Genomic DNA, 96,850 nt, shown 5'->3' on the forward strand with positions numbered 1-96,850 from the left:
CGCAACCGCAACCGCAACCGCAACCGCAACCGCAACCCAGGATACACCATTGCTCGAGTTCCGCAATGTTACGTTCCGCTACGATAATGCGGAATCACCTGCCCTAGAAAATATTTCCTTTAGCGCTTATCGCTGCAGCCATGTTTGAAGTCTCCGCTCCGGTTTTACTCGGTAAAATTGTAGATGCTATCGTCAGCGGTTTGAAAACGGATCAAGATATTAATACAATTATATCTTCGATAGATACCATCATTCTCCGGCTCATCGCCATCTACAGCGGTCATGCATTATTTACATACTGCGGCGAATATATGATGGCTTCCATCGGTTCCAAAACAGTATTAGCATTACGTACACGTATGAGTACTCATTTATATTCATTGCCAATTAAATACTTTCACGATCACCGACGAGGAGACCTATTAAGCCGCCTCACATCTGATTTAGATACCGTTGCGGAAACAATAGGTGAAGGTGTGCCGGGCCTCATATCCGCCATTATCGGTATCATCGGCGCCACGGCTATGATGCTCTGGATCAGCCCTATTTTAGGAGCATCCATCATCGTCATTATATGTATCGGTATCGTATGTTTAACGTGGCTATCTAAACGAGCCCGCCGCATCTATCTTAGAAATCAGAATGCATTGGGAGCTTTCAACAGCGGCATTGAAGAAATTGTTATAGGCAAACCGATTATTCAGACCTTTGGTCTAGAAGAGACTACAACGGGTCAGATAAATGAATTGAACAACAACCTATTCAAAAGTATGCGAAACGCTGCCTTTACCAGTCAGCTTGTAGAACCGCTCGTAAAATTTCTAAATCAATTCACCTATTGCCTCGTCGCCATTCAAGGTGGACTCATGGTGTTACGCGGTTCTATTTCAATCGGTGACATTCAGGCATTCTTCCTTTATGTAGGCCAGGTATCCGATCCTCTGTCCCGTAGTTCCTATATTATGACGAAATTTCAAGAAACCGCTGCGGCCTTAGGCCGTATTTACGAAGTCATTGATACACCGTCTGAGATTGACGATGGAGAACTGACATTATTCGATAACGCCTCCGGGACTGATACAGAAACGGTTACCAGCAACTCACCTATGATGTCTCCAAAACCGGGTAATCAGACTCATACAGGCACAATCGATTTTGAACATGTCGATTTCGGCTATTCACCGTCCAATGTGTTTATGAAGGATATTAACATCCACATCCCTGGCGGTTCCATGGTGGCTATCGTAGGGCCAACCGGGGCCGGTAAATCCACCTTGGTTAACCTCATCATGCGCTTCTATGATATTATGAATGGCCGCATCACCATCGATGGCGTGGATATTCGCGATGTATCTCGTGAAAGCTTGCACAATACGGTGGGCATGGTATTACAAGATGCCTGGATATTCACAGGTACTATCGCCGATAATATTGGTTACGGCAAGCCAAATGCTACGCGAGAAGAAATCGAATATGTAGCAAAACTTACTATGGCGGATCACTTTATCCGTACCTTGCCAAACGGATATGATACGGTGCTCAACCGAGGTGGCGATGATCTATCTCAAGGCCAACGCCAGTTGATTACAATCGCCCGTGCCTTCTTGGCGGACCCCGGTATACTCATCCTTGATGAGGCAACGGCTAATGTAGATACCCGCACCGAGGTAGAGGTTCAAAAAGCGATGAACACCCTCCTCAAAGGTCGAACCAGTATCGTTATCGCCCATCGCTTATCCACAATAAAAAATGCCGATTCTCTACTAGTCGTAGAGAACGGCACCATTGTAGAACAAGGCACACATGATGAACTCATGGCGCTTAACGGATACTATAAAAAACTTTATGAAAACTATGCTGCAGGAATGTCCATGTGATTAACGCAACTATTCACTTAACTTGACTATCGTAAGTTCACTATTGATTCCATTAATTTCAATTTGATTTTCTGATTCAGACACGGAAAAAGCGTCTACAAGATTTGCACGTTCTTCAAAGAGCAATTTAGTGCGAATACCTTTTTTCACCGCTTTGAAAGCATAATCATGAGGGACATACAGACGAGATTTCGCCGATATCTGATTCACATCAATTCGCCCCGTATAATCCGATACATATATTTCCATTGGAGAGTTATTATCCAGCTCTATATGACTGTTACCGCCGGCAATATAAATTTCTTTAGCCGCTCCGTCCAGCTCAAACTTTTCACTAATAATATCAAACAGCTCCAGTTTTTCACAATGGGTCGCCAGCTCCGTATCTCCCATATATTTTTCAGGCAAATTTATAAAAATCGACAGATGTTCTTTTACAATCTCCTCAGATAAGGATTTGGAACGATTTACATCCACATCGATACGCCTTTTGATATCATCGATTTTTACTTTCACCAGTTCCGTCAAATCTTCAATAGTATCACTGACCAGTTGAACCTTTATCTTCTCACCCTCTCCAGCTCTCATTTTTACGTGATTAACAGATCCCAGTTTAATATCGAAATGCTTTATCTCATCGATATCATATTCTACGATGCTTTCATAAGGATATCGAGGTTTAACCGCTTCTTCTGAAAGCAATTCATCCACAGAGACATTGAATACAGCTGAAAGGGCCTTTAAATTCGAAATATCCGGCATTCCATTGCCCGATTCCCACTTTGTTATGGCCTGTCTCGAAACATTGAGTGTTTCCGCTAATTTTCCCTGAGATAATCCGGATTGTTTTCTATACTCCCGTAATTTTTCATTAAAATCCATAATGTGACCTCCTATATTAGACAATATCAGTTACTCTTCAACAAGAGCTGCTCAGAGTATAGTATATGGTGTCAGTTAAGAAAAGAAACGCTTGTTTTCCCGGCCGGCAACGTTCCGTAGCATCGCAATATACATGTATTTATAGAGACTTACAGACCGATGCTGTACAAGATATAAAGTGCCGCCTGAATAGTACACAAATAAAAACTATCCGACCATACTATTAAAAAATCCTTATTCAGCCTCTATAATCAAATTATCAACCCTCTTAATAATATTGATATGCAATTTCATATTATCATATATACATTAAATGAGATCGCACAAAGCAAAATCTCATACGAACAGCTATATATAAGCAAAATTAAACACTTCAGATTATGAAACTTTATAAGATACTTCACAAAATTGCATAGTATGTATTGAAAATCTATATCATCTATTTATTGTGGAATTGTTACAAACATTGTACACTATAGGCATAGAAATCTATACTTATATCCATTTATGGAGGTGCAAGATGCAACATACTGCATGGAAAGATTTTAACACAGGTGTGTGGGATAAAGCCATTGACGTACGTGACTTTATTCAGAGAAATTATATCCCCTATGAAGGGGACGACTCCTTTCTTGCCGGTCCTACAGAACGAACCACAAAATTGTGGAACCAGGTACTGAATCTTTACGAAGAAGAACGCGAAAAAGGCGGCATGCTTGATGCCGACACTTCCGTGGCAACCCACATCACTGCGCACGCGCCAGGATATATCGACAAAGATCTTGAAACCATCGTCGGTTTACAAACGGACAAACCTTTAAAACGCGCTATGTTCCCATATGGTGGTTTGCGTACGGCAAAATCCGCCATCGAAGAATACGGTTTTAAAATGGATCCGCAAACGGAAGCCTTCTTCAAAACACATCGCAAGACTCACAATGACGGTGTATTCGACGTATATACACCGGAAATGCGTGCAGCTCGTACGGCACATATCGTAACAGGCCTACCTGATGCGTATAGCCGTGGGCGTATCATCGGCGACTATCGCCGTATCGCTCTTTACGGCGTAGATTACCTCATCGAAGAAAAAAATCAGGAATTTGCTATCACCATGGGTGATATGCTGGAGGATGTCATCCGCGATCGCGAAGAAATCAAGGATCAGATCCGTTCTCTGAAAGAATTAAAAGAGATGGCGGCCTCCTATGGCTACGACATTTCCGAACCGGCGAAGGATGTACGCGAAGCGATGCAATGGATTTACTTCGGCTACCTCGGTGCCGTTAAGGAACAAAACGGTGCAGCTATGTCCATCGGACGTAACTCCACATTCCTCGATATCTATGCGGAACGCGACCTTCGCAACGGCACATATACAGAGGAACAAATCCAGGAATTCGTAGACCATTTCATCATGAAATTGCGCATGGTACGTTTCGCACGTATCCATGAATACAATAACTTGTTTACCGGTGACCCTGTATGGACTACTGAATCCATCGGCGGTATGGGTACCGACGGTCGTACGTTGGTTTCCAAGATGTCCTTCCGTTACTTACATACATTGCAAAACCTGGGACCTGCACCGGAACCGAATCTCACCGTACTGTGGTCCCCTCGCATGCCGATCGGCTTCCGCCGTTTCTGCGCGAAGTTGTCCATCGCCACATCTTCTATTCAATATGAAAATGACGAATTGATGCGTCCTAACTCCGGCGATGACTACGCCATCGCATGTTGCGTATCTCCAATGCGCATCGGCAAGGAGATGCAGTTCTTCGGAGCTCGTTCCAACCTTGCAAAATGCTTACTGTACGCTATCAACGGCGGCGTAGACGAAAAGCTTAAAAAGCAGATTGGGCCTAAATATCGCCCTATCACATCGGAATACCTCGACTTTGACGAAGTGTGGGAAAAATTCGACGACATGATGGAATGGCTTGCCGGCGTATATGTAAACGCTCTAAACATCATCCATTATATGCATGATAAATACGCCTATGAAAAATTGGAAATGGCGTTACATGACCGCAAGGTAACACGTTGGTTCGCTACCGGTATTGCCGGCCTTTCAGTCGTGGCCGATTCCCTATCCGCTATTAAATATGCTAAGGTAAAACCTATTCGTGACGAAAACGGCATCGCTGTTGATTTCGAAATCGAAGGTGACTTCCCTAAATATGGTAACGATGATGACCGTGTAGATAGCTTGGCAGCAAAGGTTGTTTCCACGTTTATGAACAAGATTCGTAAACATCCTACATATCGTCAATCCGTTCCAACTATGAGCTTGTTAACAATTACTTCCAACGTAGTATATGGTACTGCTACAGGTTCTACTCCGGACGGCCGTAAAGCTGGCGAAGCTTTCGCTCCTGGCGCGAACCCTATGCACGGTCGTGACTCTCACGGTGCCGTATCCTCATTGGCATCCGTAGCTAAAATGCCATGGCGTGATTGCTCCGATGGTATTTCTAATACCTTCTCTATCATTCCGGACGCATTAGGTAAATCTGGTGAAACATTTGTTTCCGTCAGCGATTTTGATATTGAGTTAGACCCATCTCAATTGCCTAACGCCAATACAAACTTCGCATGCAGCGAACCAAATGTTACTATAGAGGAAGATAAGTAAAATCTTCCACAGTATCGAACTGCTTTCACCGGCATCGATACGCGTGTTAGTCTTGGTTGAAAGGAGGTTATACCCATGAGCAACCAACAAGTTGATAACTTGGTAGAGTTATTGGATGGTTATTCCCAAAAGGGCGGCCATCATTTGAACGTCAACGTGTTTACTCGTGAAACATTGTTAGACGCTCAAAAACATCCTGAGTTGTACCCTCAATTGACGATTCGTGTATCCGGTTATGCGGTGCACTTTAACAAGTTGACAAAACAACAACAGGACGAAGTTATTTCCCGTACCTTCCACCAACGTATCTAATCGAGGTTTTCTATGACAGGACGTATTCATTCGGTTGAAACGATGGGTACGGTTGACGGTCCGGGCATGCGCATGGTGGTTTTCCTGCAAGGATGTCCCATGCGCTGTGCTTATTGTCATAATCCTGACACATGGAATGAGGCCAGTGCAGACGCTAAATTCATGACCGTTCAGGAATTATGGGATCAGTTCGAACGTAACCGCCAATTTTATACTAATGGAGGTATCACCGTCACCGGTGGGGAAGCTCTCATGCAAATTGATTTTGTTATCGAGCTTTTCACATATTTCCGTGAAAGAAACGTCCATACCTGTTTAGATACAAGTGGAATCTGTTTTGATCCCCACCAGGAGGTGGCCTACCGTAAATTGCTCAGTGTCACCAGTCTCGTCATCCTAGATCTGAAAGAAATCGATCCAGCCAAGCATCTATGGTTAACGGGTAAACCGTTGGAGCCCATACTCGGGTTTGCCAGATTGACGGCTGACGTGGAAGTTCCGATTTGGGTTCGCCACGTAGTGGTTCCGACCATTACGGATAATGCCGATCGACACTATCGGCTAGGATTTTATCTAGGGTCCCTGAAGAATTTACAAGCTGTTGACTGTCTGCCCTACCACGTTATGGGGGTTGCCAAATACAAGGAACTAGGTATTGACTATCGTCTTGAAGGCATACCCGCCGCAACAAAGGATATGGCTGCACAGGCATCAAAAACAGTATTGGAAGGCATCAAGGCCTATCGTCGCCATTGGTGGAATCCCATCAAAACACAACAACAATCATAATCAAGTTTGAGGATAACTACCTCCCTTGATATATATACACATATATACTGGGACTTGATCTATGATATTGCCCTAATCAATAGAGCCGCCCCCATACAACCGGGGACGGCTCTTATTGCGTTTATTTAGATACTACATTAATCGGTTCGCCTTTAAAGAAAGCCTGTACATTATCTCGGATGATACCCACGAGACGCTGACGAGTTTCAAGGCCCTTCCAGCCCATATGTGGCGTGATAATCACATTATCTAACGTATATAACGGACTATCCTCTGCAGGCGGCTCCACCTCCTGCACATCAAGGCCGGCACCGCCAATGCGTTTAGCAGCTAATGCTTCACAAAGGTCCGCTTCATTTATAAGGGGACCACGACCAGTATTCACAATGACCGCATTAGGCTTCATCTTAGAGATTGTTTCTTTATTAATAAGATGTTTAGTTTGGTCATTCAATGGGCAGTGTAATGTAATATAATCACTATTAGCCAGTAATTCATCAAGGCTCACATAACGAATACCGTCGCCATCAGTCTTTGGTGTGCGTGTATGAATAAGAATATTCATACCCAGAGCTTTCGCCACTTTTACCACTTCCATACCGATGTGACCTGCACCGATAACACCTAACGTTTTACCGTTAACTTCTGTATGGCTCACCTGTAGATATTTTGTAAAATTGCTGCGGTCCCCTTTCGCAAGCATCGCAATCTGCTGCTGCATGGTGGATGCAAAATTAAGGATCATCATAATCACCGTATGTGCGACGCGTTCCGTGCTATAGGCCGGAATATTACATACGGTGATGCCCTTTTCTTTCGCCGCGTTAAGGTCGATATTATTATAGCCTGTTCCCGCTTCTACAATGAGTTTCACAGTGTCAGGAAATTTTGAAAGCAAGTCCGCATCTACTGGTATTTCTTTTGTAACAACGACACGAGCACCTTGAATCCGTTCAATAAGTTCGGCATTTGTGCTATTATCATAAACCTGTACATCATTGGATAATATGGAAAAATCTAATGCCTTATCGTAATTCATTTTACTGGCATTTACCACTACCACGCGTTCGTTCATGAGAGCCTCCTCAAATTCTTGTACAATTATAGAAAACTTGTAATATCATATATATTAATTATACTACATAAAAATTATAAATTTCTTTCATAAAAGTATTGTGTAATTCTTTAAAAGTTATACAATAAAAGTAATGTTACACAGAATTGAGGAAGACCATGAGACCTACCTATTTAACCATCAATACGAGTCTCGTTCGCGAGAACTTGCGTAAAATTAAAGACAGTTTACCGGAGTGGAGCACCTCTACGGCGGTCATCAAAGCAAACGGCTACGGCCACGGCAGCGTTATGATGGGCCGTATCGCCGTCGAAGAAGGCTACGAGTCCTTAGCGGTAGCCATTCCGGAAGAGGCCATTCCGTTGCGCCATGCGGGTATCATGGTTCCTATTTATCTGTTAGGGCTCACAAGACCGCAATCCTTTGAAGTCATTGCAGATACAAATTCCATCCCCGCCGTATGCGAATCCACCGATTTAGCGGCACTTAATCAGGTGGCGGACAATCACGATATGATTATCAGCGTCGCCGTCGCCGTCGATACAGGTATGCATCGCATCGGTATCCGTCCCGAAAACGCCGTAGATTTCATCAAAGAGGTGGAACAATATCCAAATCTGGCTGTTGATGGATTCTTTTCACATATGAGCAACGCCGATGCGGCGGATCAGACACATGCGCACAGCCAGACGGAAAAATTTCACAAGATGGTCGATGAAATTCGTGCATTCCGTCCTGATGCGGAATATCGTTTTTCCCTCGCCAACAGTGCGGGGCTCTTGTCTGTAAAGGACAGTCTATTTACGGATGCACGCCCCGGTATCATCCAGTACGGCATCATGCCGTCCCTTGATGTGCCGAATCGTTTAGGACTAAAACCGGTTCTCTCCTTTCACAGCGAGGTCGTACACGTACAGCACCTCGATGCGGGCGAGGGCATCGGCTACGGATCCACGTATGTAACGCCGGAACCGATGACGATTGCAACCATCCCCGTCGGTTACGCGGACGGCTATCCGCGCAGTCTTTCAAACCGAGGCACCGTTCTCATACACGGCACCCGTTGCCCTGTAGTAGGTCGTATCTGTATGGACCAGTTCATGGTATCCGTACCGAATACGATTACCGTTAAACCGGGGGATAAAGTGGTTTTACTCGGCTCACAGGGTCACGAAAGCATCTCCGCCCTTGAAATTGCGGCCCTCGCATCGACAATCCCGTACGAAATTTTCTGCGGATTCTCGGAACGAGTACCTCGGCAATATATATAACAGAAATTAATCACAGAAAAAGGCCCGTCCGTTATGGACGAGCCTTTTCTGCTGTTCCCTATACGTGTTTTACCGTGAAGTAAGTTACGTTCTTATTGTGAGAGAGTATTATATAGTGTATAACTTATGAATGGAAAGGAATCGAATTCATAAGGGGGCCCCCTGAACAATAGACGGCATAGGAGAGAGTCAATGTTTGTCTATCCTATCCAGGGGGCGCATGTGTGTTGTGTATTATGTGTGTGTGTCTTGTGTGTATAGTGTTTTTCTGTGTGTCTCAGAGTTCTTCACAACAGCATAGGGACAGCCCCAGGAAAGCTTATTTCACAGCTTTCCCTGTTTTTGCATCCAATGTGATGTTTACAGGTTTATTCTGTGCATCATGGAATTGGATATTATACAAAGGAGTTCCGTTCTTATTAGCTACGGACCAGGAATCGATACCGGTCGCTACATTGCCTGTTTGTTCATAAGCGGCATTGATAGCTACATGCGGAGGTAAAATGGTACCCGGATCGATAGCAGCTGTGTCCATGGATTTGTCATAAGCCTTTGCAGGGCCTTCTGTAACATTGCCTGTAGCTACATCTAATTTCATGGAATGCGCACCACTTGTATTGAAACCTTCTACTTCATAGACAGCCGTTTTATTTTCTGCTTTGAAAGATACATTGGTAATCTTGGAGTTACCGTATTTAGTTTCAAATTGATCTAATAGCTGGTTAGCACCTACTACGAATACGCTGTTTTCATCAACTACGCCGGATGGTTGAGCCGGAGATTTCACATTCTTCGTCGTCCCTTGTTTACCATCTTTTTTAGCGACATTTTTTTCGCCCTTAATAGGATCGGCTTTTTCAGATTTTACGGACTTTTTCGCATCTATCGGTTTGATTGCTTTATCGCCCTTATCACCTTTAATCGCTTTGTCACCTTTGTCGACTTTCATCGCTTTATCAGCCTTGTCAGCTTTTGTTACCTTTTCAGCTTTTAATCCTGTTGTATCAGCATCAACAGCATCAACTGTTCTGTTGGATGCGCGAACCACCTTCGTTTGACCAGGGGCTTTCGCCGCTGTTGCAGTGTCTATCGCCGGTACAGGAGCTGTAGGAGTCGCGGCACTAGCGGCAGCAACGGTTCCCTTCGTCGCAGTCGGTACCGGGGTTGGGTCCATAGGAGCAACAGATGTAGTTTCCTCTTGTTGTTGAGTTACTGGTACCGGTGTTACGTCTGCCGCAGTCACCGCTACGGTAGCACCGAATACACCTGCTACTGCTAAGGCTATACTATTTCTTAAAATAGACTTCTTCATGATATCCTCCTTCTGTTTCGTCGTTCTCTTTCGTTGAACTGGTACCCATGTTACAGAGGGTCTATGAACTCAAAATGTAGAAGGGTTCAAATTTCGCTCTATATCGGTGAAAGCAAAATGAATTTATCGATAATTTTCAGAAAACTTCTGTATTTTCCGTTTCCATTTAAGTCCCATATGAACACTGTGCAAAAGGCCTCTGTTCCCTTATTTACGGGACAGAGGCCTTAACGGCATCATTCTCATCACAGCATGTTATATCATTCATGAGTAAATGTTCACAAAAATGTCGCAAAAATTTCTGATAACAAAAAAACAGCAGCTTCCAAATACATCCGACATTGGAGCTGCTGTACAATTACATATTAATCATCAAATTTAACGGATAGCAATTTACCGGTCATTGCATCTATGCGCACCGCTACCTCATGAGAATCATCGGTGCCGAACACGACCTTGTAAACCGGTTTACGATGTTCGTTATGTACGGACCAGCCGTTAAGACTTACCGCACGGCCTTTAGTCTGGGCAAACGCGAAATTCACGACCGCTGCAGGCGGTAAAATCTGGCGAGGATTAAAGGCCTTCTTATTTAACGACTTGCGATAATCCCCGTCTCGTTTTTCAAAGATCTGATTGGTCGCATAAATATATATGAGCTCATATTTTCCGCTTTCATTGAAGCCATCCACTTCGTACTTGATCTGTCCCCCATCGGCATCAAAGGAGATTTCCGTAATGGCCGCATCAGGATGATTCTGAATAAATGCATTCAACAATCCGTTGGCCCCTACAATGGCCGCATGGCTTTCATCAACGACCTGTACGGTCGGCTGAACCGGCACCAATTTCGCCGATGCCACATTCGGCATGCCGAACGCAGCGGCTAACGCTAAAACTAAACTACCTTTTACAAATAAAGATTTCATAAGTTCCTCCATACATAAAGCACATGTATCTATACACTATATATTACAATTATACACTATATTCATCAGTTTCAAACATAATAATTTTCGATGCGTAAAATTATCGCCCATGATACAATGCATATAGTATTATTATCCCTTTACAAGTGAGCATTTATGATTTCTATTTATCCAACCATTTACCATACATTTCAATGCAAGGCCGACGAATGCGAAAATACATGCTGTCAGCTGTGGACGATCGACATCGATGAGGCCACCGCCCGGCGTTATCAGACGATGCGCGGGCCTCTTGGGGAAAGCTTGCGCCGCGCCATAACCGTCGATGATGAGGGCAGTCATTTTGTCTTTACCGATAAAGAACCGTATTGCCCGTTACTGAACGAACAAGGTTTATGCAGGGTCGTCTTGGAACTCGGCGAAGAAGGTCTCTGCGAAACATGTCACATGCATCCGAGATTCTATAAATATATCGAGGACTTGGAGCTTTGCGGTGTAGGTCTCGCCTGTGAGGCTTCCGTTGAACTGTTGGAGCGAGAGGTCTTACAATTTACCATCGAGGACGACGACAACGAATTCGATACGGATGAAACAATAACATTATTAAATGTGTTTCAGCTGCTCGGACTTGACTTAGATCCTGAACTTTTACGATATAAACCGACACCGAGCGCAGACTATTATGCGAATCTGTTAAGTCTCTACAAAACGACAGAACCGATCGATGCTAAATGGACAGTCCAGTTAAACGACCTCTATACCGATATACCGACCTTAGTTGATACGGTTACGAACTATGTAAAAGCTAACGGTAAAACACAATATGATACGACATTTTTCAATAAAGTCTATCAATATATTCTGTATCGACAAATCGATATGCTCGCCGACCATTCCCCAGAGGCTTTGCTCAATTATGCAAAAGACGGCACAGAGTATATCCTGATGAGCAGTGCCATCAACGGTAAGCCGCTGCAACAAGTCGCCAGATGGTCCCAACAAATCGAATACGACGAAGATAATGTGGAACTGCTGCTGCAACACTACGACGCGTAAAATGTACCAAGCCACAATTTATCCTCGATGTTACTTATTCCTAAGCTTATAAAACAGAACGTATTGTTTTTTATGCCGATGCACACCATGCCATCGATGTAAAAAAATAACCGCAAGGACAAACGGCCTTGCGGTTATTTTAGTGGAGCTGATAATAGGATTCGAACCTACGACCTACTCATTACGAATGAGCCGCTCTACCAACTGAGCTATACCAGCATATGTAGCATATGTATAGATTTATAGTACATCTATATACAGGTATTGTCAATTTATATTATTTCAATATGGTATGAAGCCATTGATTCCAATGCTGGAGCACCGAAATGGACAGTGCCGTTACGATAAACATAACCAAAAAGGTCTTAGCAATTCCTAAGTTTACATAACGACGCATGATTTGCGCAGCGATAAATACGGCATAATACTGACTGAAGGTCGTGATAAAATACGCTATATCAACTATGTATCGTCTCCACGACAGAGTATATAAGACAACCCCTATCAAATGGATTAAAACTATGATCAACGTACGTAACGCGTTCATATAGGACAGGCCATAGATGTAATTCTGTACAACCCCTTTATAAGAACCTTGACCACCGACAAGGTCCAATAAACGCCACAGAATACATCCGCCCAATACGACTTGAACTACGAGAAAAGATACACTTGCTAATGCAGTAATCCCGTCAAAATGAGGCAACCCATTCAGGAATTTAACGCCCGTAACTGAAATTACGTCTGCCACTACAAATGGTGAGAGATAGGTAACCAAATATAAAACGATGGTGGACACCACCAAGTTGATCAGAGCCTTTCTAAAGGTTCCGCCGTCAACAATATTCCAAAATGATCTGTCACTCAATTTTGTAAAAAGATGCAATATTTCTTTATACCAGCTCATAATGTATATATACCTTCAAGAATACTACAGATAATCGCAGACCCAATCATAACGGTCACACCTTCATAGACGGAACCGCTGACACAGGCACCGATAATACGTCCCACAACATTAAATAACAGCATCAGACTCAACACACATAGGCTTACCAAGCTTATACCCATAATAATTTGCACCCCTATCGGCAATGTGGCAAGGACCAACAAGACACCAAATGTTAGTGTAATCAAGGCTATCACCAGTTGACTGACCGCCATGATGTGAAGTACTCCGGTAATGACAGTCCGTACATAAAAGGTCCGTGTCCTGGCAAGTGCATACCCACCTACTGCAATAGACATGATAAGTGCTTTCACAATTACCCATAACAGATGTGAAAGGTTCCAGAAATCCTGTTGCGAACATAGCCGATTTACAAAACATCCTAAATCATGATGAGGCAGTAACGGTAAAGGAATGAATTGTAATTTCAAGAATATAGTGGAATTGCGTATGAACGATCGAATGGCCTCCATATAAACGCTATCACCTACAATGGTAAATTGATAACATATGAGTGCCAGTACCAGCATAGCGGCGAGTTGCCCATAAGCCGTATCATAACGATATATACTAGCATTTTTATCTTCAATAGGGCTCAATAAACGATACGCAAATTCTGTAAGACCGGCCAACATATGTTTCACCACCTTTCATAAACACTCAATAAAATGCCTATGTTTCACGTACATAGGCATAGATAACTTGCTATAATCAATAGTTTTAAATATATCTATAAATATATTTAAAAAATTCTATTTTATTTCATACTCATTATAGCACAAAAGCAAGGCATACAATATACCTTGCTTTTATAAGTCTATATATTTTTGCTACTAATACTGACTATGATACTATGATTTATCACTGATCCGATTACACTGTAAAGCTACGCATGTATTCCCTTTAAAAGCAGGAACCCTGCCCCCCATATAATCGCAACAAGTATCAGAAATGCCAGTATTGCAATACCGAGCGCAGTTAAACGGGAGATATTAATCTGACGGCTCAACAACGATACACTAACCCAGAAACACCAAAGTATTACCGCATATAATGAGTAAGCCAAAACCACCAGGCCAATATAACGTACATAATTTGAAAGGTTTAACACTATGCAAAGTAACAGAAATATCGTCTGCCATATAGCCAGAACACTCTTCAAAATCTGTCCATATGCCATCTCATACCAGCAAACCGTCAATACAGTTTCATAGGTTGTCTCTATATTAAATTTACCGGCAATCCAGGAAAATATAACCGAGTAAAGTGCTAGAATAAAATAAAGAAGCACTATACCGAGAGTAATCGAAAATAAACCTTGTCCTACTACCGTACCAAGCTCCGACCCCACCTCGCTCAATGGAACGCCTAAGAAAGCATCGCAGATCAAAGGGATTATCTGACTGCAGAAAATATACAGCAAAAAAGTCATCAATGTGGCAATAAAACCCTTATGACAAGACCCTTGTTCTACAATCTGAGGAATCCCCCGTTTAAACGGAGCAATTACAAGAGCCCAAATATCTGAATACCATTTTGTTTCCATTTTCCCTCCCAAAAACTAAAACTGAACTATATTGGGCTCATTATATCATATTTTTTTATAAATTAGATACTAAATATTCGCATGTAATCAAAGGACATTAACATATATAATAAAAATATATGCTAAACTTAAATTTTGTCCGCTCCCCCATTTGTTTAGCTCTCAAAGCAAATAAAACTGGCGACCCGCGGTCGCCAGTTTTATAATTATGTTATTGCAATGATGCAACAATTTTTGTAAGATTTTCATCCATCCGATCGAGATAGGATTTATTATCTTCATTACTTTCGATTGTATAAATCGTTTCGACTTTAGCCCCTACTTCTTGTGCTAATGTTTTAGACACATCAGGGCTTGCCATTTCCTCTGCAAAAATAGTTGTGATATGATTATCTTTGCAGTATTCGATGAGTTTTGCCAACTGTGCCGCATTCGGTTCACCTTCGGCAAATACATCTTCTACACTGTTCTGTTCCAACCCGAAATCACGACAGAGATAAGCAAATGCCGCATGACCTGTTACAAAATTTTTATGAGGTGCTTTGGCGAATTGATCTTCATACTTCTTAATCATAGCATCCAGTTTCGCTACATAATCGGTATAGTTCTTTTCATAATACTCTTTATTCGCCGGATCCGCCTTTACAAGGGCGTCTTTGATGTTCTTCACTTCAATCTTAGCATTCTTCAAAGACAACCATGCATGAGGATCTTCTGCACCATGTTCTTTGATTTCCTCCGGATCTGTATTTTTAATGGCTTCTACACCGTCGGATGCTTTTACAGACACGAGTTTATCATTTTTAGCCGCCGAAATGGCCTGTTCAGCCCAAGGTTCCATACCGAGGCCGTTATACACGAATAACTGTGCCGAAGATAGTTGTTTCATATTTTCCGGTTTCAATTCAAAATCATGAGGTTCCGTGCCGTCCGGAATAATCGTTGATACTTCCACCTTATCACCACCGATGGCCTTCGCAAATTCCGCCATTGCATTAAAACTTGTTACCACTTGGACTTTCTTATTTGCCTGTTCTTTCGGAGCATCATTACCGCATCCCGCAAATACAGCAGCCATCAATATACCAATGACTAACAATACCAATTTCTTGACCATAGTAGTCCTCCTTTTTTAATACTGATCGTCTACGCACACAAATAATATGACACCTCTTCTTTGTTGCAGTTGCGACTCAGTTGCATTTGTAATATAGTTATAGTATAAACGTACCAAAAATTTTGTCAATCAGAAAAGTGGTTTTCATATGTTATCAATTAAACACCTTTATTTTTCCTATCAGGGTCAACCGCCATACGTCTTGAACGACCTTAATCTACATATTCATAACGGTGATTATATATCCATCGTCGGCGACAACGGTTCCGGTAAAAGTACCTTGCTTCGTCTTATCTTAGGCTTTCTGACACCTGTAAAAGGCAGTATCAAACGGAGTACAAACAACATCCGTTATGTTTCTCAAAAGAATGATTTTTCCCACGCCGGATTTCCCATTACCGTAAGAGAAATCCTTGACTCCTATCGTAAGCTATTGAAAATTAAAGATAAAAACGAAGTAAATCGCGTTCTATCTTTAACCGGCATGACAGACTTTAAGAACCGTCTCATCAGCAAGCTGTCCGGCGGTCAGGCGCAGCGGATTTCCATAGCCCGCGCCCTCATCGGTCATCCGGACCTCATCATTCTCGACGAACCGTCTACAGGTATCGACCGTAAAAGCCAGGAGGGTATTTACGCACTCCTGCGCGAGCTCAACCAGAAGCATCATATTACAATTATTTCCGTAGAACACAATTTGGAAATGGCCCTTGCGAACTCCACGAATATTTATCATATTGCAAACGGACAGGGACATCTCTGCTCCCCGGAACAGTATGCCAACGAAATCATGCACAGTTCAGGGCGCAATCCTGTAGCGCACGCGGACTGCTCCTGTTTCACGGATGTCAGAAATAACAGCGATACAATAAGCTTAGATAATACGGCTCCAATGTGTAACGAAAAATCAAATCCACCATCAGAAGTGCAGACTGATACATTATCAAATGCTACAGCCGAGGAGGTGCACCATGTTTAATTATTCATTTATGCAGAACGCCTTCTTCGTTGCCCTCTGCATTTCTCTACTTTGCCCGTGTATCGGCATCTTTATGGTACTGCGCCGCTCCAGCATGATCGGCGACACCATGAGCCACGCATCCCTCGCGGGGATAACGCTCGGTCTGTTGACGAATACGAATCCCATTCTGGGGGCTTTCATCTTCACCGCCATCTGCGGCGCACTCATCGAGTTCCTGCGAAAATATTTCGCACACCATCTCGACCTTATCCTCACCATTATTCTATCCCTCAGCATCGGCACCGCCATCACCTTGATCAGTTCAGGTCTGTTGAAAGCAAACGCCAATGTATTCTTCTTCGGCAGTATCCTCACCGTCAACATGACGGACATGATCAGCATCGGAGCACTCACGATTCTATCGGTACTCACCCTGTATTTCCTGTATAACTCCCTACTCTACATCGCGTACGATGAGGAAGCGGCTCGCGTAGCGGGCGTAAAGGTTGACCTCATCAACTATATTTTCGCCATTCTCATGGCAGCCGCCGTATCCATTTCCATAAAAATCGTCGGTGTCCTCGTACTAAGTGCCATGATTGCCCTTCCGGTAGCATCCGCACTGCAACTGGAAAAAGGATTCAGAGTAACGCTCCTATGCTCCATCGGATTCAGTTTGCTCGCCATGATTATCGGTCTCTTCGGATCCTACTACCTCAATGTGGCGCCGGGCGGCTTTGTGTCCCTCACATCGGTAGGTATTCTACTGATCGTTCTGGTCATCAAAAATATCCGTACCATCATACGTCGACTCCAATTCAGTAAATAATAGTAAACAATAGTTTTATCTACATAAAATTAGATAAAATTAATCAGCACAGAAAGAAAATTATGAAACACTTACAGTGGCCGGAAGGCATAAAAAAGACCAAGCAGCGTGAAGCCATCTGGTCTGTATTGACAACTGCAGATAAACCCGTCACCGCCATAGATATCGCTGACCGAATCGGCGAAGGTACAACATGGATGTCCACGATTTACCGCACCTTGGAATTGCTGGAAACCAAAGGCATCATCACGCGTACCACCATTATGGGCAGCGATATGGCGTACTACGAGATTACACCGCATACGCATCGACATTATGCGGTATGCACCAATTGCGGCGCCATGGTTCCGCTCCATACCTGTCCCGTTGTAGAAATGCCAAAAGAATTGAAAGATGCGGGATTTACAGTGACGGAACACCATTTGGAAATAGCCGGTCTATGTAAAAAATGCAATAACAAGAAATAAAATGATGCCCGGCAAGTCAAACGCCGGGCATCATTTTATTTCTTTGAATATCTTATGAACACAGTATACCATAGCCTCCCGGAATGGTAAGGACTAATATAAATCTATATACAAAAAGGACGTAACTATATAATTATGTCCCTTTTACTTTCATAATATATTCTGTATTAACCGTATTTAGCTTTCACCAATTACAACATCAACGGAGCCACAACAAATCCGAGTGCTACGGAAATAGCGATGGCGAGTACGCCCGGAATGAAGAACGGATGGTTGAATACGAGATTACCGATTCGCGTAGAGCCCGTATCATCCATCTGAACAGCCCCTAACAGTGTCGGATAGGTCGGCAACACAAAGAGCGCCGATACAGCCGCAAAGGATGCGATGATGATGTACACCGATTCCGTATGTTCCGGTGTAATGCCCAACGCCAAAATTACAGCCGGCACCAAAGCCTGTGTCGTAGCCGCCTGGCTGTAGAGCAATGTGCTGGCAAAGAAGAATGCCACCGCCAACAGGAACGGATACGCCGTTACAAGGCTGGACGCTAAAGCTTTAATTTCGGGAATATGTCCTTTTACAAAGGTATCCCCGAGCCATGCAACGCCCAATACGCAGACACAAGCGGATAAGCCGGATTTGAACGTGCTTGTATTAACAAGATCGGCCGTATCAAGTTTACAGAAGAATGTAATCGCTGCCGCGATAATCATCATAAAGCCTACGATGGCATCATTCCGACCGAAGATAACCGGTTTGATGATACCGATGTTTTTAGAAATAGCCGTCGCATAAAATACGATACAGATAATGCCGATTAAGAAAATCAAAACGGAAGTCTTTGCCCCCGGCTTTAAGTGGAAATCAACACTCTTTTCGCGAGGTGGCGCCACATGACCCGCCGCCAATCTCTCCTGGTAAACCGGATCGGAAGATAAATCATTATTCGCAAATGTAGACATGATAAACGCCGTAATCATAACGCCCACAAAGGTTGTGGAGATACAGATGGCGAGCAATGTCGGATAATTCACGCCAAACGGTTCGAGAAATCCGCTCATGGCCACAACCGCCGCTGAAACAGGACTCGCGGTAATACCGATTTGACTCGCCACCACGGCAATCGACAACGGAACGGAAGGTTTAATATTCTCACTCTTCGCCACTTCCACGATAACGGGAATCATGGAAAATGCCGTATGACCGGTACCTGCCAAAATCGTAAGAAAGTACGTTACGGTCGGAGCGAGATAGTTGATATGCTTCGGATTTTTCCGCAAAATACCTTCCGCAATACGCACCAGATAATCAAGGCCGCCGGCGAGTTGTAAGGCACAAATCGCTGCAATAGCAGACATGATTATAAGGATTACGTCCCATGGAATCTGCCCCGGGAACATCCCCATCCCGAGACTCAAAAGGACTACCCCCAGTCCGCCGGCGTAACCGATGCCCATACCGCCGAGTCGTACACCGAGGAAGATGGCCCCAAACAAAATAATAATCTGCATAATTACATAAATGTCCATACGATGACCTCCTTTATACATATATAGTATCATAAGTATACTTAATTATCATAGCGAAACGGCATTGTATAGAATATAGTTTTTAAGTTTCAATATAAACCCAAAATAAGAGCCCCACGTATCGCCTGTTCATATGAGCAAGATATCGATAAGTGCGGCTCTCGTTTATTATATGCTGTTTAACCTTTATAAAATAATCGGCTTCATATCTTCCAGTACGCCGTCCTCCTCAGTGGCACGGCGAATACTGTCACCGACAATGCGTACCATATCCTCAAGCTGTTCAACGGTGGAGGCCAACGGCGGCATCAGAATAACCACATCCCCGATCGGGCGACAGATGAGGCCCTGTTCGCGGGCCAATACGGCAACCTTCGCGCCGACCGCATCATTCGGACGATATGCTTCGTGCGTTTTCACATTCTTTTCCAGCTCAATCCCCACGATGAGGCCTCGTTGGCGCACTTCTTTTACATGTTCGAGGGATTCGATCGGTTTCAATGCCTTTGTGAAAGCTTCAATCTTAGCCGGCAACTGTTCCATGACATGTTCATCTCTGAATACTTGCAACGAAGCCAACGCTACGGCGCAGGCCAACGCATTTCCCGTGTAGGAGTGACCGTGATAGAAGGTCTTTCGTTCCTCAAAGGTACCGAGGAATCCGTCAAAAATCCGCTTCGTAGTGAGCGTCGCCGCCAGCGGCATATACCCGCCTGTGATCCCCTTCGACAATGTCATGAAGTCCGGTGCCACATCCTCCTGCTCACAGGCGAAGAATGTACCGGTACGACCGAACCCCGTAGCCACTTCGTCAACAATGAGGAACACATCATGGGATTTAGTAAGCTCACGAACTCGTTTCAAATACCCTTTCGGCATGACGAGCATACCCGCAGCCGCCTGTACTAACGGTTCCATCACAAGGGCCGTAATTTCATCACCTTCACGGTCCAGGATGCGCTCTAATTCCGCCAAGGACTCTTCAAAAGCCTGTTCTCGTTCCGCTACATCCCGATAACCCCCCGGACTTGGCAAGGTAATCGGTTTAAATAATAAATTATGGAACACTTCATGGAATAGTTGAATACCGCCAACGGATACGGTTCCCAGTGTATCGCCGTGATACCCCGCATTGAGGGATATAAACTTCGTCTTTTTAGTTTGCCCAACCTGTTGACGATACTGATAGGCCATCTTGATGGCAATTTCTATGGCCGTACTGCCGTCATCGGATAAAAATACTTTATCGAGACCTGCCGGTGCCAACTCTACCAATTCCTTACATAACTGTGCCGACGGAGGACTCACAAGACCTAGCAATGTACTGTGAGCGATTTTATCCACCTGGTCTTTCAAAGCCTGATTCAATACGGGATGATTATGTCCGTGGATATTAACCCACAAGGACGATACGCCGTCATAATATTTCTTGCCATTCTCATCGATGAGATATATTCCTTCACCACGCTCGATTACTACCGGTTCCTGTGCGAGCCAGTCCTGCATCTGCGTAAACGGATGCCATACGAACTCATGATCCCATTGTGCCGCCTGTGAAAGCTGTTTTTCTGCCATTATATCACCTCATACTTACGAACATCTCTATAATTATATTAATTTTCAATTGTTCTATACGGCCCATAATATTTCTATGAACCCCTTAAAATACCTATCTTATCATCTTATCCAAAAGGAAATTCATCACGGGAAAGATAATTCATCGCTGTTTCAACGGAAATCCAACACTGTTTTCCACAACTGTTTCGAGTCTATAAAGGACCGCCCCCATCCAAGCCTTACGCTATGAATATTCGGGCCTTGATACGGCGGCAATGCGCCTACTACAGGAAGTCCCGTATACCGCTCCATATCCTCTATATTCGTCTTTAATAAAAACGGGTCCACTAATGTCGTATCATTTACGATGATTGCTTTCACGGAGATTCCGTGAGCCTTCGCATACTCGCAGGTCAATACAGCCCGGTTGATGGAGCCCAGACGACCGTCGGCAATCATAATCGTCGGTAGCTCGACGGCTGCCATGAAATCCGTAAACGTCTTGTCCCCGTAAAGAGGCGTCGTAATACCGCCCGCTCCCTCTACAAAGGTCAGATCATAGCGCGATACCACATCTAATGTATGACGCACCACCTCATCGTAATCGATGATTACATCCGCCAGCTCCGCGGCGAGACGCGGCGAATAATCACCTGCCAAAGCATACGGATTTACCTCGTGACGACGCGATTCCGGTATTCCTACAGACTGCATCAGATACGTAGCATCCTTGCTTTCCAGATCATTTCTTACATTATCCTCATCCATCGTAATGCACTCCGGAAACGGCACCGCACTGGATGATACGGGCTTCACCATTCCCACGGAAAAGCCGCCATCCTGAGCCATTGCACCTAATAAACCTGTTACGAACGTCTTCCCCACATCTGTATCCGTACCGATTATCGATATACCGAGCTGTTTCATCGGGAAACCTCCCATCATATAACAAACTATGAGTTAACTATTTCATTCTATCAAGTTAACAATCTCATTTGCAGTATACAGCCGAATCGCATATATAGTCAACTGTATTTAATTATTCAGTTTACAGACAAATTAAAAGCACAGAGTATCACTTGATTACTAAGTTGGATTAAATATTCTCTACCGTAATTAATACTAAAAACAATGAATATCTTGAATATCATGTATATTTTATTAATAGAAGTATAGATTTACGTCCCCTGACTGTGATACTATTAATTACGTAGAATATTTTACGCCGCATGATACCACATATGACGTAACTGTATGTACAGTAAGGAGGTTTTATCATGGGTATCAATCAAAAGACATTGCCCGGCATTTTGCTCTGCGCGATTCTCGCTATTCCTTGTTGGCTGTTAGGACAACAGTTCCATCTCATCGGCAGCCCTATTTTCGCCATTATTTTAGGTATTATCATCGGATCCGTATTCACCTCCTGGAAGCGTGAAAAAACAGGGGCCGGTATCGGATTCACATCAAAGAAAATTTTGCAGTGGGCCGTTATCTTACTTGGCTTCGGACTTAATATTACACAGATTCTGCATGTAGGCTGGATTTCGTTACCTGTCATTATTTCCACCATCGCTACATCGCTCATCGTGTCGTATGCGCTCTACCGCTTCACCCATATCGATTCCAATACGGCGGTCCTTGTCGGCGTCGGCTCCTCCATTTGCGGCGGATCCGCCATTGCCGCTGCGGCTCCGGTCATCAAGGCGGACGATCAGGATATCGCTCAGGCTATTTCCGTCGTATTCTTCTTCAATGTGGTGGCAGCCTTCGTATTCCCAGCCTTTGGTGACATGATCGGCCTCTCCAACATGGGATTCGGGCTATTTGCAGGCACCGCCGTTAACGATACATCATCCGTTACGGCAACGGCGGCCGTATGGGACAGCATGAAAGGCACCGGTACACAGGTTCTTGAATATGCAACCATCGTAAAATTAACCAGAACCCTCGCAATCATTCCTATCTGTCTCGGCCTTGCCAGCTATCAGGTATATAAAGCAAAAAAAGATGCCGCTCAGTCCGGTAGCGGTTCTGTCAGCATCGCTAAAATTTTTCCAAAATTCGTACTGTATTTTGTCATCTGTTCCTTGATTACTACAGTGTTATCCTATATGAAAATAGACACTGCATTCCTCAATATCTTTAAACCTATTTCCAAATACTTTATCACCATGGCCATGGTGGCCATAGGCCTTAACACGAACATTGTAAAGCTCATCAAATCGGGCGGTTCCGCCCTCGCGTTGGGCGCCTGCTGTTGGATTGCCATTACGGCAGTCAGCCTTTTGGCACAGCACATGATCGGTTTATGGTAAAATTATAGAAAAATAACAAACTCCATCTAGTCAACAACAACCGACATATGGTATAGTTAAAGTGTAGGAACTGAACGTTATACCTCCTATAATCTCTTAAAAGATGTACCCTCGCAGGTACTGATTAAAGTCGATTATAGGAGGTATTTTTTATTATATTTATATATGTTCATCACATCTATAGGAGAGAGGAGAGATCATATGTATTTCTTACAAGGGCTGCTCATCGGTCTCGCCACCTTTGCACCGGTAGGCATGCAAAACTTATTCATCATCAATACGGCTCTTGTTCAGCCGGTGAGACGTATTCTATTGACGATTCTCATCGTAGGTGTCTTTGATATGTCGCTCAGTATAGCCGCCTTCTTCGGCATCGGTGCAATCCTTGAAATCTGGCCTTTACTGAAGCTGGGCGTCCTTCTTATAGGCGGTGTATTAGTGTCTTATATGGGCTATACCACGTTCAATACGGAGCCGGATATACGCAATGTAGACACCAATGTACCTATAAAGAAAATCATGATGTCCGCACTCGTCGTATCCTGGGGCAATCCACAGGCCATCATCGATGCGAGCATGATGCTAGGGGCTTTCCAGGCAAACTTGCCACGAGAAGGCATTTATCAATTCTTTGCGGGATTCCTGACTATGACACCGATCTGGTTCGGCTCTCTCGCGACGGCGATGCATCTGTTATCCAAAAAAATAAAATTTTCACACATGACCATAATCAACCGTATTTGCGGTAGTATCCTCATCGTGTACGGCATAAAACTCGCCATCGACGGATTCCATATGCTCTTGGAAGTACTGTAATTATCGGAACTACTGTAAAAGCCGTTAGCATCTCACTGCTAACGGCTTTTTTCTACGGATAGTTCATCCAATATGTGCTTGAACATATCACTGAATATATTAATATATGTATTTGTCTGATTTAACTGAGATACGAAAAAATACTGTTTTTCTATGGCATGCCCATGATTGGTCACCTGTTTTCGCTCTATGCCCTGCATCGGCTCCGTCAAATATTCAAAACAATCCAATAACAGCAATCCTTGATTACCGGCGACTAAATATCTCGCCTCCTCCAACGTGCGGGCGTACGCAAAAGCGCCATTATAGCCGATGGCCTTTCGATAATGTTCCTCCTCGCCGAGTGTATATTTACCGCGACACACCAGGATGAGCGGCAAATCATCGATCTGTTTGATATCCATACTTTCAGCCGACGTATACCCTTGCGGAACCTCAATAACAGACCGTGCGGTCCCGACGAGGTGACTGTCATATATGTCCGCAAGGACCTGCCATTGATCATTAAACACAACGTCCACGCGACGATCTTGTAACATGCCGTATAATTCTTCGTGACTGCCGCTGTACATGCGGATATCTAGATTTTTATGACTCTTCGCCATGCGGATAACGGTCTGTTGTAAAACCGCACCGCTATAGCGATTTAAATAGCCGATACGCAAACTGACCCTTGCATCTGTACCGATACGTGTCGTTTCCACCGTAATATCATGAAATCGCTCCAGCAGTTTCTTGCCCGTTCGATATAGGTACTGTCCGGCCGGTGTCAGATGAAAGCTGCGTTTTTCACGCACAATCAATTCCACGCCCAGTCCAGTTTCCAAGGCCTTAATCTGCTGCGATATGGCGGATTGAGAAATATATTGTTCATTCGCGGCCTGAGTAAAGCTGTTATTCTCTACGACAGACACAAAATACTCCAGCTGTTTTAATAACATAAGGATACTCACTCTTTACAAACTGTCTATACTAAAACTGTCTATACTAAAACTGTCTATACTAAATAAATTTTACATATACATCTTTATAAATCGCCAACTTAACGGCTATTCATAAAACATAAGGTTGGCACAATTATTTTAAATAGATTTACGAATCAGATTTTGGTAGATAAATAATGCAGCCACAAAGAAAATGCCTGCCGTACTCCAAAAAACTGCACCATATCCGAAGCCACGTGCAATCATACCGCTGATTACGGGACCCAGAACATTCCCCATCATCGCCACACTGGATACGGCACCAAATACGATTCCCCTACGCTCTACGAGCACGGCCTGAGAAATGAGGGTATTCGCAATAGGCGTAATAAAGCCCATAAAGAAACCCGCAACAGCCCGAAAGGTTCCCAAGGCCCAAACGCTCGGCACAATATACTGCAATACGAAAAATCCTCCTACCGCACAAGTCGCCATCAACAAAATTCTCGGCATGGAAAGGCGTTTTGAAAAATGACCGATGGACAGGGACGCAAGAGCGCTGAAAATACCGGCACCGAAAATGATAACCCCTACAATAGTCGCTACATACTCATCGTTAACATTCATATAATGCTTGATGTAAAGCGGTAAAATCGGTCCTATGCCGGTAATGCCGAAATTACAGAGAAACTGCATGCCCACCAACAACCGAACGGCCGGTATCGATAAAAATGATTTGATCAACGACCACTGTGATTCCTTTTCGTCTACCTTATGTGTAAACTGCAAATTAGGCATCAGGAAATACACACCCAACAGGCAAAGTCCCGACAAGGCGGAGAAGAGGAAAAATGGAGCCCGATACCCCAACAAATCCGCCGCCAATCCGCCCATGAGGGGGCCGAAGACAAGGCCCATCACCATGGATGCCTGATAAAGCCCCATGGCCCACGGCACCTTCTCCTCGGGCGTAACCAATATAATAATGGCAAGACCTATCGGCACATAGCCGCCTACGAGCCCCTGCAACGTACGAAGAACCAATAACTGCAGCGGTGTTTGCGTGAATCCACACACACCTACAGAGACCATCAGGGTCAGGAGAATAAATAGCATCACCTTGCGCGGGCCTATTTCATTAGCCTTACGGGACCAGAACGGCGCACTCAAAGCGACCATACAAGGCGTTACACCGGATACAATTCCCGCCCACATAGCGGCTTCACCTTGATCATGGAGACCCAAATCAACCAGGAATAACGGTATAAAGGATAGAATGCCTATAATGGTAATTCCCGCTCCGACTTGAATGGCGCAAATCAAATATATCAATCGTTTCCAATCAGAACCCATATGCGTCCTTCTTTCCAATTCGATAAATCGTAATCTAAACTTATAGTATCGTTACCTAAATTAATTGTATCGTAAAGCACATAAAAAGACCATCAGTTCCGCTGAAACGACATTTAAAGTTTTACCTCTAAAGTGTCGTTAAACATCAGCGTCTGACGGCCTTTAAATTACATATTTTATTTTTGCTTGAACATCCAGTAAATATAATAAATAACCAAAGCATAGGTTACCACATCGAACACAGGCATGAACGGTACCATTTTAGACAGGCGCCCGAAGCCGTGTACATGAATATTCGCCGCTATGATGGCAACGAGGTTAAGACGGTGAATCCAGATCGCTTTTTTGCGGGATATGGACTTCGCCATATTTCCGATCCATGGGGTCAAGTATAAAATACCGAACACCAATGCGATAAGCATAGATACAGTAGAAACATAACCCCCCCAGAAGCCCAACGGAGATTTAACAGCTTTAAGAAAATACACATACCAGTGAATACATACGAGTACCACGGTCACAATCCCTAAAATTCGATGAATTTGGAACATCTCCGCCGGATTATAACGCTTAATGAACCATTTAGGTTTCGTCGCGATATATGTCATCACAAGCCATGTTACATAGGGCACAAGGCCTAAATGAACCTTCCAGTTACCAAACGCTCTCCCGCCGGAGACATAACCGTATTCCACCATTCCCATAAAAATCAAGGATAAAATAATAACCCACCACAAAATATGATACTTGCTCTTAAATTTTTTCTTAGCTACTTCTGCCATAATAAACCTCATTTCTTCATCTCACCACAGACTATTATACGACTGATGGTCGTATTACAAACACTTTACCTCTCGCTCCACCTCTGATTTCCGGTTTTATCTCTAATTAAAATTTAAAATTGAGATCTGCACGATAATAATCATTTACTTTATTCCCTTTATGCGTCTTTCCATGGAAGCCGTAGAAAGCATTAATGCCGACATTCTTTTCCGGTGCATAGGATGCGCCCAATTGCCATGCTTTATAGCCCTCAAACCGTTTATTTTTCTGCAGATCATTGGACTCGTATTTTTGCGTTTTAAAGACCGGCGCATTTTTAGCTTGATCAAAATAATCTAAACGAACGGTCCATGAGTTCTTCTTGTCAATCTTATAGTCGCCCCATTTAACACCTACATTCCATACATCGGAATCACTAAGACCGGATGCTTTCACCCATTCTCCATCGACACCGAATTTTCCGATGCCATATTTTGCATTAAAGCCGTATACATTATCAAAATCATTATTACGCTTACCGTTAGCCATACGCACATCAGCTTTCCCCACATGTGCAAGCATAGCGCCTACATCAACATGTTTACCGACCTGAACCTTGGCATTTACCAGGCCCACATCACCATTATTTTCCCTGCTCACCTTCGCAAAACGTCCGGCGGTCATATAACCATAGGCGCCGTTCAACGTAACATTGCCGAGTTTCGCAGTAGCCCCTACACCGTCAAAATTAGAGGAGTAAATCAGACCGTTACCGAATTTCTGCGTATAGCGGCCCGCATCGGCGATGATATTTTTACCAAATTTATGCTCCACATAGGCTAAATCCCAATCAGCTTGTGCCGTCTTGGATGAATCGCCAAATTCAATAGAGCCCGTCGTGATACGAGCTTTAACTGAAGTATTTTTATTGACCTTTGCATCAAGGCCCAACCGAACGCGGGTGGTAAACTTATCTTCATAATCGTACCCGTCGCCGCCTTCTTTGCCGATGTAATTGATACGCGCATCTCCTGTCACCTTCACATTACCGACGCGGTCTTCGAGTTTTGCCACACGAATGCCCAATGTATTCAATTCATTGGAAAATTCATCCGCCAGACGATTCAATAACGCCTGCTGCTCCGCATTAGCGCGATCCTGATTGGCCATTCCCTTCGCAATCATCTGCGCCATTTCGTAGCGGGTAATATTATTTTGCCCTTTGAAAGTACCATCCGGATATCCGTTAATGATACCCGCTGTCATTAACTGATCAACAGCTTGATAGGCCCAACTGTGAGAAGGCACATCGGAAAAAGGATTAACAGCAAAAGCCGTCGTCACGCCAATCATGGCTATCACTGCAAAGGCACCGGTAATTTTACGTTTCTTCATAATAAACCTCATAAATAAGAACTAGCATAACGCAACATGAAAATTCGATGAACATTGATTTATATAATCATTATCATCTTTAACATCAAAATAATAACAATTTTCATTATAAGAGTAAAGAAAATTTATATGCCAATCTTACAATCAATCATGCCTTATAGGGATAACTCATGAATAAAAAAAGATCTTTACAATGACAAAAGCGGAGCTTTCATCATCATAAAGATCTTTAATAAAAATTGATGTGCCCTATTCATAGATAGGAACATACAAATTAAACATCATCCTATTATTTATTTGTAATCCCGTTTCCGATAAACGATAAACGGACGGGTCAAGTAGTTGAGCGGAACACTCAAGCAGTGTACCAGACGGCTGAACGGAAAGATAATCGCCACAACCATCCATGCCAACATATGGAACTTGAACATAAACGGCACACCTTCCATCAGGGACGGATCCGGCATAAAGGATAGTAAGCTGCGGAACCAAGAGCCGATGGATACGCGATAATCAAAGAAGCCGGATGCATTGAGCAATGTACCCGCCATGCCACTGAAGATAGCTAAAGTCAAGAACAGATATAACCATTTATCAAGACGAGATGTGTTGACCTTCATTGCGGGAACCGTAAAACGGCGCTTCATCAGGAGTAAGAACCCGACGATAAAGATAAGACCGGCTACAGCACCCAAGTATAACGCCCCTTCATGGTACATATGGTCATTAATACCGATAGCGGCAGTCCATGCTTTAGGTACCAATACCCCCACTATATGCCCACCGATAACGCAGAGCAAACCAAAGTGAAACAACGGATTTGCGATGCGCAGCTGTTTTTTCTCTAAGAATTCACTAGATTTTGTAGTCCAGTTTCTTTCAAAATAAAAGAAACGGACAAGCGTGCCTACGATTAAGAAGGTAAACGCAATATATGGCAAAGCGCCCCATAAAAATTGATTCATCGTGCACTGTCCTCCAATCCGTTCGCAACCGACAATATGATATCAAATAAGAAAGCATAGGTCAGTTTTGCTTCGATCAATCGCTCCCGAATGTACTCTAATTTCGGCTTGCAGTAATCATATACTTCACGCGCTTTATCCGGTTCGATAACGGCGCAAAGTTCTAAAATAGCGGGGATGTAATCGGGCATTTCCTTTGGCAAGTCAAAACCGTTTTCGAGGAAAAAAGCTTTGTATTTAACAAGTTCTTCCGCCTGTTCCCCTGTACCTTGCACCTCGTAGGACGACAGATACATCGTCGTATTCCGGCTGAAGTCAAAGGTCCGCACATATTGATCTTCAAAAGCCTTGCGGTCCGATTCCTCAATATAATCGAAGAACTCCAACAACCCCTGGCGAAGTTGAGGATGCTCAACGGATCGGGCATCCTCCCTCCATTCGCCTAGTTCGTTATACCAGGTTTCATCGGGATAGCGAAGCAAAAAAGAAGCAATTAAAGCTATTTTTTGTGCATCATCCATTATGACAACCCCCTGTCGGGCATGCAAAACCACGGTGTTGCTGCATTTCTAAGCGACCTTCTCGGGATACCTTGACATCGGACGGAATGACAAAGCGGTCATTGTATTTGGACAATGCCAACAATTTATACATAGCATACATCTGCTCTTCCGTAAGATCCACCTCGTGAGCAATAGGTTCCGCTTCGATTTCACGACGGCGCATGTATTCACGCATATCGAGAATACGTTGTAATACACGGGCCAAAATTTCCGTATTGCCCGCGGTAAACATATTCGCCAGATATTGTACAGGCACGCGCATTTCATGTGCATCCGGCAAGTATACATCAGATGTAACACGTTGCAAAATCGGGCTGAGCGGTGGCACATACCAAACCATCGGCAATGTACGATACTCGGGATGCAATGGCAATGCTACGCCCCATTCTTTTACCAGCTTGTACACAGGGGACTTCTGAGCTGCCTTCAGGAATGCTTCGGAAATACCTTCTGCGCGAGCAGCTTTAATAATCTCAGGATCATGAGGGTCCAGGATCAAATCTACCGTATTTTGGTAGATATCCTGTTCATCCCTTGTAGATGCCATTTCTTCCACCTTATCCATATCATACAGCACAACGCCCACATAACGCATACGTCCAACGCATGTTTCCGCACAGATCTGAGGCAGACCGTTTTCCAGACGTGGATAACAGAATACACATTTTTCAGCTTTGTTTGTTTCCCAGTTATAAAAGATTTTTTTGTATGGACAGGATGGAACACAATGTCTCCAACCGCGACATACGTCTTGCGATACGAGAACGACACCGTCTTCATCGCGCTTGTAAATAGCGCCGGACGGACATGCAGCCACACAGGAAGGATTCAGGCAATGATTACAAAGACGCGGCAAGTAGCGCATGAACACTTCCTCGTAATCAAATACGATATCTTCGCCCATTTTCGTGAGATTTACGTCTTCACGAGCATGATGGCCACCGGCCAAATCATCATCCCAGTTCGGACCCCAGGTAACTTCCATTTTCTGTTTTGTAACAAGGGAACGGGGGCGCGCCACCGGTTGATTATTTTTACGACCGGAGTGAATCAAAGTTTCATAGTCATATGTCCACGGCTCAAAATAATCCTTCAATTCAGGTTGTTCAGGATGATAGAACAACTTCATCAGACGAGACCCTTTAGAACCTGTAGAAAGTGCCAGCTTACCGCTCTTGTCGATAATCCAGCCGCCTTTCCATTTCTCCTGATTTTCCCAATTACGCGGGTACCCTACGCCGGGGCGGGTTTCCACGTTATTAAAGTACATATATTCCGCGCCTTCGCGGTTCGTCCACGTATTTTTACAAGTGATGGAGCATGTGTGACAGCCTAGACACTTGTCCAAATTTAGGACCATGGATACTTGAGCTTTAATCTTCAAGCCAATCCACCTCCTTCAATTTACGAGCCACAATTGTCATATCACGTTGGTTACCGGTCGGACCATAGTAGTTAAAACCATAGCTCAATTGACCATAACCGCCGATCATGTGTGTCGGTTTCATGTGAATATGTGTTGGTGCATTGTGCGTACCACCACGACGATCTTTCTTAACCTGTGTGCCGGGAACGTTGATATGACGGTCTTGGGAATGATGCATATAAGAAATACCGCGAGGAATACGAGGTGATACGACTGCTCGAGCCGCTACTACACCGTTTTTGTTGAAAGCTTCCACCCAATCATTATCTTTTACACCGATTTCAGCCGCATCGACTTCGTTGAGCCAAATGGTTTGACCGCCACGGAACAATGTCAACATCTGTTGACTATCGAAATACATACTATGTGTAGACCACTTGTGATGCGGTGTTAAGTATTTCAACGTGATCTCCGGTATACCTTCAATGGAATAATCCTTTTGAACAGGTTTATAGGATAGTACAGGTTTATACAATGCCATGGCTTCACCGTAATCGCGCATCATTTCATGATCGCAATAGAAGGATTGTCGACCGGTTACGGTACGGAATGGCACCTTGTCCTCCGTAGACGTTGTAAATGGAGAATAACGACGATTTTTATCGTTCTTACCGGTACTTGTTACAGAACTGATGATAAAGCGTGGTTGGCGAACCATATCATCAAAGGTAATTTTTTCCTGTTCACGACCCTTTGCATTCTTTTCCAGGCCGGAAAGACCTGTTTTTTCTTCCATCGCCTTCCAGGAGCGAACAGCGAGTTTACCGTTTGTACAGGATGACAATGTCAATACTGCATTACAAGCTTCTTTACATTCATAGATACTTGGACGACCATGAGAAACGAATTCAGGATTGTCGATTGTACCATTTTGATCGTACAACGTCTTGTATTCATCGGAAACGTCCCACGCCATACCGTGAGCCCCCATCTTGTTTTCAATATTAGGCCCCAATGCGATGAATTTTTCAAAGATTTGACCGTAATCGCGTTTTACATGAACGAGGTTCGGCATTGTTTTGCCGGGAATCGGCTCACATTCACCTTTACTCCAGTCGAGCACCTTACCTTCCGGTTGTGCCACTTCACCGGGACTGTCATGACCAAGAGGCATCGCTACGATATCTTCGTATTCCGTAAAACCAGACTCTTTCGCCACGCGAGATACGGTTTCAGCAAGAGCACGGAATGTATCCCAGTCGGATTTAGTTTCCCATGCGCAATCAACAGCAGCCTGGAATACGTGTACATATGGATGCATGTCCGTAGAGGATAAGTCTTCCTTTTCATACCATGTGGCCGCCGGGAATACGATATCCGAATACAGACCTGTAGATGCCATGCGGAAGTCGATATCGATTAAAAGATCGAGTTTACCCGCCCCATCGGCTTCACGCCATTTAATTTCTTCCGGACGTGTAGGAGAATCATCGTCTTCCAATACCGCATTTTTAGTGCCCAGTAAATGTTTCAAGAAATACTCGTGGCCTTTAGAGGAGGAACCGATAAGGTTCGCACGCCAAACAAATAAATTGCGTGGATGGTTCTCTTTAGCCGCCGGATCTTCTACGCAGAATTGTAATTCTTTATTTTTCAATGATTGAGCCACATATTGGTTGATTTCAGATTCTGTACCGGCACCGGCCGCACGAGCATCGTTAATCAATTGTTGACTACCTTTGTTGAAAGTAGGATACGATGGCAACCAGCCTAAACGAGCGGCCAACACATTATAGTCACCGGGGTGACGGTAGCGAGGCTTAGCTAATTTAGATACACGATCCGCTAAATCAATGCAGTCGGAACGATATTGTTCCGTAGCAAAGTAGAACCAGGATGTGCCATTTTGCAAACGGGGTGCCTTGCTCCAGTCATTAGCGGTCATAATACCGCCCCACCCTTCAACAGGACGCAATTTTTCCTGTCCTACGTAGTGAGCCCAGCCGCCGCCGTTAACACCTTCTGTACCGCAGAACATGATAAGATTCAAGATTGTGCGGTAAATAATGTCAGCATGATACCAGTGATTGATACCGCCTCCCATGATAATCATGGAACGGCCTTTCGTTTTTTCCGCATTATCGGCAAATTCACGAGCCGTAGCAATAGCGATATCAGCTTTTACGCCTGTGATTTTTTCCTGCCACGCCGGTGTGTAAGGAGTGTCATCAGTATAACTTGTCGCTACTTCACCGCCGATACCGCGGTCGATACCGTAGTTAGCAAGGATGAGATCGTATACGGTAGTTACTTTTACCGGACCATCTACAGTTTGTACCGTGATGGTAGGAATAGCACGTTCAATAACACCTTCATGTGCTTCGTCACCAAAGTATGGCAATTTAACGATGGTAACGTCCTCGCGTTGGTCAAACACGGATAATTGAGGGTCGATTTTTGCCCCCGTATCACGGTTTTCAAGACGCAAGTTCCATTTTTCAGGATGGGTATGACGATCACCCATTGTACCGTTCGGAACAACAATTTCTTTAGTCGTTTCATCGATCAGTACCATCTGGAAGTCTGCGCCTTCCTCTTGACGACCTAAGTCCTTCGCATTCAAGAAGCGGCCCGGTTGTACGTTGCCGTTGATTTCTTCAACGCGCACGAGGAACGGCATGTCTGTGAACTCTTTTGCATACTCCTTAAAGTATGGCGTCTCTTTATCGATGTAATATTCTTTTAAGATCACATGCCCCATTGCCATAGCAAGAGCCGCATCAGTGCCGGCTTTCACATTGAGCCATGCATCGGAGGACGTCGTAGATTCCGCATAGTCAGGGGATACGGACACAACCTTCGTACCTTTATAGCGAACCTCTGTCAAGAAGTGAGCATCAGGCGTACGAGTCAATGGAACATTGGATCCCCAAGTCATAATATAACCCGCATTATACCAGTCACCGGATTCAGGCGTATCAGTCTGTTCACCCCAAACTTGTGGACTGGAAGGCGGCAAATCGGCATACCAGTCATAGAATGATAATGGAGTACCACCCATTAAGTTAAGAAAACGGGCACCTGCCGCATAGGACAACATGGACATCGCCGGAATTACGGAAAAGCCCGCATTGCGGTCAGGACCGTATGTTTTTGCTGTATATAATAGGGATGCGGCGGTAATCTCTGTCGCTTCCTCCCATGTGGAACGCACAAAGCCGCCCATACCACGGGCAGACTTATATTTTCTGGCCTTTTCTGGATCCTCTACGATGGATTTCCAAGCTTCGATCGGATTCTTGGCATTCTTTTTCGCTTCTCTCCAAAGCTCAACCAATTCACCGCGCACATACGGATATTTTACGCGCAACGGGCTGTAGAGATACCAGGAGAATGTCGCACCGCGAGGGCATCCACGCGGTTCATAATCAGGCATATCATCCGGCGTTTCAGGATAATCGACAGCCTGATTCTCCCACGCCACCACACCATTCTTAACGTAAATATTCCAGCTGCAGGAACCGGTACAATTCACACCATGCGTCGTACGGACTACTTTATCGTAGGACCAACGGTCTCGATAAAAATTTTCCCACTCACGACCACCATCCTCTGTAATCTGATGACCGCTTGAAGACACGTCCTTCTTGCGAAGAAACTTAAACTTTTGAGACAACAGGCTCATCTCATGTCCTCCTTCAAAACTACAAAAAATCCCTTGTGCCAGGCATGCCGACACAAGGGAGAAAAGCCAATTATTCGATGTTACTGATGTTCGGGTCGATAGCATCGACATCCAAATCAAGCAATCCGATTAATGCATCAAAGTCACAGATAACCAGATGGTGTTTGTCATAGGCTACATAGCCTAGTCTTCGTAACTCACTGAGCATGCGATTTAAACTTTCTCTTGATGTGGCAGCAAATTCGGCCAGCTCTTGATTAGTCAAGGCAATATCTATAAAGATACCGTCCTCACGCTTAATGCCATAACTATTGGCTAAACGTAACAGGGTAGAATAAAAAGCACCCTTCTTGCCGTATAAAAGCAAATCGCGGTACTTCGCCTGCTGGCGGCGCATATGTAATGTATAGATCTTCATCATCGCAATCGCTAACGAATGGTCCTTTGCAATAGCTGACTCCAACACATCATAACGTATGCAGTACACAGAACTTGGTTCTCGTGCAATCGCATTAAACACGTATGTTTTTGTATTCTCCTCATAGAGAGGAATCTCGCCAATTACATTATCAGGACCTACAAGACGCAGAGCAAATATATGCCCGCTGGCCTCAAACTTTTTTATACTGAATCTACCTTTTAAAACAATATAAAAGTATTCAGCCCTATCCCCCTCATGGAAGAGAAAGTCACCTTTTTTTAGATGTACTTCATCCCCCGGCAAAGCAAGCAATTTGTCAATTAGATTACGATCCATACTATCACCGCCTACGTACTTTCAACATAAATCATTAGAAAAACTAATTCATCCTTCGTAAAAGTACATAATCCGTATACATTCAAGTACACTTAGGATTATTATAACTTATTAATTTAAATATATGTGTGTTTTATATCACATTCATAGTATATTCTACACTATATAATATGTGTGTGATTTAAAGCACATGTTATTAAAGATGATACAATAATTATAACGTAATTCTATTCTGAAAGAGAGTACTTTATTGAATTGGCATTCATCAAACTGTGTAGTTGTTATAGCAAGGAGAAGTTCATTATGAGCGAACTAAAAATGCCTCAAGTAGGCGCTAGCCGCAGTGAAATCGTGGCAAACTGGCAACCGGAGAACCCTGAGTTCTGGGAGAAATTTGGTAAGAAAATCGCGAAACAAAACCTGGTTATCTCCACTATCGCCCTAACCTTATCATTTTGCGTATGGTATCTATGGTCTACCATCGCCGCACAGCTGAACAGCGCGGGATTTAACTTTACAACGGATCAGTTGTTCACATTAGCGGCCTTTCCGGGCCTCGTAGGTGCTACCTTACGATTTGTGTACACCTATATGCCGGCGTTGGTGGGCGGTAAAAACTGGACATTCTTCTCCACACTTATCTTATTGGTTCCTGTTGTATGGCTCGGTTTTGCCGTTCAGGATACGACGACATCCTATACCACATTCATGATTTTAACCGCTCTTATCGGTTTAGCGGGCGCCAACTTCTCGTCCTCCATGGCGTACATCGGCAACTTCTTTCCTAAATCAGAAAAGGGTACCGCCCTCGGTATCAATGGCGGTATCGGTAACCTCGGTATTTCCGTAATCTACTTCTTGGCTCCATTCGCTATGGGCTCCGCTGCATTGGGTAATATTTTCGGAGTGACACCGGCTATCATTAAAGGCAATGCGGTATACCTTGCCAATGCGGCTTTCATGTGGATTGTACCGCTCGTAATTATCCTTGCACTCATGACACGTTTCATGGATAACTTGCCGCTAGATAAACCGAACCCTAAAAATCTCGTACAGATTTTCGGTAATAAACATACTTGGGCTTTGACTTTACTTTACACATGTTCCTTCGGTGCTTTCTCCGGTTATGCCGCAGCGCTTGGACTCTTAGTAGGTAAAGAGTTCCCTGAAATTCCATTCGCATCGATTGCATTCGTAGGCCCGCTCGTAGCAGGTGCACTTCGTCCTGTCGGCGGCTGGCTCGCTGATAAGATCAACAGCGGTACAAAAGTTACATTCATCAGCCTCATCGGCCTATGCACTACGACGGCATTAATCGCAGTCGGTGTAGATATCCACAATTTTCCATTTTTCTTTGCAATGTCCGTATTGACCTTCGTATGTTGCGGTTTTGCAACCGGCGCAACCTTCCGTATGATTCCGCATGTATTCGGCAACCCATTGCTATCCTCACTTATTACAGGATTTTTAGCGGCCGTAGCTGCATACGGTGCCTTCGTTACACCTAAAATTTTCGGTTTCGTATATTCCACATTCGGCAATATCCATCCGGCCTTTGCCGTATTGCTCGCCTTCAACATCGTGACCGTAGCTGTCTGCTACTGGTTCTATGTACGCAAGTCGGCAAATATGAATGTATAATTTTTTAAACAGAAAATTTATACATACTAATACCGTATTGTAAAATATAATTCACATCGATAAATTAAATGATAAAGGGACCCCGCAACACTCCTCCAAGCTTTATTAGGTCTGCGGCCAAGGGCTTTGACCTTGCAAGTCGGATTGTTGCGAGGTTCTCTTTTATAAAAATATATCCTTCAGCGGGATGTAGGAAGATAATAAAAAAGGACTGCATTGCAGTCCTTTTTTATTATCCAAAGATTTCTTTGACAATACATCGTCAATAATAGTGAATACTTTATCTACCGTATATTATTGGAATATTTCTTCAAACAACGCGTCGTCAATGATAGTTCCAACGTAGAAATCGCTGAAGATGCCATATCGTGCACTCGCTTCTTCAAAGCGCATATCGTACACGATTTTTTTGAATTTCACATCGTCATTGCTGAAGATGGTGATGCCCCATTCCCAGTCATCAAGGCCACAGCCGCCGGTGGTGAATTCGGACAATACATCTAAATATGTTTTCCCGAGTTCGCCATGGGCTTTCATCAAAGCACCGCGATCACGAGGCGGCAACATGAACCAGTTATCGGCACCTTCGCGTTTTTTGCTCATATTGTAAAAGCAGATATATTTATCACGCGGCACATGAGGATATAATTTCTGATTAACCTCTTCCGTATCGAGTTTATCCTTAACGTATGTGCTCACTTCAGTCACGGAGGTGTACGAATACGTCTGTACCAATACGCTCGCAATGGCAAGACGCCGGAATGCGCGTTCCACCTGTGCCAAATACTCCAGAGACGGTCCCAACACCCATAAAATCAGATCACCTTTAGCTCCGTTTACATCATAGAATGCATAACTGCCTTCCTTCGCCTGATGTTTTTCTTCAAGGCCCGATAAAAATGCTTTTAACTCGTTGCGAGCCGCCGCTTTTTCATCTGCCGTGAAGCAGTTCCACGCACTGAAATCCATGGCGAATACCATATGTTGACTATGCCAACCTTCTACCGTAGGGATTGCTTTACCCATTATAATCACTCCTATCGAATACATAATTCAAACTAAATATAAATATCAGACTATTTCTTCACTGATACGCTGTACGAGTTCCTTCGCCTGTTTTACGCCATCCGGGATGCCGATACCGTCAAATGGTGTGCCGATGAGATATAAATTCGGATAATTCCGAGCCACATGTGCTCGAACGGCTGTAATACCGGCACGGTGCCCCACATTATATTGAGGCATGCAATGAATAAGACGATTGATTTTTACCCATTCAGGTGTAGCTGAAAAACTCATAATGCGTCGAATTTCCGTAACCGCCAATTCTGAAAGCTCATCATCGCTTAATCGTTCCACCATATCATTGCCGGGCTTTCCGATAAAGACGCGCAGCACGATTTTATCATCCGGTGTCGTCTGCGGCCACTTCTGATTCAAAATAGTACATGCCGTAAGCGGTGTATCTGTTTTTCGGGTAATTAGGAGTCCCGAACCTTTCAATTCACCGTCAAATGTGGCTTTATCAAAGGCCATGATGGCAATGGCACAGCTGGACTGCTCCATGGAGCGCAGATAGTCAAATCCGGAATCATCCCGGAACCATTGTTTGTAAGCAGCGGGCGGTGTACAAATAATCAACGCATCCGCAGCAACATTTCGACTCCGATTAACGCCCTGCGCTCCATCCCCCAGAATTTCAGAAGAGGATAAGAATGAGGATGAACCTATGTCCGTATGTAAACACTCACAACCTCTTCGTTCCATTACATGTAGCTCATATCTGTCGCTATTCCGTTGAATATCATCAACAAACGTATTATTATGTAATTTCACATTGCCGGGCATAGCCTCGATAATGGCGGTAATAACGCTTTCAAGACCGCCCGTCAACTGACGGAACATACCCGATTGAGCGGCGGTGCCTTTACGGGCCTCTATCGCCGACTGATGCGCCGACGTCTTAGCGGACTGGTACTTCGCGTATTGACTGTCCGTCATGGCACCCTTGCCGGCGCGAGGCACATCGCCTTCCGCAGCGGCCCCCTTAACAGCCTTCGTTACGCCCGCCTTGGAGTGACTCATCTTTGCAGCCATCATTCCCTTGACCATGTTTCCGTATTTTTGTTCCACCTGAATAAAGTGAGGAAACGTGGACAGAAGACTTATCTTGTAGATATCTCCACCGTAAATGCCCGCCAATAAAGGCTCGATAAGCTTATCCATCATCTCCTGTCCCAAGTGATACTTGAAAAAATGACCGATAGACACATCGCCATTTACATCAAGCGGATAAGGCTTTTTGAAATAATCCAATCCGGCCCTCAATTTCCCGGGCCACGAAATAAGACCGGCTTTCACAAAGGGCATAATTTCCGTAGGAATCCCCATGATAGATCCGCCCGGAATAGGATGAATGCGGCCCTCATCATAGACATAAGCCTGCCCCGTTTCATTGGACACCAAGGTATCCCCCAGTCCCAAATCATACACGAGGTCCGTCATTTCCGTCTTGCGCCCCAAATAGGAATCGGGTCCCAGTTCGACTACAAAATCATCTACGTGCTCAGTTTGAATTTTGCCGCCAAATCGCGACGCCTGTTCATACAGTTCTATATTCCATTCCGGCTTAGCATGACCTAAATAGTAAGCCGCTGTCAACCCCGTAAGTCCACCGCCGATGATTATTACTTTCACAAACGAATCCTTTCTGTTATAGCATCAGCCATAGCTCGTATAAAGCGCACATCATCATCGGGCATCGGAACGCATCCATATCGGGCGCCGCCGGCCTCGACAAAGTCTCTGCACTCTATATCATTATCATACAACACTTCCACATGATTGCTCACAAAGCCGAACGGTACGAACACGATATGTCTAAAACCGTTCTGTACGGCCTCTTCAATGGCATCCTGCACCGTCGGTCCCAGCCATTGTCCGTGTGAACCCGCACTCTGCCACGCCAGAGACCAATGAGGAAGTCCCAGCCGCTGGGCAATCCGTTCTGCACCAGCACGAAGACTGTCCGCATAACCATCGGCACTCACAGCATCCACCACAGGTACGCTATGAGCACTGAAAACAACTGTCGTCTCAGCTTTATCAAATTTATGGGACTGTAAATATCCCTGAATAGCTGTCATCCAATAATCAATGAATGCCGGCTGGTCCCACCAGTGCCGAATAAATTCACTCGTTACGTGAGGATATTCCGATACCGCCGCATCGACCCGTTGCTCGTAAGCACCCGTTCCGAGAGCCGAATAAAACGGCGCCGTCACAATAGCTACGATATGACTGACACCGCATTTTACCAAATCCGCAACAGCATCTCCGATAGAGGGCTGCATGTGAAGATAACCGATTGCTGTCGGTACTGACGGCAACAAATCCTGTAATACATGACATTGCCGTTTCGCCATCGTCGACAGTGACTGATCTGTCCACTGCCCTATAACCTCATAACGATTTACCAAATTCTGTACTTCACAGTCTGTCGGAGTGCGCCCCCGTCGAATGCTCGTCATATACGGAATCAAAGCCCTCTTATCAGACGGGCTGCCATACGACAAAAATAACACTCCCACTTGTTTTGCATCTTTCACAATATCCGTCATCCCTCTTGCGCCCACAATTCCCGGCTGCGTTCATGCACATAGTCCGTTAGCCAATGCAGTTTTTTCGGGTCCGCTTCAGGGAATACGCCATGTCCTAAATTAAAGATATGGCGACCGTATCGGATACCGTCCAGCAAAATACGATCCACTTCACGAGCCAATGTCTTTTCATCGGAATATAGATACGCAGGATCCAGATTTCCCTGAATCGTTTGTGTTACGCCCCGCTCATAAGCCATATTGATACAGCTGCGCCAGTCAAAAGCGATGACATCCAGCGGCAAATGAGACCAGATCGATACGAGATGATCCGTTCCGACGCCGTTCATGGCAATCGGTAAGCTGGGATACTTTGCTTTCACAGTCTTGATAATACGTTCCACATGCGGATAAATACCCTGTTTATACTGCTCCGCATTGACGGCACCGACCCAGGAATCGAAAATCTGCAATGCATCGGCGCCCGCATCGGCCTGCATAGACAGATACGCAATAGACATATCTGCCAGCTTTGTCATGAGCGCATCCCACACCTGAGGGGCACCGATGAGCATGCCCCGCGTTTTATTATAATTCTTCGTCGGTCCGCCCTCTATGAGATATGACGCAATTGTGAACGGAGCCCCGCAGAAACCGATGAGCGGCACATCAAGCATGCCCGTTGTGAGCAACCTGATGGTTTTCGCAATATAGTCCACCTTCGCCGGATCGAACGGAGCGAGGCGTTCCACATCCGCCATCGATTGAATCGGCGTAGAGAATACGGGCCCCACCCCGGGCTTGATATCCACATGAATATTCATGCCCACCATGGGACTCATGATGTCTTTATAAAGGATTGCCGCATCAACGCCGTATTCACGCACGGGTAATTCCGTAACACGAGCGCATAACTCCGGCTCCTTTGTGATTTCAAACAATGTATATTTCTCTTTTATCTTGCGATATTCCGCTTGACTACGGCCTGCCTGCCGCATATACCACACAGGTGTTACCCCCGGATTTTTACCTTGAATCATATCCAAGTATGCTGTATTCAAGTATTCATCCCCCTTCTGTTTCGCTGTATTGTCTATATACTAGCACAGGCATCCATCCAAAACTATTACTTCGGTTACACTCCGATATAACTTTCAATTTTGTGAAAGTTCCCTTACAAATTAATTTATAATTACTGCTCAATATATTACACTAAATCAGATACTTACGCTTTGCGCAGTTCGTGATAGTCGATACCCGTAACGGATTGCGCCATATCATACACGCTGCGTTGACACGTAAAGAGCCAAATCTGTTGATCCGCACCGATATCGGCCAGTAATTCCAAAGCCTTTTTCTGACGTGATTCATCAAAGCGAACCAGAATATCATCAAGAATAATCGGCAACGCTTCCACCTGATAGGAAAAAACCTTTGCCAACGCAAGTCGCAACGCCAGATACACCTGATCTCCGAGGCCGCTGGACCAGAATTTCAGTTCCAATCGTTCACCCTTCGTATTAACCAGTGCTATGCCGTCGTTGATTCCCATCATATCAATCGTATATTTACCGCCCGTCAGACGCTCCACATAGGACGATGCCAATTCCAGCATATGAGGCTGTTTTTCCTGCTCATACGACTGCTGTGCCCGTTCCATGCAATGACTGATGAGAACCTGCGTAGCCCAGTCTTCCAGGGCATCCTCCAACTGACTCTGCAGCTCCTGGCGTTCCTGTAACGCCTGATGTTGCTCCTGATCGGAGCCGAGCGCCCGCATGGATTCTACAATTTGTCCTCTCTTTTCATAGAGATTGGCCAATTTTTCCTCGATGGACGTCATTTCCCGTTCCGAGTGAGCCAATTCATCAAGCCATTTTTCCTTATTACCTTCATGCAGACGACGGTAAAATAAATCTCTATTTTCCGCATCAGGCGCCAACAAATCGAGCTGTACCTGACTTTGTTTATAAATAGTCTGCCACTGTTTATACTGATCCTCATCGATGAGATGCTGACGGTATTCATTGGAACTATCCATGCCCGCCTTATGCAGCAACTCTTTCTGACGCAACAACAGTTCCTTTTCCTTGCGATGCCAGTTGTCGTATTCGTTACGAAAACTCTTGCGCTGCTCTTCCTTTTGCTCCCAACGGATTTTATTTTGCTGAAAGTTCTTATACTGATTATATATGCGCTTCAACTCCGTCGGAGACACAGGGGCCTCTACGCCAAGGTTATACCACAAAGTCATGGCCTGATCTTCAATAAGGCGCAATCCTTCCTTGTGTTCCTCCAGCCGTTTTTCATAGCCTTCAATGGTTCGCAGCTGCTCCTGATATTGATCGTACTCCTGCTTGAGTCCGAAGAAATCATCTTCACTTAAACTTTTAGCGGCCCCCTGCGGTAACCAGTTTTGCCATGCATTATAAGCTTCGTCATATATGGATTGTAACGTGAGGCCTTCCTGAGTCCATCTGTCCAATGACGCGGCAGCCGAAGAACTGGCTCCGGCCTGCTCTCTGGAGCTTGCCACCTGGTCCAGCGCATCCAGCTGATGCTCTACATCGGATTTACGGGATGATAACAACTCCAGCTGATAATTCAGCTTAGATGTATCCGTACTTCCGTTATGACGCATCGTCGATGCATACCAGAACAGCCCCATCGATAAAAGAATCAACACAAAACCGCCTACGGTATATAAGACGGATTCCAACGCCACCAGACCGACCAGGACAAGCAAAACGCCCACGACAGCACCGATGCCGCCGATGCGTTGCAACCACTTCGGCAATTGTGTCTGCTGTAATTCGCCATCATATTCTTCAAGCTTTTCATCTACGAGATCCATATCCGCCAGAATACGTTGTAATTCAGCTTCCAAGGCTTCTCTCTTTACAGCATTTTCATCACCGTCATTTGATGTCGATTGATGTTCCAGGTGCGCTGATGCGTCACCGACTTCAGACGGCTTGCGGTCCTGCCAGTGTAACAGCTGGTCTTTAGCCGTACGCAATCGGCTTGCCAATCGTTCGCCTTCAACCCAGTTGACCGTATCCGGCATAGGCTCATCATCGCGCCATGTGGAATATAGGGTACGGGAAAATTCAAGCTGCTCCTTGACCTTCCGGATGTATGTATCCCCTTCCTCACATTCGCTGCGCAATTGTTCCCATTTAGCACCTTGATGGATAAGATTTTCAATATCTTGCCCGTAAATACCGAAAGGGCTGTCCGGGCTGAAGTTCTCCGGCATCAAGGATGCTTCCTTTTCCTGCCATAACTTCATATTTTCCCGAGCCCTTCTGATATCTTCATCAATGCGCAGGAACTCATCTCGGCTGAGCGCCAAATCGCTGTTATATTGCTGCATATGCATACGCGCTTCTTCGCTGCGTCTATATGTATCCCACGCCCGCAATACCACATCAATACCGTCCCGATAATCCTTCCACTCCTGCAACTGACTCTGCAGTTCCGCCTCGGTCTGTTCCGTGCTGTGAAACTCCCGTTCCAAGGCTACATATTGAGCTTCATGCTGAGACAACCTACTTAATTTCTGACGGTTTTCTTTCAGTTCATCCATCAGAACATTGATGCGGCGCTTGCCGTTTGAGGATGCAACCAGCAAATCGGTGGCGCCCTTTTCCACATTTTTTACGGCAGAACCTAAGTTCTCTCCCCCTTCGGCACCGAAAAACCGGGAACGCACCTCTACCTCGCGCAATACATCGAGGCCTTGCAGATCATCAAGGGTCAGTGCGAATATGCGGTTGTATGTATTCTTATCGATGCCATGCCACCAATATTGGGACGGCTCCTCATGAATGGCCGGATTTCCCGGGCTGTAAAAGCTCAATTCTTTGCCCTTACGGCCGATATAATAGCTTTCACCGTCCCGTTCTATATCAACAGAACCGTTCATGGGCCCGTACGTTTTATGCGTACCGCCGAAAAGCAGTGTGCGCATGCCCTCCAAAAGGGATGTTTTACCGCTTTCATTCGGACCGTATAAAAGCTGAACCCCATTGGAGCCTGCCGTAAGCGACCAGTCCCGATACGGGCCAAATTCATCAAATCGTATGCGTTTAATGTTCATCGTTAGCCCCCAGCAACACCGTAACACCTTCCAATTCACAGCGTTTTAAAGCGCGCTGCAACAATTCATCAGTCAAGAGTTCCGCATAAGGTCCCAACCGTTTAAATTCAGGACGTTCCGCCATGATACGCTGCGCCTCGCCGACACCGCCGGCAGATACCATATCGTCATAGACGCGCAAGTAATCACCGACCACATCGGATAACATACGGCGCTGCGCTAAATTAACGGCCGTCCGCGTACTCGGAATCATGCGGTACGGCATGACGAAAATGGATTTTCCGTGCTCTTCCCCTTGCGACTCCTCAAGCCACAACTTGCGTATCGACTCCTGAGTGCAAAGACGATGTAGCGGCCCCGTACCGGTCAACACAATAGATAATAAAATCGGTTTCTTATACTGTTTCCGTAAATTATCTTTCTTGCGGCGCAGGATTTCCATGAAATCAGCTTCATTCTGCATGCCCGCGATATCGATTCTGATCTCTTCAAAACGAATGGCACAGGTATCGATGAAACGCAAATCACAATGACCGTTATGCGATACGGACACCAGATAGCATCCCTTCGGACCCACCTCTTTACGATGCAGCCCCTGCGGATTGCCCGCATACACGACCATCGGCTCTTCATTGAGCACCTGTGCCTTATGGATATGACCGAGCGCCCAGTAATCCATGGCGGCCTCCGCCAGATCACCTAAACTGCACGGACCGGTTACATTATGATTCTCCGCTCCTTTACTGGATCCCACCGTACCATGCATAACGGCGAGAGAAAATTCATCCCGTTCAAACGCACGATACTGAGCAGCAAAATTATCGCCTTCATTACCATGCCCGCAGCTGATACCGTAAACACCGCCGATTTCTATATTATTGACGAGCAACGGAAAGCGTTGTACCTGCGTATCGGAAAACACATGCACATTATTCGGCATTTGCAGTTGTGCCTGCCAACTTTCAGCAGGATCATGATTCCCCTGCACCATGTACACGGGAATGCGATGCTCCGCCAATCTGTAAAGGGCACGCACAAATCGCACCTGTGCCTCCAGATTATGATCTTCGCTATTATAAATATCGCCGGCAATAACGACGGCGTGAACCTGTTCATCAATCGCTGTATCCACAATATTGTTAAAGGCGGTATACGTCGCCTCACTCACCATGCGATCAACGGTACGACTCATACCTGTCGCATATTGAAAGGGTGCGCCTAAATGCAGATCACCACAGTGTATAAATCGAAACGGCTGCATCTATATCCACTCCTTTGTATCAGTATTATTAGTTAGAAATTACATATTTACAATATTTTATTATACTATAAAACGATGGATATTAGTTAGAAATAACTATCAATTCCCCTATATCCACGAATATATCCTCGTATATTTGTTAACTCCGGATTTAATAAAGTTGACAAATACATCTGCGAAAGTTTACAATCAAATTGTCAATATTTTATGATTAAAAACAGGTTAACAATATATCAGGAGGCTAGTATGGCATTGCCTATAGATCAACAACCATCCCAAGTGGGAGCATACGAAAAAATTCTTACCATTGCAAACCGCATCATAAACGGCGGTGAAATCACAAAGGCGGAAGCCATCGAGCTGATTCACACCTCAGACGATGATACGATGATTCTGCTCGCCATGGCCGATAAGATACGCCAACATTTCAATGACAATTCCGTTGATGTATGCGCCATTGTCAATGCACGCTCCGGTAAATGTCCTGAAAACTGTAAATTCTGTGCTCAATCGGCACACCACAACACAGGTGTTCAGGAATATCCGTTTATGGATGAAGAAAGCCTTCTCGATGCGGCACGCAAGGCTAAAGAGGCCGGCGCTATCCGTTTCTCCATCGTAACGAGCGGACGCAACACAAATAATCCTAACGAATTTGAACAGATCATACATATTCTGGATCGTATCAAAAATGAGGTAGGCCTTGAAATCTGCTGTTCACTCGGTCTATTGAGCTACGATCAAGCTGTCAAATTAAAGAAAGTCGGTGTTACACGGTACCACTCCAATATCGAAACAGCACCAAGCCACTTTCCTGATATCTGCAGCACTCACTCATATCAAGATAAAATGAGCACAATCGACAACGCTCAAAAAGCGGGCATCCGCGTGTGCTCCGGCGGCATCCTCGGTCTCAACGAGACTCTGGAACAACGCGTAGAAATGGCATATGAACTTAAGCGTTTAGGCATTGATTCCGTGCCATTAAATATTTTAAATCCTGTTAAAGGTACTCCATTTGAAAGCAACGAGGCGTTGCCTCCACTTGAAATCTTGCGTACCTTTGCGGTATTCAGATTTATCTTGCCGAAGGCTTTGATTCGTACCGCCGGCGGTCGCGAAGTCAATCTGCGTGACTTACAGGCCTATGCATTGAAGGGCGGTCTGAACGGTATCATGGTTGGCGGTTATCTGACAACCGGCGGCCGTTCACCAAAAGACGACCTTCAAATGATTCAAGACTTGGGCTTAGGCAGGACATCCGTTCAATCCTGATGAGGCTTACAGAACAAAACTGTCCTATAAACCACTGATGATTAAACGGTATACAACCAGGTTTATAAATTATTTACATATATAAAAAGGACCATCTAGTTTGCTGTGCTAGATGGTCCTTTTATTCATAATATACATTTAATTCCATAATAGATTATAAATGGCTTGACCGTTTGTGTTGCCTTCAATAGGCTCAGGGTCCTCATTATAATTTACGTTCTGATAAGGAGTGCCGTCAGACATATAAGCATCTACCGTAATCGTCTCCATCGTATGATTATATCGGCTTATATACACCTTATATCGCAATTCATCACCACTCAGCTCATTAACGCGCAACCATAATAATGCATCATACTTACTCTTTTGCACACTGTCATTGTCAATGAACAGTTGATTGCCCGATGCATCAGGTCCCACATAGTACCATTCCGTCGCCAAAGCGGTTCCGTCTGTACTGAGTAGCCACAAAAGGGACAATATGGTAAATATTTTCCTCATATGACTGCTCCTCTCTTGCTACATAAACCGTATATTTTATAAAAGATTAAAGTTGATCAACCCTTTATAAAGTATACAACTTTCCCCTTTCTATATAATACCAAAAGAAGATACCATTTATCAACAATGATTAAAATTTATCCTCATTTTTTATTAAATATGAAAGAAATATGAAAAATTTTCAAAGGAATTTCTAAAATATCTTCATTTCCTGTTCATTTCAATTGAGTATTATAATAGTGTCAAGTGATAGATGAAGGTAACAATTCCCTGGTTACTTTAGATGTATTTATCTCCCGACAAGTAATACTAACCCCAAACCTACTACTTGTTTAAATACATCGAGTCATTTGATATTAATACTAACACTCCCCTTACATGAAAAAGACTCCGTACGGAGTCTTTTTTCGTTGTCTAAACAGTTCAATCTTGGGCTTATAGGACAGAACATGTTGTTTTTAATGCCGATACAACTAGTAAATAACTAGCTGTATCGGCATTTTATTTTTTTGAGTAAACTTTAAAAGAGCCGTACAAAACGTGTTGCAAAAAAAGCTGAAACCCCTTTCATTTACAAGGCTGAATAGAGTTTCAATTACGATCTATCAGTTAATTTACTTCCACCCATCCTAAAGCGGCACGTTTAGCATCGATATCCGCCAAGATTTTTTCAGCTACCTTCTTAGGATCGGTATTTACATACATAACAGACCCTAAGATATCTTTAGTATCCTCTTTGAGCCATTTTGTAACGGCATCGGAGCCTTGTGTAGGCGGCTCAACGCAATGATAGGAGTTGATACCCATCAAGCGGAAGCCGAGAGACGCATCGATACCTTTTTCATTGGACCATTCAGGACTGGACATAGCAAACGGCAACTGCGGCAAATTAAGTCCCAACTCAGCGGCGATACCGCCGAAGATACCCGATGAACGGGCATTATCCACGCATTCACCGACATGCCATACCGGCGGTTGATCATCACCTAAGAATTCCTGTAGTGCAGGACTACATTTCTTAATGGCATCTGTATTACAATAGCCGAGCTTCATCAACGGGAATGACGCGCAACCGTTCGTTAAGATAATACAGCCGTTTTTGATAAGTTCATCAACGATATCTACGGTCGCTTTTTCATAAATAACACGAGGATTTGAGCAACCGACTACATTGACGATACCGCGAACCTTACCGGATTTTAAAGCCTCCGCTAACGGCTTGAAAGAACCGTAATGTTTAACCGTAGATTCCGGAGAGAAACCGACCTCCGCCGTAATTTCGTATGGAGGAATAAATACCGGCATGCCTTTACGCAATTCATGGGCTTCAAGGGCACGATCCAAAATTTTCCGTGCCAACTGTTTCGTTTCCGCCAAATTCGTATGATGGTGATCATAGCCGATATGTTCCGCGCCCGGCAAACGAGCCGCATCGGATGTGGTAATCACCTTTGTATTAAAGCAACGCGCCACGTCCATGATAGCAGGGTACACATCCTGTACGTCCGCTACCCAGCAATCGAGTGCGCCCGTACCGAGCACGAGCTCCGCCCCGATAGCATTACACAACGGAATAACATTTTCATACCGATACATGCTGGACAAACCGGAGCAGCAGATACCGTAGAACTGGATGCCTTTTGCGCCGATAGCCTTAGCTTTTTCCTGATATTCTTCAGATGCACCGATCGTACAGATCTGAGATACCAACGTCGGCAAATGACCATGTACAGCGATATTTACATAACCTTTTTTAAGGGCTCCGATATTAACCTTGGACGTACGACGGCCGCCTTGACCGAACAGCGCATCCGTAGCGATATCCGCCGCCACTACACCGGTAAATGTGAAAGCCAGTCCGCAACGCAAGAATTGTTTCATATTGCTTTCCCAGTCGCCATCCGTACCGACACAGGTACGATGATATGCATCAAAGGCTTCATTGTATGCGGAGATAGGTAAGATATCCAAATTTTTCCAGACTTCGCGGCGTTCAGCAGGAGCCATCGCCGTAATCGTTTTATATTCGCCCGGAAGAGCACGACTCAAGTCTTCCAACAATACATCCGCCAAATCATTAGCGACGTCATTTAACGGGCGCCCCTCCTCAGGAATGTTGAATGCCTTACATACGGTACGTATTTTTTCTTCCCCTAAAATAGGGATATCCAATTCACCGTTAGCAGCCGCTTTCAGAGAAATCAAAATTTCGCGCGCATGTGCACCATGTTGAGTCAAACCGCCGGCAGCGGCACGCGTCATATTACGGGCAACAATAAGATCCGCATCCGCACCGCAGACACCGCGAGGACTCTTAGGCGTAATCTTACAAGGCCCCATAAAGCATATGCGACAGCAAACACCGGCAATACCGAAAGCACATTGAGGCTGCTGTTTATCGAAACGGTCAAAAACCGTGTCACAACCGATTTGTTCCATGCGAAGAATCATTTCACGAACCGCAGGATCCGGAGTCTGTTCGATTACATCCTGTTTTGTAGGCCACGTTTTGCGATACTCCGCAACGGCTTTCAAATAATCGTTTACACCATGTTCATGAGGAACCCCCGGTTCATGAGTATGCGGTACCCATTTATCCGTAGGTAAAGCTTTGGCATGGCTATGATCGTGGTCATGACTATGGTCGTGGTCATGATTATGTACATGTTCGTGACTATCATCATGGGTTTGACCATGCTGATGGCCATGTTCATGGTCGTCCGTATGATTATGGTCATGATGGTCTTCATGATCATGTCCGTGATGATGCCCTCCACAATGACAATGTTGATGTTTATGGGCATTTTTATTTTCTGCATCTTTACTCATAGTAAACCTCCTCGTGACCTACATAGGCCAAGCATTAACAATAAGGAACATAATCCTCACCATAATTCATAGTTAATACTACCATAATCATGGGCTTTAAAACCTATCTCATAGATATGTTTTAATTCACTATAAGTATATTTTCTACACGGACATTTGTCAATTATATTTTGAGAAAATTTTTTCACATATATATTTATAAATCCGACAACAGCAATGTTTTTGCATCGATTCATTCAGCTAACATTCATAAATTTGTGAACAAGTTAATTCCTATTTAAATACGGGAATTAACCTTGCTATCTTGCCATATTCATTATGTAGAATAATATAGTTTCAATATATGATGATATCTTTTTGATATATGATGATATTGTTTCAATATATGATAATATCGTTTCGGTATGCATATACAATTTTATAATTTGGGGATTAAGGGCATATAGATATATAGGTATGTAAACATTATAAAAGCCGCACCGACTGCGATACATTCGCAGCCGGTACGGCTCTTCTTTTATTATTACATTAATGTTTTAAGTACATTCAAAACTTCTTCCGGTAATTCGTTCTTATGACCGATGAGTTTTTCCACATAGTCATAACGGAACTCAAAAGCCTGATGTAACTGATGATGGTATTCACGCACCTCAAATGGCGGTTCAAAGCCCGGTATCTCAACGTAAGAAAGATTTTCATACGCACCGAACGGTTTAAAATCCAAATTGCCTTCTACCAATTGTTCCAATAAATTCAACGTCACTTCCTTAGGAATTTTCTTTTCCAGAAAGAATCCCGTGTTCATGATAAAGCAGTCCACACCGCACTCTTTAAAGAGTTTTTTGTAGCTTTCATAATCACGAACCAATGGATAGGTACGGAACGGATTTGCATACGGTTCGATAACGAGTGCATCCGGATCCACATGCGCATCGAGTTTTTCAGCCGTAGAACGACGTGTCGCCAACGTCGCCCCCATGGTGGACGCCAACACAGGGTCGGATATTTTAAGAATCGGCGGCAATGTTTTATCCTTCATAAGCCATACGATGGCATTGACAGGTTCGCCTACATAATTTACGCGATTATCCGTCCAGAACTGAGATTTAATGGCACGACCGTTATTATTGCGCACATCTTCAGCCAATACGACCTTGCGTCCCTCTTCATCCATCGTTACCCCTACATTCTGCAAGGTTAACAGGAATTCATTCGCCGGATGTTCTACAGGATAATCCTGCATTTTATCAAAATACGTAGGCTCCATCGCAATCGAGCTTAAATCCTTCGTATTGATGATATACGCATCGTCATGCAAAATGGAAATATCGTAACGGCCATTGTGTTTTTCATGGGTCAACGTGGATTTACCGGAACCGGATAAACCGAATACACCGATGGTATACGTCTTTCCGCCATCCAGATTATAGCGTTTCATACCGCCATGACAGGCGACATAACCGAAGCGATTCGCCAAGGACCACGCCAATGTAAGGGTGCCTTTTTTGTGTTCTCCGAAGTAGCGCATACCGAGAATCATCGCGCAGTTATGAGCAGGATCAAAAATCGCAAGCCCGCCCGGATGACCGGGAACTACATAATCAGGGTCGGAGTAAATATAGATATCCCCTTCGGGAATGTCTTCGCTTTCGTTATAGAATTCTTTTACAGCAGCATCAAAAAATTTAAAATTCATCACCCAGGAATATAAAATAGATGCATGATCCTTCGGAATCATCAAGTGAGCACGGGCGGTAAATTTCTTATCGAGGCCGACGATAACCTGTGCGGCAATCCATTCCTTACCGCGACTGTCATACACGGCGTCACGCGCAATATTGGCAAGTTCGATTTCATCAATACCTTCATCACCGATGATGCGACGAGCCTTTGCGTAGCGCCCCGTCGTCTTGCCGTCATTCGTAACGAGCACCTTCGCATCGGCCGGTAAGCCCTGCTCCAGCGGTTTATGTACAGGCATATCGAGGACGATGACACCCGGTTCTTCAGAGGCCAGCTGATACGCTTGTGCCACAGAGGTGACCGGTTCTACATTATTTCCATAAAATGCGGTTTCAATCGTACTGCGTAACTTCGAAAATAATGGGTTTGTTTTGATTTCACTTTGTTTCCAAACGCGTCTCGTCGACATAATATTTAAATCCTCACCTTTTAATATATACATGATTTCATCTGTGAAAGTATGAAATAGCCAATACTCTCATTAATACTTATTTTACCCTTTTCTATCAAGTTTGTATACATAAAACAACCGGCACGTTCTTAATATTGTATATTTATTATTAATTAGTGCAACACAATTAAACCGGTAAAAGCCGCATGTCGATACTTACACCAACATGCGGCTATAACCCGAACATACCATGTTCTCCCGACAGTACGGTACATCCTATACATATACAATATACGAAATACGAAAGGTCAACTATTATTTATTATTGATGAATGCATTCAGCTTAGCAATCAGGTCGTTCACATCAAAATCACCGCGTTCCGCAATCATTTTGACGGTCGCCACCTTCGCCATGACTTTCACCATAGGGGTTTTTAATTTTTCAAATTTAGGATTCAAGGAAATCAGATAGTCCACCACATCCGGAGAATGTTTGATCAACTTGGACAATGTCGTTTTCTCATCGATGTGAACGTATCCATCCGCATCGACTGCCAACGGTTTTTCCGCCACCGATTCCGCCGCTTTCAGCGCCAAGGATTTTTCCGAGCCGCCATCACCTACATAATCGGCCTGATCCCATGTCAACAATGTGCGGGAACCTTCCAGTTCGCGAATATGCGTGCAGTCCTGCATCATTTCCAAAACACCGCGGAACCTGCCGTTCTCATCACGCACAGCGGTATAAATAACATAGATAAACAAACCCGGTTTATTAATCCAGAACTCAGCCTGACTTTGTTCTCCGGAGCGGAATTTTTCAACGATTTCTTCCACGATATGTACGGATTTTGCAGGATGGCAATTCTTCACTTCGCGGCCGATAACATTGGCACTGCGAGGAAAAATCCGATGCGCCGTATCACTGTAAAATTTAACGAGTTCATTTTCATCCACATAGGATAAATCTACAGGCAGGTGGCGGAAGATTAAATTAATCTGATCCAATGTCAACTTTCCTGTCGCCACATCGAGAACAGCATCCTTACCGACCGGGGCAGCGCCTACAGGGCCTACATATTTAGACAATAGACCTGCCAAATCATTCAGGAATTCATTGGATACGGCGCCGTTCTGAGCGGAACCGCTTTGGTTCAGCTGCGCAGCGGAATCATTGACGCCCGGCACCACATAAAGCCCGGGAGTCTTAATGATGGCATAACCGATTTCATGGTCATTTTTACTCATGCGCACGAACTCTTCATCGCTCAATAATTTGAAAGATGTAGGCAGCAATACTTCCAGCTCTTTGGAATTCAAATCGCGTAACTTAGCCAATGTCTCCGGTACAGACGCCAGGAACTCATCATATTTATCTTCACGAAGCAATGCATAAGATGCGGAAATGGCATCGCGCACCGCATCATCAAAGGTCCACATGATGCGCGTAGGACGGTCAAAGCCATGATCCTCCAGCATCGGATACAGTTGATTCTGCTTGCGGGATAAGTGAGTCCGCCATTGAGCAAGAGAATCAAAGACACCGAGCCACGGATTCTTGATAAATTTGTCCTGCTTTAACAATTCATCGGCCTCGAGAGCCACCTTTTCAACGGCGTTGATTTCCTCCAAATACACCCACAACGGATGATTTTCAGGATATTCATTTTCAGCGCGCACCAGTACGCCATCAAACAGATTCAGCAAATCATCCATCTTGTCGAGGATTTCTTCATCCTTATATACACCCTTTAAACTTTGCTCCGCATAAGCAAACTCATCAGGCGTGCAGGTGCCCAGTTTTTCTTTCAGAATACGATTGCCGTCCTCCATGGACAATTTACCGTCCAGATAATCCTCTTTTACGGACACGATAATTCTATACCGCTCATTATTAATATCCAGTTCTTGTTTTAAAGGATTCATACTTTATACCTCCAAGGGCTCACTCGTTTATGACTATATTTTTATTATATCATTTTGAAAGTAATTTTCAGTAGCTACGGGTACAAATTTATAGTTTGTGAAAGTTTTTATGCACATACTGCACGTTTTATCCTATCGCCCGATACACTAAGAACTGATAAGAACAGTTACGCCAATAAAAAGACACCTTCACAACTATGCGAAGGTGTCATCAAACCGTATCTTACTTTTTAAAATCAATAAATTCAGTTTTAGAAGATGCTACCGGTTTCCCGTTGGAATCGGAGGCGGGCTTGAACTGCCAAGAGGATACAGCGCCCACAATAGACGCATCCACCGCGGCATCACCGCTGGACGTAAGTAATTTTACATCATCTACGGACCCGTTTTCTTCAATAGTAAACTGTACATCAACGCCACGCGCGTTGCCGGCATAAGCACCAAAAACCCCCGGATCAACAGCCGGCGTAGACACAGCTACAGGCGGTTCATACGGCGCAGCCAGGGCCGCCGTCACGGAACCGGCAGCGACCAATGCACTTAATGTTATACAACGCAACACTTTGTTCATCATCATTCTCCTTATTTAGCAGATTGACCTACAACCTTCTTAGGTAATGTAATCGTCATACCAATAATAGATTCATGTGGTTTCTTATCGTTGCCGATGGCAGGCGTAAATTTCCATTTCATAATAGCATCTTTCACAGCCTCATCGACCGGTGCATAGCCGGAAGACTGTTCCACGAACACTTTCTTCACGGCGCCCTGTTTATCGATCAAAAATCGAACCCTCATATTCGGTGCCACCTTAGCTGTCTGAGGGATTTCAGGCATCTCAGGTTTTACGATGGTAACCTCTTTAGGGGGTGAAATAAAACCCGCCGCGTTTGCCGTATAATTTCCAAACATCCCAAATGATGCCGCAAGTACAGCCGCAGCGGTATAGCGAATAATTCTATTCATGATATAAGTCCTCCTTGGTTCTCTTAATCTATGGATATTATCATACTAAATTAATATGAAGAAATGAAGAAATTAATCATTTTTCTTATTGAGATTTAATCTCATTTATGATATAGTCTAATTAAAGTAATTGATCGGACATCACACATCATGTCAATGTGTAACAAAAAATAAACAAGGAGGTTCTTCATGAAACGTAGAAAGCGTATTCAAATGAAGGTCATGATGATACTCGGTATCGTAGCCCTCATCGGGCCGGACCAGTTGCAATCATTCATACACTAAAGAACACATGACCTCGGCAGAAGTGCGACGGATCTGCCCCAGCCGCTACGTTGGTAGCGGCTATTTTTCTGTATTTTTACACGGGAGGTTTATCATGAAATTCAATCGGCTTGTATTAATCGCTTTATCATTAACCGTCATGATACTGGCCCTGATCGGCTGCGGAAAGGACTCCGCCCGGGACGGGCAAAAGAAACTTCAGGTCGTAACAACTACGACGATGTTGACGGACCTGGTGAAAGAAATCGGCGGCGATGATGTTTCCGTTCAAGGTCTCATGGGTCCCGGCGTCGACCCCCATCTCTATCAGGCCAGCGCAGGTGATGTAACGGCCATGTCAAAAGCGGATGTTGTCGTATATAACGGCATTCACCTGGAAGGAAAAATGGGCTCCATCTTTGACAATTTGGCAAAGCAGAACAAAACGACCATTCGCGTATCCGACGCCCTCGATCCATCCACTCTGCTCGATTTCGAAGAGGACGGCGTATCCACAAAGGATCCGCACATCTGGTTTGACATAGCCAATTGGAAACTCGCCGCAAAAGCGGTCTATGAAGGTTTGGCAAAGGCCGATCCTGCACATAAGGAAAACTTTCAGAAACGTTATGAATCCTATCTCACCAAGTTAGATGAGGAGGATGCCTACATTAAAGCGCAGACCGAATCCATCCCTAAAGAGTCCCGTGTTCTCGTAACGGCGCACGATGCATTCCAATACTTTGCACGGGCCTACGGATTCGAAGTCAAAGGTTTACAGGGCGTAAGCACCGCTACGGAAGCCGGCACGCAGGATATGAACGAGCTCGTTCAATTCATCGTCGACCACAAAATCAAAGCCATCTTCGTGGAATCATCGGTACCGCATAAAACGATTGAGGCCGTTCAGGAAGCCTGCAAGGCAAAAGGCTGGAACGTATCCATCGGCGGCGAACTGTATTCCGATTCACTCGGTTCCGAAGGATCTGAAGGCGGCACGTATATCGGCATGGTCAAAGCCAACATCGATACCATTGCGAAAGCACTTAAATAAAAATGCTAAATCAAGACCTGTTAATTAGAGCACAAAGTCGGTGCTACAGATATGTATATTAAGACCTGCTAAAATAGAGCACGAAGTCGATACAACAAATATATAACAAGGAGGCATATATGGAATGGGCCGTAGAAGTTGAAGATATGACCGTCGCCTACACGACAAAACCCGTGTTGTGGGACGTGGATATGAAGGTGCCCATCGGTTCCCTGGCGGCTATCGTCGGACCCAACGGAGCCGGTAAGTCCACATTATTAAAGGCTATGCTGGGTCTGCTGACAGTCATCTCGGGCAGCGTCAAATTTTACATCGACCATCACCTGGCGGTCAACAAAAATGATTACAAAAAGATCGCCTATGTACCGCAAAGCGGCAGCGTTGACTGGGATTTTCCCACCACCGTGTTAGATGTGGTCCTCATGGGCCGTTACGGTCATCTGGGCTGGTTTAATCGCCCTGCAAAACAGGATAAAGAACTTGCACTGGCCATGATTGACAAGATGGGCATGACCGACTACGTGAACAGACAGATTCGTCAGCTTTCCGGCGGTCAGCAGCAGCGTGTTTTTCTGGCGCGCGCCCTCGTTCAGGAGGCCGACATTTATCTCATGGACGAACCGTTCAAGGGCGTCGACAAGACGACGGAACGTGCTATCATCACATTATTACAGGAGATGAAAGCTCGCGGTAAAACAGTTATCGTCGTCCACCACGACTTGAATACGGTACCGCAATACTTTGACTGGGTCACGCTCGTCAATAAGCAGACCGTCGCTTACGGTCCCGTAGCGGATACATTCACGCCGGAAGCAATCGAACGAACCTACGGTACGGGAGGGATTTTATGACGATGCTCCAATCCTATACGACGCAGATGGTATTACTCGGCACAGCTCTCTTAGGACTGGCCGGCGGCATCGCAGGCACCTTTGCGGTACTTCGCAAGGAAAGCCTCATCGGTGACGGCTTGTCCCATGCGGCATTACCCGGCGTAGTGCTCGCCTTTTTGCTGACCGGCATCAAGGATATAGAGGTGCTCATCACGGGTGCCGCCCTTTCCTCGATTGCCGCCGCATGGCTCATCACGATTACCGTGGAAAACAGTAAAATTAAATTCGACGGAGCGTTAGCCACCATTCTCTCCGCCTTCTTCGGCCTCGGCATGGTGCTGCTCACCTATATCCAGAGCCTCAACAACGCCGGTCAGGCGGGGCTTTCAAAATTCATATTCGGACAGGCGGCCACCATATTGGCGCGCGATGTATATATTACGTCCGTCGCGGCGATTATCATCATGATCCTGACCGCTCTGTTCTGGAAGGAACTGAAACTCATCTCCTTCGATTTGGAATACGCCAGGACGCTACAGATTCCTGTGACGTTTACGATCATTTTATATCGGGCGCTGCTCATCATGACCATCATCATCGGAATTCAATCGGTGGGCGCCATTTTGATCAGCTCGCTCCTCATCGCACCCGCCGTGGGTGCCCGGCAATGGACAGATAAACTGGGTACCATGTGCATATTGGCCGGCGTGTTCGGAATGAGCTCCGCCATCGGCGGCACATTATGGAGCACCACGGTTTCCAAATTACCTACAGGGCCTGCGATTATCGTCATTCTGTCAATTTCAGTATTACTCAGCCTGCTGCTCGCACCGAACAGAGGCCTCCTATGGCAGCTACGCCGTGTTCGTCAGACGAAATACGCATTAAAATCCATGTCGGTCCCGCCCGCTGAAAAAATAATGCCATCAGATTCGGTCACAACAGACTCTAAAAGCGGCAATATAGGAGGTGCCCTATGACAGCCCATACTGAAATATTGCTCATCGCTATGGTGGTCTCCATCGCCTGCGCCGTGCCCGGTGTCTTTCTGGTACTGCGCCGCATGTCTATGATGGCCGACGCCATTACGCACACCGTATTTTTAGGCATCGTGCTGGCCTTCTTCGTGACGGAGGACTTGAATTCGCCGTTCCTGCTCGTAGGGGCTACGCTCGTCGGCATCGGAACGGTATGGCTCATAGAGATGATTCTCAATACACATCTCGTCAACAAAGATGCGTCTATCGGCATCATCTTTCCCCTGCTCTTTTCAGTCGCCATCATTTTGGTGAGTCTCTACAGCGGAAATGCCCACCTTGACGTAGATACGGCATTACTCGGGGAAATCGCCTTTGCACCGTTCGACAGATTCATTGTAGACGGCACCGATCTAGGACCCGTATCGCTGTGGATTTCACTCACGGTGGCCGCCGTCAACCTGCTATCGGTCATTCTGTTCTATAAGGAACTGAAACTGTCCACCTTTGATCCGCTGCTGGCGGGGCTTTTCGGCTTCACGCCGATTTTCATCCACTATGTATTGATGACCATGGTTTCCCTCACCGTGGTGGCCTCCTTTCAGGCGGTCGGTGCCATCCTGGTCATCGGTCTCATGATCGGGCCTGCGGTCATCGCCTATTTATGGACCGACTCCGTGAAAGCCATGCTCATCAGCAGCATGCTCATCGGTACTATATGTGCCGTTATCGGCACGGAGGTTGCTTTCACCATGGATGTGTCCATTGCGGGTTCCATCGCCACCACCATCGGCCTGGGCCTGATTATCGCCGTCATCGCTACGCCGAAGACCGGTTATATCGCCACATACCGCAGACAGCGCCATCTGCGTCGCCATTATCGGGAAACGATGATGCTGTGCCACATTTATACGCACATGGACACGCCTATCGCGCCCGTTGAAAACGGCATCGGCACCATCCACGAACACCTGAACTGGACGGCGGACTATACATATCAAGCCGCTTCAAAACTCAAAAAGCAAGGCCTGCTCTACGTAACGGAAGGACGATATGCGCTGACCGACAAGGGTATCAAGCAGGTAAAAGAAGCCATATAAAATAGAAATCGTGTGCATATGGACAGAAATAGAGCGCATATAAAGAGAAATAGAGTACACAAAAATAGAGTGTACCAAAATAAATAAAGTGCAAAAAATGAAGCTGAACCCTTTGCTATTACACATAGGTTTCAGCTTCTTTCTGTTATATCACAACAAACCGCGCTATATGAGAACACATCAAGTTCTGAGATCAATTCATACAAAGCATTTAACTTCTTCTTTTATTTCAAAAACTAACCCGGATTAACGAATACATTTTACTCTTATTTATCGATTAATAACCATAGCATTAAAACTCGACGCGCATTTGATACCATGTAGCGCCACCATGATCGGATTCCGATTCACCTTCATTTACAAAACCGAACTTGGCATAATAGTGAATCTTTTCCTCTTTACAGGTCAGAATGACGCCCTTACGATTCTCTTCTCTCGCCAACTCTATGAAAGCCTCAATCAGTCTGCCCCCTATACCGCAATTTCGATATTCAGGCAATGTATTTAAACCAAATATCATCTGCCACGCACCGTCAGAGTTATGTAGAGAAGCATCAGCGAACATTTCATCGGTTAGGACTTCATAACAGAACTAAACAAGCGCCTTGCGCATATAAATAACATCATCCATCGGATTATAATAGTACGGCTCACATTCAGTGAAGCCATGCTTTTTGTAAAGATAAATTGCTGCTTTCAACGGCTCAATTGTATCAAGTACCATCTCTGTATAACCTGATTGCTTAGCGTGTTCCATGATACTTTCAATCAGACGATCACCCAAAGCATGCCCACGACCCTCAGGTCGCACATAGAGGCGTTTCATCTCACAACGGGTATCACTGTGCTGATAATATGCAACCATGCCGAGAACCGTATGACTATCATCCACCGCTACCAGCACCTCACCATTAGAGGCCGTGTATTTCTCAGCAATATCCGCCAATTCCTTGTCCAAATCTTGAAACGATAAATCGCGACCTAGCCAATCTGTATACTCCGTAATCAATTCTTTTACTTGATCTAAATAGGGTTTTCCATCAACTATATTAATCATATAACCTCTTCTATACCTTTTATAACGATATAAGGATAGTACATTCCATAATTTAAATTCGGTGGACTTGTTCCCTTCTTACTGAAAAATGTAACTGTGCAGCTAATAGTAAAATTTAAATCACTCATTTAAGGCCTCATTCAATTACATATACCATATCACCTTTAAAGTACATGTTCATTATGCAGTGAACTGGATTCCCTTCGGTCCATAACCATCCTTGGAATACAGCGTGACCCCAATTATAGGTCTCCGTAATGACCTCGAATTCACTTTCACTATACTCCTGTTGATACTGAGGTAACTCAATACTTTTACCTGTAAAAGTATCTAGTATTGTATTATTAAACACGAGAATTTCCAAATCATCAATATCACATTTTTCAAATACAACCTTGGCTTTATGAGTCTGTTCAACACCATTCTCATAAGAAAAAATGTAATCAAAGGTAAAGATTATATTACCATCTGCGTATTCTATTTTCTGTACCCTTGCGTCATGAAGAGAGTACTTAAAATAATCTCCGAAAAATCTTGTGATTTTCATAGAGCCTCGTTATATAACAATCTCAAAGAATACATATTTTAAAAAAATGGAATGATAACAAATAATATCATTCCATCATTTTATCTAAAATAAATTTTCAGTTTATTAATATCTTATTATTAGTACTCTATTACACCACTTAATCTATTTTACAAATACTATTTATCGAATCTAATAAAGGAAGAAAGTTACAAAAATCAATTTCTTGATAATGTTCTAAAATATACTTAGAAAATATATCTTTTGAAAAAGTATCTTCAGCACCATCTTTCACAAGCTTTTCAAATCTTTTCCCATTAATAGATATATTCAAAACCTCTTCAGTATATAGATCTTCTATTTCACACTCATTAAAATTATTAATTAGAGGTATTGTTTGCAGATATAAATTAGCATTCAAATTCATCAAAATTTGATTTGTATTTAGTTCAGCTTCTATATGTCTTAGAAACGTCTTTAATGGTTTATCTGATTTTTGTTCATTATCAAACAAAAGAATGACAGGGTTAACATTTGTTATCATCCCATATTGGCTTTTATTATTTATGTATTCAAATAAATTATCGCAGCTCTTACTTCCATTATAAAAATTCCAAATATTTTTCATTGTATCTGCACCATTTTGTACAATACCAAAAAAATACTTTAATCGTTTAGTTTTATTTAAAAAATACAAATTAAATACATATTTACCTAAATCATTTTTAGTAATAAGATTTGGATATCTATCACTATACTTCATCAAAGCAGCCTTTATATGAAGAATATCTGTTTTACCTTCAGTCACAATAGTAGGTTTACTCGGTTTAAAAAAATACTTATAAAACAAAAAGTACTGATATTGTTTTTCTCTAGCATTTAAGCCTGATATATATTTCTTATTATCTTTCTTCTTACCTTTCTTCTTTATACTTTCAATTTCTAGCTCATTATTATACCAGTCTAGTTGATTTATAAAAGCCAGCCGCCCCTCTAACTTCTCTTCAGTACCAACCGCTCCATCTATTTTAAAACTATCTGTTTTAAGGAGTTGATCAACCATAGCTCTAGTCTGCTTTATAAACTTACGACTAACATTTATCTTCTTATTTACAGTTAAGCCGGTTACTTCTTGTCGCGAGGAGTAATACTCTAATCTAGTTTTATTTTCATTAATCTCAAATCCACTATTTTCAAGAAGAATTCTCAACTCTTTTATGAAATTAATATAATCTGTTTGGAAGGCTCTATTATTGGTAGAAAAGCTCATATCATCAGCATATCGAGTATAAGATAGTTTATATTTTTTTGCCAATGATAAAATACGTAGATCGACAATATTAAAAATTAAATTTGAAATTATTGGGGATGTAGGTGCTCCTTGAGGTAATTTCTTATCGTAACAAACTAGTTGTGAAATTATAGTAGAAACCTCTTTTGGAAACATAAACTCCTGACTTTTATGAAAGTACCCTTGTACTCTTCCAAAATTTACTGATGAAAAAAAATTAGAGATATCTATATTTAATAGATATTTCTTATTTTTGTGTATACGAGCATTAGTTATTATCCCTTTGCCCATTTCAAATCCATGAGATATATTTGAAGCTATTCCATTCTGATCTATATAATTTTTATGAATATCATATATTTTTTTACCCAAACGTCTTTGAATTCTTTTTAGCTGTTCATTCGGAGAATTAATAACTCTAACTCCTCCAGCTTTCTTTGGAACTTCAAATGATTTATATGATTTCTCAATTCCTTTTTTATACAGCACATAAGTAATTGCTTTTAGCTCAATATTTATAAGCTTAGCCACTTTCTTACGAGCTTCATCATAATTATTCATAATAAAAAGCGTATGGTTACTCTTTATCTCAAATTCATCATATTCATATGAACTTCTAAAGAATCATCGAGAGCTGAAAGCAATTCTCACATTAAATTCAACGCTTGCGAACCACAAGCCAAAACTCTAACCATACGCTACCTCTAGCCTACCCTCTTTTCGTAAATTTATCAAGCTTGTTCTTATAAAAAACAATATAAAATAGTACCGACAAACTAAAATCATTAAGTTAAAGTTACGATTTTCAGAAAATCCCTCTCCCTAAAATGATAGAAGGCTTTATTTTACTATTTATAGCAAAATAAATTTATTATTATTCCCACTCAATTGTAGCAGGTGGTTTAGATGTAATATCGTACACGATACGGTTGATGTGTTGTACTTCGTTTACGATACGACGGGAGATTGTGTCCAATACATCGTAAGGAATGCGTGCCCAGTCAGCAGTCATGAAGTCTGTTGTCGTTACGCCGCGCAACGCCAATGTGTAGTCATATGTACGGAAGTCACCCATAACGCCTACGGTACGTGTAGATGTCAATACGGCAAAGTACTGATTGATGCTGCGATCAAGGCCGGCTTTCGCGATTTCTTCGCGGAAAATGGCATCCGCATCACGTAATATGTCGAGTTTTTCCTTTGTAATATCGCCCATTACGCGGATAGCGAGGCCGGGACCCGGGAATGGTTGACGCCATACGAGGTAGTCAGCCAAACCTAATTCAGAACCGAGTTCACGCACTTCGTCTTTGAATAAATTGCGCAACGGTTCAATAAGGCCTTTAAAGTCTACCACTGCAGGCAAGCCGCCTACATTGTGATGAGACTTGATAACTTCCGCTTCGCCCGTACCGGACTCGATAACGTCAGGGTAGATCGTACCTTGCGCCAAGTAATCAACGGAACCGATTTTACGGCCTTCGTCTTCGAATACACGGATAAATTCTTCACCGATAGCTTTGCGTTTTGCTTCCGGATCTTCAAGCCCCGCCAATTTATCCAGGAAACGTTTTTCCGCATCGACGCGGATGAAATGCATGCCCGAATCTTTGAAAGCTGCTTCCACTTCGTCTCCTTCGTTTTTCCGCATCAAGCCGTGATCAACGAAGATACATGTCAACTGGTCGCCTACAGCTTTAGAGATAAGCGCCGCCGCTACGGAGCTGTCTACACCGCCGGACAAAGCCAACAATACTTTGCCGTCACCGACGGTTTTGCGAATGCTTTCAATAGCGGTTTTCGCATAGTTTGCCATCGTCCATGTACCTGTAAAATGACATACCTCGTACAGGAAATTATGAAGCATTTCTTTGCCGTGTTCCGTATGCAACACTTCCGCATGGTACTGCATAGCATACAGTTTTCGTTCTTTATTTTGCATCGCCGCTACAGGGCAATCCTTTGTATGCGCTACAATTTCAAAGCCTTCAGGAACCCTTGCTACATAGTCGACATGGGACATCCATACCACTTCGTCCTCGGACAATCCTTTAAACAATGGGGATGTAGTATCCACCTTAGTTGGTGTTTTACCGAACTCGCGGTTTTCCGCAGATTTAACTTCGCCGCCCAATGTATGCGCCATAAATTGCATACCGTAGCACATGCCGAGGACAGGAATACCGAGTTCAAAAATCTCTTTGTCGATTTTCGGGGAATTTTCTTCGTACACGCTGTTCGGACCGCCCGTAAAGATGATCCCTTGCGGTTTCAGTTCCTTAATTTTTTCCAATGCCTTGTTGTATGAATATACTTCGCAGTATACGTGATTTTCACGAACGCGGCGCGCAATCAGCTGATTGTACTGACCTCCAAAATCAACAACAATAACAAATTCCTTGTTTTCCATAATTCCTCCATTAAGCAAGAAATATCTATTTTACACGGCTTTCACATACGATATATGTTACAGACAAAACTATATACATTACCGGCACTATTTAATCATGAATTTTTACACCTAATACCATGCGCACGAATTCCGGATCAAAATGTTTTGTTCGAGATTCACCATATCCCATATCGAGTGTTGAAATAGCTTTCATTTCATCCTGTGAAAGTTCAAAATCCCAAACATCGATATTCTCAATCATACGGTTTTTATGAGTGGTTTTAGGTATAACTATAACACCACGTTGAATATTCCAACGAAATACGACTTGACTCACGGTTTACGCCTGTTCCAATCCGCGCCAGGCGCTGAAATAATCTCCCATGGCTTGATGTAATAAATACAAATCAAGATATTCGACACCTAAATTTTTTAGAGATTGATTAATACCGGCATCCACATCTTCGGCATTCATATCCTGAACCCATAACTTAGATGTGATAAATAGGTCTTCACGTGTTACCGCCCCCTTGGCTATCGCTTCGGCAACGGCTTCTCCTACCGCTGTTTCATTTCCATATACGGCAGCCGTATCAAACAAGCGATATCCCGCATCAATAGCATCGAGTACGACCTGTTTACATTGAGCCAAATCAGTAACTTGAAAAACACCAAATCCCATCATCGGCATTCGAGCCCCGGTATTGAGTGTTATATATTCCATCACTATCACCTCGTTTAAAACGTTTTGCGTTTACATTTCATTATAGCATAGGAACAACAACGCCTCTACATATTCCGTATGAAAGTTTCACAACACTTTTAAACGTTCGGATTATTTCAAGGCCCATTCTATGTAGTATAGGAGTTAACATCCAGTATCTAATCACCGGTAATAAATACCGACAGTTACCGGTTAACATTTAATCGATATCATCTTCTTTTGCATCTTCCTTGCGTTTTACTATCGTAACGGTACCCAATTTTACCATCTTGACGGCACCCACCGGACAGATGGAATAGCAATCACCGCAGGAGATACAGCCTTTTCCGATGACAAATCTTGTGGTACCTTCCGTTATACACTGAACGGGACAGTCTACAGCACAGGCGCCACATTTAACACATGTATCATCAATATGGAATTTTAACTTGCCCATGCGCAGCCTCCTTTCAGTAAACTTCAATACCCTCTGTTCCTATAACGCTTACTCAAAACAATTAATTCCGTTGAGCAGACACCAATCATTTAGTGAAACCCAATTTATCCGTGACGATCGCGAATCATCACATTTCATCGTATTTTATGAAGCGCCTCATTATATGCAATCGCTGAATAGATGGCTCTTTCCACGCCGTGATGGTTATTATCCGTCGTTTCATAGAGGGCCGCTTCTTTTATATTAGCATTTGCATTGCCCATGGCCACACCGGCTCCGGCAAAGCGCAGCATGGACAGATCATTTTCACTGTCGCCGATCGTCATCACCTCGTCAGGGCTGAAGTTCCAGTGCTTTGTCAACGCCTCCACAGCCGTACCTTTTGTAGTATGAGGCAACACGAATTCCAAATTTCCCTCACTGGACAACAGCACATCGTAAAAGCGCTCCCGCCCCGTTCCGTCATGAGTCAGCCCCTGGTATTCGTCACGCAGGTCCTGTAAAATGCGCTGACGCATCGGTTCGTCCCCATAAAAGATCTGTATTTTTTCAGGGCCTTCATCGAGGGATTCCATATGAGCCGATAAATCACTAACCATGGTGCGTGTCGCCAAGATAAAAGGACGGATATTTGACCGGAAAAAGAATGTCGATTGCTCCAACTCACATTCCGATAGTCCTCCATTCACCGGATTGCAAGTATCTCCAACAGATACGGGTTGATTCCCGTCTATCGATGTGCCGGATACTATGTCAGCCGATTCATCACGACGATCACAAATGCACGAGGTTAACCGTTCAGGCGTAATACAACGCGACGGAGGATACATGCCGAAGATTTCGTCCTTCACATAAGCCTCTACATACACGCCGTACGCAAGGAGTTTGCGCAACAAATATAGAGCCTGCTCCTTATCAAAGGCGATATGGAACAAGTTTTTATTTTCATCCTTGTCGATGACATACGCCCCGTTGGTACACATAAAATACCGCAAACAAGGCAATGCGTCGATAACATTATGCATTTCATTCCACGCGCGGCCGCTGGCGATGGCAACGCGAATACCGCTTTCACGGGCGGCACGAACGGCGTCCACCACCTCCGGGGTGATTGCCTTCGCATCATTAACCAAGGTACCGTCCACATCGGAAACGATGAATCGGATCGGCTTGTCACCGGTGAGGCCAATATAGTTTTGAACCGTTAAATTGTCTGAGTGAATCATATGACCTCCCTAAACTCCGCTACAATCTCCGCCAGCGTCTGAGGATCATCCATCACATGCAGCAAGGTCCCGCCGATAATGCCGGCACCGTCGAGGATTGTTTTTTCAATATTCGGATCCAACATGGCCGCTGCAAATTCTTTCGAGTGGCACACCTTCTCCTCACCGGCCAGGCGAAGTTTCGGATGAAAGGCCGCACATTGAAAGCTCACATTACCGATATCCGAGCTGCCCCCGATATCAGCCGGTCCAGGCTTGAAATCAATGCCGAGCTCCGTCATCACCTCTTCGATGAGATGCGTGCCCCGCACATTCTGATTCATGCTGTCATAGGAATTACCGTAAAATGCATAATCCACGGTCGTTCCCGTACAGAGCGCCGCCCCTTCAAAGATCTGTTGAATCTGCCGAGATACGCCGTTCAGGTAATCCCGCTCCGTATGACGTACCGTCACCTCCAGCTCACCGAACGGAGGAATCACGTTAGATGCGGTACCGCCGGCGATAATCCATGTACCGATACGCGTTTCCGGCCGCACCTGTTGCCGCAACATATCCATCGCGTGAATCGCCAGCTGCACACCGTTCACCGCATTAATGCCGTTCCAAGGCCCCTCTGCCGCATGAGCCGGCTTGCCGTGGAATTGAGCACGGAAACAGTCGAGAGCTAAAAACTGCGAATTCGGCCGCGTTTCCTTTCCATCGAGATGCACCATAATCGCCAAATCATACTCCTTGAATACGCCGGCATTGCACATATCGACCTTGCACCCCTTCGCTTCTTCGTCAGGGGTTCCGATAATATCGATATCCATGGTGAAAGCCGCGCCGTCCTCCTGCATTTTATGCAACGCTAGCGCCGCCAATACGCTCATGGATCCGCTGGCGCAATGGCCGCACGCATGCCCCACCTCGGGCAGCGCATCGTATTCACAGAGAATCGCCAGACGCCCCTGGGGGTTTTCTACTTTCACAGCGGACGCCTTAAACGCGGTCGGCAAATTGCAGAATTCATAGGTAACAGGAATGCCGTGCTTCTCCAGAACGGCACCGATGGTTTTAACGGGCGCAAACTCGCGGCCGGAAATCTCCGGATTCTTCGCCAGTGTATAGTTGATGGTGAAAGCATCCTGCGTAAAGCTTTCACAAGCGGAACGTAACGTATCGATACGAGACATATGACCTCCTTAAAAATCGGGATTTAATACCTTTAATTATACAATGTTATTGCCTATTGTTACAAAATTCCGTACAATATAATCAGATTTGTAGACACCAACGTTTATGACATGGTTTAGGAGGATATTATGTTTAAGTTCAAAAAATTGACTGCCATCGCCCTCGTAGCTGTAGCGGCAATGGGAATTCTAGCAGGTTGCGGCAGTGAAAAAGGTAAAATGACCCAACAGGAAGGCGTGTTACGTGTAGGTTCCGAAACGACGTTCCCGCCGTTTGAATTTACGGAAGGCGATAAATATGTGGGCTTCGACGTCGATCTATCCGAAGCTATCGCTAAAAAACTGGGTATGAAAATGGAATTCAAGTCCATGGGCTTCGACGCTTTGATTCCGGCTGTTCAATCCGGCGATATCGACATGATTGCGGCAGGCATCAACGCTACTCCTGAACGCGAAAAAGCATTGGAATTCTCCGACGTATACTTTGATCAGGGCGGCTTTATCACGGTCGTACGCAAAGACAACGACACGATTCACAACATGGATGAATTGGCGAATAAAACCGTAGGTGTTCAGATCGGTACCATTCCTGTAGAAATGGCACATAAAATTCCGGGAACAACGGTAAAAGAAATCGATTCCAATGCGAATATCTTCATGGAATTAAACGCAGGCACCATTGACGGCGCTATCATCGACAACGCTGTTGCCATGTACTACCTAAAACAAGGCGCTGACAAAGACCTTAAACTCGTAGGTCAACCTACACAATCCTCTGGCACCGTACTGGGCGTTAAAAAAGGCAACACCGAACTACAACAAGCTGTTAACAAAGCACTCAAAGAACTTAAAGAAGACGGCACATATCAGAAAATCTACGATAAATGGTTCGGAGATTATACAAAAAAATAACCCTATTCGTCTCAGTATGTTAGGTTAAATAAATCCTCGCTGAAAGCCTCCAAGGCCAACGCTTCGCTCCGCGAAGCCGCCAAGTCGTTTTCCTCGAGGATTTATTTTTTTATAACCTCTGCAAATAGGGTTTTGTTTTGTATAGGAGGAAAAACGGGATGCCAAGTCATTTTTCAAGAGGTGTCTTTATTTTTCTATCTACCTATAGCCAACGCTAACGGTTTATTTCTTTTGCTACGCTAACGCGGCTTCAGGGGCCGCCAAGTCGTTTTCCCCGGTGGTCGGGCATGGCCACGATTTTTAGAAAACTTATTTATTATATACCGAATATGTTATTCGTTATATATACAAAATGGCAGAATAGGCTCGGAAAACGACTATTTCCCGTACGGTTGGGTGTGGCAATAACGGTCTTTAGAAATTTTATATTTATTATTTACTGCAATCCCGACCGTGGTTCGCGGTGATGGGGTTCTCTCTAAAAACGACTTGGCTCTTTCCCCGGCGGTCGGGCATGGCAACGATTTTTAGATAAGTTATTTATTATATACCGTCAGATTGCGTACCAAGAGAGAGGAACCAACCTGTTCAAAAAACGACTTGGCGGCGTAGCGGTGGCCTCGGAGGCTTTTTGAACAGGTTGGTTTCTTCTACTTCTACGTTTTTCTATGACGGTATATAATAAATATGAATTGATAAAAACGAAAGGAGTCCTTATGGGACAATATTTCACAGACCGCCTGCAAGAAGTCTTCCACATGATTTTTACATCATACGATCAAAAGGCCGCTCAAGAGGGTTTGCGCCGGTTGGAGTTAATTGTAAATAATCAAAATATAGACAGTTATACAACGCATCACAGTTTACGAAGTGACGGGCCGACACCTGCGGAGTCTACCGAATTAACCGATCAGGAATTATATATCATGCTGAAAAATCCGGAGGAGCGTGAGCTTGGTGATGCTTATGCGTTACTGGCCAGAGTCTATGCAGGTCCTCACTTTACATGGGAGGAATCCGGTTTTCCCGAGGACAATATGCGTACGTACCAATGCCTTCACGACAGCATACGCCGGCACAGTCCTATCGGTACTTTACAGACATTGCGCATTGCGGGCTCCATCACGCCTACGGTGAAAAAGGATATGGAGCTATCCTTTAATGATACTTTCAATATCGTATACGAGTACGCCCAACAAGGCGATGCGTACTGCCAGTACATCATAGGCAACGTATTTTTCTGGCGCGATGACCGGCGTATCGATGCGGCCAAAGCATTACTGGAGCCCACCGATTCAAAGTGGTCTAAGCGACTACAGAGAGTCTTTCAGAGTCGCAATATTCAGGACGGTATCGCGGCACTGCAAGGAACCGTGACGGACAAGGCACTACATGCAAAAGCCCTGAATGCGGCGAAGTACTGGTTCAACAAGGCCTTAGATAATAAACTGGCCATGTTTCAAGGCAACCTCAGGAATATTTACATCGACGAAGGTGACCATGACAATGCACGGCGTGTTGCGCGAACCGCTGCGGAGCTTGGAAATCCGACGATGATGCTCTATACGGGTCTCGACTGTCACGAAAACGGCCACTATGAAGATGCTTTCACATGGTTTACAAAGGGCGCCGCCTTGGGACAGCCGGAATGTATCGCCGAATTGGCGGACTATTATTACCATTTCTACGATGCGAAAGATCTCCGCGCCACGATTCCCTACGACCCGGTTAAAGCCATCGGCCTATATCGAAAGGCGGCCGCCAAGAACTTCAACGATGCCGGCTATGCGGCGCTGCAGGCGGCCTTCGGATATATCTTTCACATAGGACATCTGCCGCTGGACTGGGGGCTCATTGCGGATTTAACACATACGGCAGCCACGAAGGAACGGTTCGTCTTCGCCCTCCCCTACATAGCCTATATACGGCTGCATGGATTGGGTGTTTCCCAAAATACCCGATTCGCCGTCCAGTCATTGCTGCGCGTCTTGGAGGAGGAAACCCGCGCCCTTGAAAAAGAGGATCGCGTTCTCTTTTACGACATTACCCGCGCCTTGACGCGCGTCGCCCTCGGTTACGCTTATGAAAAAGGATATGTTACGGGCACCCCTGATCTTGATATGGCCGTTCATTATTATGAAAGCTCCCATCAGTATATCCTATCCCACAAGGCCAATTGCGATGAAGAAATGCAAGGTTTTCCCGTCGATGATGAAGCGGCGGATCGCCTGCAGGCCTTTGAAGAAATTGACGGGCATTGGCACTACCGGGAAAGCTACACGGAATCCACGTCGCCCGCACGTCCGGCCCCTGCAGCATGGCCGCAATTCGGAGCGCGCCTTGCCATCGATATGGACGATTACCCTTGGGAGACCACATTATACGATTGGAATACGATTGATACCGCATTACAGAAACATCAACGCATGATGCTCAGCTTTTACAATCATTTCCTATCCATTCCGAATACGCTCCGCAATCTCAATAAACTGGAGGCACAGCCTCTCCTGAATAACAAGTACCAGGTGCGATTACACGGTTATACCGAAACGGAAGGTCAGGAAATCACCTATAAAGCCGCGCTGGATATCGAATCGGTGCGAGCACTTCTACACACAATCTATAATGATCGTACCATAGCCGCATTATCCGACGAGTGGGCCCTTGAAAGCGAAAAACCGCAACCTATTTGGCATTATGTGCTCGATGTGGATCAGGAACCGTTTCTGCTCGAAGAATACGACGACGCCGGCGCCATGATTCAAACGGCACTGCAAGGCCTTAACGATAAACAGTATAAGCAAATCAACATCCGCACACACGACTTTATCGGACCGTCGTACTTCATCTTTCGCGGCAATTCCGCCCATCCGTTCAGAGTGCAGCTGTATCTGAAAGAATCCGTACGCCACCACATCGACGAAAACGGTGAACAACAAAATACCCCGGGAAACGCATATCTATTTGAGCACTACTTTGATAACGAAATATCATTAAACTATTGGATTCAAAAAACGATTAATACGCTGGAAATACCTGACCTTGATCAGTGGAAACAGCTAAGGGTTCCTAAAGATTTACAATAATCATAATACAACTTATACGATAAAAAACTCTCTTTACTTAATATAATGAACTGTCCTCTAATGTTAGACCTGACACATCCGACATTAGAGGACACATTATATATCATTTAGTATAGAGAGTTTTTTATGTATTATATATTAATGAATTCCGTTACCACATAACCAATACATCCGGCAACAACGATTACTGTCAGATGTGTTAAAATAAGGCTTCCTAAAGCCTTCCATGCACTAAAATTCATTTGTCGACCTATTAATTTCAGTGCCAAAATTATCGTCCAAATTCCAAATCCCAAATAAAGTATAGTACTAATCATGTATAAAATACCATCGCCTATGAAACTTGCATAACAATTAAAAGCAAATATTACAGAAATTAAAATACTACTATAGGCACCCATATACAAAAATACAGTAATAACTCGATTAAAGGAACCTTCACCACCAAGAGTTTTTGCGATCTTACTAAAAATCCAACCATACACAAGTATTAATAAAAAACCACATACATAGAATGCCAACTTAACTAAACCGGGATAAGTATAAGTACTCATCAATGGGCTAATAAACCATCCGTTATATTCTAATAGCAAATTGATAATATAACTAATAATAAGACCTATAATATAAGTCCCAAAAGCATTCTTAGGGTTGGCAGATGATTTTAGTAACGAAGCCCCCTTTGTAAAAGGATGACAGACTAAAGCCATAAAAATTGTCAACATAGATGTATTCATATCGTACCTCACATACAAAAAATACCCTCTTTCAAAACAAATCCTATACTGACGTTCAAGTCAGAAAAGGCAGTCAAGTTTTTAAGAGGGTATTTTTCAATTATTCAACACACAATAATTAGATAATATTGTATCTATAACGTTTTCACGACACTTGCGCAACGATGGCATAGTGTAGGATGTTCGCTGTCCTGGCCTACCGTATCGCGATGGATCCAGCAGCGTTCGCATTTTTCAAGGCCCGATGCGACAACAACGGTAGCAACGCCGGTTTCCTCGTCCTTAACAGCCTCAGCCGGAGCAGCGCCGTTTACGATGTGCGCTTCGGATACGATGACAAGTTTAGCCAACCCTTCTTCGCCAAGTGCATTCAATGCGTCGAAAGCGGCGCCTTCAGCGTATACTGTGATGGCTGCATCCAGTGGATGACCGATTGTTTTGTCTTGACGCGCGGTTTCCAATGCTTTTTGAATGGATGTACGCAAGTCTAATAATCGGTTCCATTTATCCGCCAATGCCTGATCAAAATGATCCGCATGACCTTGTGGCCAATCGATGAGCATAACGGATTCAGGCATACCGTCTTCTTTCGGCATGTATTTCCATACTTCTTCCGCTGTGAAAGAAAGCACCGGTGCCACCATAGCCACAAGCGTTTTCAGGATTTCGTACATAGCCGTTTGAGCGGAACGACGAGCTACGTCATTCTTACTTTCAGCATACATCGTATCTTTCATCACATCGAGATAGATGGAGCTCAAGTCTACTGTACAGAAGTTATGAATCGCATGATACAACATGTGAAATTCATAATTTTCATACGCTTCCGTAACCTTTTGACGCACCTCTTCCAAGCGCAACAAAGCCCATTTATCGAATTCGGACATATCCGCATACGCCACTTTATCGGTATTCGGATTGAAGTCATCCAAGTTGCCGAGCAAGAAACGGAATGTGTTACGGATTTTACGATAGACTTCGGATAATTGTTTTACGATGTCTTTGGACAGGCGCACGTCCGCCTGGTAATCCGCTGAGGATACCCACAAGCGCATAACATCTGCACCGTAAACGTCGATGATATCGCTTGGAGCCACCGTATTACCTACGGATTTAGACATCTTGCGGCCTTCTCCGTCCACAACGAAGCCGTGAGTCAATACGGAGTTGTAAGGCGCCTTACCCGTTGTCGCCACAGCCGTCAACAAGGAAGAGTTGAACCAGCCGCGATGTTGGTCGGAGCCTTCAAGATACATAGCGCATGGTACATCAAGATCGTTGACTTCAAGTACGCCCGCCCAGGAGGAACCGGAGTCGAACCATACGTCCATGATGTCCGTTTCTTTTTTGAATTCATCATGACCGCAATGAGGACATTTGAAACCTTCCGGCAATAATTCCTTAGCACTATGAGCCCACCATGCATCGGAGCCTTCAACAGCAACCTTTTCCTGTAAAGCCTTAATCGTGTCATCGTTGATGATATGCTCGCCGCAGCTTTCACAATAATAAATAGGAATCGGCACGCCCCAGATACGTTGACGGGAAATTACCCAGTCGCCGCGGTCGCGAACCATGTTGAAGATACGGTCGTGACCCCATTTAGGGATCCATTGCACCTGATTATCGATAGCATCGAGCGCCTGTTGACGATAGCCGTCAACGGAGGAGAACCACTGTTCCGTCGCACGGTAGATAACAGGATTTTTACAACGCCAGCAATGAGCGTATTGGTGACGCAAGCTGGATTTATGAAGCAATGCATTATTATGCGCCAGAATTTTAATAACAGGCACCTCTGCATCGTGAATTTCTAAGCCCGCCAAAGGGAATTCGGTATCGCCATAACGGTTGTCATCCACTTGTTTCGTGTAATTACCGGTTTCATTGACAAGGGACACGATAGGAAGTTCAGTTTTGCCGTCCTTATTGTAACGTTGCACGATGTTAAAGTCGTCTTCACCGTGTGCAGGCGCCGTATGAACGCAGCCGGTACCGGCTTCAAGTGTTACATGGTCACCGCATAATACTGTGGATTTACGTTCTACGAATGGATGTTTGAACTCAGCCAATTCCAAATCGGCACCGGAGAAGCGGTTTACGATTTCGTAGTCTTCAATACCGATGTCTTTCATTGCAGAATCAACGAGTTCTGTAGCCATCAAGTAGTATTCGTCGCCGGCTTTTACCCAGCCGTATTCAAGCTCAGGATTAACGGAGATGGCTACGTTTGCAGGCATTGTCCAAGGTGTCGTCGTCCAGATTACAGCGTATGCCTGTTTAGGATCAACACCGTCCGGTAATGTCACCTTTTTCTCGGATACGTAAGGGAATTTTACATAGATGGAGAAGGATTTTTTCTCAGCATATTCAATTTCCGCCTCTGCCAGTGCAGTTTCACAGTGTGTACACCAGTATACGGTTTTAAGACCTTTGTAGATATGACCGCGTTTTGCCATTTCGCCGAAGATGCCAATCTGTTTTACTTCGAACTCAGGTCGCAATGTCAAATACGGACGATCCCATTCGCCTAATACACCAAAACGAATAAAATCCTGTTTTTGTGTTTCTACGCATTCTAATGCATATTCCTTACATTTATTGCGCAAATCGAGAGGCGCCATCTCATGACGGTTAAGGCCTGTATTTTTAATAACCGCATGTTCGATTGGCAAGCCGTGCGTATCCCAACCCGGAATATAACGCGTATAATGACCGGTCATCGTTTTGTATTTCATAACGATATCCTTCAACGTTTTGTTGAGGGCATGACCGATGTGCAACTTACCGTTCGCATACGGAGGTCCGTCGTGCAAGATGAACGATTTCGCACCTTTACGCAATTCCAATCGTTTTTCATATATTTTGTGATCTTTCCAGAATTTTAAAATTTCCGGTTCCCGTTTCGGCAAATTGCCGCGCATCGGGAATTCTGTTTCAGGCAAATGTAACGTCTTACCGTAATCCATGATGTGCTCCTTTTACATAAAAAAATCGCCCGCCCCCGAAGGGACGGACGTCATATCCGTGGTACCACCCTACTGACTCTCGCTGCTTGTGAAAGCCGGCGCCACCGCATATTATGCGGTTGTCACACCATGCGAGCGCATGATTGTAACACATGAGACGCAACTCATCACATATATTGTGAAAGCCACTTAAACATATAACGGTGTTCACCGGCGGCATTGCCGCTTGCTCCAAAGTGATCCGCATACATCCGGATTTCCAAACCTTTCAGCCCATGAGTTCGGTCTCTACTAAACCCTTCCGATGTGTGCCGTCTTTTTCAACGCAATATTCTTATATACTAGATAATTATAGGGCGGAAATATAATGATTGTCAAATCAGTTTTGATAAAATTTATACGTCAAAAATATTCTAATTATAAAATATCTTGGCCAAGTAAAACTTCATTAACATTTCATGAGTCCTATCAGCGCAACATATTGATTAATTTTACTTAATTAATGTACAATATATCATAATTAACACTTTATAAATAGTTTAAATTTTGTAGTTTGAAAGTGAGGAGTATTATGAGACAATTATGCCTTATGATTCTAAGTGTGTGTATGTTAGTATTGTCCGGATGTGCTACTATCGATTCGGATGTACACATCAACCGTGACGGCAGCGGTACCTGGGATGCAACAGTGAGCTCCCAATCAGGTCCATTAGAAAAGAAAATGATCACTGATACGTTAGCAAACAATAATGTACAAAACTATACATTAAAAGCACCTAATGCAGAAGGCAAAATGACTACCGTAGAGGATTCTGACACTACAGCTCGTAAAGTATGGAAAGTTGAAACTAAATTTGCAAATGGCACAGAATTAGAACAAATCCGTAATGCCATTACAGCACGATTCTCAGGAACCGCTAAAGAACCGGCATTACAAAAAACTGCCGATGATGCATTTATTATTGATTTAGGTAAAGCTGCCGGCCAAACTAAAATTACTGTAGACGGCGACATCATTAAAGAAAGTGTTCAAGATGGAGCTCTCAACGGAAACACAGTTACATTCCCTCCAAATAGTAAAATCCACTTCACCTTCAAGCCAAGCCATAGCTGGTTGCTTTATGTTGGTATCATTTTAGGTATTATCATTATAGGTGGAATTGGCTATAATTTTTATTTACGTCGTAAGTATTATGGCGATGCTGCATAAGGAGGTTTTTATGAAACGAAATATCTTAATTACGCTACTACTTGCTTTCACCATGATGATTACTGCCTGCAGCACAAATTCTAGTAGCCAAAATGATAATAATAAATTTGTAGGTACCTGGATTGCCTATAATCAAAATAACAGTCAAAATCAAATCAAAGAGTTAACCATAGAGAATATAGATGATCAATTATTGGTATCTTTATACACATATTCTTATTCTTCATTAATGGACTATTTTTCAAGCGGGCTTGAGGAAGCAGATAACGCCAAACAAGGAAATGAAACTGCCCCAGCTAACGCGGACTATCTATTAATTAAAAAAACTGATTCCATCCATAACATGCTCCTTACAGCCATAAATAACAAATTAGATGTGGGAGTAAACCCGATTCTTTACAACGAGAAAGATGACACCCTTGTTTTCGACAACATAGTATTCCATAAAAAATCAGATGACAATTCGATTCAATCGTATTTGCCCAAATTAAAAGATGCTATAAAAAACGATGTTATTCAAGAAAGGAAAAAGAGTACATTCGGAAGTTTCCGACCAAAACCAACTATTCAATTCGATTTTTCCTTCGATGACTCTATTCTAGATACGGCACAATAAGGAGACATAGCACATGAAATCTATTATAAAATTAACATGTATCATGATTATGCTACTTTCTACCATACTCATTGCAGGCTGTAGCAATAAACCTGACTATACAGGCACGTGGATTGGATACGACGAAGATAAAACCATGCATCGCATCACATTCCAAGAAAATGGAAAAGAATATATGGTTACAGAGGAAACTTACACCTATGAGCCGGAAAAAAAATATCCTCAACCAAACCTTTGGTCCTTATTCGCCACAAGTGATGACAATCTAGCAAAAGCCAACGGCAAATATGACATAAAATATATTCTAAAGAAAAAATCTAGAGTTACCACAGCAAGATCGGTCCAACCGGTAAATGGTAAATCTGATGATGAGAAATATAAAAATCAACTTAGCTACGACGAAGGACGCACCATACTTCGTTTCATTGAAAAGGACAAAACGATTCTTCTTGGAGATGTCCGATACCAAAAAGAAACTCCTGATATCACCAATAGCATTCTACAACAAATGCAAGCAGCTATGCGCCGGGAATTAAAAGAAAGGTACCATAAATATAGTGAACGAGCTATCGGCTCTAATCATAATAAGGTTTTAATAGACAACATCACATTTGATGACTCGGTTCTAACACAGTCAGAATAAAGCTTTTTTCCAAGTACTAAAACCTCTTCCCTGACCAATATAGATCAGTAGAATTTCTCTTTACAAACAAATATAGCGGATAGTCGAGTACATATAATCAACTATCCGCTATATTTTTATGCTTGCTGAGCAATCTGTTCAAAAATCTTTGTGCGTTTATTCAAGTATAATTTTGTCAATGTACAGAACGGATCTTTGTGCTCTAAAGCTTTGTGATATAAATAAGATCTGCCGCGACAGCCGCCTCCACACATATATTTATATTCACAGTCACTGCAGTCTGAAATATCATCTACCGTTATTCCGGACCACTTTGCTTCTTTACTCTTAAGAATATTCTTCAAAGAATCAGTCTTAAGGCTGCCCAATTTCATCTCCTCTTTATGTAGCATATGACAAGGAAAAACATCTCCATTAGCGGCAACACTGACTATACCGCATCCTAGGCCACAACCGACTTTGCATCGTAATCCCTCAAGGCCGTCACTCTGTCCGTTAATAACACTATCTTCAATGTAAACACCCTCTACGTCATTAACGAACTTTGCAATCCTACCAAGGTCACTTTCATCTAAAACGAAACCGGAAAACGTTTCATCGTACGGGTCTACTGAAAATATACTAAAATTAGAAGATACATTTAATTCGTTTGCGAGGTGAATATATTCTTTCATATATTCAACATTTTTCTTGTGCAAAGTAAACACTAGATTGACAGGGATAAGATCTTTGAAATGTTCAACGAAATCCAACACCTTATCCATTATACCGTCATTTCTGATAAACCTTGTTTCCCTATTATACCCATCCACCGACACATTCAAAACATCAAGGTACGGAAGGGCATCTTTAACCCGATCCCAGTCCATTGTACCGTTTGTAATCGCGGCAGCATACATATTATGCTTCTTAATGCGCTCAAGTATTTGTGGCATATCGGTTCTCAAAAAAGGTTCCCCGCCGGATATAGTTATTCCTTGGACACCACATTCCGCCAGTTGATCGACAATACTCAATAATTCTTCAGTAGATAAATCTTTTTGTGAGTTACGATTTTCTATGAAAGAATAGCACCCAACACAACTTAAATTACAGCGGTCCGTCACGTGGAGATAGGCAGTATCCAAGTTGCCGGCAGATCTCGTAAAATAACCGAACTCATTCAAAGCCGTCATTATTTGTTGCTCTTCTTCACTTAGACTGCATTCGCCAAGCTTGCCCTGTTTAATTTTATCAATAAAATTTAATCCCTCGTTATCCAGACCGATTATTGCACCATTATCACCATTGCCAATGATGTTTACACCTTTGACATTAAATAAATAAGTCCTATCATGAAGCATGTTGCTCATTCATTTCTCCTCCTTTTTCTATTAGTCGGTAGAATAAAGACCCATTATCGTACAATTCATCAAAACATCCGACTTCTCGAATGCTGCCGTCCTCTAATACAATAATTTCATCATATAATCTCAAGATATCTTCATCCAAGAAATGCGTAACATTAATAACCGTTGCATCAAGTCCTACCAGCTCTCGTTCCAATATTTTAGCAGTAAGATTATCGAGTCCGAACGAGAACTCATCAACTATAACAATATCCGATTTCTTTAAAAGCGCTCTGCATATTTCAATACGCTTTTTCTCTCCACCGGAGAAATTAATCCCGTTCTCCTGAACAATCGTTTTAAGCCCTTTCGGTAATTTATCAACTGTCTTTCTTAGATTTGCCTTATCAATAGCCTGATACAATAAGTTATCGGAAACAGTGTTACCCAACGTCAAATTGTATTCCAACGTATCATTGAACATCACACTATGCTGCTGCATATATGTGATATTTTCATACACGGATTCATCATCAATCTTACTGTATTCATATCCATCAATAGATATAGAGCCTGAGTAGCTGTCGAAATAGCGCAAAATCATCTTTAATAAAGTTGTTTTCCCGCTTCCGGACATACCTACGATTGCATACTTTTTACCTTTCTCGAATGCTATGTTGATATCCTGAAGTGTATTCTGCTCTTTTCCCGGATAGGCAAAACTGACATCTTTAAATTCTATACTTTTACTGAATTGAATCCGATCAGTATCATGTAGTTTATCAATATCATGAACTCCGGATTTTCGCAACTTGATCTCATCGATATTATTCCACACTTTTTTTGCCGAAATGACACGCCCCAATGACAACAATATCATCATAATAGGGCTCATAATGCTGTTGGAAAGCTGCACAACGGCAACCATATCGCCCACACGTATTTCATTTATACTCACATAATAGGCACATATGAGAAACATTGCCAAACTCAACATAAATGCGGCAAAATTAGAAACAACCAAGACAATATCTTCGAACAACTTACTTTTCAGTCTTTTACTTTCAAGTGCATTATTATATCGGCCAAACGAATTTATAACATTTACCAATACACGATAAGCCTTGATGACTTCAAAAGCATTAAAATAATCCTTTATAACACCATTAAACTGTCCAAAACTGACGAGATATTCGTTCTTATACTTCCCCATCTTAGTACCTAATAAGTTGGGGATGATCAAGCCTGCTATAACTAACCCTAGCATAATAAAGATAATTTTATAGTATATAAACCACATAATAACAAATGCAGCAATAACTGTAGCTATGCCACCGACAATACTATACAGGGTCTCAAAATAATCATCTTCAATAATATAAATATCTTGATTGAGAACAGATGTATAAACGGATGTATTATTCTTGCGGAAATCACTTATATTCTTACTAAATACTTCTGTAAAAATACGGTTCTTTTCCATTCGTATTATAGAATTTATCAATCGATCCTTTACATATACATATAAAGCCGATATGCCAAGAACAGCCACTGCAAATCCTAAAGATATCATTACCTGAGTGGAACTGATTTCCTGTTTTTCAACCAAAGTATTAGTAATCCATTGTATTAACAGCGCTAATGCCGGCAACGCAATTGCATAAAGGATGGCTAGCGTTAATGAACTTATCGCCATTAACGGTTTTTGAAAGAGTAAGCTAAACCGTTTCATCTTTCTTTGCTCTACTTAATCGATAGGTAACAAACCAATGTAAAATCACGAAAATAACGATGCCGGTAATAGTATCTTCTATTGGATTGTTAGCTTGTACGGTTACATTATTACTGTTTATAAAATTACTATTTGCCAGAATAGTTTCAAGTCTGCTACCTGTTAAGATAAAGAAATTCTGTAAAATACTATATACTACAAAAAAAGCAACATTTAATCCAGCCAATGTCTTCAAATGTTGTTTTGCTTGATTTCTGAAAAGAAACAAAAGAATAATCGAAATAAAAATTTGAGCTACAAGGATACCCAAAACAGATAATCCATTAAATTGATCAGTATATACAGTAAGGGCAAATATACTGAAAAGATATACAAGAGACAATATAAAAACATATTTTTTCATAATCGGCCTCCTTGAATCATTAATAATAATTACCATTTTACATCAAACAAGCATTGCATTATATATTAAATGTAATAAAATAGGATACGCTAGCTTTCCTGTTTTATAATAAATGAATCCGGCAATTAATCCGAAAGGAAATCTAAGCACAAGATTGTCTACAAAGCTATTACCCATATGTGTTATAAAAGCAAAAACCATTGCCGCTATTACAATGACAATATAATCATTCCTGAATATTTGTCTTAATTGGGTAAAAAGAACGCCCTTACTCCAGAACTCCTCACAAAAAGCAATCGGTATGTTCTGCATAAGGGCAAAGACAATATCGCCTCCTAAAAATATTGTTTTTACTATTATAAGAGATACAATCAAAAGACCTATAATTATACCATCCATCGGTAAATCAATAACTAGCCCTAAATCAGATAAATTACATACCTCTTTATCATTTTTGCGTAAATAAATCACCGGGAAAATTACCATTCCAATAATCATACTTGTCCAAACGGTAATCAAAGCGGAGAAGTGACCATATCGTAAATCGCCGATAAGAAGATCTATTATTAAACCTGCAGCAAGTGTTAAAATAACCGGAAATACAGATAAAACAACAAAATTTATATATAACTTCTCCTTATCTTCCTTAATTTGATTCATTGATCTCAATCCTTTATAACAAACTATTTATTTTATTATTAATCAACGTATCAACGTATCAACAAAACTAAACATAATCATTGAATAAAACTATTAAAATGAAGAGTCTTGAATGGTAGCTTTTATCTGACCAGTTACATCTAGATCAAAATAATGAATTATATTTTAAGTACCTTATTAATATAAATCTAACAAATAATTAGAAGCCCCACGCCCAACTTGGACCATAGCTAACACTAACAAGTACCACGCCTACAGAAACACAGTTACCAGATTTAGTAAGTTTTGAGAATAACATAGTAAATTCCTCCATTCACACAGTATTACTACCATTCAAGACCTTATACACATTCCTTGTGAACATAAACGCCACAAAGAGTATGTTCAAAAATATAAACTGAATAATCTTATCAAATACTACACATATTCATCTTGAATGACTTATAATAATTCATCAAGTACTAAGAAATAACTGATATACGTTCAATTTTAAAATAAAGTGTCTCGGATGCCAGCGCTCATTTAATCAGTAAATCTTAAAATAAATCACTATAAGTCTTAGTTCATCAAATAGATTAAATGGGTTGACAGTTAGAAACCCCATGCCCAACTTGGACCATAGCTAACAGCAAAAATACCTATACCAACAGAAACACAGTTACCAGATTTAGTAAGTTTTGAGAATAACATAGTAAACCCTCCATTCACACAGTGTTCTAGCACCCGAGACCTTATATGCATATTCTTTATGAACATAAAGCTCACAAAGAGTATGTTCAAAATAATATGAGATAAATAATTTTGCTACTCAATAATTTCTTATACCTATAGCAAACCATTATGTGCTAAGAGTTAAATCGATATCCTTTAAAGCCATATAATAAGATGCCTTGGATGTTGGCTCTCATTCAATCAGTAAACTCGTTAGAATAATAATTCACTAAGCCTTACTTCAACTAATCAAATAAGTTTAAATACATCCTTCTTAGCCAAGCCAACGTACGCCATAGCTAATGATAATAAGGCCATAATTAGTAGAGAAACAGTTACCAGATTTAGTAAGTTTTGCGAATAACATAATAAACCCTCCATTCACACAGTGTTCCATCGTTCAAAACTTTATGCATATCCTCTCTAAATATATGATTCACAAAGAAATATATGCAAAAGATTATTTGATGAAAAAATTATAGGCAACGACACCATCTTGGTCCATAAGTAACTTGCACAAAAATGCCACCAGTAATACAATTACCGCCACCAATATGTTTTGCAAATAACATAGTAATCCTCCATTCACACAGTGTTCCACCATCCAAGGCTTTATGCATATTCCTTGTAACCGTAATACTTACAAAGAAATATGTGCAATAATATTATCAGCCGAAAGAATTATAAGCAACGACACCAACTTGGCCCATATGTAACATGTACTAAAATTCCAGGAACCGAAATACAGTTACCGCATTTAAAAAGTTTTGTGAATAACATAATAAAAAACCTCCATTTACACAGTATTCCACCATTAAAGGCCTTATGTATATTCTTTGCGCGTATGTATAACACACAAAAATATATGCTGACATATTATGAAACAGCCCTTTGCCCGGTGGTCATGAGTAATGCAGGTTTATTATCTACCAGTTATTAAATTTAATCTCCGTTTTAGTTCAATGTATGAAATACATCGTTTATGCTTCTACCGAGAACTATGGCTATATCATTAGCTAATTTTAAACTAGGGATCGTTTTTCCATTTTCAATGCTATTAATTGTCGCTCTAGTAACACCTACTTTTTCCGCTAATTCATGCTGAGATAAGCCCAACATAGTTCTATAAAGCTTAATTTTATTTGCCATTTCTCCCACTGCTCCCTTTTACTCGTCCGTCGTTTCGAAATAATTCTATCTACTATTTCAAAACAGACTTCAACACTCTTGCATTTAATACAACACGCCTTACATACAACACAACACGGCTTACAATCGGTACAACACGTCTTACATTCGATACAACACGTCTTACATTTACTACAATAGAATAAAATTTGCATCCAGCAAAGCACATTGTACTCTCAGTTAAATTAAATTTACTTTTAGTAAATTTTAATTTACTTTATGTAAAATTTACTTTACCTTTTGTTAAGTTGATTATACAGCTTTTGTTTTTATAATGCAAGCATTAATTTAAGAATTTATTATTTTTTAGTCAAATAAAAGAAAACATCTATCTAAACATCTATAGATAAATGCTTTAATTATTAAATTGTACAACAAATTTACATTTTTCACCATCCTATTTCAACATAAAATTGCACCTTCAAAAATTTAACTTACTTTTGAAGGTGCAATTTACAATTTAACTAGAATAGTGGATCTGAATATTGTCGAATTTCATATTACATTTTAAGCAATTTAACATATTTAATTTTAAGTAAAATACTCATCAGATGATTTCTGTCATCTAAGCCATAATCAACCGATCCACAAAGAACCACAGCACAACGATCGTACAGATAATTCCTATGATAAGGTTCATTGTCGGCGATGCGTCTATAAGACCCATCTCATGCGCCATTCGTTTCGTCATCCGCATATAGCCGGTCGGCATACCAAATCGATTCTCTGTACTTTCACCGGGCAGAGCCATCAGAATAAAGAAAATCACCGTCCCTATTAACGGTATAATATTAATAAACACAAAAATGCCCGAACGTCCTTGATCATGAAGACGACGGACAGCAACGGCAACGCCGGGAATTGCTACGGCCACGGATATAAGCACTAACAGTACTAATCCTAACCCTACGCCGACGATGCTGGATAATGGACTAATATAACTTAAAAAAGCACAGATAAAGAGAGTCGCCACAAAGAGCAGCTGATACATCAAGAAAAAATGCCAGTATTCACCACGACTTGCACGGCCTTCAAAATCGGCATACTTATAAATGAGACATCTCTTACAATTCTCAATCAATCCTAAATTATATTTATCTAACGAGGTTGATACATTATGAATACGACCGCAGTATGAACAGTATGAGCCGCTATTCAACCCCTCGTGTCCACAATATGGACACATCCTCATGGATAACTCCTTTCTTCGACAATTCATATATTTGTATATGAACAGACTATACTTATAGATATATACGCACATTATAGTAAGGGAATCATATTTGATTTCCTTACAGGACGACTTTAATTTCATCTTATATTCATCTTACTACAAAGTCTTATATTGTCTATAAAGGAGTTGTTAAACTTTCATAAATTAATATAAACTCACCGATTGTATTGAACAGCTATTATCTGATTGCTAACCACCAGGAACAAATATGTTTTAAAAGCAGTCATTCACGGCATCTAAAAGTAAGCGTTAAGATTAACAAATGCCCAGATCAGCTCGATGACGAACGAAGTCATAGAAATTACCTGAAACAGGAATACCACTGTTCCCATGAGCCAGTCCTGGCGTCGTGTAGGCGTTGCTTCCACCCCGATTGTTTGACTCAATTCAGGCGTCACCGTAATATAACCGGTTCGTTCACCATAGACATTAACGCCTTTATCACCGGGGCGCAATTCATAGGTGAGCAGCATAAATACCCCGATAATCGGAATAAATCCCAATAGCTGTGTCCATCCGCTTCGCCCGATATCATGCATGCGACGCGTCGTGATGGCCAAATTAGGCAATATACAGAGCAGACCCACACCCATGCTGACATACTGAAAGCTCTTGAAAGCCTGGTAGAATCCCATTTCATGACAGAGAAAAAGAAATACCTCCACGATACCTTGCATAATCATGATACACGCTATGAAACGCCAATATTCACTGCGGCTTGCACGGCCTTTAAAATTTACAAAATTCCTGACCCCCAAGAGGAATGCATCGGTGTAATTTAAATCATATATATTTACTGATCGCATAGTTCACCTACTCCTTTTCGGCGGGCTTTACAGAATAAATCACCCACGCCGTTCCCGTATAATACATATTAACAGCCATGCTCTGTCTATTGTCTTTGAAAGTGACAACATAGCCCATATATTCCTTAATCGGTTCATCGTCCTCACTGCGATAGACAAAGTCCAGTGAGATATTTTTCACCGCATAATGCTGCTTATCCACCTTGTTTTTCCATGTCTCAAAATCACCGTATCGCTCCATCTCACGAGGTGCTAATTGACGATATGCCGTCCTGTAATCCCCTTTCGCAAGAGCATCAAAATACAGTTCGACCACCTTGCGTCCGTCCGACGTAGCTTCCGGATTTCTCAATTCTATAGCCGCTTTTCTGGTAAAAGAACTCGGTTGCAATGCGGCATAGGCGGACAACTCCCGGTCATAGGCACGGTCAACGAGAGACATACCTAAATAATTGCAAATAGAACCGACCACCAATAGCGCAATCGTTATAACGATTGGCACATTATGGGCCGCTACACTTTCAGCTCTGAAAATAGTTGCCGAAGCAGAAGAATGTTCAGAAGCGCCTTCTGAAACAGACTCACGTTCAGGAACAAAACCCGGCTCCGAGTTTAGAGCAAATTCAGTATTAGAAGCAGATTTCGCATTAGAAGCGCCAGCAACATTCAAATCCGTTTCGGTATTAAGGGCATACGGCTGGCTTTTCTTACAAAAGAAAAAGATTAACAATAGCCAGCCCAATATAGGCACCAGTATTAAAACAAGCAATTCACGGGAGTTGTTGGAGTCCCGTAATCGCCGTGCCATCAGCATGATCATAGGTAGGCACAAGAGTAATGTCAGGCAGACTAATAAACCTTTTCCAAATCCGACGACATATATAAAATGATTTGGCGTAAAGACGGCCACCAGTCCCATAAGCAAAGTAATGCACCCATATAAAAAGACTATAGAGGCCTTTGTTAGCCAAAAATCCCGCCGATTTGTACGTCCTTTGCTGTTCGCATAATTCAGTACCAACTCATTGTAGAGGATACCATATATGTTCTCTTTCATAATTCTCCTTATATCAATCGCAATACGATATATCCGTATATCAACAAACTCATTTATAAATTAATTTATAACTATTATACTATGTTCCAAGGAAGTAACAAACACTCATCATTTCTTCATCAAATCTGCATATACTATTAAAAAGTTTTTCAAAACTAAAAATTACACAATTAATTTTGTATTTGTATAGGAGAAACATTATGAAAGCTAAATTGATCAAAGCAATCGCCATGTCAGGATTGGCCGCATTTTTAGTTGTCGGCATCGGCTCTAATGTAGCACAGGCAAAAGAATATCGCTATAAAATCGGCGAACCATATGGAGCTCATAAATATAAAGACGGTTCCTACGATGAAAATCACCACCAGCACGGTGAATGGAACAAGCATCATCAAAAGAAAGAACGCAAGGCTAAAAAGAATAAAAAACGGAGAAATTCCTACTGGGGCCAGTTCGATAACAAGAGCGAAGCGGAACGCAGTCACGCTCATATGAGAGCGGAATCTACAAACGGCTGATATTTTTCATATTACTTTCACTACCTTGCATTACATTATAGCTAGTACATGATGTAAATTCCGGATAACACTATGTACTGACTATTAATATTAGAATTTGTAAAATGTAAGGAGACATATTATGAAAGTAAACTTCAAAAAAGCTCTCTTATTAACAACTATGAGTATGTTTTTAACAGCAGGATTGGCAAGTGCGACTGATAAACAACCGTTCGATAATCCGCCACCTCCACAAGAGGTTCAGCAACATCATAAAGAATTAAAGGATCAACCACCTGCTCCAAAACCTCCTAAAGAAAAGAAACACAAAAAAGCAAAAAAGGCGCCTTCCCATCATCAAAATGCACAGGAACAACCGCAACAACCTGATATGCCAAGATAAGGTCTACATAAAAAATCCCTCGATACCGAGGGATTTTTTTATTGCTCACGTACAGCGTTTTTCATTTTTTTGACATACTCAAACAACGCCTCATCGGCTGATTCTCCGTAGTTCTTAATAATCTTAACGATGGCGGAGCCCACGATGGCACCGTCCGAAACGGATGCCATAGCCGCCGCCTGCTCCGGCGTGGAAATACCGAACCCGACGGCAATCGGAATATCCGTATACTTGCGAATCGAATCGACGATAGATTTAATATCCGTCTTGATTTCGCTGCGCATACCGGTAACGCCGAGAGACGATACACAGTAGACAAAACCTTCCGCATCTTTCGCGATCATTTCAATGCGATTTTCAGATGTCGGCGCAATGAGCGATACCACTTCAACACCATATTTATGTGCAATACCTGCCAGCTCACCCTTTTCTTCGTACGGCATATCCGGCACGATGATACCGGCAATGCCCGTTTCTTCGCAGAGTTTAAAAAATGCTTCACGACCGAATACATAAATCGGATTTAAATAGGTCATGAACACGAGAGGCACTGTCACCGCATCATCTCCGGAGCGCAAACGACGCACCATATCAAAGATATCGTTGATTTTTACGCCTGTCGACAATGCACGGGTGCTCGCCTCCTGAATAACGGGGCCTTCCGCCGTAGGATCCGAAAATGGAATACCGATTTCCACCATATCCGCACCGGCCGCAACCATGATGCGAATATAGCGCTCCGTCGTCTCAATGCCGTGATCGCCGGCGCTGATAAACGGGATGAATGCCTTACCCTTTGTGAAAGCGTCTTTTATCTTACTCATGAATATCCACCCCTCTATATTTCGCCATAGCCGCCACATCTTTATCACCGCGACCGGATAAACAAATAATAATGATATCGTCCTTACTCATGGTAGGGGCGATTTTTCGAGCATGCGCCACCGCATGAGCACTCTCGATAGCAGGAATAATACCTTCTAATCGAGATAAGTATTCAAAAGCATCCACCGCTTCATCGTCCGTTACCGGCACGTATTCGGCACGACCGCTATCATGCAGAAATGCGTGTTCCGGTCCGATGCCCGGATAATCAAGACCGGCCGAGATAGAATATACCGGCGCGATTTGTCCGTCCTCATTCTGACAGAAATAGGATTTCATACCGTGAAAGATGCCTACACTGCCCTTCGACATTGTCGCTGCATGTTCTTCCGTATCGATACCGCGTCCGGCAGCCTCGCAGCCGATGAGGCGTACGCTTTCATCAGGAATAAAATTATAGAACATGCCCATCGCATTAGATCCGCCCCCGACACAGGCCATAACAGCGGTCGGCAGTTTACCCTCCGCCGCCAGAATCTGCTCACGCGCTTCACGGCTGATGATGGATTGAAAATCACGCACGATAAGCGGGAATGGATGCGCTCCCATAACGGAGCCCAACACATAATGCGTATCCGCCATGCGGTTCGTCCACTCGCGCATCGCCTCCGACACGGCATCTTTCAATGTACCCGTACCGCTCGTCACGGAATGGACCTTGGCCCCTAACAGCTCCATGCGGTACACGTTGAGCGCCTGGCGTTCGCAGTCCTCTGCCCCCATGAACACTTCACAGTCCATGCCCATCAAAGCCGCTACGGTAGCCGTCGCCACACCGTGTTGGCCGGCACCTGTTTCGGCGATAACGCGGGTCTTACCCATCCGTTTCGCGAGCAGCATCTGACCGAGTACGTTATTCAGTTTATGAGAGCCGGTATGATTCAAGTCTTCCCGTTTAAGGTAGATCTTGGCTCCACCCAAATCCTTCGTCATGCGCTCCGCATAGTACAAAAGGGACGGACGACCGGTATAGTTACGATGTAAATCCTCCAACTCACGTACAAACTCGGGATCGTCTTTATATTTGTTGTACGCCTCTTCCAATTCGATGACTGCATTCATCAATGTTTCCGGCATAAATTGACCGCCGAAGCTGCCAAAATAGCCATGTCTTGCTTGCTTACTCATATAACTTACCTTTCTTGAGACTCATTTATATAGTGATTCAAATTCCAACATAAGATTTCCCTATAACAGGTTCCTCCCATAATAGAATTATCTGAAACTATCATTTACTCTGCTCTATGATGAATCGCATCGTAAACCACCTATACTATATGATACATCTATGTGAACTCCGTGATTAATAGGCGATACGCTTTACCATATTTGTGAAAGTTCTGATTTTTTCCTTATCTTTTACGCCCTCTGTTTCGATGCCGCTGCTGATGTCGATACCATAAGGCCGAACCGTACGAATAGCGCGGGCCACATTGGTGCTGTCGATACCGCCGGCCAGCATGAACGGTCGTTCAAATTCATCTAAACAGGACCAGTCGAACACTTCACCCGTGCCGCCGCGCTCAATCCTGTGATATGCATCAAACAGGAGCATATCCGCACTGCTGTCACTCCATGCCTGTGCATCCTCGGCACTGCGAATCTGAACGGCTTTCCACACCTCCAGGTCTGTTTGTTTCTTCAACGCTTTGATGAAGGATTCATCCTCATCACCATGCAATTGAATAACATCAAGGCCGACCTCGCCGGAGATGCTCACTAGGTTCTCGATGGATTCATTAACAAAAACGCCGACCGTTTTAATACGGAAGTCCTTATTCTCAGCGCTCGCAATACCATCCTGTGCAATAGCGGAAGAATAACTATACTGCTTATGAAGCGCATCCACAATTTCTTTTGCCTGATCAACGGTTACCCGGCGCCGGCTCGGTGCGAAAACGAGCCCCATGTAATCCGGCTTTGCCTCTACAATGGCGGGAATTGTCTTCACATCGTAAATGCCGCACATCTTAACTTTCGGCGTATAGTATGTCGGTCCGTAAAGATACGCCAGTTTTTCAACCTTGTCAGGAGAACGCATGAATGTTTCCCCCATCAACGCGACGCCGATGTTATTGTCCCGCAACACCTGAATGTCTTCGGGCGTTTCAAGGCCGCTTTCAGATACGAAAATCACATCATCCTGCACCAGATTACGTAGGCGCACACTGTTCTGAACGTCCACCGTAAAGTCCTTCAGATTCCGATTATTGACGCCGATGATACGCGCCCCGCACGCAATGGCCATTTGCACCTCATGTTCATCATGAGCCTCCACCAAAGAGGATAACCCCAATGAATCCGCCAGTTCGCGGAACTTCGTCAATGTAGGCACATCAAGACAGGCACAAATCAGAAGGATTGCCGATGCGCCCCATAGCTTGGCCTGATAAATCTGGTATTCATCGATGATAAAGTCCTTACGAAGCACCGGAATCTTAACAGTATTCGCAATTTCCTGCAAGTATCGTTTATCGCCCTTGAAAAAGTCCGGCTCCGTCAGCACGGAAATAGCCGCCGCGCCGGCTATTTCATATTCCCTAGCGATATCCAGATACGGAAAGTGTTCAGCGATGATTCCCTTTGAGGGCGATGCCTTCTTGACCTCACAGATAAAATTAAAATCCTGCTGGCGCAAGGCCGCCTCGAAAGGAAATCCCGTATCCGCAGGCAACGCCAATGCGGCCGCTTTCACGGACTCCGGAGATTCCTCCTGTTTTTCTCGAGCCACCCGAATCCCGGTGGCCTCTACAATTCTATCTAAAATCAACGGTTATACCTCTTGCGTTACTTTCACAAATTGTTCCATCGTCGCCAACGCCTTGCCGGAGTCGATCATGTGTTTCGCCTCTTCGATGCCCTCCGCCAACGTAATACCGTCTTTCGCAAGGTAAATCGCCATGCCCGCATTAAGGAGAACCGCGGTACGCTTACCGCCTTGCTCCCCGTCGAGGACGCGACGTGTAATCTCCGCATTCACCGCTGCATCGCCGCCTTCAAGCTCGGATTTGTCAGCATAGTCAAATCCGTACTCCTTAGGGTCCAGCTCGTATTCGGTGAAAGCACCGTTATTAATTTCGCATACGTACGTCTTATTCGTAGCCGTAATCTCATCAAGCCCATCGAAACCGTGTACTACGGCGCCGCGTTTTACGCCGAGATTGGACAATACCCGTGCCAAAGGCTCTACTAACGCTTTATCATAAACGCCCATCAGTTCAACGGTAGCCCCTGCCGGATTCGCAAGAGGTCCGAGGATGTTAAATACGGTGCGAACGCCCAAGGCTTTACGCACGGGGCCGGCGTATTTCATGGCCTGATGATATACGGGGGCAAACATGAAGCACATATTCGCCTTATCTAACACCTGTTCATTTTGCGCTCCGTCGAGTTCCAATTTAGCCCCCAACGCTTCGATGAGGTCCGCAGCACCGCATTTACTGGATACACTGCGGTTACCATGCTTTGCGACAGGTATGCCTGCAGCGGCAATGATAAAACCGGAGGTAGTAGAGATGTTGAACGTATTCGCTTCATCACCGCCGGTGCCTACGATTTCTACAACCGTACCGTTATGAGGTACGGAACCCGCCTTTTCGCGCATAACCTCCGCAAAAGCGGTCACCTCGTCTACCGTAGGACCTTTGGCCGCAAGAGCACATAAGAAACCGGCCATCGGAATCTCCGATACATCGCCGCTCATAATTTTGTTCATCGTATCCTTTGCAAGGTCGTAAGATAAGTCCTGACCATGCGTTACAGCATATAATGCGTCTTTTATCATGTTTATATCTCCTTTTGGGGATATTTCCAGCAAATTGATACCTATACGAACACAATCCGATAACGATTGGCGCATGACCTCAGCCTCCAGAGGCCACCCACCCCTATTCGGGGCCGCCAAGTCGGCTTCGGCTATACACCAATCGTCCCTATATATAATCATATCAATTTGCTGGAAATATCCCTCATATTAACACTTAACCACTGAACCTGTGCATTGTATGCCGTAACACACAGATTCATTACACCCAAACGACCTTGCAAACATGCGCTTCACCGGGAAAGGCGCTACGCGCCCCTCCCGAGATAAGGGGATCTGATTTGCAATGCCTTAGGCTAAACCGTTTTAGGAACGGCATAAAGGGCGCTCACAAACGACTTAGCGCGCAAAGCGGGTGGCTTTGGAAATCAAAATTTCTTATTCTATGCAAGCAATAAGGTCTTGAGGAACGACTTGGCGGCCCCAAAAGGGGTGGTTGGCCTTCGGAGTTCCGAAAGACCTTATTGTTGCACAAGAAATTATTTCAAAATAGCCCCTAGCGCCGATTTATAACCGTTTTACTTGCCTAAGAAATTGCGAATCATCTGTTCCCCGTTCGGCGTCATGATCGACTCCGGATGAAACTGCACACCGTAAATCGGATAGTCCTTATGTTCCACGCTCATCACTTCGCCGTCCGCTGTAACGGATGTAATGATGAGGTCGCTCGGAATCGTTTCATCAATAATCGCCAGGGAATGGTATCTTGCCACTTCAAATTCTTCGGGCACATCTTTGAGGATTTTTGACGGACGCACCTGTTTCGCTACGCTTTGTTTACCGTGCATCACCTGCTTTGCATAGGACACGGTGCCGCCGAATACTTCACCGATGGCCTGGTGTCCGAGGCACACGCCAAGAATCGGAAATTCCCCTTTGCATTCGCGCAAGAGGTCTTCATATACACCTGCGTCGGCAGGTCTTCCCGGCCCCGGTGAAAGTATCACATGGTCAGGTTTCAACGCTCTTATTTCATCAACCGTCAGTTCATCACTGCGAATCACCTTGATATCCGGATCAATGGATCCTACCAATTGATACAAATTAAAGGAAAAGCTGTCGTAATTATCGATGAGGAGTACCATTATTCCACCTCCTGTGCTGTTGTAATAGCGCTCACCATGGACTGCGCCTTATAAATCGTTTCATTATATTCACTTTCAGGAACGGAGTCACGCACAATACCGGCTCCGGCCCGAACATATACCTTGCCGGCCTTGTTCATCGCCATGCGAATACCGATACATACGTCCATATTACCGGAGAAGTCGATATAGCCTACGGCACCGCCGTATACACCGCGCGGACTCTTTTCGAGCTCATGCAGAATTTCGATGGCACGAATCTTCGGCGCTCCGGATAAAGTCCCTGCCGGCAATGTAGCGCCGATGGCGTCCAATGCATCCTTACCGTCCTGAATTTCACCGCTTACGGTGGAGGTGATATGAATAACGTGAGAGAAACGCCGCAGCATATGTAGAGCCTCTACTTTCACGGAACCGAATTTGGAGATTTTACCCAAATCATTACGGCCTAAGTCGACAAGCATATTATGTTCCGCCAGCTCTTTCTCGTCATTGATGAGTTTTTCCTCGATAGCAAGATCCTCCGCTTCGCTTTTACCACGAGGCATCGTCCCCGCAATCGGGAATGTGTTAAGCGTACCGTCCGTCAGTTTCACCAATGTTTCGGGCGACGCACCGGTCATTTCCACATCGCCGCCGGACAGGTAAAACATATACGGCGAAGGATTCAGCGTACGCAACACGCGATACGCATTCAGGAGACTGCCTTCAAACTTCGCTTCGCGACGATTCGACACAACGGCCTGAAAGATATCCCCTTCCTTGATGTAATGCTGCGTCTTTGTAACGACCGCTTCAAATTCTTCCTTTGTGAACTCTGATGTAAAATCGGACTGCAGCAGGCCCTTCGGCACATCCGCCTCTTTACCATGAAGCACGAGATCTGCCAATGCTTTCAGCTCAAGTTCGGCCTTGTTATAGTTCCGTTCCAAATCATCAGTGCCGATATTGGCGATTAAATAGATTTTATTTTTATAATGATCAAAGGCGATAACCTTATCAAACAGCATGAGATCCACATCGTTGACCATCGCCGGGTCATCGTCCGGAACCGGCACATCCAGGGTCGGCTCGATGTAACGAATATATTCACATGCAAAATATCCTACGAATCCACCTGTGAAAGTCGGCAATTCTTCGAGTCGCGGACTCCTATATTGATGCAGGATGCGACGAATTTCAGCGGCAGGATCCGAACAGGCAAAGCTGCGAGTCGTCCCGTCTTTAATCGTCATTTGATGGTTTTTACAAAACAGCTCAATCTTCGGGTCATACCCCAAGAAGGAATAGCGGCCCCAATGATTGCTGTTATCCGCACTTTCAAGCAAGTACGTATGACTGCTCACCTGTTTTAACGCTTTCAACACGCTAATCGGTGTACGTACATCAGATAAAAGCTCCATGTACACCGGCACGACATCGTACCCCGGTGCGATCGCTTTCACACGGTCAAGAGTAGGAAACATCATAAGAACCTCCATTCGGCATTTGCCAACAAAAAAACTCGCCCATGACAATTGACGTCAAGGACGAGTCTATAGTTCTATCGTTACAATGTAATTGTAGTGCTC

At 43.6% G+C, this 96,850-nt stretch carries 81 protein-coding genes, 1 tRNA gene and 1 pseudogene; 24 read left to right on the forward strand and 59 right to left on the reverse strand.

Annotated elements, in window-relative coordinates:
* Nucleotides 1-140: 140 nt before the first annotated feature.
* Nucleotides 141-1,877 carry an ABC transporter ATP-binding protein gene (locus HMPREF1521_RS04180; protein ID WP_232203183.1) on the forward strand — a complete coding sequence of 579 codons (1,737 nt, stop codon included), beginning with the start codon at nucleotides 141-143 and terminating at the stop codon, nucleotides 1,875-1,877.
* Between the two features lie 9 nt (nucleotides 1,878-1,886).
* On the opposite strand, the gene HMPREF1521_RS04185 is transcribed toward HMPREF1521_RS04180, so the two are convergent.
* Complete coding sequence (locus tag HMPREF1521_RS04185) at nucleotides 1,887-2,759, reverse strand: helix-turn-helix domain-containing protein (protein ID WP_038116228.1); 873 nt, start codon at nucleotides 2,757-2,759, stop codon at nucleotides 1,887-1,889.
* 520 nt (nucleotides 2,760-3,279) lie between these two features.
* On the opposite strand from HMPREF1521_RS04185, the gene pflB reads away from it, so the two are divergent.
* The 3 genes from pflB (at nucleotide 3,280) to pflA (ending at nucleotide 6,498) form a co-directional block, all read left to right on the forward strand.
* Nucleotides 3,280-5,397, forward strand: coding sequence for a formate C-acetyltransferase (pflB, locus tag HMPREF1521_RS04190; RefSeq protein WP_038116230.1), 2,118 nt, complete (start codon nucleotides 3,280-3,282; stop codon nucleotides 5,395-5,397).
* Between the two features lie 75 nt (nucleotides 5,398-5,472).
* Entirely contained in the window at nucleotides 5,473-5,709 is a 237-nt protein-coding gene (grcA3, locus tag HMPREF1521_RS04195; RefSeq protein ID WP_004693956.1) for an autonomous glycyl radical cofactor GrcA3, read from the forward strand.
* A 72-nt stretch (nucleotides 5,710-5,781) separates the two neighbouring features.
* A complete protein-coding gene (pflA, locus tag HMPREF1521_RS04200; protein ID WP_232203187.1) occupies nucleotides 5,782-6,498 on the forward strand; it encodes a pyruvate formate-lyase-activating protein in 717 nt (238 codons plus the stop codon).
* Between the two features lie 121 nt (nucleotides 6,499-6,619).
* Here the strand turns inward: pflA and HMPREF1521_RS04205 are convergent, their stop codons facing one another.
* Entirely contained in the window at nucleotides 6,620-7,573 is a 954-nt protein-coding gene (locus HMPREF1521_RS04205) for a 2-hydroxyacid dehydrogenase (protein WP_038116236.1), read from the reverse strand.
* A gap of 158 nt (nucleotides 7,574-7,731) precedes the next feature.
* On the opposite strand from HMPREF1521_RS04205, the gene alr reads away from it, so the two are divergent.
* A complete protein-coding gene (gene alr, locus HMPREF1521_RS04210; RefSeq protein ID WP_038116237.1) occupies nucleotides 7,732-8,844 on the forward strand; it encodes an alanine racemase in 1,113 nt (370 codons plus the stop codon).
* A 319-nt stretch (nucleotides 8,845-9,163) separates the two neighbouring features.
* On the opposite strand, the gene HMPREF1521_RS09035 is transcribed toward alr, so the two are convergent.
* Complete coding sequence (locus HMPREF1521_RS09035; protein ID WP_198014208.1) at nucleotides 9,164-10,156, reverse strand: PepSY domain-containing protein; 993 nt, start codon at nucleotides 10,154-10,156, stop codon at nucleotides 9,164-9,166.
* Between the two features lie 365 nt (nucleotides 10,157-10,521).
* The gene (locus tag HMPREF1521_RS04225) at nucleotides 10,522-11,085 is read right to left on the reverse strand and encodes a PepSY domain-containing protein (RefSeq protein ID WP_038116239.1); all 564 of its coding nucleotides are present in this window, start codon (nucleotides 11,083-11,085) and stop codon (nucleotides 10,522-10,524) included.
* A gap of 156 nt (nucleotides 11,086-11,241) precedes the next feature.
* Between HMPREF1521_RS04225 and fliB the strand changes: the two genes are divergently transcribed.
* Nucleotides 11,242-12,141 carry a flagellin lysine-N-methylase gene (gene fliB, locus HMPREF1521_RS04230; RefSeq protein WP_038116242.1) on the forward strand — a complete coding sequence of 300 codons (900 nt, stop codon included), beginning with the start codon at nucleotides 11,242-11,244 and terminating at the stop codon, nucleotides 12,139-12,141.
* A 143-nt stretch (nucleotides 12,142-12,284) separates the two neighbouring features.
* Here the strand turns inward: fliB and HMPREF1521_RS04235 are convergent.
* The 5 genes from HMPREF1521_RS04235 to HMPREF1521_RS04255 all read right to left on the reverse strand — a co-directional run bounded on the left by HMPREF1521_RS04235 (nucleotide 12,285) and on the right by HMPREF1521_RS04255 (nucleotide 15,753).
* Nucleotides 12,285-12,360: transfer RNA gene (locus tag HMPREF1521_RS04235), tRNA-Thr, on the reverse strand.
* A 58-nt stretch (nucleotides 12,361-12,418) separates the two neighbouring features.
* The gene (locus HMPREF1521_RS04240) at nucleotides 12,419-13,048 is read right to left on the reverse strand and encodes a hypothetical protein (protein ID WP_038116244.1); all 630 of its coding nucleotides are present in this window, start codon (nucleotides 13,046-13,048) and stop codon (nucleotides 12,419-12,421) included.
* Complete coding sequence (locus HMPREF1521_RS04245) at nucleotides 13,045-13,725, reverse strand: hypothetical protein (RefSeq protein WP_038116246.1); 681 nt, start codon at nucleotides 13,723-13,725, stop codon at nucleotides 13,045-13,047. Before HMPREF1521_RS04245 ends, HMPREF1521_RS04240 begins: the two co-directional genes overlap by 4 nt.
* Before the next feature lie 251 nt (nucleotides 13,726-13,976).
* Complete coding sequence (locus tag HMPREF1521_RS04250) at nucleotides 13,977-14,636, reverse strand: hypothetical protein (RefSeq protein ID WP_038116248.1); 660 nt, start codon at nucleotides 14,634-14,636, stop codon at nucleotides 13,977-13,979.
* Between the two features lie 211 nt (nucleotides 14,637-14,847).
* Nucleotides 14,848-15,753: a metal ABC transporter substrate-binding protein gene (locus tag HMPREF1521_RS04255; RefSeq protein ID WP_038116250.1), complete on the reverse strand. Its 906-nt coding sequence runs from the start codon at nucleotides 15,751-15,753 to the stop codon at nucleotides 14,848-14,850.
* 148 nt (nucleotides 15,754-15,901) lie between these two features.
* Between HMPREF1521_RS04255 and HMPREF1521_RS04260 the strand changes: the two genes are divergently transcribed.
* From HMPREF1521_RS04260 to HMPREF1521_RS04270, 3 genes are all read left to right on the forward strand, one after another.
* The gene (locus HMPREF1521_RS04260; RefSeq protein ID WP_038116253.1) at nucleotides 15,902-16,732 is read left to right on the forward strand and encodes a metal ABC transporter ATP-binding protein; all 831 of its coding nucleotides are present in this window, start codon (nucleotides 15,902-15,904) and stop codon (nucleotides 16,730-16,732) included.
* A complete protein-coding gene (locus HMPREF1521_RS04265; RefSeq protein ID WP_038116255.1) occupies nucleotides 16,725-17,543 on the forward strand; it encodes a metal ABC transporter permease in 819 nt (272 codons plus the stop codon). The genes HMPREF1521_RS04260 and HMPREF1521_RS04265 overlap by 8 nt, the downstream gene beginning before the upstream one ends.
* A gap of 62 nt (nucleotides 17,544-17,605) precedes the next feature.
* The gene (locus HMPREF1521_RS04270; protein ID WP_038116258.1) at nucleotides 17,606-18,010 is read left to right on the forward strand and encodes a Fur family transcriptional regulator; all 405 of its coding nucleotides are present in this window, start codon (nucleotides 17,606-17,608) and stop codon (nucleotides 18,008-18,010) included.
* A gap of 191 nt (nucleotides 18,011-18,201) precedes the next feature.
* Here HMPREF1521_RS04270 and HMPREF1521_RS04275 read toward each other — a convergent pair whose 3' ends face one another.
* From HMPREF1521_RS04275 to bioD, 3 genes are all read right to left on the reverse strand, one after another.
* The gene (locus HMPREF1521_RS04275; protein ID WP_038116261.1) at nucleotides 18,202-19,542 is read right to left on the reverse strand and encodes an anaerobic C4-dicarboxylate transporter; all 1,341 of its coding nucleotides are present in this window, start codon (nucleotides 19,540-19,542) and stop codon (nucleotides 18,202-18,204) included.
* Nucleotides 19,543-19,728: 186 nt separating this feature from the next.
* The gene (bioA, locus tag HMPREF1521_RS04280; RefSeq protein WP_038116264.1) at nucleotides 19,729-21,117 is read right to left on the reverse strand and encodes an adenosylmethionine--8-amino-7-oxononanoate transaminase; all 1,389 of its coding nucleotides are present in this window, start codon (nucleotides 21,115-21,117) and stop codon (nucleotides 19,729-19,731) included.
* Nucleotides 21,118-21,270: 153 nt separating this feature from the next.
* A complete protein-coding gene (bioD, locus tag HMPREF1521_RS04285) occupies nucleotides 21,271-22,026 on the reverse strand; it encodes a dethiobiotin synthase (protein ID WP_038116267.1) in 756 nt (251 codons plus the stop codon).
* A gap of 350 nt (nucleotides 22,027-22,376) precedes the next feature.
* Here bioD and HMPREF1521_RS04290 point away from each other — a divergent pair, with 350 nt between their 5' ends.
* Both HMPREF1521_RS04290 and HMPREF1521_RS04295 read left to right on the forward strand, forming a co-directional pair.
* Nucleotides 22,377-23,417: a YeiH family protein gene (locus HMPREF1521_RS04290; RefSeq protein ID WP_038116269.1), complete on the forward strand. Its 1,041-nt coding sequence runs from the start codon at nucleotides 22,377-22,379 to the stop codon at nucleotides 23,415-23,417.
* A gap of 201 nt (nucleotides 23,418-23,618) precedes the next feature.
* A complete protein-coding gene (locus HMPREF1521_RS04295; RefSeq protein ID WP_038116271.1) occupies nucleotides 23,619-24,233 on the forward strand; it encodes a LysE/ArgO family amino acid transporter in 615 nt (204 codons plus the stop codon).
* A 38-nt stretch (nucleotides 24,234-24,271) separates the two neighbouring features.
* Here HMPREF1521_RS04295 and HMPREF1521_RS04300 read toward each other — a convergent pair whose 3' ends face one another.
* The 9 genes from HMPREF1521_RS04300 to HMPREF1521_RS04340 form a co-directional block, all read right to left on the reverse strand.
* Nucleotides 24,272-25,174 carry a LysR family transcriptional regulator gene (locus HMPREF1521_RS04300; RefSeq protein ID WP_038116273.1) on the reverse strand — a complete coding sequence of 301 codons (903 nt, stop codon included), beginning with the start codon at nucleotides 25,172-25,174 and terminating at the stop codon, nucleotides 24,272-24,274.
* Between the two features lie 141 nt (nucleotides 25,175-25,315).
* A complete protein-coding gene (locus tag HMPREF1521_RS04305) occupies nucleotides 25,316-26,509 on the reverse strand; it encodes an MFS transporter (protein ID WP_038116275.1) in 1,194 nt (397 codons plus the stop codon).
* 176 nt (nucleotides 26,510-26,685) lie between these two features.
* Nucleotides 26,686-27,291 (reverse strand): hypothetical protein, encoded by a 606-nt coding sequence (locus HMPREF1521_RS04310; RefSeq protein ID WP_038116276.1) that lies wholly within the window; start codon nucleotides 27,289-27,291, stop codon nucleotides 26,686-26,688.
* Nucleotides 27,292-27,397: 106 nt separating this feature from the next.
* On the reverse strand, nucleotides 27,398-28,666 hold the full coding sequence (locus HMPREF1521_RS04315) for a putative porin (RefSeq protein WP_038116278.1): 1,269 nt from the start codon (nucleotides 28,664-28,666) through the stop codon (nucleotides 27,398-27,400).
* A gap of 293 nt (nucleotides 28,667-28,959) precedes the next feature.
* Entirely contained in the window at nucleotides 28,960-29,631 is a 672-nt protein-coding gene (narI, locus tag HMPREF1521_RS04320; protein ID WP_038116281.1) for a respiratory nitrate reductase subunit gamma, read from the reverse strand.
* Nucleotides 29,628-30,152 (reverse strand): nitrate reductase molybdenum cofactor assembly chaperone, encoded by a 525-nt coding sequence (gene narJ, locus HMPREF1521_RS04325; RefSeq protein ID WP_038116284.1) that lies wholly within the window; start codon nucleotides 30,150-30,152, stop codon nucleotides 29,628-29,630. Before narJ ends, narI begins: the two co-directional genes overlap by 4 nt.
* On the reverse strand, nucleotides 30,145-31,578 hold the full coding sequence (gene narH, locus HMPREF1521_RS04330) for a nitrate reductase subunit beta (RefSeq protein WP_038116288.1): 1,434 nt from the start codon (nucleotides 31,576-31,578) through the stop codon (nucleotides 30,145-30,147). The genes narJ and narH overlap by 8 nt, the downstream gene beginning before the upstream one ends.
* Nucleotides 31,568-35,245 (reverse strand): nitrate reductase subunit alpha, encoded by a 3,678-nt coding sequence (locus tag HMPREF1521_RS04335; RefSeq protein WP_038116292.1) that lies wholly within the window; start codon nucleotides 35,243-35,245, stop codon nucleotides 31,568-31,570. Before HMPREF1521_RS04335 ends, narH begins: the two co-directional genes overlap by 11 nt.
* Before the next feature lie 70 nt (nucleotides 35,246-35,315).
* Nucleotides 35,316-36,002 (reverse strand): Crp/Fnr family transcriptional regulator, encoded by a 687-nt coding sequence (locus tag HMPREF1521_RS04340; RefSeq protein ID WP_038116295.1) that lies wholly within the window; start codon nucleotides 36,000-36,002, stop codon nucleotides 35,316-35,318.
* A gap of 303 nt (nucleotides 36,003-36,305) precedes the next feature.
* On the opposite strand from HMPREF1521_RS04340, the gene HMPREF1521_RS04345 reads away from it, so the two are divergent.
* Complete coding sequence (locus tag HMPREF1521_RS04345; RefSeq protein WP_038116297.1) at nucleotides 36,306-37,643, forward strand: MFS transporter; 1,338 nt, start codon at nucleotides 36,306-36,308, stop codon at nucleotides 37,641-37,643.
* A gap of 294 nt (nucleotides 37,644-37,937) precedes the next feature.
* Here HMPREF1521_RS04345 and hemQ read toward each other — a convergent pair whose 3' ends face one another.
* The 6 genes from hemQ to HMPREF1521_RS04375 form a co-directional block, all read right to left on the reverse strand.
* Nucleotides 37,938-38,669 (reverse strand): hydrogen peroxide-dependent heme synthase, encoded by a 732-nt coding sequence (gene hemQ / locus HMPREF1521_RS04350; protein ID WP_038116299.1) that lies wholly within the window; start codon nucleotides 38,667-38,669, stop codon nucleotides 37,938-37,940.
* 45 nt (nucleotides 38,670-38,714) lie between these two features.
* Nucleotides 38,715-40,340 (reverse strand): protoporphyrinogen oxidase, encoded by a 1,626-nt coding sequence (gene hemG, locus HMPREF1521_RS04355; protein WP_038116302.1) that lies wholly within the window; start codon nucleotides 40,338-40,340, stop codon nucleotides 38,715-38,717.
* Complete coding sequence (hemH, locus tag HMPREF1521_RS04360) at nucleotides 40,337-41,278, reverse strand: ferrochelatase (RefSeq protein ID WP_232203184.1); 942 nt, start codon at nucleotides 41,276-41,278, stop codon at nucleotides 40,337-40,339. The genes hemG and hemH overlap by 4 nt, the downstream gene beginning before the upstream one ends.
* A complete protein-coding gene (gene hemE, locus HMPREF1521_RS04365) occupies nucleotides 41,260-42,303 on the reverse strand; it encodes a uroporphyrinogen decarboxylase (protein ID WP_038116308.1) in 1,044 nt (347 codons plus the stop codon). Before hemE ends, hemH begins: the two co-directional genes overlap by 19 nt.
* 164 nt (nucleotides 42,304-42,467) lie before the next feature.
* Complete coding sequence (locus HMPREF1521_RS04370) at nucleotides 42,468-45,344, reverse strand: AAA family ATPase (protein WP_038116311.1); 2,877 nt, start codon at nucleotides 45,342-45,344, stop codon at nucleotides 42,468-42,470.
* Complete coding sequence (locus HMPREF1521_RS04375; RefSeq protein ID WP_038116312.1) at nucleotides 45,334-46,605, reverse strand: DNA repair exonuclease; 1,272 nt, start codon at nucleotides 46,603-46,605, stop codon at nucleotides 45,334-45,336. The genes HMPREF1521_RS04370 and HMPREF1521_RS04375 overlap by 11 nt, the downstream gene beginning before the upstream one ends.
* 246 nt (nucleotides 46,606-46,851) lie before the next feature.
* Between HMPREF1521_RS04375 and bioB the strand changes: the two genes are divergently transcribed.
* The gene (gene bioB, locus HMPREF1521_RS04380; protein ID WP_038116314.1) at nucleotides 46,852-47,880 is read left to right on the forward strand and encodes a biotin synthase BioB; all 1,029 of its coding nucleotides are present in this window, start codon (nucleotides 46,852-46,854) and stop codon (nucleotides 47,878-47,880) included.
* A gap of 138 nt (nucleotides 47,881-48,018) precedes the next feature.
* Here bioB and HMPREF1521_RS04385 read toward each other — a convergent pair whose 3' ends face one another.
* The 6 genes from HMPREF1521_RS04385 to HMPREF1521_RS04410 form a co-directional block, all read right to left on the reverse strand.
* The gene (locus HMPREF1521_RS04385) at nucleotides 48,019-48,381 is read right to left on the reverse strand and encodes a hypothetical protein (protein ID WP_038116316.1); all 363 of its coding nucleotides are present in this window, start codon (nucleotides 48,379-48,381) and stop codon (nucleotides 48,019-48,021) included.
* Nucleotides 48,382-48,990: 609 nt separating this feature from the next.
* Complete coding sequence (gene cooS, locus HMPREF1521_RS04390) at nucleotides 48,991-51,210, reverse strand: anaerobic carbon-monoxide dehydrogenase catalytic subunit (protein ID WP_038116318.1); 2,220 nt, start codon at nucleotides 51,208-51,210, stop codon at nucleotides 48,991-48,993.
* A 523-nt stretch (nucleotides 51,211-51,733) separates the two neighbouring features.
* Complete coding sequence (locus tag HMPREF1521_RS04395; RefSeq protein ID WP_038116398.1) at nucleotides 51,734-53,362, reverse strand: phosphoenolpyruvate carboxykinase (ATP); 1,629 nt, start codon at nucleotides 53,360-53,362, stop codon at nucleotides 51,734-51,736.
* A gap of 297 nt (nucleotides 53,363-53,659) precedes the next feature.
* On the reverse strand, nucleotides 53,660-55,270 hold the full coding sequence (locus HMPREF1521_RS04400; RefSeq protein WP_038116321.1) for a DUF438 domain-containing protein: 1,611 nt from the start codon (nucleotides 55,268-55,270) through the stop codon (nucleotides 53,660-53,662).
* Between the two features lie 223 nt (nucleotides 55,271-55,493).
* Nucleotides 55,494-55,841, reverse strand: a complete 348-nt coding sequence (locus HMPREF1521_RS04405; protein ID WP_038116324.1) for an energy transducer TonB — start codon at nucleotides 55,839-55,841, stop codon at nucleotides 55,494-55,496.
* Nucleotides 55,842-55,852: 11 nt separating this feature from the next.
* The gene (locus HMPREF1521_RS04410; RefSeq protein ID WP_038116325.1) at nucleotides 55,853-56,236 is read right to left on the reverse strand and encodes an energy transducer TonB; all 384 of its coding nucleotides are present in this window, start codon (nucleotides 56,234-56,236) and stop codon (nucleotides 55,853-55,855) included.
* Nucleotides 56,237-56,615: 379 nt separating this feature from the next.
* Between HMPREF1521_RS04410 and HMPREF1521_RS04415 the strand changes: the two genes are divergently transcribed.
* The 4 genes from HMPREF1521_RS04415 (at nucleotide 56,616) to HMPREF1521_RS04430 (ending at nucleotide 60,464) form a co-directional block, all read left to right on the forward strand.
* A complete protein-coding gene (locus tag HMPREF1521_RS04415; protein WP_038116327.1) occupies nucleotides 56,616-57,554 on the forward strand; it encodes a metal ABC transporter solute-binding protein, Zn/Mn family in 939 nt (312 codons plus the stop codon).
* Nucleotides 57,555-57,673: 119 nt separating this feature from the next.
* Nucleotides 57,674-58,405 carry a metal ABC transporter ATP-binding protein gene (locus HMPREF1521_RS04420; protein WP_038116329.1) on the forward strand — a complete coding sequence of 244 codons (732 nt, stop codon included), beginning with the start codon at nucleotides 57,674-57,676 and terminating at the stop codon, nucleotides 58,403-58,405.
* Entirely contained in the window at nucleotides 58,402-59,367 is a 966-nt protein-coding gene (locus tag HMPREF1521_RS04425; RefSeq protein WP_038116333.1) for a metal ABC transporter permease, read from the forward strand. The genes HMPREF1521_RS04420 and HMPREF1521_RS04425 overlap by 4 nt, the downstream gene beginning before the upstream one ends.
* Nucleotides 59,364-60,464 carry a metal ABC transporter permease gene (locus HMPREF1521_RS04430; protein WP_038116336.1) on the forward strand — a complete coding sequence of 367 codons (1,101 nt, stop codon included), beginning with the start codon at nucleotides 59,364-59,366 and terminating at the stop codon, nucleotides 60,462-60,464. Before HMPREF1521_RS04425 ends, HMPREF1521_RS04430 begins: the two co-directional genes overlap by 4 nt.
* 292 nt (nucleotides 60,465-60,756) lie before the next feature.
* Here the strand turns inward: HMPREF1521_RS04430 and HMPREF1521_RS04435 are convergent.
* The 10 genes and pseudogenes from HMPREF1521_RS04435 to HMPREF1521_RS04475 all read right to left on the reverse strand — a co-directional run.
* Nucleotides 60,757-61,047: pseudogene (locus HMPREF1521_RS04435) on the reverse strand (GNAT family N-acetyltransferase); the annotation flags it as partial.
* A 9-nt stretch (nucleotides 61,048-61,056) separates the two neighbouring features.
* Nucleotides 61,057-61,521: a GNAT family N-acetyltransferase gene (locus tag HMPREF1521_RS04440; RefSeq protein WP_198014209.1), complete on the reverse strand. Its 465-nt coding sequence runs from the start codon at nucleotides 61,519-61,521 to the stop codon at nucleotides 61,057-61,059.
* A 136-nt stretch (nucleotides 61,522-61,657) separates the two neighbouring features.
* On the reverse strand, nucleotides 61,658-62,068 hold the full coding sequence (locus tag HMPREF1521_RS04445; protein ID WP_038116339.1) for a hypothetical protein: 411 nt from the start codon (nucleotides 62,066-62,068) through the stop codon (nucleotides 61,658-61,660).
* A gap of 139 nt (nucleotides 62,069-62,207) precedes the next feature.
* Nucleotides 62,208-63,899 (reverse strand): retron Ec67 family RNA-directed DNA polymerase/endonuclease, encoded by a 1,692-nt coding sequence (locus tag HMPREF1521_RS04450; RefSeq protein ID WP_038116342.1) that lies wholly within the window; start codon nucleotides 63,897-63,899, stop codon nucleotides 62,208-62,210.
* Between the two features lie 313 nt (nucleotides 63,900-64,212).
* A complete protein-coding gene (gene guaA, locus HMPREF1521_RS04455; protein WP_038116346.1) occupies nucleotides 64,213-65,748 on the reverse strand; it encodes a glutamine-hydrolyzing GMP synthase in 1,536 nt (511 codons plus the stop codon).
* A 91-nt stretch (nucleotides 65,749-65,839) separates the two neighbouring features.
* Nucleotides 65,840-66,067, reverse strand: coding sequence for an aldo/keto reductase (locus tag HMPREF1521_RS09040; RefSeq protein ID WP_051435748.1), 228 nt, complete (start codon nucleotides 66,065-66,067; stop codon nucleotides 65,840-65,842).
* A 3-nt stretch (nucleotides 66,068-66,070) separates the two neighbouring features.
* Complete coding sequence (locus tag HMPREF1521_RS09045) at nucleotides 66,071-66,454, reverse strand: aldo/keto reductase (protein ID WP_051435749.1); 384 nt, start codon at nucleotides 66,452-66,454, stop codon at nucleotides 66,071-66,073.
* 199 nt (nucleotides 66,455-66,653) lie between these two features.
* Complete coding sequence (locus tag HMPREF1521_RS04465) at nucleotides 66,654-66,890, reverse strand: 4Fe-4S dicluster domain-containing protein (RefSeq protein ID WP_051435750.1); 237 nt, start codon at nucleotides 66,888-66,890, stop codon at nucleotides 66,654-66,656.
* Between the two features lie 134 nt (nucleotides 66,891-67,024).
* On the reverse strand, nucleotides 67,025-68,116 hold the full coding sequence (locus tag HMPREF1521_RS04470; protein ID WP_038116348.1) for a Cof-type HAD-IIB family hydrolase: 1,092 nt from the start codon (nucleotides 68,114-68,116) through the stop codon (nucleotides 67,025-67,027).
* The gene (locus HMPREF1521_RS04475; RefSeq protein ID WP_038116349.1) at nucleotides 68,113-69,294 is read right to left on the reverse strand and encodes an amidohydrolase; all 1,182 of its coding nucleotides are present in this window, start codon (nucleotides 69,292-69,294) and stop codon (nucleotides 68,113-68,115) included. The genes HMPREF1521_RS04470 and HMPREF1521_RS04475 overlap by 4 nt, the downstream gene beginning before the upstream one ends.
* Nucleotides 69,295-69,423: 129 nt before the next feature.
* On the opposite strand from HMPREF1521_RS04475, the gene HMPREF1521_RS04480 reads away from it, so the two are divergent.
* Nucleotides 69,424-70,206 (forward strand): basic amino acid ABC transporter substrate-binding protein, encoded by a 783-nt coding sequence (locus tag HMPREF1521_RS04480; protein ID WP_038116351.1) that lies wholly within the window; start codon nucleotides 69,424-69,426, stop codon nucleotides 70,204-70,206.
* A 716-nt stretch (nucleotides 70,207-70,922) separates the two neighbouring features.
* A complete protein-coding gene (locus HMPREF1521_RS04485; protein WP_038116353.1) occupies nucleotides 70,923-73,292 on the forward strand; it encodes a tetratricopeptide repeat protein in 2,370 nt (789 codons plus the stop codon).
* 131 nt (nucleotides 73,293-73,423) lie between these two features.
* Here the strand turns inward: HMPREF1521_RS04485 and HMPREF1521_RS04490 are convergent, their stop codons facing one another.
* Together HMPREF1521_RS04490 and ileS are read right to left on the reverse strand one after the other, a co-directional pair.
* Nucleotides 73,424-74,029 carry a YIP1 family protein gene (locus HMPREF1521_RS04490; protein WP_038116355.1) on the reverse strand — a complete coding sequence of 202 codons (606 nt, stop codon included), beginning with the start codon at nucleotides 74,027-74,029 and terminating at the stop codon, nucleotides 73,424-73,426.
* 134 nt (nucleotides 74,030-74,163) lie between these two features.
* Nucleotides 74,164-76,998, reverse strand: a complete 2,835-nt coding sequence (ileS, locus tag HMPREF1521_RS04495) for an isoleucine--tRNA ligase (protein ID WP_038116357.1) — start codon at nucleotides 76,996-76,998, stop codon at nucleotides 74,164-74,166.
* 607 nt (nucleotides 76,999-77,605) lie between these two features.
* Between ileS and HMPREF1521_RS04500 the strand changes: the two genes are divergently transcribed.
* The 3 genes from HMPREF1521_RS04500 to HMPREF1521_RS04510 are packed head-to-tail and all read left to right on the forward strand — an operon-like array spanning nucleotide 77,606 to nucleotide 79,467.
* Nucleotides 77,606-78,208 (forward strand): hypothetical protein, encoded by a 603-nt coding sequence (locus HMPREF1521_RS04500; RefSeq protein ID WP_232203185.1) that lies wholly within the window; start codon nucleotides 77,606-77,608, stop codon nucleotides 78,206-78,208.
* Between the two features lie 10 nt (nucleotides 78,209-78,218).
* A complete protein-coding gene (locus HMPREF1521_RS04505; RefSeq protein ID WP_038116362.1) occupies nucleotides 78,219-78,824 on the forward strand; it encodes a hypothetical protein in 606 nt (201 codons plus the stop codon).
* Between the two features lie 13 nt (nucleotides 78,825-78,837).
* Nucleotides 78,838-79,467, forward strand: coding sequence for a hypothetical protein (locus HMPREF1521_RS04510; protein ID WP_038116363.1), 630 nt, complete (start codon nucleotides 78,838-78,840; stop codon nucleotides 79,465-79,467).
* A gap of 116 nt (nucleotides 79,468-79,583) precedes the next feature.
* Here the strand turns inward: HMPREF1521_RS04510 and HMPREF1521_RS04515 are convergent, their stop codons facing one another.
* The 8 genes from HMPREF1521_RS04515 to HMPREF1521_RS04550 all read right to left on the reverse strand — a co-directional run bounded on the left by HMPREF1521_RS04515 (nucleotide 79,584) and on the right by HMPREF1521_RS04550 (nucleotide 88,586).
* Nucleotides 79,584-80,819, reverse strand: coding sequence for a radical SAM protein (locus HMPREF1521_RS04515; protein ID WP_038116364.1), 1,236 nt, complete (start codon nucleotides 80,817-80,819; stop codon nucleotides 79,584-79,586).
* The gene (locus HMPREF1521_RS04520; protein ID WP_038116366.1) at nucleotides 80,800-82,527 is read right to left on the reverse strand and encodes an ABC transporter ATP-binding protein; all 1,728 of its coding nucleotides are present in this window, start codon (nucleotides 82,525-82,527) and stop codon (nucleotides 80,800-80,802) included. The genes HMPREF1521_RS04515 and HMPREF1521_RS04520 overlap by 20 nt, the downstream gene beginning before the upstream one ends.
* Complete coding sequence (locus HMPREF1521_RS04525; RefSeq protein WP_038116369.1) at nucleotides 82,514-82,930, reverse strand: hypothetical protein; 417 nt, start codon at nucleotides 82,928-82,930, stop codon at nucleotides 82,514-82,516. Before HMPREF1521_RS04525 ends, HMPREF1521_RS04520 begins: the two co-directional genes overlap by 14 nt.
* Before the next feature lie 42 nt (nucleotides 82,931-82,972).
* Complete coding sequence (locus HMPREF1521_RS04530; RefSeq protein ID WP_038116370.1) at nucleotides 82,973-83,590, reverse strand: CPBP family intramembrane glutamic endopeptidase; 618 nt, start codon at nucleotides 83,588-83,590, stop codon at nucleotides 82,973-82,975.
* A 1,665-nt stretch (nucleotides 83,591-85,255) separates the two neighbouring features.
* The gene (locus HMPREF1521_RS04535; protein WP_038116372.1) at nucleotides 85,256-85,450 is read right to left on the reverse strand and encodes a helix-turn-helix transcriptional regulator; all 195 of its coding nucleotides are present in this window, start codon (nucleotides 85,448-85,450) and stop codon (nucleotides 85,256-85,258) included.
* A 604-nt stretch (nucleotides 85,451-86,054) separates the two neighbouring features.
* Nucleotides 86,055-86,648: a DUF805 domain-containing protein gene (locus HMPREF1521_RS04540; RefSeq protein ID WP_232203186.1), complete on the reverse strand. Its 594-nt coding sequence runs from the start codon at nucleotides 86,646-86,648 to the stop codon at nucleotides 86,055-86,057.
* A gap of 311 nt (nucleotides 86,649-86,959) precedes the next feature.
* Nucleotides 86,960-87,529, reverse strand: a complete 570-nt coding sequence (locus HMPREF1521_RS04545; protein ID WP_038116377.1) for a DUF805 domain-containing protein — start codon at nucleotides 87,527-87,529, stop codon at nucleotides 86,960-86,962.
* A 7-nt stretch (nucleotides 87,530-87,536) separates the two neighbouring features.
* Complete coding sequence (locus tag HMPREF1521_RS04550) at nucleotides 87,537-88,586, reverse strand: DUF805 domain-containing protein (RefSeq protein ID WP_038116379.1); 1,050 nt, start codon at nucleotides 88,584-88,586, stop codon at nucleotides 87,537-87,539.
* A 200-nt stretch (nucleotides 88,587-88,786) separates the two neighbouring features.
* Between HMPREF1521_RS04550 and HMPREF1521_RS04555 the strand changes: the two genes are divergently transcribed.
* Together HMPREF1521_RS04555 and HMPREF1521_RS04560 are read left to right on the forward strand one after the other, a co-directional pair.
* Nucleotides 88,787-89,104, forward strand: a complete 318-nt coding sequence (locus tag HMPREF1521_RS04555) for a hypothetical protein (RefSeq protein ID WP_038116381.1) — start codon at nucleotides 88,787-88,789, stop codon at nucleotides 89,102-89,104.
* Between the two features lie 121 nt (nucleotides 89,105-89,225).
* On the forward strand, nucleotides 89,226-89,486 hold the full coding sequence (locus tag HMPREF1521_RS04560) for a hypothetical protein (RefSeq protein WP_038116382.1): 261 nt from the start codon (nucleotides 89,226-89,228) through the stop codon (nucleotides 89,484-89,486).
* A 38-nt stretch (nucleotides 89,487-89,524) separates the two neighbouring features.
* On the opposite strand, the gene trpA is transcribed toward HMPREF1521_RS04560, so the two are convergent.
* The 6 genes from trpA to HMPREF1521_RS04590 all read right to left on the reverse strand — a co-directional run bounded on the left by trpA (nucleotide 89,525) and on the right by HMPREF1521_RS04590 (nucleotide 96,748).
* A complete protein-coding gene (gene trpA / locus HMPREF1521_RS04565; protein WP_038116383.1) occupies nucleotides 89,525-90,310 on the reverse strand; it encodes a tryptophan synthase subunit alpha in 786 nt (261 codons plus the stop codon).
* On the reverse strand, nucleotides 90,303-91,499 hold the full coding sequence (gene trpB / locus HMPREF1521_RS04570) for a tryptophan synthase subunit beta (RefSeq protein ID WP_038116385.1): 1,197 nt from the start codon (nucleotides 91,497-91,499) through the stop codon (nucleotides 90,303-90,305). The genes trpA and trpB overlap by 8 nt, the downstream gene beginning before the upstream one ends.
* 175 nt (nucleotides 91,500-91,674) lie before the next feature.
* Nucleotides 91,675-93,141 (reverse strand): bifunctional indole-3-glycerol-phosphate synthase TrpC/phosphoribosylanthranilate isomerase TrpF, encoded by a 1,467-nt coding sequence (trpCF, locus tag HMPREF1521_RS04575; RefSeq protein ID WP_038116387.1) that lies wholly within the window; start codon nucleotides 93,139-93,141, stop codon nucleotides 91,675-91,677.
* Between the two features lie 3 nt (nucleotides 93,142-93,144).
* The gene (gene trpD, locus HMPREF1521_RS04580) at nucleotides 93,145-94,155 is read right to left on the reverse strand and encodes an anthranilate phosphoribosyltransferase (RefSeq protein WP_038116409.1); all 1,011 of its coding nucleotides are present in this window, start codon (nucleotides 94,153-94,155) and stop codon (nucleotides 93,145-93,147) included.
* A 557-nt stretch (nucleotides 94,156-94,712) separates the two neighbouring features.
* The gene (locus tag HMPREF1521_RS04585) at nucleotides 94,713-95,279 is read right to left on the reverse strand and encodes an aminodeoxychorismate/anthranilate synthase component II (RefSeq protein WP_038116389.1); all 567 of its coding nucleotides are present in this window, start codon (nucleotides 95,277-95,279) and stop codon (nucleotides 94,713-94,715) included.
* Nucleotides 95,279-96,748: an anthranilate synthase component I family protein gene (locus tag HMPREF1521_RS04590; RefSeq protein WP_038116391.1), complete on the reverse strand. Its 1,470-nt coding sequence runs from the start codon at nucleotides 96,746-96,748 to the stop codon at nucleotides 95,279-95,281. The genes HMPREF1521_RS04585 and HMPREF1521_RS04590 overlap by 1 nt, the downstream gene beginning before the upstream one ends.
* Nucleotides 96,749-96,850 lie beyond the last annotated feature (102 nt).

Origin of the sequence: Veillonella sp. AS16 (genome assembly GCF_000517785.1) — a bacterium.
Taxonomy (GTDB): domain Bacteria; phylum Bacillota; class Negativicutes; order Veillonellales; family Veillonellaceae; genus Veillonella; species Veillonella denticariosi.

What these genes read in the sequence shown, in the direction of transcription:
- HMPREF1521_RS04310 (WP_038116276.1), bottom strand. Translation starts at nt 27,291, where the DNA reads ATGGCAGAAGTAGCTAAGAAAAAATTTAAGAGCAAGTATCATATTTTG.
- HMPREF1521_RS04425 (WP_038116333.1), top strand. Translation starts at nt 58,402, where the DNA reads ATGACGATGCTCCAATCCTATACGACGCAGATGGTATTACTCGGCACA.
- HMPREF1521_RS04535 (WP_038116372.1), bottom strand. Translation starts at nt 85,450, where the DNA reads ATGGCAAATAAAATTAAGCTTTATAGAACTATGTTGGGCTTATCTCAG.
- trpD (WP_038116409.1), bottom strand. Translation starts at nt 94,155, where the DNA reads ATGATAAAAGACGCATTATATGCTGTAACGCATGGTCAGGACTTATCT.
- narJ (WP_038116284.1), bottom strand. Translation starts at nt 30,152, where the DNA reads ATGGATGATGCACAAAAAATAGCTTTAATTGCTTCTTTTTTGCTTCGC.
- HMPREF1521_RS04420 (WP_038116329.1), top strand. Translation starts at nt 57,674, where the DNA reads ATGGAATGGGCCGTAGAAGTTGAAGATATGACCGTCGCCTACACGACA.
- HMPREF1521_RS04590 (WP_038116391.1), bottom strand. Translation starts at nt 96,748, where the DNA reads ATGATGTTTCCTACTCTTGACCGTGTGAAAGCGATCGCACCGGGGTAC.
- HMPREF1521_RS04450 (WP_038116342.1), bottom strand. Translation starts at nt 63,899, where the DNA reads ATGAATAATTATGATGAAGCTCGTAAGAAAGTGGCTAAGCTTATAAAT.
- HMPREF1521_RS04485 (WP_038116353.1), top strand. Translation starts at nt 70,923, where the DNA reads ATGGGACAATATTTCACAGACCGCCTGCAAGAAGTCTTCCACATGATT.
- pflB (WP_038116230.1), top strand. Translation starts at nt 3,280, where the DNA reads ATGCAACATACTGCATGGAAAGATTTTAACACAGGTGTGTGGGATAAA.
- HMPREF1521_RS04440 (WP_198014209.1), bottom strand. Translation starts at nt 61,521, where the DNA reads ATGATTAATATAGTTGATGGAAAACCCTATTTAGATCAAGTAAAAGAA.
- HMPREF1521_RS04185 (WP_038116228.1), bottom strand. Translation starts at nt 2,759, where the DNA reads ATGGATTTTAATGAAAAATTACGGGAGTATAGAAAACAATCCGGATTA.
- HMPREF1521_RS04305 (WP_038116275.1), bottom strand. Translation starts at nt 26,509, where the DNA reads ATGGGTTCTGATTGGAAACGATTGATATATTTGATTTGCGCCATTCAA.
- HMPREF1521_RS04375 (WP_038116312.1), bottom strand. Translation starts at nt 46,605, where the DNA reads ATGCAGCCGTTTCGATTTATACACTGTGGTGATCTGCATTTAGGCGCA.
- HMPREF1521_RS04205 (WP_038116236.1), bottom strand. Translation starts at nt 7,573, where the DNA reads ATGAACGAACGCGTGGTAGTGGTAAATGCCAGTAAAATGAATTACGAT.
- HMPREF1521_RS04515 (WP_038116364.1), bottom strand. Translation starts at nt 80,819, where the DNA reads ATGAGCAACATGCTTCATGATAGGACTTATTTATTTAATGTCAAAGGT.
- HMPREF1521_RS04260 (WP_038116253.1), top strand. Translation starts at nt 15,902, where the DNA reads ATGTTATCAATTAAACACCTTTATTTTTCCTATCAGGGTCAACCGCCA.
- HMPREF1521_RS04240 (WP_038116244.1), bottom strand. Translation starts at nt 13,048, where the DNA reads ATGAGCTGGTATAAAGAAATATTGCATCTTTTTACAAAATTGAGTGAC.
- cooS (WP_038116318.1), bottom strand. Translation starts at nt 51,210, where the DNA reads ATGAGTAAAGATGCAGAAAATAAAAATGCCCATAAACATCAACATTGT.
- hemQ (WP_038116299.1), bottom strand. Translation starts at nt 38,669, where the DNA reads ATGGGTAAAGCAATCCCTACGGTAGAAGGTTGGCATAGTCAACATATG.
- HMPREF1521_RS04400 (WP_038116321.1), bottom strand. Translation starts at nt 55,270, where the DNA reads ATGAATCCTTTAAAACAAGAACTGGATATTAATAATGAGCGGTATAGA.
- HMPREF1521_RS04550 (WP_038116379.1), bottom strand. Translation starts at nt 88,586, where the DNA reads ATGAAAGAGAACATATATGGTATCCTCTACAATGAGTTGGTACTGAAT.
- HMPREF1521_RS04545 (WP_038116377.1), bottom strand. Translation starts at nt 87,529, where the DNA reads ATGCGATCAGTAAATATATATGATTTAAATTACACCGATGCATTCCTC.
- HMPREF1521_RS04525 (WP_038116369.1), bottom strand. Translation starts at nt 82,930, where the DNA reads ATGAAAAAATATGTTTTTATATTGTCTCTTGTATATCTTTTCAGTATA.
- HMPREF1521_RS04255 (WP_038116250.1), bottom strand. Translation starts at nt 15,753, where the DNA reads ATGGTCAAGAAATTGGTATTGTTAGTCATTGGTATATTGATGGCTGCT.
- HMPREF1521_RS04490 (WP_038116355.1), bottom strand. Translation starts at nt 74,029, where the DNA reads ATGAATACATCTATGTTGACAATTTTTATGGCTTTAGTCTGTCATCCT.
- HMPREF1521_RS04555 (WP_038116381.1), top strand. Translation starts at nt 88,787, where the DNA reads ATGAAAGCTAAATTGATCAAAGCAATCGCCATGTCAGGATTGGCCGCA.
- HMPREF1521_RS04445 (WP_038116339.1), bottom strand. Translation starts at nt 62,068, where the DNA reads ATGAAAATCACAAGATTTTTCGGAGATTATTTTAAGTACTCTCTTCAT.
- HMPREF1521_RS04335 (WP_038116292.1), bottom strand. Translation starts at nt 35,245, where the DNA reads ATGAGCCTGTTGTCTCAAAAGTTTAAGTTTCTTCGCAAGAAGGACGTG.
- narI (WP_038116281.1), bottom strand. Translation starts at nt 29,631, where the DNA reads ATGAATCAATTTTTATGGGGCGCTTTGCCATATATTGCGTTTACCTTC.
- HMPREF1521_RS04530 (WP_038116370.1), bottom strand. Translation starts at nt 83,590, where the DNA reads ATGAATCAAATTAAGGAAGATAAGGAGAAGTTATATATAAATTTTGTT.
- HMPREF1521_RS04265 (WP_038116255.1), top strand. Translation starts at nt 16,725, where the DNA reads ATGTTTAATTATTCATTTATGCAGAACGCCTTCTTCGTTGCCCTCTGC.
- HMPREF1521_RS04505 (WP_038116362.1), top strand. Translation starts at nt 78,219, where the DNA reads ATGAAACGAAATATCTTAATTACGCTACTACTTGCTTTCACCATGATG.
- HMPREF1521_RS04395 (WP_038116398.1), bottom strand. Translation starts at nt 53,362, where the DNA reads ATGTCGACGAGACGCGTTTGGAAACAAAGTGAAATCAAAACAAACCCA.
- HMPREF1521_RS04300 (WP_038116273.1), bottom strand. Translation starts at nt 25,174, where the DNA reads ATGTTATTAAAACAGCTGGAGTATTTTGTGTCTGTCGTAGAGAATAAC.
- HMPREF1521_RS09035 (WP_198014208.1), bottom strand. Translation starts at nt 10,156, where the DNA reads ATGAAGAAGTCTATTTTAAGAAATAGTATAGCCTTAGCAGTAGCAGGT.
- HMPREF1521_RS04245 (WP_038116246.1), bottom strand. Translation starts at nt 13,725, where the DNA reads ATGTTGGCCGGTCTTACAGAATTTGCGTATCGTTTATTGAGCCCTATT.
- alr (WP_038116237.1), top strand. Translation starts at nt 7,732, where the DNA reads ATGAGACCTACCTATTTAACCATCAATACGAGTCTCGTTCGCGAGAAC.
- HMPREF1521_RS04340 (WP_038116295.1), bottom strand. Translation starts at nt 36,002, where the DNA reads ATGGATCGTAATCTAATTGACAAATTGCTTGCTTTGCCGGGGGATGAA.
- HMPREF1521_RS04295 (WP_038116271.1), top strand. Translation starts at nt 23,619, where the DNA reads ATGTATTTCTTACAAGGGCTGCTCATCGGTCTCGCCACCTTTGCACCG.
- trpA (WP_038116383.1), bottom strand. Translation starts at nt 90,310, where the DNA reads ATGAGTAAGATAAAAGACGCTTTCACAAAGGGTAAGGCATTCATCCCG.
- HMPREF1521_RS04500 (WP_232203185.1), top strand. Translation starts at nt 77,606, where the DNA reads ATGTTAGTATTGTCCGGATGTGCTACTATCGATTCGGATGTACACATC.
- HMPREF1521_RS04510 (WP_038116363.1), top strand. Translation starts at nt 78,838, where the DNA reads ATGAAATCTATTATAAAATTAACATGTATCATGATTATGCTACTTTCT.
- pflA (WP_232203187.1), top strand. Translation starts at nt 5,782, where the DNA reads ATGGTGGTTTTCCTGCAAGGATGTCCCATGCGCTGTGCTTATTGTCAT.
- HMPREF1521_RS04370 (WP_038116311.1), bottom strand. Translation starts at nt 45,344, where the DNA reads ATGAACATTAAACGCATACGATTTGATGAATTTGGCCCGTATCGGGAC.
- HMPREF1521_RS04345 (WP_038116297.1), top strand. Translation starts at nt 36,306, where the DNA reads ATGAGCGAACTAAAAATGCCTCAAGTAGGCGCTAGCCGCAGTGAAATC.
- HMPREF1521_RS04315 (WP_038116278.1), bottom strand. Translation starts at nt 28,666, where the DNA reads ATGAAGAAACGTAAAATTACCGGTGCCTTTGCAGTGATAGCCATGATT.
- HMPREF1521_RS04385 (WP_038116316.1), bottom strand. Translation starts at nt 48,381, where the DNA reads ATGAGGAAAATATTTACCATATTGTCCCTTTTGTGGCTACTCAGTACA.
- HMPREF1521_RS04180 (WP_232203183.1), top strand. Translation starts at nt 141, where the DNA reads ATGTTTGAAGTCTCCGCTCCGGTTTTACTCGGTAAAATTGTAGATGCT.
- HMPREF1521_RS04470 (WP_038116348.1), bottom strand. Translation starts at nt 68,116, where the DNA reads ATGATTCACTCAGACAATTTAACGGTTCAAAACTATATTGGCCTCACC.
- HMPREF1521_RS04480 (WP_038116351.1), top strand. Translation starts at nt 69,424, where the DNA reads ATGTTTAAGTTCAAAAAATTGACTGCCATCGCCCTCGTAGCTGTAGCG.
- guaA (WP_038116346.1), bottom strand. Translation starts at nt 65,748, where the DNA reads ATGGAAAACAAGGAATTTGTTATTGTTGTTGATTTTGGAGGTCAGTAC.
- trpB (WP_038116385.1), bottom strand. Translation starts at nt 91,499, where the DNA reads ATGAGTAAGCAAGCAAGACATGGCTATTTTGGCAGCTTCGGCGGTCAA.
- HMPREF1521_RS04560 (WP_038116382.1), top strand. Translation starts at nt 89,226, where the DNA reads ATGAAAGTAAACTTCAAAAAAGCTCTCTTATTAACAACTATGAGTATG.
- HMPREF1521_RS09045 (WP_051435749.1), bottom strand. Translation starts at nt 66,454, where the DNA reads ATGGAATATATAACACTCAATACCGGGGCTCGAATGCCGATGATGGGA.
- HMPREF1521_RS04475 (WP_038116349.1), bottom strand. Translation starts at nt 69,294, where the DNA reads ATGTCTCGTATCGATACGTTACGTTCCGCTTGTGAAAGCTTTACGCAG.
- HMPREF1521_RS04415 (WP_038116327.1), top strand. Translation starts at nt 56,616, where the DNA reads ATGAAATTCAATCGGCTTGTATTAATCGCTTTATCATTAACCGTCATG.
- ileS (WP_038116357.1), bottom strand. Translation starts at nt 76,998, where the DNA reads ATGGATTACGGTAAGACGTTACATTTGCCTGAAACAGAATTCCCGATG.
- fliB (WP_038116242.1), top strand. Translation starts at nt 11,242, where the DNA reads ATGATTTCTATTTATCCAACCATTTACCATACATTTCAATGCAAGGCC.
- HMPREF1521_RS04270 (WP_038116258.1), top strand. Translation starts at nt 17,606, where the DNA reads ATGAAACACTTACAGTGGCCGGAAGGCATAAAAAAGACCAAGCAGCGT.
- bioA (WP_038116264.1), bottom strand. Translation starts at nt 21,117, where the DNA reads ATGGCAGAAAAACAGCTTTCACAGGCGGCACAATGGGATCATGAGTTC.
- grcA3 (WP_004693956.1), top strand. Translation starts at nt 5,473, where the DNA reads ATGAGCAACCAACAAGTTGATAACTTGGTAGAGTTATTGGATGGTTAT.
- HMPREF1521_RS04290 (WP_038116269.1), top strand. Translation starts at nt 22,377, where the DNA reads ATGGGTATCAATCAAAAGACATTGCCCGGCATTTTGCTCTGCGCGATT.
- HMPREF1521_RS04225 (WP_038116239.1), bottom strand. Translation starts at nt 11,085, where the DNA reads ATGAAATCTTTATTTGTAAAAGGTAGTTTAGTTTTAGCGTTAGCCGCT.
- HMPREF1521_RS04520 (WP_038116366.1), bottom strand. Translation starts at nt 82,527, where the DNA reads ATGAAACGGTTTAGCTTACTCTTTCAAAAACCGTTAATGGCGATAAGT.
- HMPREF1521_RS04430 (WP_038116336.1), top strand. Translation starts at nt 59,364, where the DNA reads ATGACAGCCCATACTGAAATATTGCTCATCGCTATGGTGGTCTCCATC.
- bioB (WP_038116314.1), top strand. Translation starts at nt 46,852, where the DNA reads ATGGCATTGCCTATAGATCAACAACCATCCCAAGTGGGAGCATACGAA.
- HMPREF1521_RS04585 (WP_038116389.1), bottom strand. Translation starts at nt 95,279, where the DNA reads ATGGTACTCCTCATCGATAATTACGACAGCTTTTCCTTTAATTTGTAT.
- HMPREF1521_RS04250 (WP_038116248.1), bottom strand. Translation starts at nt 14,636, where the DNA reads ATGGAAACAAAATGGTATTCAGATATTTGGGCTCTTGTAATTGCTCCG.
- bioD (WP_038116267.1), bottom strand. Translation starts at nt 22,026, where the DNA reads ATGAAACAGCTCGGTATATCGATAATCGGTACGGATACAGATGTGGGG.
- HMPREF1521_RS04465 (WP_051435750.1), bottom strand. Translation starts at nt 66,890, where the DNA reads ATGGGCAAGTTAAAATTCCATATTGATGATACATGTGTTAAATGTGGC.
- HMPREF1521_RS04275 (WP_038116261.1), bottom strand. Translation starts at nt 19,542, where the DNA reads ATGGACATTTATGTAATTATGCAGATTATTATTTTGTTTGGGGCCATC.
- HMPREF1521_RS04410 (WP_038116325.1), bottom strand. Translation starts at nt 56,236, where the DNA reads ATGAATAGAATTATTCGCTATACCGCTGCGGCTGTACTTGCGGCATCA.
- HMPREF1521_RS04405 (WP_038116324.1), bottom strand. Translation starts at nt 55,841, where the DNA reads ATGAACAAAGTGTTGCGTTGTATAACATTAAGTGCATTGGTCGCTGCC.